This window comes from Geminicoccus harenae (assembly GCF_019800005.1).
GTDB lineage: Bacteria > Pseudomonadota > Alphaproteobacteria > Geminicoccales > Geminicoccaceae > Geminicoccus > Geminicoccus harenae.
In genome coordinates, this window is record NZ_JABGCL010000003.1 from 1 (window position 1) to 115,055 (window position 115,055).

The following is a 115,055-nucleotide window of genomic DNA, read 5'->3' on the forward strand; positions in this document are numbered from 1 at the left end:
CAGGGCGAACGCGACGGGCCGGCCACGATCATCGGCCAGGCAATGAACCTTCGACGTGCGGCCGCCGCGCGAACGACCGATCGCCTGGCACCATTCGCCCCCTTGCCGCCAGAAGCGGAGCGATGGGCTTTGACGTAGGTGCTGTCGAGTGCGAGCTCGGCCGGGATCGTTCCCGTGCTGGCCATGCGCTGGAACAGGCGCTGCCACAGGCCACGCCGTGACCATCGGTTGTAGCGGTTGTAGATGGTCGTGGCGGGGCCGTAGTCTGGCGGCACATCCCGCCAACGGCAGCCAGTCTTGAGCACGTGCAGGATCCCGCTGATCACCCGCCGGTCGTCGACCCTGGGCCGTCCCGGCCGGCCATGGGGCAGATGCGGCTCGATCCGCGCCCAGGCCGCGTCCGACAGCCAGTACAGATGTGCCATCCGCCATACCCTCCTCAGCCTGCGTCCCTGATCAGCCGACTAAAAGCCATGAAGCTGCAGAAGGTTGTTTGAGTTCCCTACCTAGGCACTGCCCGACCGCCGGGCACAGGCCCGGCGGCCGTTTCCCCACGCGGCTACGGCTCGCTCTTCGGCGTGCAGAAATAGATGTGGCGCTTGCCGCCCTTCAGCGTCTGGTCGGCGCGGATCCGGTAGTGCTCGGCGAGGCAGGCCTCGAACTGGTCCTGCTGGTAGTCGCCGTACTGGTCGTCCTTGTTGGCGAGCAGGGTCTGCACCATCTCGTCCGACCGGCTGACGAACTCGATCACCAGCGACGTGCCGAGCCCGGCCAGCCAGCCGATGAAGTCGCGCATCGGGATGTTGGCGCTGATCACGATATGGTGGATCAGCGCCAGGCAGAGCGTCAGCTCCGGGCGGCCGCGCTCGGGCAGGGAGCGCCGCTCCAGGCCGCGCCAGCCCTGGGCGGGCGAGGGGTCGGACAGGTTGACGACCAGCGGCAGGATCTTCTGCCGGTCCGGCCGGTTCTGCTGCGCCTGGTAGAGATGCTCGATCGCCATCCAGTCGCCGTCCATGGACACGACATGGTCGGCCTGCTCGGCGATCAGCCGCGAGAAGGTGCCGGTATTGCAGCCGAGATCCCAGGCCATCCGCCAGCGCCGATGCCGTGATGCCTCGCGCACGAAGGCGCATTTCGCCTCGAACTCGGCTTGGTCGTAGCTGTGGGTGCGATCATAGTCGGCCCAGACCGTCTTCGACCCGCCGGGCTGGAGGCCGGCCACGATCTTGCGCAGGCCCTCGACATTGCGGACGATCAGCTGCTTGTCGAACCCGGCCTTGGCGATCGAGCTCCGCACGTTCTGCGGCTTACCGGCATAGCGGCGCTGCAAACTGTCCTGGGCCAGCACATGGAGCAGCACGCCCGGCCGGATCAGGTCGCGCGCCGAGAGCAGCGGTCGCAGGCTGCCCGCCGGGATGCCGTCGATCTGGCCGCGCAGCCAGGGCCGGTAGTCCACGCCCTTATAGGCCTGCAGGAACAGGGGATAGAGGAACAGCTCGCAGAACTGCCGGTAGCCGACCCAGGGCTCGCCCTTGCCCAGCACCTCGAAGGAGGGGATGTCGATGAAGACCGGCTGGGCACCGCGCCACTGGATGTTGTAGGCGGAAGAATCCTTGAGGATCAGCCCGGCCCCGAGGGCAGCCTGCATGAGATCCAGATGCAGCAGCGCTGCATCCTTCAGCATGCCGAACGTCCACTCATAGGGGTAGGAGATGAACGGCACCTTCTCGTGGCGCAGCACCGCCGCCCACTCACCGAACGCGCGGGCCTCGTCGTCGGGCAGGCGCTCGGTGCACACGATCGAGCCCCGTGCAGTGAACTCCCCGAAGAACGGTGCTGCGGCCAGCCGCTCCCAGTTCGCCAGCGCCTTGGCGCTGATGCCGCGCAGGATCTCGCCGTCGCGGTAGAACACGGCACCGTTGCGGTCGCGGAACGAGCCGGGCTCGGCGGTGGCCGCACGGGCAGCGGCCGGACCGGGAACGCGCTCCCGGTCCGGTGCCGGAGCGAGCTCGCTCAAGGCCTCACTTGCGGGTGGCTGCATCGATCTGCACGTCCTGGTGGGCGTTGCTGGTCGACGCGGCCTCCTCCTCGCGGCGGATGCCGAGCATGATCAGGAGCCGGTGCCAGTAGAGCTTGCCGGCGAGCAACAGGCCGGCGACGCCGCCCAGCAGCACCTGCAGGATGATGCTGCCCGTGCCCGGATCGAGATAGGCGAATGCCGTGCGGGTCGACATGCCGACGATCAGGCCGGCTATCACCAGCCGGAAGGCATACGCGCCGATGCTGTGCATGTCGTTTCTCTCCCGCCGCTGGTCGCGGAGCGTCCCCGGCTATGTTGGTGGCGTTTCCCTCGGACAGGAGGCTGGCTGTCGCCGCCCGATCCGTTAATTGTCATGAAGTTGTCACGGGGCCGCACCGACAACAAGGGGAAAGCCGAATTGGCCTGGTCGCCTTGTGGTTTTTTCAGCGGCCCGCGCGTCGTTGGGGGGAGAAGCCATGCAGGACAGGCCGGCCAATCAGGCCAGGAGCGCGCGCAACCGGGACGGGTGGCCGCTCCACCCGTTCCTTCTCGCTTTGGCCTCCGTGCTGGGCCTCTACGCCCTGAACGTGAAGGAAGCCGCGCTCGTCGAGATCCTGCCGGCGCTGGGCATGGCACTCGGCTTCGCGATCCTGGTGGTCCTGGTGCTGGGCCTGCTGTTCCGGAGCTTCGGCGCCCGTACCGCCATCCTTTCCAGCATCGTCCTGATCGGCTGCCTGTTCACCATCCGCCTGGCCTTCTGGGTGAACCAGGTGACGGGCGGGATTCCCATGGTCCCGTTCATGGCGGGCTTCGTCCTGATCCTGGCGGTGGCGTTCGTGGCGGTGGCGCGGGCCCGTCGTGACCTCCGGCTGCCCCACAGCATCCTCAACGGCATCGCCCTGGTTCTGGTGGTGACGCCGATCTGGCAGGCGGCCTCGTACAAGTGGGAACACGGACGGCCCGGCCTGAAGGCTCCGGCGCCCGAGGAGGTGGCGGTGCCGGCCGCCGTCCAGCCGGACATCTATTATCTGGTGTTCGACCGCTACGCTTCGGCCGCGGTGATGGAGCGCTATTTCGGGCTCGACGATACGCCGCTGGAGGCCTTTCTCGAGGAGCACGGCTTCTACGTGGCCCGCGGCAGCCACGCGAACTACCTCAAGACCGGCCATTCCCTCGCCTCGACCTTCCAGATGGACTATCTGGACTTCCTGGCAGACGAGGAGGGGCAGCGCTCGAGCGACTGGCAGCCGATCGTCGGCATGCTGCGCGACCACCGGGTCGCCCGCTTCCTGAAATCGGCCGGCTATCGCTATGCCCAGATCGGTGCCTGGTGGGGCCCCACCCAGGCGAACGACTATGCCGAGTTCAACCCGCGCTTCGGCTTTGGCGAGTTCACTGCGATGTATCTCCGCGACCGGGTGGTCAACCCGGTGATGCGCCTAGTCGCCCCGGACAGTCTCTACACGCGCACCATGCAATGGGATGCCGGGCAGTGCCAGCGGGTGCCCTGGCAGATCGAGCAGATCAAGCAGGCGGCAGACGGGACAGCGCCGACCTTCGTGTTCGGCCATGTCCTGCTGCCGCACGAGCCGTTCGTCTTCGATGCGGACGGGAACTGCCTTTCGCGGGAGCAGTCTGATGCGCGCGGCCGGGTGCAGGGCTATGTCGAGCAGGTGCGCTATGCCGGCAAGGTGATCCGGGACCTGGTGACGGCCCTGCAGCAGCGCGAGGGGCCGCCGCCGATCATCATCATCCAGGCCGACGAGGGGCCGTTCCCGGAGACGGATGTCGGCCATATCCGCAGCTGGCGCGAGGCCACTCATGACGAGCTTCAGATCAAGATGGGAATCTTGAACGCCTATTATTTCCCCGATGGGGACTATGATCTGCTTTACCCAACCATCACGCCGGTCAATTCCTTCCGGATGCTGTTCAACAAATATTTCGGCAGCGACCTGGAGCGGCTTCCCGATCGAATCTATGCCTTTCCTGATATTTTCAGGCTTTATGATTTCTTCGACGTGACGGATGTCGTGCGGCAGTTCCACGACTAGATCATGATGGATGAGGCAGCGGCCGCGAGCGATCCTGGCCGCCAGCGCATGGAGGCCAGGATGCCCGACGACCCAGCCGATCTCGCGACGAGATCCTGCACGCCGTGCAAGGGCGGGGAGCCGCCGCTCGGCCCGGAGGAGGCGGAAGCCTATCGAGCCGAAACGCCGGAATGGTCGCTGCGCGACGAGGCCCGCCGCATCGAGCGCTCGTTCCGGTTCAAGAACTTCCAACAGGCCTTCGCCTTCGTCGAGCACGTGGCGCAGATCGCCGAGGCGGAAGGCCATCATCCCGACATCAGCTTCGGCTGGGGCTACGCGCTGGTCGCGCTGCAGACCAAGAAGATCAAGGGCCTGCACGCCAACGACTTCGTGATGGCGGCGAAGATCGACCGGATCGCGGCGGCCGGGCCGAACATGGCGGCATGACCCGGCTGATCCAGGCCAGGCTGGTCAACGGCCCGTTCGACGATCCCGGCCTGTTCCTGGACTTCCGCTTCGGCCGGCGCGCCATGCTGTTCGACCTGGGCGATCTCGGCGCGCTGTCGGCCCGCTCACTCCTGCGGGTGAGCCACGCCTTCGTCAGCCACCGCCATCTCGACCATTTCACCGGCTTCGACCGGCTGCTCCGGCTCTGCCTCTACCGGCCGACCACGATCCGGCTGGTGGGCCCGCCCGGGATGACCCGCGGCGTGGCCGCCAAGCTCGACGCCTATCTGTGGAATCTCCTGGACGAGGCATCGGTCGCGTTCGAACTGCAGGTCGCGGAGTTCGCCGACGGCCGGCTGGGCCCTTGGACCGGCTTTGCGGCGCGCGCCGGCTTTCGGCCGGAGCCCGCCGGCGAGGCCTCCCTGCCGCCCGGCCTCGTGCTGGCCGAGGGTGACCTCGCCATCTCGGCCGTCACCCTCGACCATGGCACGCCCTGCCTGGCGTTCGCCTTGCAGGAGAGCATGGGCGTGAAGGTGATCCCGGCCGCACTGGCCGCCCTGGGCCTGGAGGTCGGCCCGTGGCTAGGCCATGCCAAGAGCGCGGTGCGCGCCGGTGCGCCGGACGACCAGCCGGTCGAGGCGGGGCCCGGCCGGGTGCTGCCGCTGGGTCTGTTGAAGGAGCGGGCCCTGCTGGCGGCACCCGGCCAGCGCCTGGCCTATGTGACCGACGCCGCGTTCCATCCGGCCAATGCCGAGCGGATCGTGGCTTTGGCGGCCAATGCCGATCACCTGTTCATCGAGGCGGCCTTCCTGGAGGCGGACCGGGAACTGGCCAGCACCCGCCACCACCTGACCGCACACCAGGCCGGTGAACTGGCCAGCCGGGCCGGCGTGCGGCGGCTGACCGTGTTCCACCACTCGGCACGTTACCTGGAGCGACCCGACGCCCTGCGCCGCGAGGCGGAGGACGCCTTCGGGGCCGGCGGCGCCGGACGGCAGCCTGGCTGAGGCCAAAGGCCCAGGCCGGCCGGTGGCCCTGCCGGCTGGACCCGGCAGTGGCCTGCCACGGCCACGCTGCTGCCGCTCAGTCACGTCCGCCCTTACCGCCCTTGCCACCACCAGAGCCACCCTTGCCGCCGCCCTTGCTGTCAGATCCGCCCTTGCCTGAGCCGCCTTTGCCGCCTGAGCCACCCTTGCCGCCACCGGAGTCGCTGCCCTTGCCGGACGACGCGCTGCCGTCCTTGCCGCTTCCGGAACTGCTGCCCTTGCCGCCCGCAGAATCTCCGCCCTTGCCGGAACTGCCGCCCCGGCTGCTGTCGCCATCGTGCCGGCCGCCATGGTCGTCGCCGGTGCCGCCATGGGAGCTGTGACGGCCATGGTCATGGCCGGGCCCGTCATCGGTGCCTCGTCCACGCCGGCTGTCACCGGGGCCGTCATCGGTGCCCCGCCCGCGATGTGTATCGCCCGGCCCATCGTCCGTGCCCCGTCCGCGACGCGCATCACCCGGAGCGTCATCGGTGCCGCGACCGCGCCGGTCGTCGCCCGGCGGATCGTCGGCCCCGCGCCGGCCGTCATCCAGTTGCGCCTGCTGCCTCGGCAACAGGCCGTCATCGCCGCTGTTGGCGGCGAGGCCGGTGCCGGCGAACAGGGTGATGATGGCGGTCGAGCACAAGATCGCCTGCAAGGTCTTCATCGAAATCTCCTGCCGGCATCAGCCTGGGACGCCGGCAACGATCATGGTGACCTCTGATGAAGGAATGGTTTCGCTACCGCTTATTATTCTCGAAGATCGCCGCAGATGTTCTTGCGGCGCCCTGGGGTGGCCCGACTGGTCTTCGCCGCTTGGCCCCAGCATATCCTCCGGAACAGGGCTGCCGGCGTCGTGAAGTTCAAGCCACCGCGGACCGTGCATCGGCGTCGCCGCTGCCCGGTCCGAGTGAGATTATTACAGAACATACATATTCGTACAACGTTTTCGTGCGGGTCGGCTCATAGCAGGATAGGCTCGATGCCCCGCCGCCGCTGTCTGCCGACCCGCTCCGCCAGTCGTCAGGCGACGAGGAAGTCGCGGGCGGTGAGCTCCAGCGGGCTCTGCATCAGGTTCTGCACCAGGATCTGGTTGCGGCCACTCGGGTCGAGCAGCACCGACACCGCGCTGGAGCCGTTGTCGATCAGAGTCAGGTCGGAAAAGCTGGCAAAGCCATAGTCACGGATGTCGATCAGGTCCTTGCCCGTCTCGAAGTCGAGGATCAGGTCCTGGCCGCTACCCTGGTGGAACATGAAGATGTCGCGGCCGGTAGTGACCTTGCCGTCGATCTGGGCGAAGTCGCCCCAGAGCGCGTCGTTGCCGCTGCCGCCGATCAGCACGTCGTCGCCGCCGCGCACATCCACGGCCTTGGCGCCGATGCCGGCCGAGAACGCATCGCCGAACAGGCTGTCCTGGCCAGCCCCGCCTTCCAGCTTGTCGTTCTGGCCCCAGGCCCGCCCGGACATCTCGTAGGCGTCGCCGAACAGGCTGTCCCAGCCATCCCCGCCGTTCAGCTTGTCGCGGCCGCCCCGGGACTCGCCGGCCATCGAGTAGCTGTCGCCGAACAGCCGGTCGTCGCCCTGGCCGCCGAACAGCTGGTCGGCGGAGCCCCAGGCCCGGTCCCACATCTCGTAGGCATCGCCGAACAGATTGTCCCGGCCGAGGTCGCCGAACAGGTTGTCGTTGGCACCCTGAGCCTGGTGGTACATCTCGAAGGCGTCGCCGAACAGGTTGTCGTGGCCCCAGCCACCGAACAACTGGTCGCCGCCGCCCTTCGACTTGCCGATCATGCTGAAGGAGTCGCCGAACAGGTTGTCGTCGCCGCGGAACCCTTGCAGGCGATCCGCGCCGCCGACGCCGTTGCTGGTGATCACCCAGGCGTCGCCCAGCACGTTGTCCTGCGCCGAGCCGCCGATGACGATGTCGTGGCCCGCCTCGCGGTTGAGGTAGCCGCCCACCTCCCACACGCCGTCCGGATTGCCGGTCGAGAAGGCGTCGCCGAAGATGTAGTTGTCCTCGTTGTCCGCGACGATGAAGTTGTCCGGCCACGGATCGTTGCCGACGCCGCCGATGATGACCGCCATGAGAGCATCCTCCAGCTTTGGTTCGAATATTGTCGGGACCTGGTGATCAGGCGGAAAATGACGCTGCCTGATCCCGGGTCAGTTATCGCTTGTCAAATCTGCTGCATCGTCCGTGCCGGGTCCGGAGGCAGGCGGGCACCACCAGCGGAACTGGCCGCCATTGCCATGCCCATCGCCCAGCCGCCCGTTGCCGGCACCATTGCCGACATTGCCGTTGCCGTTGCAGTTCCCGATGTTGCCGTTGCCGTTGCCGTTGCCGTGCCCGTCGCTGGGGCCCGGTGCGGGCTCGGCGGCGACCTGGCGGCCGCCGAACCCATCCGGCGAGAGCGGCATCACCATCATCAGGACCGCCGCCAGCAGTTTCAACTTGGCCACCGGCCGCTCACCTGCGCCCGTTATGGGTGCCGTTGAAGTTGCCGATATTGCCGTTGCCGTTGCGCGACCCGCCATTATGGGTGCCGTTGAAATTGCCTATATTGCCGTTGCCGTTGTGGTGGCCGGAATTGAAGCTTCCGTTGCCGATGCCGATGTTGCCGTTGCCGTTGTTCTTGCCGGTATTGCCAACACCGTTCTTGTTGCCGATGTTGCCGTTGCCGCCGTTCTTGTTGCCGATGTTGCCGTTGCCGGTATTGCCGTTGCCGACATTGTTCTTGCCGGTGTTGTTGCGACCGACATTGCCGTTGCTGAACATCCCGCCGGCAAAGGACGAGAAACCGCTGTCTCTGCCGGTCCGATTGGCAGCGTCCGCAAAGCCGGCCGCACCGAGCAGCGTGAAGGCGACGGCTGCGCAGAGCATGATCTTCATGATGGTACTCCCTGGTCTGGTGCAGACGCCGCGTCCTGGCCGACCGACAGCCGGGCCGGGACGCGGCCAGCTTGATCAGCGGCTGCTGCGGCCGTTCCGGTTGCCGTTCAGGCTGCCGTTGCGGTTGCCCTTGTTCTCATTGCCGTTGTAGCCGCCGTTGCTGCTACCCCAGTTCATGTTGCCGTTGCCGACGCCGTTGGACTTGCCGTAGTTGGCGTTGCCGTTGGTGGTGCCGTTCTTGTTGCCGGCGTTCTTGTTGCCGTTCAGGCTGCCGTTGAAGCTGCCCTTGTTCTGGTTGCCGTTCACCGAGCCGTTGCTCGAGCCGTAGTTCTTGTTTCCGTTGAAATTGCCGTTGCCGTAGCCACGGTTGCTGTTGCCGTTGTCGTTGCCGTTGGCCGAGCCCTTGTTGGCATTGCCGTTATAGCTGCCGTTCATCGAGCCCTTGTTGCCATTGCCGTTGTCGTTGCCGTTGCCCCAGCCACGATTGCCATTGCCGTTGTAGCTGCCGTTATAACTGCCGATATTGCCGTTCCCGTTGCCATTGCCGTTGCCATTGCTGGCAGCCAGGGCGGCAGCGCTCATCAGGCCGACGATGGCGGCAGTGCAGAACAGGACCTTCAAGCTCTTCATTGTCATTCTCCGGAAAGTATGACCGGTATTCAACTATGTACTCGGTTATACCGGCCAGTCACTGAACTTCATAGAAAGAATATCATACCCTTTGTGGTTTATTGGTGTGGTGATTGTTCTCCTTTGGATGGTCTTAAGGATGTGCTTCAGTAATTCCTCTCTGTTCTTGAGAAGAATCCCGAAGATCGGTAGTCATGCCTCAGTCCAGGAGCGGCCCGGCCAAGCGCAGGTGCGCAGCCGCTCGGTCCTGCCGCGATGGCGGCAAGTCCAGACAAGCATGATGAAGGGGACCGGCAACGCGCAGCCGCTCGTCGTCAGGATGATTTCCTGGCGCAGGAAGGACTGCGGTGCTCAGGATTCAGGGGGGCGAGGCAGCCCTCGCCGGCACCGGTGCAGGCACCGGCTCGAACTGGATCATGGTGTCTTTGGTCCGCAGTTCTTGTGTATTACTGCGGTTAGTTATTTACTGGTTATTAATCTTGCGCCAGCCATCAGAGGGCCGGCGCTACATTACTAGGGTACGACAATCGGCCGGTTGCCGCCGGCGCCCGGGAACCGGCCCCGGATCAGGCCGGTCCTGCCCGGCGGCGAGCCAGGGTAGCCTCGTTGTCCACCACGAGGGTGCGCTCCTCGAGCGAGCCGGTGAACACCACGCCGTAGAGCCGCTCCGCGCGCTCGATCGTCTCGAACCCGTCCAGCACGTCCTTCAGCACCTTGGCGGGTGCCCGCTCGAACGGGTCGCCGTAGCCGCCGCCCGAGGTGTGGTGCCCGCGCACCCGCTCGCCCTTGCGCAGCCGGTCCACCACGATGTTGGGCAGCTCGGTCTCGGTGCCGTCGGCGGCGATCTTGAAGTGCTGCGCCCGGACCCCGTCCCCGCCGCCGCGGACCCCCTTGGGCGGGTAGTGTGTGCCGTCGCAGGGCCAGAGCACGTCCATCGGGTGCTCCTTGGGCCCATACTCGAACTCCAGCGCCGGGGCGCCGCGCTGCCGGCCGGCGCCACCGGTGCCGGTCTTCAGGCGCAGGTAGCGCACCTCGATCGGGTGCTTCAGCTCGTCGATCTCGACCGAATCCCGGTACATCAAACCCGCGATCACCGGGATGCCGTAGGTGGGCCAGCCATCCGCCTCAGGCGCTCCCGGCCCGCCGGAGCTGCCCAGATGGAGCTGGTTGATGTAGCGGCTGTCGCCATGGCGATGGTCCAGGCCGGACACCACCGCCATGCCTGCACCCAGCCCGATCCCGCCCTCGGCTAGGCCATAGCCGTCGCCGATCTGCGCCATGGCCGACTGGGTGAGGTTGACCAGCCGGTCGGCGATGTTGGTGGTCGCGACCGAGCAGCTATGCGGGAATTTCGGCCGGCCGCACACCGCACCGTCACGCAAGTGCACCCTGATCCGGCGGAACGAGCCCGAGTTGCGCGGAATGGTGGGGTCGATCGAGTTGAACACCCCGGCGATGCTGGCTGCGGTGGCGCAGGCCTCGCTCTCGTTGAAGCCGCAGTCGACATTGTCGACATTGTCCTGGAGGTCCAGCTCGATCGTCGCCTCGTCCGGGTCGATCGAGACCTGCACCTTGAGCGGGATGCCGTCCGGCAGGAGCTCGCCGAACGGGTCATGGGCACCGCTGGCGGCAAGGGTCGCCTTCGGCAGCTTGCGGATCGCCTGGGCCATGCGCTGCTCGGAATAGTCCAGCCAGTCGCGGATGAAGGTCTTGACCTGCGCCTTGCCGTACTTGGTGCATAGTTCCTTCAGCCGCCGCTCGGCGACGCGCGCCGCACCGATTCCGGCCAGGAAGTCGCCATACCACTGGTCCGGCACCCGGATGCGCGCCCGGCACATCCGCACCACGTCCTCGACCATCTGGTGATCGCGCTGGATGCGCACCGAGGGGAAGATCAGGGCACCCTCGGCATACTGGTCCTTGGCCCCGGCCATGTAGGTGGTGGGCAGGGAGTTGCCGGTGTCCGCCTGGTGCGCTTTGGCGACCGTGGTGAACAGATGCTCGCCCTCGAAGAACACCGGCACCATGAAGGTGTGGTCGGCGGCATGGGTATTGCCGGTATAGGGGTCGTTGTGGAGGTAGCAGTCGCCCTCCTTCAGGTCGTCCCCGTGGGCCTTCCGCATGGCGGCGGCCTGCATGTGGCTGCCGAAGATGTGGATCGGCAGGCCTTCCGCCGAGGCCAGGAGCTGGTCGTCGGCAGTGCAGATCGAGCAGGAGAAGTCACGCGCACTGTTGATCACCGCCGAGCGCGCGGCGCGCAGCAGGGTGTTGGTCATCTCGCGCACGATGCCGTCGATCCGGTTGGCGATGATCGCGGTCATGTAGGGGTCGAAGCGGGTCTGGTCGGTCATGGCCCGGCTCCTGTCAGGCGACGTGGAGAAGATAGTTGCCGGCCCCGCTGACCACGGCCGCCATGCCGGGATAGACGACCAGCGTCGTGGTCGGCTCCTCGATGATCGCCGGGCCCTCGATGCGCAGGCCGGGCTCCAGATGCTCGGCGCGGTAGATGCCGGTCACGACCGGGGTGCTGCCGCCGAAATAGCAGTTGCGCCGCTCCCGTGCCGGCGGTGCCGCAACCTCTATCGTCCCGGGTGCGGTCAGCGGCTGCGTGCCCAGATGCACCACCAGCCGCATCCGCCAGTTCACCACCTCGACCGGGCTGGACGGGTCGCACACCGCGAACACCCGCTCGTGGACCTGGTGGAAGCTCTCGACCAGGGCGGCGACATCCTCGGGCCCGTCGAAGCGGTGCCTGGCCAGCGGCGTGTCCAGCTCCCAGACCTGGGACAGGTAGCGCGCCTCGGCGATGCACTCGATCCGGCAGCCCGCGCCGCCATCCTTCAGCCCGGCGCGGAACGCCTCCAGCCGGGCGGTGAGGTCGGCCAGCATGGCGTTGACGCCCTCGGTGTCGAAGGCCGTGGAGAGGGTCACCAGGCTCGCCGCCTCCTCGGCCACGATGTCGGCATGCTGCATGCCTGCCGCCGACAGGGCCGAGGCCACCTTGGGCAGCACGACCCGCTGGCAGCCCAGCTCCTGGGCGATCTTCATGATGTTGAGGCCGGCGGCCCCGCCACCGGCGACGATGGTGCTCTCGCGCGGGCTCACCCCTTCGTTGATGGTGATGTCGCCCACCGCCCGCATCATCAGGTCGCTGGCGAGGCTGACGATCCGGTACGCCGCTTCCTCGACCGACAGGCCGATCCGCTCGGCCACGGCCGCGACCGCAAGGCGGGCCGCATCCACGTCCAGCCGCATCCGCCCACCCAGGAAATTGTGCGGGTCGAAATACCCCAGCACGGTGGCGGCGTCCGACACGGTGGGCTCCGTGCCGCCACGCCCGTAGCAGGCCGGGCCCGGCACCGAGCCCGCCGATTGCGGCCCCACCCGCATCAGCCCGCCATCGTCGATCCAGGCGATCGAGCCGCCGCCCGCGCCGATCGAGCGCATGTCGACGGCGGCAATGCCGAGCAGGTCCCCGGTATAGGCCGGCCCCAGCCAGGTATCGCGGCTGAAGGTGAGGCGGCCGTCGCGCACCAGGCCCACGTCGAACGTGGTGCCGCCCGTGTCGCAGATGATGACGTTGTCGCCTAAGTTCTCCAGCCGGGAGAACACGATGCCGGCGAGCGGCGCCATGGCGGGGCCGGAACCCACCGTGTAGATCGGCTTCTCGGTGATGGCGTCGATATGGCCGCAGCCGCCGGCGGTCGTGCTGATCAGGATCTCGCCCCGGTAGCCGGCGGCGCGCAGGTCGCGCTCCAGCCCCTTCAGATGCGCCTGCATGAGCGGCTTGAGCGAGGCGTCGATCGCGGTCGCCGAGGCGCGCCGGTATTCGCGCACCACCGGGATCAGCTGGTGCGACAGGGTGACGGGCACGCCCGGCATGATCTCGGCGATCAGCTCGCTCAAGCGCCGCTCATGCGCCGGGTTGGCGATCGACCAGAGCAGGCAGACCGCGATCGCCTCGAAGCCCAGCGCCCTGATCTTCTCCAGCACCACCCGGGCCTGGGCCTCGTCGAGCGGGATCGAGACCGTGCCCTCCGAGCTCATCCGCTCGCGGATCTCGAACGTATGGCTGCGCGGGATGTAGGGTTCGGGGAAGTCCTTGGAGAAGTCGTGCGGGTTGAACTTGCCGCCTTCCTTGAGCAGCAGGACGTCCGGGAAGCCTTCGGTGGCGAGAAAGGCGGTTTTGGCGACCCTTTTCGTGACGATCGCGTTGGTGGCGCGGGTCGTGCCGTAGATCAGCAGCCCCGTCTCGGCGAACAGCCGGTCCAGCCCGATGCCCAGTTGCTCGGCGGCGTTGCCGATCGCCTCATTCATGCCATCGAAGATGCGCTCATGGGTGGTGAGCGCCTTGCCGATGGTCATGCCGCCATCGGCATCGGCCACGACCACGTCGGTGAAGGTGCCGCCGGTATCGACAGAGATGCGGTACGCCATGATCACCTTGCTGCTGGGCTCTGCGAGAGATGGAGCAGCGTCCGGTGCCGCCCTGGCTAATCGGTATCATGGCGCCGGCCAGTGATGCCAATGACCGGTCCGCCATGATAGTTTAGGCATTTCCTGCCGATAATGCCTGTCGGCTAGGCAAGCGCGGCCTTGATCTTGTCGATCTCGGCCTTGCGTTCGGCACGCGCCTCCAGCGCCTCTTCCATCTCCACCGGCACGAACTTGACCGGCTTGTGCGGCTGGAGCTGGGCGATCAGGTCCATGTCGGCCGAGATCACCGTGCCGAGCATGAAATAGCCGCCGCCCGACACTGCGTCGCGATGCAGCACGATCGGCTCGGTGCCGCCCGGCACCTGGATCGAGCCGTAGGGATAGCAGGCATCGACAATGTTGGAGGGATCGGAGCCCGCTCCGAACGGCGGCTCGCGTGGCACGAACTCCAAGGGATTGCCGCCCTTGAACCGGTAGCCGATCCGGTCCGCCTCGGGCGCCACCTTCCAGGTATCGGCGAAGAAGCCGCCCTGCGCCGCTTCGGTGATCCGGTGCCAGTAGAGGCCGGGCAGCATCCGCAGCACCGCCGGATCCTCCAGCCCGTTGCGGCGCAAGGAGACGTGCAGGCTGCGGCCGGCCGGCACCTGGCGCTGAGGTGCGCCCACCGGCAGGACATCGCCGGCCGCCAGCTTGCGCCCTTGGAAGCCGCCGAGTGCGCCCAGCGCATAGGTGGAGCGGCTGCCCAGCACCACCGGCACGTCGATCCCGCCGGCGATCGCCAGATAGGCGCGCGCCCCCTTGCGCAGATAGTCGAAGCTCAGCGTCTGGCCGGCCTTGACCGTGAACGTCGTCCAGGTCGGCTGCGGCGCGCCATCCACCTTGGGCGGCAGCTCCGCCCCGGTGACCGCCACCAGTGCATCGTCCCGGAACACCAGTTCCGGCCCCATGAACACGAGCTCCAGGCCAGCCGCACCCGCGTCGTTGCCGACCAGCAGGTTGGCCGCGATCAACGCTTCCTGGTCCATGGCGCCGGAAAGCGGAATGCCCAGATGGTAGTAGCCCGGCCGGCCCAGGTCCTGGACGGTGGTGGCAAGGCCCGGCTTCTTGACCTCAAACGCCATGGAGCAGGTCCTCCAGCTTGCCGGTATAAGCGCCAGGATCGGTCTTGAACTCGTCGAGCGCGAAGCGGACGTCGCGCATGGTCGGATAGAACTTGTGCGCCTCGACATCGGCGATCGCCGCATCGTACGCATCACGGTCGATCGATCGGTACTTCACGATGTCGCCCGGGCGGAACAGCACCATGAAGTCCCGCAGGTAGGGCGTTTCCTGCTTGGGGTCGTAGATCGGCATCGGCGTGATGCCGAACATCTGGTAGCCGCCGGCCCCGCGCACCGAGTAGATCGCGCCGAAGCAGCCGCCATGGCCGACCGTCAGCTTCGGCGTGTCGGTGCGCGGCCGCAGGTACTTGGGCGATTCGATCTGCCTGGCCCGCTCGACCATCTGGTAGAGGAACGGCAAGCCTGCGACGAAGCCCACCATCGAGACGAACCAGGGTGCGCCCGAATGGGCCCGAACCAGCTCCTCGTTCGAGGCGTAGCCGTTGATCCGTGCGGTATAGGCGAGGTCGGTCGAATTCGGGTCCTGGTGACGCTCGCGGAAGCGCATCAGCGTCTCGTGGGTCCAGGGGTCCTCGTAGAAGACCGGCACCTCGATGATCCGCGTGTCGATCACCGCTTCCGAATGGGCCGCCTGGTCCTCCAGCTTCTTCAGCTCGGCCAGCATGTCGGCCGGCTTGATCACGTCCGGGTCGAACTTGACCTGGAAGGACGCATTCGCCGGGCAGACCTCGGCCACACCCTTGATCTGGCTTTCCCGCACCGCCTTGGTGATCGAGAGCGACTTGAAGAAGGCGTCCAGCGACATTTCTTCGTCGACTTCGACGAAGATGTGCTCGTCGCCGCCATAGGAATAGCGGGTCGCCATGCGTTAGTCCCCCTTGGCCCCGATGCCGAGCGTGCCGGCCCGTTCCTCCAGCCAGCGCTCCAGAAAATTCGTGTCGAACCGGCCGGCCCGCACTTCCGGGTCCGCGGCCAGCGCCTGGTGCAGGGCACGCGTGGTCGGCACGCCCTCCACCGCCAGCCCGTCCAGGGCATCCGTCAGCCGCGCCAGCGCCTCCGTGCGATCGGCGCCGTGTACGATCAGCTTGCCCAGCAGCGAATCGTAGAAGGGCGGCACCAGGTAGCCCTCGAACAGATGGCTGTCGAAGCGCAGCCCCGGGCCTTCCGGCACGCGCAAGGCGCTGATCGTGCCCGGCCCCGGCATGAAGTTGCGCGTGGGATCCTCGGCATTGATCCGGCACTCGATGGCATGGCCGGACAGGCGCACCTGGTCCTGCGTGACCGGCAGCGGCTTGCCCTGGGCGATCTCGATCATCGCCGCCACCAGATCCAGCCCGGTCACCATCTCGCTGACCGGATGCTCGACCTGGATACGGGTGTTCATCTCGATGAAATAGAAGGCGCGCCGGTTCTCGTCGTAGAGATATTCGAGCGTGCCCGCCCCCCGGTAGCCGACATGCCTCGCCAGCCGCACCGCGGACGCGCACAGCTCCTCGCGGGTGGCCTCGTCCAGGGAAGGCGAGGGGGCCTCCTCCCAGACCTTCTGCCGCCGCCGCTGCAAGGAGCATTCCCGCTCATAGGCGTGGATCGCGTCCTGGCCATCCCCCAGGATCTGCACCTCGACATGCCGCGCCCGGTCGATGAAGGCTTCCAGATAGACGCCGCCATCGCCGAACGCCGCCTTGGCCTCGCCCTGGGCGGTCGAGAGCTGCTGGACCAGTTCCGCGTCGCTGCGCACGATCCGGATGCCGCGCCCGCCACCGCCGGCCGAGGCCTTGATCAGGAGCGGATAGCCGACCGCCGCCGCGGCCGCCTTGGCGGCCTCCAGCCCCTCGATCCGGCCCTCGCTGCCCGGCACCACCGGCACGCCCGCGGCGGCAGCCGCCTCGCGCGCCTTCACCTTGTCGCCCATGGTGGCGATGGTCTCGGGCCGCGGGCCCACGAACACCATGCCCGCCGCCTCGACCGCTTCGGCGAACGCGGCATTCTCGGCCAGGAAACCGTAGCCCGGATGGACGGCACCGGCCCCGCTGGCCTTGGCCGCCTCGATGATGTTGGGGATCGAAAGATAGGACTTGGCCGCCTGCGCCGGGCCGATCTCGACCGCCTGGTCGGCCAGGCGCACCGGCAGCGAATCGGCATCCGCTTTGCTGTGCGCCTGGATCACCTTCAGGCCCAGGCTCTTGGCGGCGCGATTGATGCGAAGGGCGATCTCGCCGCGATTGGCGATCAGGATGGAATCGAAGCTCATCGCCCTAGCCGTCGAGCTCGACGAGCGGCTGGCCCGGCATCACCGCATCCTCGTCGTCGACCAGGAACGCGGTGACCGTGCCGGCCTCTTCGGCGACGACCTGGTTGAAGCTCTTCATCACCTCGACGATGCCCACCACGTCGCCCACCGCGACCGTGTCGCCCACTTCCTTGAACGGCGGCTGGTCCGGGGCGGGCTTGCGGTAGAACGTGCCGGGCAGCGGCGAGACGATCTGCTTGGACGCCATGTCTGGTCTTCTTCTTTGCTCGGGAGTTCGGGGGCGTGGGCGGTCAGGAAGCGGCCAGCACCTCGGGCAGCGGGACCACCTTGATCCCCGCCCGGTCGAGTGCCGCCCGGATCGCCCGGATCACGTCGTAGGAACCAGGCGTATCGGAATGGAAGCAGATCGATTCGAACGGGAGCTCGATGGTCTCGCCGTCCACCGTCTCGACCGTGCCTTCCTGGCAGGCCTTCACCACGCGCGCCGCCAGCGCTTCGGGGTCCGGCCGCTGCGCCGAGCGCACGAACACGATCCGCCCGGAGCGGTCATAGGCGCGGTCGGCATAGAACTCGCGCACATAGGGCTGCCCCTTTTCCTGCGCGATCTTGCAGGTCACCGCCGCATGCATGCCATAGGCCGGCAGGTCCGGGGCCAGCTCGCGCAGCATGTCGATGAAGGCGTGCGACAGCGCCTCGTCCACCGCGGAATCGACCGCGAGCCCGCCATGCAGCTTCACGTGCTGGATCGGCACCTTGTACCGCCGGGCGAACGCCTCGACCGCCCCCATCTGGTAGACGATGTCGTTCACCAGCTCGGAAGGCGGCGCCTTGATCGTCCGCCGCCCGAAGCCCTGCAGGTCGCCATAGCCCGGGTGCGAGCCCAGCCCCACGCCATGCTGCTTCGCGAGCTGCACCGAGCGGTCGATATGGTTGGGGTCGCCGGCATGGAAGCCGGCCGCGACATTGGCGCTGGTGATGAGCGGGTAGAGCAGCGCGTCGTCGGTCTCGCCGAGCCGCCACTGGCCAAAGGCCTCGCCCATGTCGCAATTGATGTCGATCTTGCTGCGATAGGTCATGGCGCCCTCCCATGCACGGCCCGTGCCGGACAGGCCGGCGCTCCCGAAAACGACCCTCACCGCGCCACCCTGACGGGCATGGCCGCCTCCGGCGGCGCGGGGATTGCCGAAGCTGTGGTCACGATGCGCACCGTTCGGGCACGGTCAAGATGCTTGCGGCGCCGAGGGGCCCGCGGCACTGGCGGCCGGCACCCGGATCGGGCAGGTTCCCCCCGCGACCTCGCCCGCGCCGGAGCCACCGCCTTGACCCCGATTCCGCTGTTCCCCGACCGGGAATTCGCCGCGTTCCTGTTCGACATGGACGGCACCGTGCTCAGCTCGATCGCCGCGGCCGAGCGCGTCTGGGGCCGCTGGGCGCGCCGGCACGGGCTGGACGTCGAGGCGTTCCTGCCGACCATGCACGGCAAGCGCGCCGTGGACACGATCCGGCGCCTGAATCTGCCGGGTGTCGACGTCGAAGCCGAAGCGGACTGGATCACCCGGGCCGAGATCGAGGATGTGGGCGACGTCCATGCGATCGAGGGTGCCGCCGCCTTCCTCCAGGCCCTGCCGCCCGGGCGCTGGACGATCGTCACCTCCTCGCCCTTGCCGCTCGCAAGGCGCCGGCTGGAAGCCGCCGGCCTCACCGCTCCCCAGCGCATGGTCACCGCCCAGGACATCACCCGCGGCAAGCCGGCCCCCGACGGGTTCCTCCTGGCGGCAGAGCGGCTGGGCGTCCCGCCCCAGGAATGCCTGGTGTTCGAGGACGCGCCGGCCGGCATCGAAGCGGCCGAGGCAGCCGGTGCCGCCGTGGTCGTGGTGACCGCCACCCACACAAACCCGGCCGAGACGCGCCACCCGACGGTGCGGGGCTACCAGGGGCTGAGCACGAAGGTGACGCCGGCGAACAGGCTGCAGCTCTTGTCGGCTGGCTAGGCGCTGCGGCCGGACTGGATCATGGCTCGTCCAGCCCGTGATCACGGCGGCTGACTCGGGCGCCGTCTGCCGCTAACTCCGTTCATGGCACGAAGGTTGCCGGGATACCGGCCAGCGCCACGAGGGGGGATCTCCGAAGAATGACCACGGGCCAGAGCCTGCGCATCGCCGTCGACATCGGCGGTACGTTCACCGACATCTGCATCCTGGACGAGAAGACCCGCGAGCTGCGGGTGGTGAAGACGCCGTCCACGCCCGATCCGATCGACGGCGTGCTCAAGGGGGTGAAGGACGCCGGTGTCGACCTCGCCGATGTCGCCCTGTTCTCCCATGGCACCACGGTGGCCACCAACGCGCTGATCACGCGCCGGCTGCCGCCCTCCGCCATGGTCTGCACCGCGGGCTTCCGCGACGTGCTCGAGATCCGGCGCGCCAACAAGGAAGACTTGTGGGACGCCTACAAGGACGTCGCCCCGCCCTATATCCGCCGCCGCGACCGGTTGACCGTGCCGGAGCGGATCGACGCGGACGGCAACGTGGTGACGCCGCTGGACGAGGCTGCGGTGCGCGAGGTCGCCCGGGTGCTGCGCGCCCGCAAGGTCCAGGCGGTGGCGGTCTGCTTCATCAACGCCTTCGTCAACCCGACACACGAGCAGCGTGCCCGGCAGATCCTGGAAGAGGAACTGCCCGGTGTGGCGGTCTCGACCTCGTCCGACGTGCTGCCCGAGATCTTCGAGCACGAGCGCTTCTCGACCACCGTGGTCAACGCGATCCTGCGCCCGGTCGTCGGCAACTATGTCGGTCGCCTGAGCGACCGGCTGAAGGAAGACGGGCTGAAGAGCGACCTGCTCCTGCTCCATTCCGGCGGCGGCGTGATGACCGCGGCCACTGCCAAGGACTATGCCGGGCGCCTTGCCGGCTCCGGCATCGCCGCGGGTGCGATCGCCAGCCGGCACATCGCCATGCTGTGCGGCTACCGCAACTCGATCGGCGTCGACATGGGCGGTACGAGCGCCGACGTGTCGCTGGTGTGGGACGGGGTCAGCCGGGTCACCAAGGACTGGCACATCCAGTTCGGCTACCCGATCCGCTTCCCGTCGATCGAGGTGCTGACCATCGGTGCCGGCGGCGGCTCGCTCGCCTGGATCGATGCCGCGGGTGCTTTGCATAACGGCCCACAGTCGGCCGGCGCCAATCCCGGGCCCTGCTGCTACGGCAACGGCAACACCGTGCCGACCAACACCGATGCCAGCGTGACGCTGGGCCGGCTCGGCACCGAGCTCGCCGGCGGCGAGATCCATCTGGACAAGCAACTCGCCGTCACCGCGGTTGAGACCGGCGTGGCGCAGCCGCTCAAGCTCTCCACCAACGAGGCTGCCAAGGCGATCCTGAGCGTCGCCAACGCCAACATGGCCGACGCGGTGCGCCTGATCTCGATCAGCCGCGGCTACGACCCGCGCGACTTCGCACTCGTGGCATTCGGCGGTGCCGGCGCACTCCACGGCGTGGCGCTGGCCAAGGAGCTCTCCATCCCGACCGTGATCGTGCCGCCGAACCCGGGCGTCACCTCGGCACTGGGCTGCCTGCTCGTCGACATCCGCCATGACCTGGCCCAGAGCTACCTGGTCCCGGCCGCCAAGGCCGATACCGCCGACATCGAGGCGCGCTTCGCCGCCCTGGAGGCGGAAGCGCGCGACCTCCTGGCCCGCGACGGCGTGCCGGAGGACGGCATGACGCTCACCCGCTCGATCGACATGATGTACCAGGGCCAGTGGCGCTCGCTGAGCGTGCCGGTGCCGTCGCCGATCGGCGCCATCGAGGATGCGGTCAAGGCGTTCCACGGCCTGCACGAGCGCGAGTATAATTTCCGCCGCGACGAGGCGCCGGTCGGGCTGTACCGCCTGAACCTGGTGGCGGTCGGCACCACGCCCAAGGCCGATCTCGCCGAGCATGCGCCGGGCGGCGGCCTGCCCGAGCCGCGCTCGCGCCGCCCGGTCGACTTCGACGAGACCGATGCCCCGGTCGACACGCCGGTCTACTGGCGTCCCGACCTGCCGGCCGGCCTCGACGTCCCGGGCCCGGCGATCATCGACCAGCTCGATTCCACCACGGTCGTCCCGCCCGGTGTCACCGCCCATGTCGACAAGTGGCTGAACCTCATCCTGAAGATCCAGGAGGCCTGATCATGAGCGAGTTCGGCTCCCTTCATCCCGTCACCTTCGAGGTGCTGAAGAACGCCTTCATCACCACCGTCGACCAGATGGGCGAGCAGGTCCTGCGCACCTGCTACTCGTTCGTGATCTTCAACCGCGACTTCTCCAGCGCGCTGAACGACGCCAACGGCGATTCGATCGCCCAGGGCAATTTCGACATCGCGGTCCATGTCGGCACGCTGCACTATACGGCGAAGGACGCGATCCGGGTCTTCAAGGACGAGATGAAGCCCGGCGACGTCTACATGGTGAACGACCCTTATGCGGGCGGGACCCATTTTTCCGACGTGCGCGTGATCCGGCCGATCTTCGTCGGCGACGAGGTGATCGCCTATGCCCAGTCGAACGGCCACTGGTCGGACGTGGGCGGCAGCGTGCCCGGCTCCTTCGACGTGTCCGCCCGCGACATGTTCCGGGAGGGCCTGCGCATCACGCCGGTGCGCATCTATGACGGCGGCCGGTTCTGCCACGACGTCGCCAACATGATCGCCGCCAACACCCGCGACCCGGCCTCCGTGATCGGCGACATGCACGCCCAGGCGGAAGCGACCCGCGTGGCCGAGCGCGAGATTCTGCGGCTGGTCGACAAGTACGGCAAGGACACCGTCCTCGAAGGCTTCCGGGAGGTGCAGAACTACGTGGAGCGCGCGACGCGCCAGCGCATCGCGGCCCTGCCGGACGGCTCCTGGGAAACGGTCGACTATATCGACCGTGATCCCGCCGGCGGCGAGGGCATGATCCCGATCAAGGTGAAGCTCACCATCAAGGGCGACGAGGTCATCTACGACTTCACCGGCTCGCATCCCTGCATCGGCACGCTCTACAACTCGGCCTTCGGTTCGACCTTCTCGGCCGTGGTCGCGGGCATGAAGACCTTCTTCCCCGACCTGCCGCTGAACTCGGGCTTCTATCGCCCCATCAAGGTGATCGCCCCCGAGGATACCATCGTGAACGCCAAGTGGCCGGTCGCGGTCACGGGCTTCTTGATGCCGTTCGAGAAGATCATGAACTCGATCTACGAGATCTGGTCCAAGATCATGCCCGAGCGCGCCATCGCCTGCGCCTTCAACCTGGAATATCTGCTGACCGGTGGGCGCGACCGGCGCCATGACGCCAAGAACATCTTCATGTTCTATGACTGGCTGCCGGGCGGCTGGGGCGGGCGCAACGGCAAGGACGGCTCCAACGTCACCACGGCCTGCTTCGGCACCGGCCTCATGGCCCAGCCCGTCGAGGGCCAGGAGCGCACCAGCCCGATCCTGTGCCACGAGATGGAGATGCTCACCGATTCCGCCGGCCCCGGCATGTGGCGGGGCGGCGTCGGCCTGCGCAAGACCAGCACGATCGGCGAGGCCGACAACGTGGTGATCTCCTATATCTGCGACCGCGAGCGCGCGATCGTCTGGGGGATCAATGGCGGCCTGCCCGGTTACCCGCACGGCCTGGCCCTGCACCGCGGCGGGAAGGACAATCCCGAGGAATGGCTCGGCACGATCTTCTCCGACGTGCCGATCAAGAAGGGCGACCTGTTCACCCGGCCGACCTCGGGCGGCGGCGGCTTCGGCGACCCGCTGCTGCGCGACCCCGCACTGGTCGTGGAGGACGTGGCCGACGACTATGTCTCGATCGAGCGCGCCGCCAAGGACTATGGCGTCGTGATCCGCACGGTGGACCAGGACCGCGCCGAATACGAGGTCGACCTGCCCGCCACCGAGAAGCTGCGCGCCGAGATCCGGGCCCAGCGCAAGGGCTGGCTGGAGGAGCCCGCCGAGGCGGTGGCCGAGCGCTACCGCAAGGGCGAGATCGACCAGCTCGACCTGATCCGCCGCTACGGCGTGATCCTGGACTGGGCCACCGGGGAACTGATGGTGAACTCCACCAACGAGTTCCGCGAGATGTTCAAGAAGCGCTCCGCCGCGCACTGGGCGAGCTGACCGGTTGCCTTCGGGGGACGGTGGCAGCACCGTCCCCTTCGTCGTTTCCTTTCGGCGCATCCGAGAAGGGGATCACCGCCATGCCGTTCCGTGGCCTGTCCGCGTTTCCGATCACGCCCATGGACCAGCATGGCCGGGTGCGCACCGACGAGCTGGCGGTCCTCCTGCGCCGGCTCGCCGAGGCCGGCGTCGATTCGGTGGGGCTGCTCGGCAGCACCGGCTCCTACATGTACCTCAGCCGCAGCGAGCGGCTGCGCGCAGTCGAGGCCGCGGCCGAGGCCTTGAGTGGCCGCACGCCGCTCATCGTGAGCATCGGCGCGCTGCGCACTGACGAGGCCGAAGCGCTGGCCCGTGACGCCGAGACAGCCGGCGCCAATGGCCTGCTCCTGGCCCCGGTCTCCTACATCCCGCTCACCGAGGAAGAGGTCTTCCAGCACTTCTCGGCGGTGGCCGGGGCGACCGGGCTGCCCCTGTGCATCTACAACAACCCTGCCACCACCCATTTCAGCTTCGACAACGCGCTGCTGCAGCGCCTGTCCGGCATTCCCAACATCCGTGCGGTGAAGAACCCCGCACCGTCCGCCGCCGAGGCACCGGAGCGGCATCGGGCACTGCAGTCGCTGGTCCCGGCCGAGTTCGCGATCGGCTACAGCGGCGACTGGCTGGCCGCGGATGCCGTGCTGGCCGGCGGGGTCGCCTGGTACAGCGTGATCGGCGGCCTGCTCCCGGAACCCACGCTGAAGCTGATGCGCGCCGCCGAGGCCGGCGATGCCGCCGAAGTCGCGCACCTCAACGGACGTTTCGCGCCGCTCTGGACCCTGTTCCGCGAACTCAGCAGCTACCGCGTCGTCCACGCCATCGCCAATGAGCTGGGCCTGACCCGCGCCGACCCGCCGCGCCCGATCCTGCCGCTGGGTACCGCGGACCGGCAGCGCGTCATGGCGGCGGTCGCTGCGATCCAGGCATAGCCTGCCCCGTCATGGCCGGTCCTCGGCCTGCTGAAGTCTGCGAGGCTGCGTTCCTATACCGGTGAGAAACGATAGGCATCACCATCCCGTGCGACGCTGCCGATGCCGGGAAAGTCGAGATGCGCGCCTGCGACGAACACACCTGGCCACGCCGCTCGGTCGAGGATCTGCGCACGGGTCGAACGGGCCTGCACCTGATCCCGATCCAGTTCCCAGGTAAGCTCCGGCCTCGCGAACTGGATGGAGGGCACATGCACGATGTCGCCCCCGATCAGCAACTGTTCCCCGCCGCTCGGCACTGCGAACATCGTGTGCCCCGCCGAGTGGCCATGGGCGGCAACGGCGACGATGTGGTCGCTCACGGCAAAGCTGTTCCCCATAGGTTACGCAGCGCTGCCGGAACCTTGCCAGCCGCTCGCTCCGATCGAACAGCGCGACTTCCTCCTGCGGGACGAACAGCTGCTCCAGGTTGGGAAAGGCGTCCGAGCCGTCCGGCGCGACGAGCCCGTTCACGTGATCGATATGGGTGTGCGTGCAGGCCACGGCAGCGATGTCCTCCCGGGCAATCCCAGCTTCCGCAAGCGCACGAAGCAGCAGGCCCATGGACGGGTCCCACGCGTTGCCAGCACCTGTGTCGATCAGGATGTGCCGGCCCTGCTCGATGACCAGGAAGGCGTTGACCGACAGCCGCAGCTTCCCCTCCATGAGCCTTACCTGTTCGGGCAGTTGCGCGCCGAACGGCCGGTCGCCCTCCTGGCGCAGCCGGCTGGGTGGCATGTCCACATGGCCGTCGCGAAGGGCCAGAACGGCCAGCTCGCCGAACTCGTAGCGGGCGAAGTCGGTGCCCGACCGGATCATCTTCAAGGGACTGTTCTCCACGCGGGCGGGACACTCCGGGCGGACGCCGCGCGAGCCCGCATGTCGCGCGGCGTCCCTGGATGACAGCTTGGTTCAGATGCCCTGGCCGCCGGACACCTCGATCCGCTGGGCGTTGATCCAGCGATTGTCCGCGGACAGCAGGCTCGCGATCATCCGGCCGATATCGTCCGGCAGGCCGACGCGGCCGAGTGCGGTCATGTCGGCGAAGACCTTGTTGATCTCCGGGTTGTCCCGGACCGCGCCGCCGCCGAAGTCGGTCTCGATGGCGCCCGGCGCCACCGAGTTGACCGCGATCCCGCGGCTGCCCAGTTCCTTGGCCAGGTAGCGGGTCAGCACCTCGACGGCCCCCTTGACCGCCGAATAGACGGCAAAGCCGGGATAGGACACCCGGGTCAGGCCGGAGGACAGGTTCACGATGCGCCCGCCGTCCACGATCAGCGGCAACAGCGTCTGGGTGAGGAAGTAGACGCCCTTGAAGTGGACATCGACCAGCCGGTCGAACTGCGCCTCGGTCGTCTCGCCGATCGGCGTGAAGTCGCCATGGCCGGCATTGTTCACGAGATGATCGAAGGTGTCGCGCTGCCATGTCTCGCGCAGGGCGATCCGCAGGCGCTCGGCAAACGGAGCGAAGGCGGCGACGTCGCCGGTGTCGAGCTGCAAGGCAACCGCCCGGCGCCCCATCGCCTGGATCTCGGCGACCGCGGTCTGCGCATCCTCCCGCCGGCTCTGGTAGGTGAGGATGACGTCGCCGCCGTGGCGGGCGATGCTGAGCGCGGTGTTGCGGCCGAGGCCGCGGCTGGCACCGGTAACGAGGGTGATCTTGGTCATCATCCGACTCCTGTGGGGGTGACTGCCCGGATATCGCGCCAGGAGGCCGGCCGTGGTTGCCAGGAACCCGACGTTCTTTGCCTGATCCTCCGAAGTGAGTTCACGGAGCAATCCGTTCTGGAGTAGGAACAGGCATGGACGACTCCCTGCTCAAAGCCGTTCGTCGCTACACCGAGGCCTGTGCCGACCCGGCCGGCATCGCTCGGACTCCCATCCCCAGCCTGACGACCATTCGGGCGACCGCGCCCAGCGGGCTGCAATATGACATCTCCCGGCCGCTCGTCTGTCTCGTGCTGCAGGGGACCAAGCAGGTCACGATGGGGAGTCAGGCCTTCACGTTCACCGCCGGCGACTCGCTGCTGATCACGGCGGACGTGCCGACCGTCAGCCAGATCATGCGTGCAAACGTCGTGGCGCCCTATCTTTCGCTCGTCCTGGACCTCGATCTGGCGCTGATCGCCGAGCTGGTGGAGGCCATGAAGCTGGTGCCGGCCGAGGACGGTGGGCCGGTGCGGGTCGAACCCACCGATGCCGAGGTCGCGGACGCGGCGCTGCGGCTGATGCGCCTGCTCGAGCGCCCGGCATCGGTGCCGGTGCTGCAGGCCCAGCTCCTGCGCGAGATGCACTACTGGCTGCTGGCTGGCCGGCACGGGCCGGCGATCCGGCGCCTCGGCTGGCCGGGCGGCCATGCGCAGCGGGTGGCGCGCGCGGTGGCGGTGCTCCGGGCCGAGTTCACGCAGCCCTTGCCGGTCGAGCGCTTGGCGGCGGTCGCCGGGATGAGCCCGTCCTCGTTCCACCAGCACTTCCGCGCCGTCACCTCGCTCTCGCCCCTGCAGTTCCAGAAGCAGCTGCGCCTGATCGAGGCGCGGCGGCTGATGCTGTCGGAAGGCAGGGCCGTGAGCAGTGCGGCGTTCGCGGTCGGCTACGAGAGCGTGTCGCAGTTCACCCGGGAGTACCGCCGGATGTTCGGCCTGCCGCCGGTCCGGGAAACGTCCATGGCGCGGCGGAGCGAGGCAGCGGCGGCATGAGCCGGCCGGATCATGCGCCGGTCAGACCTCCACCCCGTAATCCGCCAGCTCCGGCAGCATCGCCTCGACCACGAAGTCCACGAAGGCTTCGGGCGCATCCAGGTAGAACTCGCGTGTCGAATAGCTGCCGACCTCCGCCGTGACCCCGCGCTCGCGCAGCCATGCCGCCAGCTTCTCCAGCTCGGCCCGCGGCGTGTCGCTCAGGAACGAGACCTGCGACAGGCGCTTGTCGGCATCGCGTCCTGTCTCGGGGCTGTGGTTGAGCTGCAGGTCGACATTGGTGCCGGGCTGGCGCATCCACACCGACCGCTCGGTCCGGCGCAGCTCGACGAAGCCCAGCTCCGCCTGGAACATCGAGACCACCGTGTCGAAGTGCTCCGGCGCCACGCGCTGGGCCATGTGATTGAACTTCATCCGTCTGTCCTCAGCTTCGGGCCGTGGCCTCGGTCGTGGTAAGTGGAGGGGCCATGGCCCTGCGGCTGGAGCCCAGGCCCGGCAGCCTGAGCTCGCGCGAGCCGGTCAGCCCCTTGGGTCGGAAGATCAGGATCAGCGCCATGCCGATGCCGAGTGCTATCTCCTGCGAGCCCTCGGGCAGGGCCAGGACCGATTCGCCCACCGCCACGCCGGACTCCAGGAAGCGGAAGAACTCGACGAACACGGTGACCGCGAACACGCCGACAATGGCGCCGGTGACGCTGCCCATCCCGCCGATGATGAGCATGGCGAGCGTGATGAAGGTGAGCTGCAGGTAGAACATGTCCACCGTCGCCACGCCCAGGAACTGCACGAAGAGCGCACCGCCGATGCCGACGATGAAGGCGGAAAGGACGAAGGCGGCCAGCCGCACCCGCACGATGCTGACACCCGAGGCACGGGCCGCGACCGGATCGTCCCGGGTCGCGCGCAGCATCAGGCCGAAGCGCGAGCCCTTGAACCAGAAGGCCAGCACGATGGCGCCCAGCGCGAAGGCGAGCCCGGTCCAGGGGCCGACCACGGTCGGAATGCCGATGATCGAGCTGACGCCTGCGGTCACCGAATCCCAGTTGGAATAGACATTGTTGACGATCGCCAGGAAGGCGAAGGTCGCGATCGACGCGGCGATGCCGGACAGGCGCAGGATCACGGCACCGAACACCAGCGCCACGGCCGCCGCCAGCACGGCACCGCCGGCCACCGCCACCCAGAACGGGTACTGCGCCTGCTGCAGGAAGACCGGCAGGCCGGTCAGCATGAGCTGCTTCCACATCGGGTTGCAGGTGGCCCAGGCGGCGGCATAGGCGGCGATGCACATGAAGCCGATATGGCCGAACGACACCACGCCGGAATTGCCGATGAACACCGACAGCCCGACCACCACGATCAGGCGGACCAGGGCTTCGGTGACCGTCAGCGCCATCTCGTCGTTGCCGAGCAGCGCCACCAGCGCCGTGATCGCGGTGACGCCCAGGAGGAGGGCGAGCACCGGCAGGGCCGCGCGCAGGAAGCGGCGTTGGGCGGTGTCGGTCATACGCGCTCCACGAGGGCTTTGGTGGGAACCAGGCCGGCCGGCCGGAACAGTAGCATCAGGATGACGATGCCGAACACGAAGCTGTCGCGGAACGGCCGGAGATCGTCCGGCAGGTAGGCCTGGAGGAACACGGAAGCGAAGGCCACGGCAAAGCCGCCGGTCGCCGCCCCGATCAGGCTGCCCATGCCGCCCACCACGGTGGCGATGAAGGCGAACAGCATGAGCGGCACGCCCATGGTCTGGCTGAGCGTGCCGGTCTGCGACAGGAGCAGGAGCGAGGCCACCGCCGCCAGCACGCCGGAGATCGCGAACGCCAGGCCGATCACGAGATTGCCGCGCACGCCGAGATAGCGGGCCATGCGGAAGTCCTCGGCGGCAGCCCGCATCTGGATGCCCAGGGCCGTCCGCTTGAGCAGCAGCGTCAGCCCGCCCATCAGGACGAGCGTGGCCAGGATGGTGACGATCTGCAAGAGCGGGATGCGCAGGCCGCTCACCGCGATCTGGTAGTTCAGGTTCGACCAGAGATCGACGCTCTTGGGCCGCGAGCCGTAGAACATCAGGATCACGTTCTGGATCACGAAGCTGACCGCGAACGACGCGATCATGAGCGTGGCGGGGTCGGCGCGGCGGATGTGGCGGAACACCAGGAGGTCGGAGAGCAGGGCTGCCGCCACCACGATCACCGCCACCGCGATGATCACCATGAACCAGGGCCAGCCGCCGATGAACAGGGTGGCGACCGCCTCGGTGGAGGGGATGATCAGCGCATAGGCACCAAGCGTGATCAGGTCGCCATAGGCGAAGTTGATCAGCCGCAGGATGCCGAACAGGAGGCCAATACCCAGTGCGGCCAGCGCATAGAGGCTGCCCAGCGACAAGGCGTCGATGAAGGTCTGCGCGAAGTTGATCATGCCGCGGCCTCGCTCGTGGCAGGGGTGTGGTGCTCGTCGAAGCCGAAATAGGCGCGGGTGATGGCCTCGCCGTCCTGCAGGTCGGCGGTGTTGCCGTGCAGGAGGATGCGGCCGTTGCGCAGCACGTAGATCCGCTCGCTGAACTTCAGCATCCGGTCGGAGCTCTGCTCGTTGACCAGCAGGGTCAGGCCGCGCTCGGCGCGCAGCGCCAGCAGCGTCGAATAGACCGTGTCGACGATCTTGGGTGCAAGGCCCAGGGACGGCTCGTCGACCATGACCAGGCGCGGCCTGGTCATCAGTGCGCGGGCGATCACCAGCATCTGCTGCTCGCCCCCGGACAGCCGGCCGGCCGGCTGGCGCCAGCGCTCCTTCAGTCGCGGGAAGTAGCCCAGCAACTGCTCGGCGTCGCGTTGCGCATGGCGCTGGTCGCTCATGGCATAGGTGCCGATGAACAAATTCTCCTCGACAGTCAGCGTACCGAACACGTGGCGGCCTTCCGGCACCAGCGAGATGCCGAGCCGTGCGATGTTCTCCGCACGCATCCCCACCAGATCCTTGCCGTCGAAGCGGATGCGCCCGCGCTTAGGCGGCACGCCGCCGGCGATCGCCGCCAGCAGGGTCGACTTGCCGGCACCGTTGGGGCCGACCACGCAGACCGCCTCGCGCTCCTTCACCGAGATGGCGACCCCGGCCAGTGCGGTGGTGCCGCCATAGCTGACCGCCAGATCCTCGACCTCCAGCATCAGTGATGGCCCTCCGCCATTTCGAGCTGCTTCTCGCCCTCGCCGCCCAGATAGGCGGCCAGCACCTTCTTGTTGCGCTGGATCTCGGCCGGCGTGCCCTCGGCGATGGACCGGCCGCTGTCCAGGACATGGATGAAGTCGCAGGTGCCCATGACCATGCGCATGTTGTGCTCGATGAGCAGGACCCCGCAGGTGAAGGTCTTGGGGATGTCCAGGACGATCTGCGAAAGCTCGTCGCATTCGGCATCCGCCATGCCCGCCGCGGGCTCGTCGAGCAGGAGGAAGGCCGGGCCCAGGAACAGGGCACGGGCGATGCCGACCCGGCGCTCGTCGGTATAGGGCAGGGTGCCCGCCACGATGTCGGCCTTGTCGGCCATGCCCAGCCAGGCCAGCAGCTCCATGGCGAGGTGGTGGGCCTGGCGCCGGCCCAGCCCCATGCCGGTGCCGGTCACCTCGACATTCTCGACGACGGTGAGGTCCTTGAACAGCCGCCCGGCCTGGAAGGTCCGCGCCACGCCCTGGTGCCGGAACCGCTCGGCACTCCAGCCGGCCGTGTCCTGGCCGCCTAAAAGGATGCTGCCCTCGGTGGGACGCTGGAAGCCGGTCAGGCAGTTGACCAGCGTGGTCTTGCCGGCCCCGTTCGGCCCGATCAGGCCTAGGATCTTCTCCCGCTCCAGGCAGAGCGTCACGTCACCGATCGCGGTGAGCCCGCCGAAGCGGACGGAAACACCCTGCGCCGCGAGGCTGGCCGCCTGCGACTGCTCGACCCCGGTGGCGGTCATGGTCGGTCTTCTGGTCATTTCGACGCCACCTCGCATCGCGTGTGATCACAAAACGAAGCTCCCTGTTGGGCACATACTGGGAGCGGAGCTGGAATTTTGTCCACGCGGATGCAGCAAGAACCGTGCAAGTCCTCGGCAGGCTGCGCCTGGGCCGTTGCCAGCCGGCTTGGTACGTGGCTTGCTCGTACCCCTGGCGAATGCCCGCCTGCCGCGCAGGCCGGCCGCACAGCACCTACAGGGGGACGTAAACGAATGGTCGCATCGAGATTGCTGGGGGGGCTGGCGCTTGGCGCAGCACTGACGATGGGCGCCCTGCCGTCCATGGCCGCCGACGAGATCGTGCTCGGCTTCGCGGTCGCCGATTCCGGCGCCATGAACGCCTATGACAGCGATTCGAAGAAGATGGCGCTGCTCTGGATGGAGGAGCAGAACGCCAAGGGCGGCGTGCTCGGCAGGCAGCTCAAGGAGGTGTCGGCCGATACCAAGTCCGACCGGGTCGAGGGTGCGAAGGCCGGCCAGCGCGTCCTGCGCGAGGGTGCCGTGGTGGTCTTCGCCACCTGCGACTACGACTATGGCGCGCCGGCCGCCCTGCAGGCGCAGCAGGCCGGCGTCATCTCCGTGTTCCTGTGCGCGGGCGATCCCAAGGCGGGGGTGATGGGGGTAGGTCCCCTGTCGTTCACCTCGTCGAATGCCGCCCAGGTCGAGGGTGCCACGCTCGCCGAGTGGGGCATGGAGAAGAAGGGCTACAAGACCGCCTATGTCCTGCTCGACGAGACGCTCGAGTACAACAAGTCGGCCTGCGCGGGCTTCGACTGGCGGTTCCCGAATGTCGGCGGCGAGATCGTCGGCCGCGACGTGTTCAAGGGCAGCGATGCCTCCATCGCCTCGCAGATCACCCGCTTCCGCTCCGTGGCAGCCGAGAAGCCGGTCGACGTGCTGGTGCTCTGCTCCTCCATGCCGGGTGCCCCCGGTGCGCTCCGGCAGATCCGGGCGGCCGGCATCGACATCCCGGTGTTCGGCTCGCAGTCGATGGACGGGCTGTACTGGCAGGACGCCGTGCCCGGCCTGAAGGACTTCTATGTCCCGATCCAGGCCTCGGCCTATGGCGATGATCCCCGCCCCGAGGTGAACGAGCTGGCCGAGCGCTTCGAGAAGCGCTGGGGTGCCCGTCCCGCCACCCAGTATGCCTTCCCGATCTGGGCCTTCATGGAACTGTGGGCCAAGGCGGTCGAGAAGGCCGGCACCACCGACGCGCAGCCGGTGGTCGACGTGATGAACAGCTTCAAGGACGAGCCGACCCTGCTCGGCCCCAGGACCTTCACGCCGATGCTGCACATCCAGGACCGGCCGCTGGAGCTGATCGCCGAGGTCGGCGGCGGCCAGGGCAAGGTGATCGACCAGTGGCGGATCGCCGAGCCGGTGCCGCAGGAGGTGCTCTACCGGCTGAAGACCGACTGATCCCGCCCCTTCGGTAAGGGGGACACCCCCGCGGATGCCGGCCGCGGGGCGTCGTCCTGGTTCAGGGGGAGGGCATGAGCCGTGCTACGGCCTGGACGAGGCAATCGTTCATCGCCGGCTTCTCGACCAGCACGTGGCCGCGGCAGCTCAGCAGTTCGGGCAGTCTCTGCCCGCTATAGAACAGGAACGGGATCTGCCGTTTCATCAGGAGATGTGCGACGGGCTCGGTGGTTTCCGTGCCCAGGCGAAAGTCGAGCACCGCGACATCGATGTGGTCGCGCTGGGCGCTCGCCAGGGCTTCGGGCAAGGTGAACCACGGCCCGACCACCTGGGCCCCGACACTCTGGAAGGTCGCCTCGAGATCGAAGGCGATCAGGACCTCATCGTCCGCGATGAAGACCCTGGCTCCTTCCAGCCATGTGCTCCGGCCAGTCGTCCTCATCGCGCGGCTCGGCCTCCGGAATTTCCAACTCGATCGTGCACGTCACACCGTCCGGCAGGAACTCATGGCGCACCTTGGCGCCGGGGATCCCCTTCTGGATCAGCACGCTGCCAAAGCCGCTCCGCTCCTGACGATGCACCGGGGGTCCGTCGCTCTCCTGCCAAGTAACCATCAAGTGCCGGCGATTGTTCCCTGTCAACCGCCAGGAAAGTGCCACCCGCCCATGATCGTCGGACAGGGCGCCGTGCTTTTCGGCATTGGTGGCCAGCTCGTGCAGGACCAGGCCGAACGGTGTCGCCAGGTCGGCCGGCAAGGTGACCGGTTCCCCCGTGATGGTGAGCCTCGCCGAGTTGCCGTCGACATAGGCCTGAAGCTGACCCTCGACCAGCGCCGCGAGGCTGGCCCCCTGCCAGTGTGATTCGACCAGCAGCTTGTGCGCGGCGGCCAGGGCGGCGATCCGCCCTTCGAACAGCTCGGCGAACTCCTTGGGGTCTTGGGACGTCCGCAGGGTCTGGCGCGCCATCGACTGCACGACGGTCAGCGTGTTCTTGACCCGGTGGGTGAGCTCGTCCAGCAGCAGGCTCTGCCGCTCGGTGATGTCGCGGGTGCTTTCCAGGACCAGCTGGCGCCCCTCGAGCGGGACCAGCTCGATCTGGCTTTCCACGGTAAGCACCTGCCCGCTCTTGGTGGTATGCAGGATCTCGCCGCTCCAAGCACCCCTGGTCAGCAATGACTGGCGCAGTTCCTCGAACGATCCCCCGGGTACCTTGATCTGGAGCAGATGATCCACCTGCCGGCCGATCGCCTCGGCCCGACTGTAGCCGTAGAGTTCCTCGCTGCCGCGGTTCCATTGCAGGATGCCCTCGTCGAGCTCCCACACGAAGATCGGCGAGCGGGACAGGTTGACCAACCGGCTCTCCTGGCGCAGCCGCTCCTCGCTCTGCCGGAGGGCTTCGTCGGCCCGGCGGCGCTCGGTGATGTCGACGAAGGTGACGACGATCCCGTCGATCTTGTCGTCGATGGTGCGGTATGGCCGCATCCGCACGAGATACCAGCCGCCGGCCCGGCTCTGCACCTCTTCCCCGATCGGCGTCAGGTCCTTGAGCACCAGGCGCGCCTGGTCGGCGAGCCCGTCATAGTCGAGCTGGTGCGTGAAGTCGGTGATCGGCCGGCCTTCGTCGTTCAAGGTGATGTTGAACAGCTCGGTCAGCCGCGGCGTGAAGCGCTTGATGCGCAGGGAGGTGTCGAGGAACAGCGTGCTGACATCGGTCGCGGCCATCAGGTTCTGCAGGTCGCTGTGCGCCCGCGACACGCTTTCCAGCTTGATCTTCAGCTCGTTGTTGACCGTCTGCAGCTCCTCGTTGATCGACTGGAGCTCTTCCTTGCTGGTTTCCAGCTCCTCCGACGTGGAGCGGAACTCCTCGTTGATCGACTGCAGCTCCTCGTTGGCGGCCCGCAGTTCCTCGTTGGCCGCCTCGGATTCTTCCCGGGTCGCACGCAGCCGGTTCTGCGCCGCCTGCAGTTCCTCTCGGAGCTGCCGGATCACCTCGTCGCTGGCACCTCCATCGGTCCGCCCGACATCCGCCAGACGCGTGGCTTCATCCACCGCCTCGCCTTCGATGAACATCACGATGGTATGGTCGATGCCCTCGGCGTCCCGGACCACCGGCTTGACGTGGAGATACACCCGATGGGCCGCGCCGTTGAACCTGACGGGGATCGGCGAGGTGAGGGTGGTTTCACCCTGTTCGAAGGCACGATGGAGGGCCGAGCGCAGGTCGAAGCGCAGCTCATGGCGAACCAGGTCGACCGCGTCGACGCTCAGTGGCCCTCCGGCCGGCTGCAGGTAACGCCCGGCATTGTCCGAGAGATGAATGACGCGGTGCGCCTCGTCGACCAGCATGCTGGGCGGTGCGATCCGCTCGAGCATCTTCCGATGCAGCGCGGTGTCGCTGGTGCTGCCGCCCCCGCCATGTGCCCGGGGCGGCACCGGGGCACGATCATGGGACTGTTGGCCCGTACGCAGGAGGATGGGCAGTGCGGGCCGCTTGACCTCGGGCGCTGCCGCCGACCGGTAGATCCGTGCATCCCGATCGACCGGGTGGAACAGCCCCACCGGTTGGTCCGCGCTCTCCGAGGAGCCGAGGAACAGATAGCCTCCGGGGTTCAGGGCATAGTGGAAGGTGTTGCAGACGAGCTGCTGCAGGTCGCGGTCCAGGTAGATGAGCAGGTTGCGGCACGAGATCAGATCCAGCCGCGAGAAGGGCGGGTCCTTCAACATGCTGTGCGTTGCGAACAGGATGGTGTCGCGCAGTTCCCGGCGAACCCGGTAGTGGTCGCCCTCCTTGAGAAAGAAGCGCCGCAGCCGCTCCTCGCCCAGATCGGCCTCGATCGCATCGGGAAAGCGACCTTCGCGGGCGATCGCCAGGGCACCGGCATCCAGGTCGGAGCCGAACACCTGGATCTCGGGCCGCAGCTCGCGCCGGCTGGCTTCCTCGAGCAGCAGCATGCCGATCGTGTAGGCCTCCTCCCCGGTGGCACAGCCCGGAACCCAGACCCGGATGAAGGAGCCCACCTCCTTGTTGTCGAACAGGCGCGGGATCACATGCTCCGCGAGCGACTTGAACGCCTTCGGATCGCGGAAGAACGTCGTCACCGAGATCAGGAAATCCGAGAACAGCGCCTGGGCTTCCTCCGCATTCTCACAAAGAAATTTGTAATACTCCCGGAGCGAATTCTTTCTGGCGACTTGCACGCGCCGGGCGATGCGTCGCGTGACGGTGGCGCGCTTGTACTGCGAGAAGTCGTGGCCGGTCCGGACCCGGACATGAGCCAGGATCCGCTGGAGGCTGTCCTCATCTCCTTCGGGTATGCCGTCGGCCGAGACCTGCTTGCGCTTGTTCAGGATCTCGACCAGTTGCCCGGCGAGTTCCCGGATCGGCAGCACGAAGTCCACGACCTGGGCCGCAATCGCGCTGCGCGGCATGGACGAGTATTCGGCTTCATTCGGGTCCTGCACCATGACGATGCCGCCGGCTTCCTTGACCGCCTTGACCCCGATGGCGCCATCGCCACCGGCACCGGTCAGGATGACGGCGAAACCATCGCTGTGCTGTTCGGCCAGCGAACGAAAGAACATGTCGATCGGCGCCCGCTGCCCCCGCGGTTCGTCGAACGGCAGGGCAGAGACCATGTGATCGGCGATCCGCAGCCGCCGGTTCGGGGCGATCACATAGATCTTGTTGGGCTCCAGACGGGTGGTGTCCGCGACCTGTTCCACGCCCATGCTGGTACGGGCCGCCAGGATGCTGGCCAACTGGCTGCGGGCATCCGGATCCAGATGGACGATGACGACGAAGGCTGCGCCGCTATTGTCGGGCAGTGCTTCGAACAGCAGTTGCAAAGCTCTGACGCCACCTGCGGATGCGCCGATGCCGACGATCGGTGGGTCGACCTGGTGTTGCATCAAGGCTCTCTCCGCGCTTCATGCAGGCCAACACCGGCGCCAGGTCTGCTCGCCGGTGGTTCTATTGTGGTAGGGTTATGGGCGAAAGCGATCATGCCGGCGTACCATCTCGGAGATCGCTCCTTCATGGTTGCCGTATCGTATCCATGCCGGTGCTGATCGCCTGTCGAAGCGTTTCCGCGTAGTGCCGGTACTCCGTGGCGCGGGCATCATAAACATTGGCCAGCGTATCCCGCCCCTGGGCGCGGGCATCGTCGGCCATGCGCTCCACGATCCCCAGTCGTTCCTCCATGACCCGCATGGCCACGGCCAGGGCCTCGTGAACCTCGTCCTCCTGAGCGACGAGCAGGTTCTCGGCGGTGAACCCATGCCCGATCTGACAGCGAAAGCGCAGCGGGCCATCGCCTTTCATGTGGGACAGGACGCCGTGACAATGGGGGCAACTGAGCGTCGAGGGATCGGCTATCTCGTTCAGCCTGCCCGGGCTCACGCGGCTGCCCAGCGCGATCTTGACCTCCAGCTCCAGGTCCAGCCCGGTCGGCTTGCTCGGGCCTGCTGGCAGCCTGGCCAGCTCCCCCAGCAGGAACCCGATCTGGTCCGACCGCGCGACATGGTCGACGGCGACGGCCGCCATGGCCGCGGTCGGCATGGCGGCGACCTCCGCATCCAGGGGATGCTGCACCACCGTGACCCCACCCGTCTCGCTGATCGCGTGAAGGCCGGAAGCACCGTCATTCATCATCCCGCTCAGCACCACGCCGATCGCGCGGGGTCCGAAGGACAGGGCCGCCGAGCGGAACAGGGGATCGATCGCCGGGCGGCTCATGTTCTCGCGCGGCCCACGGCCCAGCCGGATGGTGTGGTCCACGACGAGCAGGTGGCGATCGGACGGGGCCAGGTAGATGTAGCCCTGCTCCAGCGGCTGGCCATCCACCGGGCTGTTCACCCGCAAGGACACGCCCTGGCTCAGCAGCTCCGACCGATGGTCGGCGGCATCCTTGGGCCGGTGCGTGCAGACCATGACCGATGCGGGAAGATCGGCGGGAAGATCACGGAGGACTCGCTGCAGAACCGGAAAGCTGCCTGCGGACCCACCGATGACGATCAGGTCATGGTTGGGCATTCCCGGCGACCTCCTGCTTCAGCACGTCCATGCCGCAACAACGGACCGTTGCAGAGGGCGTTCCCGGGCATCTTCCGCCAGCCGGGAGAGGCGGCGGCGCTTGCCGCCGACCGCCCGCCGGGCCGCCAACGGAATTCGCGGAACGAACCCGACGACCTTCCCGGCCGGCGGGCTCGCCCGGCCTCGGGCTACTCAGTGAAGCCGTAGGCGCTGCGCGCCTGCTCCTTGCTGATGTAGCCCTCGGCCACGTCCTCCCGGATCAGCTCGGGATCGCGCTGCTTCGGGTCGCCATAGCCGCCGCCGCCCGCGGTGATCAGCAGGATGCGGTCGCCCGGCTCGAACACCACATTGGCGTACTTGCTGCTCGACACCTTGTTGTTGGTCTCGCGCACCGTGGTCCAGCGATCGGTCCCGGCCTTCATGATCTTGGTGCCGCCGGCAGCTCCCCGCTCGCCGCCGAACAGCGGGAAGGGTCCCGTCTCGTGGCGGTCGGAGCACTGCGAGCCGGTGATCGGCACCGTGGTCACATAGAGCGTGCGCCTGTAGCCCAGGCCGCCGCGCCACTGCCCGGCCCCGCCGGAATCCTGGACCAGCTCGCAGTTCTCGACGCGCAGCGGGAAGCGGGTCTCGAACACCTCGGTCGGGTTGAAGCGGCAGTTGCCGTTGATGGCGTTGACGGTGTTGTTGCCGTCATGACCCTTCCGGCCACCCCAGCCCCCCGACATGATGTCGTAGCAGGCGAAGTATTCGTCATGGTCGGGATGGTCGCCGCCGAACACGAAGTTCGTGCTGGTCCCCGATTCCGAGGCCATGGCGCGGTCCGGCGTGCAGCCAGCCATGGCGCCGATCACGATGTCGGCCAGGCGCGGGTGGGTCTCGGTGTTGCCGGCGACCAGCGGGCCCGGATAGTCGACATTGGTGACGTGACCCGGCGGGGAGAGCACCCGGATCGGGCGGAAGCAGCCCGAGTTCTTCGGAATCGAGGCATCGGTGACGTGCAGGATGCCGTTATAGGTGGCGCCCGTGGTCACGCCGAGCGTGGCGTTGATGGGGCCCCTGGCCTGCTTGGAGCTGCGCCCGAAATCGGCCACGATCTCGTCGCCGTGCAGGTGCAGGTCGACCGCGATCGTGTACTGCGTGTTGGTGATGCCGTCGTTCTCGATCACGTCCTCGAAGGAATAGACGCCGTCCGCGAACGCGGCGATCTCCGCCCGCATCCGCCGCTCGGCATAGTCCATCAGGTCTTCGCAGGTCTGCTTGAAGACGTCCTTGCCGTACTTGCGGACGATCTGGGTGATCCGGTCGACGCCCAGGTCCACCGCACCGATCATGGCGCGCAGGTCGCCATAGCTCTGCCGCGGCGTGCGGGTGTTGGCGAGGATCAGCTTCCAGACTTCCTCGACGTCCTTGCCGGCCTTCATGATCTTCACCGGCGGCACGCGCATGCCCTCGTGGAAGATCTCGGTGGCCTCGCCGCAGAACGCACCCGGCACCATGCCGCCGATCTCGGCGATATGGCCGATGCAGACCGCGAAGCCCAAGAGCTCGCCGTCCACGAAGAACGGCTTGAAGAAGGTGTGCTCGGGGCAGTGCAGGCCGCCGCGATACGGGTCGTTGTGCAGCAGGATGTCACCCTCCGACAGCGTGTCGAACGGGATCTCCTGGGCGCAGGTCTTGATGAGCAGCGGCATGCCGCCGATCATGGTCGGGCAGAACTCGGCGCAGGCGATCATGTCGCCCTTGGCGTCGGCGAGCGCGCAGGTGAAGTCGAGGCCCTCGTTGAAGATCGTCGAGTACGACGTCTTCATGAGCAGGATGCCCATCTCCCGGCAGATCGACACCATGGTCGAATCCATGATGTTCATGGTGACCATGTCGAGCGGGGCCAGCCGCTCATGCTTGGAGGGATAGGCGGCCTCGAAGGGCAGCTTGGGCTGGACGATCGGCATGACCGGATCGTCCTCGCCGTTTGCCCGCCGCTCGGTCCACTCGACGCACCATGGCGAGCAGAACAGGCCCTTGGGCCCGGGCCCGGTGCGCACCCCCTCGCCATAGACGAGCAGGCCGCAGCAGGCGCACTTGTTGTACTTCTCGACGTAGAAGCCGTTTTCGGACATGCGCATTGGAAGTGTCCTTCTCAGCCCTGGATCGTGTCGATGAGGAGATGGCCGTAATCGTCGACCGTGAGGCGCTGGCCAGGGCAGACCACCGTGACCGAGGCGGCCTCCTCGACGATCACCGGCCCCTCCAGCACATGGCCCGCCAGGAGCCGGTCGCGGTCATGGACATCGACCTCGAAGCGGCCTTGGGCATAGCCGACGCTGCGCCGGCCCACCGGCTCCGGCGCGCCCGTGGCCTTCTCCAGCTTGGGGATCTCGGGCACCGCCGAATCGGAGATCGCGGTCACCGCGAAATTGACGATCTCGATGATGTCGCCCCTGGTGTTGAAGCCGAAGCGCGCCTTGTGCGCCGCGTGGAAGGCTTCCCAGAGCTGCTCGATGTCGGCCTCGGGCGAGAGCGTGCTCTCGTCGACGGTCAGCTCCAGCTCGTAGTTCTGGCCGAGATAGCGCATCTCGAGCGCACGGATGAGCTTGATCTCGTCCGTGAAGCCCTGGTCGGTGAGCTGGGCCTTCGCCTCGTCCACCAGGGACTGCATGATCGCCGCCGCCCTGGCCTTGTCGAACCGGTTGCTGGTGAGCTGGGCCGTGCGCTGGCGGTCCACGCGGGCCTGGGTCAGGATGAAGCCATAGGCCGAGAACTGGCCCGGATGGTTCGGCACGATCCCCTTGGGGATGCCCATCTCGACCATCAGCTCACCGACATGCAGCGGACCGGCGCCGCCGAAGGTGGAGAGCGTGAAGTCGCGCGGGTCGAGGCCGCCCTCGATCAGCACGGAGCGCAGCGCGCCCACCATGTTGTTGTTGGCGATGCGCACGATCGCCAGCGCCGTCTCGTCGACGTCCTGGCCCAGCGCCTCGGCGACGCTCGCCACCGCCTTGCGCGCCCGCTCGACGTCCAGCCGCATCCGGCCGCCCAGGAAATTGTCCGGGTCGATCCGGCCGAGCAGCACGTTGGCGTCGGTGACGGTCGGCAGCTCGCCCTTGCCGTAGCAGGCCGGGCCCGGGTTCGCGCCGGCCGACTGCGGGCCCACCCGCAGCATGCCGCCCTTGTCGATCCAGGCGATCGAGCCGCCGCCCGCACCGATGGTGCGGATGTCGATGATCGGGATCTGGATCGGCACGCCCCATTCGATCTCGAACGCGGTCGTGAACCGCTCCTGGCCGTCCAGGATCACCGAGACGTCGGTGGAGGTGCCGCCCATGTCGAGCGTGACCAAGTGATCGATGCCGGTGAGCTTCGCCATGTGCCGGCTGGCGATCACGCCGCCGGTCGGGCCCGAGACCACCAGGTTCACCGGTGCCTCGGCCGCGGCGTCCAGGGTCATCTCGCCGCCATTGGACTTGATGACCACGGTCGGCGCCTGGAAGCCCGCCTCGTCCAGCCGCTTGCGCATCGAGCCCATCTGCCGGCTGACCACCGGCTTGAGATAGGCGTCAGCCAGCACGGTGGAGGCGCGCTCGTATTCCTTCCACTTGGGCAGAACCTCGTAGGAGATCGAGATCGGCAGGTCGGGCAGGACCTCGGTCAGGATCTCCTTGATGCGCAGCTCATGCGCCGGGTTCAGGTAGGAGAACAGGGTGCAGACCGCGACCGCCTGGATCTCGGGCATGGCCTTGAGCTGCTCGCCCAGCGCCCTGACCTCGGCCTCGTCCAGGGCCTTGAGCACATTGCCATAGGCGTCGATTCGCTCGTCCAGCTCGAAGCAGTGGCGGCGCTTGGCGAGCGGGTTCGGCTTCACCCAGCTCGCATCATAGTGATACTTGCGGTTGCCGCGCTGGACGAAGATGACGTCCTTGAAGCCCTTGGTCGTCACATAGGCGACCGTGGCACCCTTGCGCTCCAGGATCGCATTGGTCGCGACCGTGGTACCCAGCCGGATATGCTCGACCGCGGCGGCATCGCTGCTCTTGTAGCGGCCGAGACCGCCGATGATGCCGACCACCGGGTCGGTCGGCGTGGACAGTTCCTTCCAGACCTCGACCTTCTTGTTGACGCGGTCGTAGGCGACGAAGTCGGTGAACGTGCCACCGACATCGATTCCGAGAGCGTGGCTCATCTCAGGATTACTTTCTTGATGCAGCTCAGATGGTCGGCGCGTCGTAATCGACCGGCGTGGCGTGCCAGCCCTGTCGGCGCTTCTCCCAGAAGGTCTCCCGCAGCTTCGCGGAGATCGGACCAGGGCGGTCGTTGCCCAGGATGCGCGAGCCCAGCCGGCTCACCGGCATCACGCCGCCCGCCGTGGTCGAGAGCAGGATCTCGTCGGCCTCTTCCAGCTCGGCGCGCGGGATCGGCCGGGTCTCGAACGGGATGCCCAGCTCCTCGCACAATTCCTTCACGGACAGGCGGGTGATGCCTTCCAGCGCCCCGCGCGGCGGGCTGACCACGGTGCCGTTGATGATGGCGAACGCGTTGTAGCCGGGTCCCTCGGTGAGATTGCCGTCCTGGTCGAGCAGCAGGGCCGTCTCGAAGCCGGCGTCATGCGCCTCGAACAGGCCTCGGGTCAGGTCGCCCCAGTGGAAGTTCTTGACGGTGGGGTCGACCGATTCCGGCGGGATGCGCGGCGTCTTGGCGATCATCGCGTGGACGCCGCGGGCCTGCTGCTCCTCGGAGAACAGCCAGACCCAGGGGATCGCGAAGCAGACGAGATAGGCGCGGCCATAGGCCGGGTGATAGGGCAGATGCGGCGCCGGCTTGCCGCGCACGCAGTCCATCGCGACATAGGCCTCGCGCAGGCCGGTGCGGCGGACCAGGTCGGTCAGGATGCGCTTGATGTCCTCGTCGCTCTCCTCCGGCTTCATCCGGAGCTTGTCCATCGAGCGGCGGAAGCGCTTGATGTGGTCGTCCAGGCGGAAGAAGGCGCCGAAATAGACACCGACCACGTCATAGGTGACGTCGGAGCGCCGGTAGCCCCAGTCGGTGATGGGGATCCTGGCCGCCTTGATCGGCATCACCTGGCCGTCGACATAGGCGGCACCTGCCGACCAGTCGGTTTCCGTCGGCGTCTCGCTCATCTTGCTGAAGCTCCCTGTTGCGCTCGTTCAGTTGGCAAGGCCGGCCCGCAGCCTGGCCGTCGCTGCCTCGTCCACCGTGAGCGTGATGCCGTCTTCGACCAGCACCACGCCGTATACGTCACTCGCCCGCTCGCGCGAAACCCAGCCTTCCAGCACATCGTGCAGGACACGGGCCGGATCGCGGTGCAGCGGTGAGCCGTAGCCGCCACCGCCCGAGGAGTGCGACACCACGTACTCGCCGGGCGCCAGCTTCACGCCATGGCAGGCCGGCAGCCCCGTGAGCGTGCCGTCCAGCTCGCGCTTGAAGGCCCGGGACAAGGCACCGGGCCCGCCGCCCTGGGCACCCTCGGCCGGGTTGACGGTGCCATCCGCGGTGTAGAGCACTTCCATCGTGCAGCCCTCGATCGGGCCGAACTCGGCATAGACCGATGGCGCGCCGCGGAAGGTGCCAGCCCCTTCGGTATCGGCCATGAGCGAGCGCCGGCGCACGAACAGCGGGTGGTGCAGCTCGTCGACCTCGATGCTGTCCTGCCGGCACAGCCCGGCATTGCCGACATGGATGATCGACAGGAAGCCGTCGGTGACGGGAGTACCCGCCCCGCCAGTCGCGCCGAGGAAGATCTGGTTGACGAACGGTGCATCGCCGTGGCGCGGGTCCTTGCCGGAGATCACGCCCATGGCCGGCGGCATGATCGGCCCGGTATCCGCCATGCCGAAGCCGGGAGCGATCTCGGCGATCGCGCGCTGCACCGGGTTGGAGACCCGGTCGGCGAGGTTGGTGGTCGCGACCGAGCATGAATGCGGGTGGCGCGGGATGCCCACCACGCAGTTCTCCCGGAGCAGCACGTCGACGCGGCGGAAGCTGCCGGCATTGGCCGGGACGCTGTGGTCCAGGATGCCGTTATAGATCCCGACCATGGCGGCGGTGCGGGCACAGCCTTCCGACAGGTTCAGGCCGCAGGGCTGGCAGTCGATATTGTCGGTGAGGTCGACGGTGATCTTGGCGTTCTCCGCATCGATCGTCATGTCGACCTTGACCGGGATGCCGTCCGGCACGCCGGGGAAGGGGTCGTGCGCCGAATGGACCGTCACCTTGCCGGACGGCAGGCGGCGGATCGCCTCGACCATCTTCGCTTCGGAATAGTCGAACCAGCCGGTGGCGTACTGCTCCAGCGTCTCCCAGCCGACCTCCTGGCCCAGTTGCAGAAGCTCGCGCTCGCCGATCCGCACCGCACCCAGCGTCGCCAGATAGTCGCCCCACCATTGCTCCGGCACGCGGATGCGCGCCCGGCACATGCGGATCAGGTCCTGATTGTCCTGGTAGCCGGACTGGATCTTGGCCGCCGAGAAGATCAGCGCACCTTCCTCGTACACGTCCCGGGCATGGCCCATATAGGTGGTGGGCCGGGAGTTGCCGCAGTCCGCCTGGTGCGCCTTGGCCAGCACGAAGAAGCGCAGCGTGCCGCCCTCGTCCACCACCGGCACGATCAGGCAATGGTCGGCGGCGTGGGAATCGCCCTCATACGGGCTGTTGTGGAGGAAGCAGTCGCCGGCCTGCAGCTCCGGGTGATACTTCTTCACGGTCCGGCACATGATGTCCGGCCCGATCAGCGTGTGGATCGGCAGGCTCTCGGCACTCGCCAGCAGCTCGCAATCGGCGGTGAGCACCACGCAGGAGAAATCGTGCGCGGTGTTGAGCACGCCGGAACGCGCGGTGCGGAACAGCGTGTTCTGCATCTTGCGGGCGATGCTCTCCATGCGGTTGGAGATGATCGCCATCCGCACGCCCTCGCGCGCCCAGCCGGCCCGCTGGTCGACGTTGGTCACGGCCATCGGCCTTCCTCCCTCCGTCTCACTGGGTCTGACGCAGCGACGCGCGCAAGCTGCGCGTGGCCGCCTGGTCGACCGCGAGCGTGCCGTCGACCAGGCTGCCGGTGGTGACCAGGCCATAGACGGACCGCGCCCGCTCCGCGCTGATCCAGCCTTCCATCAGGTCGTGAAGGACCCGTGCCGGATCGCGCTCCAGCGGTGAGCCATAGCCGCCACCGCCGGCCGAGTAGGACACCACCAGCTCGCCGGGCTTGAGCGTGACGCCATAGCAGGGCGGCAGCTTCGTCAGGCTGCCGTCCAGCTCGCGCTTCATCGCCCGCACCGGCCCGCCCTTGCCGCCGCCCCGGGTGCCCTCGGCGACGTTGATCGTGCCGTCCGCGGTGTAGAGCACCTGCATGGTGCAGCCATCGATCGGCCCGAGCTCGGTATAGGCCGAGGGGGCACCCCGGAACGTGCCGGCCCCCTCCGTGTCCGGGACGAGATAGCGCGCCTTGATGAAGATCGGGTGGTGCAGCTCGTCCACCTCGATGCAGTCGATCCGGCACATGCCGGCATTGCCCGCATGGATGATCGACAGGAAACCGTCCGTGACCGCCGTGCCGGCGCCACCGGTGACGCCGATATGGACCTGGTTCACGAACGGCTCGTCATGGTTGCGCGGGTCTTTCCCTGAGATCACGCCCATGCCCGGCGCCATGATCGGCCCGGTCTCCGCCATGCCGTGGCCTGCCGAGATCTCGGCGATGGCGCGCTGCACCGGGTTGGACACGCGGTCGGCGAGGTTGGTGGTGGCGACCGAGCAGGAGAACGGATGGCGCGGGATGCCCACGCAGCAATTCTCGCGCACCAGTACCTCGATCCGCCGGAAACTGCCGGCATTGGCCGGCACGCCATGGTCGATGATGCCGTTATAGATCCCGACCATGGCGGCGCTGACCGAGGTGCCCTCGGTCAGGTTCAGGCCGCAGGGCTGGCAGTCCGGGTTGTCGCGCAGGTCGACCGTGATCTTCCCGGCCAGGGCATCGACCGTCACGTCGACCTTGACCGGGATACCGTCCGGCACGCCGGGGAAGGGGTCGTGCGCGGCATGGATCACCCGGCGCCCGCTCTTCAGCCGGCCGATCGCGTCGACCATCTTCTTCTCGGAATAGTCGAACCATGCCTCGGCATAGTCCTCGAGCACGTCCCAGCCGACCTCGCGGCCCAGCGCCAACAGCTCGCGCTCGCCGATCCGCACCGAGCCCAGCGAGGCCAGATAGTCGCCCCACCACTGCTCGGGCACGCGGATGCGCGCCTTGCACATCCGGATGATGTCGTCGTTGTTCTGGTAGTCCGACTGGATCTTGGTCGCCGAGAAGATCAGCGCACCTTCCTGGTACACGTCGACCACGTCGCCCAGATAGGTGGACGGCCGCGAGTTGCCGCAATCGGCCTGGTGCGCCTTGGCCAGCACGAAGAAGCGCAGGATGCCCTCGTCGTCGACCACCGGCACGATCAGGCAATGGTCGGCGGCGTGCGAGTTGCCCTCATACGGGCTGTTGTGCAGGAAGCAGTCGCCGCGCTTGAGTACCGGATGGTGCTTCTTGACCGCCTGGCACATCAGGTCCGGGCCGATCAGCGTGTGGATCGGCAGGCTTTCGGCTGCCGCCAGGAAGCGGCAGTCCGCGGTCAGGATCACGCAGGAAAAGTCGTGCGCGGTATTGAGGATGCCCGAGCGCGCGGTGCGGAACAGGGTGTTCTGCATCTTGCGCGCGATGCTCTCCATGCGGCTGGAGAGGATCGCGGTGCGCACGCCGTCGCGGGCCTTCTGGGCAGCGGAAGCAGTCATGGTCGTCCTCCCGCTCAGAACGTGACCCGCAGGCCGCCACCTTCGGTGCGTACCGCGGTCGTGTCCGGATCGACCACCACGGTGGTGAACGAGGATTCGATGACCGCCGGCCCCGTCACCGGCTCGTCCGCCGCCATCGCCTCGAACCGCACCACCGGCGCATCCACCCAGCCGGTGGCGGCGAAATAGATCTGGCGCCTGGCCATCATCGGCCCACTGCCTTCAGGGGTGGGCAGGCGGCCGCTGCCGCCCTCGCGCAACCGGCAGCGCACCTTGGCCCGCCAGGTGACGAACTCGACCTCCGAGTTGGGATCGGAGATCTCGAAGATGTCCTTGTGCGTGGCATGGAAGGCCTGCTTCAGCGCATCCAGCTCCGCTTGGCCCTCGATCCGGCCCCTGCCCAGCGGCACCTCGATCTCCCAGATCTGGTGCGGGTAGCGCGCTTCCACCGAGAACTCGGTGACGACCTCCAATGCACCCTCGCCGGGCCCGGCGGCAAAGGCCTGGCAGCGGCTCTCCAGCTTCGCCAGCACCTCGTTCACGCTGTCGAACTGGAAGCGGTCGCTCACCGTGAACAGCATCTGCGCATAGTCGGACGACAGTTCCGACATCAGGGCGCCGGCGGCGCTGAGCACCGCACCTGCCTCCGGGATGAGCACGCCGGCGCAGCCCAGGCGCTTGCCCACCGCCACCGCGTTCAGGCCGGCGGCACCGCCGCCGCCGATCAGGATCGCCGTGGACGGGTCGATGCCCTGGTTGACGGTGATCTCGTCGATGGCCCCCACCATCTTCTCGGTGGCAAGCGCCAGGACGGCGGCCGCCGTCTCCTCGACCGAGAGGCCGAGCCGGTCGGCAACCTTCTCCTTGAGCGCCGCCACCGCCGCATCGCGGTCCAGCGCCATCGTCCCGCCCAGGAAGAAGTCCGGGTCGATATAGCCCAGGATGATCGAGCAGTCGGTCACGGTCGGCTCGGTGCCGCCCTTGCCGTAGGCCACCGGGCCGGGCGTGGAGCCCGCACTCTTGGGACCCACCTGGAGCAGTCCGCCGGAATCGACCCAGGCGATCGAGCCGCCGCCCGCCCCGATGCTCTTCACGTCCACCGACGGGAAGCCGGTCATGTGGCCGCGGAAGCGCTGGCCGAGCCAGGTCTCCCGGGTCCACGGGATCCGCCCGTCGCGCACCAGGCTCACGTCGTAGCTGGTGCCGCCGGTATCGGCCACGATCGCCACGGCGTTGCCGAAATCGCGCTCGGCGTAATAGCGCCCGGCCACCGGCGCCATGGCCGGGCCGGAATTGATCGAGTGGATGGGGGCGCGGGCCACCGCCTCGGCGTCCATGATGCCGCCGCCGGACGTGACCATCAGGGTGCGCCCGGCAAAGCCCGCCTCGCGCAGCCGGTTGGTAAGCCCGTTCAGGTACTTGAACATGAGCGGCTTGAGCGAGGCGTCGATCACGGTCGCCGAGGCGCGGCGATATTCGCGCAGGGTCGGGTTCAGGACGTGGGAGAGGGTCACCGAGACGTTCGGCAGGTGCTCGGCCAGCAACTCGCCGATCCGGCGCTCGTGCTGGGCGTTCATCACCGACCAGAGCAGGCAGACGCCAACCGCCTCGACCTGCTGCTCCTTCAGCTGCTCGATGATCCCGAGCACGGCCGCCTCGTCCAGCGCCTGGACGACCTTGCCCGCGGCATTGATGCGCTCCGGCACCTCGAAGGTCAGTCGCCGCGGCACATAGGGCTCCGGGTAGGGGACGGTGAAGTTGAACGGCTCGATCCGGCCGCCTTCCCGGATCACCAGCACGTCGCGGTGGCCCTCGGTGGTGAGGAACGCGGTCTTGGCGGTGTTGCCGGTCAGGATCGCGTTGATCGCGCGGGTAGTGCCGTGGATGAACATCTGGCCGCGGGCCAGGAAGTCCTTGCGGTCCAAGCCGTAATGCGCGGCAGCGAGCGCCAGCGCATCGAGCACGCCGCGCACCGGATCGTCAGGGGTGGTGGACGCCTTGAACAGCCGGATCTCGTCACCGTCCTCGACGACCAGATCGGTGAAAGTACCGCCCGTATCGCAAGCCAAGCGCATCCTTGCTTTCCCCTCCCGACCTTTTCGGAAAAACTAGCCACCGTGTGATCACAGTTGCAAGTGCCGCTGTGATCACGATGCAAGCGCTGTGCCAGAGGCGGGACGGGATCGGCTGGCATGGCCCATGCTCGAAGGTCCGATCGGGCATGGGTTCGACAGAGGGGGAACGTGATGGTCGCGAAGGTCGTGCTGGGGGAGTCGCAGGCCGGGCAGGCGCTGGGGCGAGGCGTGGATCTCGCCGCCGATCTGGTGGCGACCACGCTGGGCCCGGCCGGGCGCGCGGTGCTGATCGAGCGGCCGTTCGCCACACCCACCCTGCTGCGCGACGGCTATGCGGTGCTGCAGCAGCTGGAGCGGGCCGACCCGGCCGAAGAGATGGGCCTCCGAGCGATGCGGGAACTCGCCTGGCGCACGCTCGACCAGGTGGGTGACGGCACCAGCAGTGCGGTGGTCCTGGCCCGGGCCCTGCTCCGTGAGGGCCGGCGGGCGGTCCGGGCCGGCTTTGCCGCAGCCGAGCTGCAGGATGCGTTCGATCGCCAGGCCGGCCGCGTGATCGCGTCCCTGGAATCGCGTGCGATCGCCGATCCCGACCAGGCGCAGCTCGAGCAGGTCGCGGCCCAGGCGGCCGGCGGCGACCTGTCCCTCGCGCGCAGGGTGGTCGAGGCGCATCTGGCGGCCGGTGCGGATGGGGTCGTCCAGGTGGAGGAGGGGCGTGGCAGCCGGGACGAGCTCGACGTGGCGCCTGGCCTGCATTTCGACCAAGGCTGGATCTCCGCCCATTTCGTCGAGGACCAGGAGACGCAGAGCGTCGAGATCGCGAACCCGCTGATCATCTTCCACCTGGGTGCCTTGACCGAGCTCGGGCCGATCCTGCCGGTGCTGGAAATGATCGCCAAGGCCGACCGCGGGCTGATGCTGATCGCCGACAGTGTGGGCGGCAATGCGCTCAGCACGCTGGTGGTCAACCGGCAGCGCGCGGGCTTCAAGGTCGCAGCAGTCAAGGCGCCCGGGACCGGCGTCTGGCGCCAGCTCATGCTGGAGGACCTGGCGATCGCCACCGGAGGTATGGTGATCGGCGAGCAGATGGGCACTCGGCTGGAGAAGCTGCGGCCGCACATGGCCGGCCAGGCCGAACGGATCCGGATCACCCGCATCGGCACCACGATCACCGGCGGCAAGGGCGATCCGGCGATGGTCCGGATCCGCGCCAAGGAGATCCGCCAGGCCATCGCCCGGGAACGGCACCTGGCCTTCGACCGCGAGCAGCATCAGCGGCGCCTCGCCAGGCTGGAGGCCGGCATCGCCACACTGCGGATCGGCGGGGTCACCGAGAGCGAGATGGCGGTGCGCCAGCGCCAGGCCAAGGCCGCCTCGGCCGCCGTGCAGGCCGCCCGGTCGGGCGGCGTCCTCCTGGGCGGCAGCGCGGCCTATCTGCGGGCCGGTCTGCATTGCCAGGAGGTCCGCGCCGGCGACCCGCTGGAGCGGATGGCGGCACGGATCTTCGCCACGGCCCTGGCAGCGCCGCTTGGCCAGATCGCCGGCAATGCCGGCGTGGACGGGCGGGCGGTGGCCTGGCAGCTCGCCGAACCGGGTGCGGCCGGCCAGTGCTATGATGTCGGCGCCTGCGGCCTGCGGCCGGAATCCGTGCTGGTGGACGCCCTGCCGGTGGCGCGCGCAGTGGTGCGGAACGCTTCCTCCACCGCGGCCCGCCTCCTGGGCATGGCAGTTGCGATTACCTCGCGCGCCGCATGACGCCGATGAAATAGGCGATTGCCTGAGATGTGATCACAGCATAGCTTTTCCCGAAAGGGAGGCGCGGGCGACTGCCCCGCACGAAAGATCAGGCAAGAATGCTCTGGCACAGCGGTTGCATGCTGTGATCACGGAGTATGGAGGAACGCTCTCGGGCGTCCGGGTCTCTGCTGAAAGGTGCCTCATGCCGAATGGCCACTCAGCCCTTGCAACCCCGACCATGGAGCGGGCACCGGCTGCGGGCGCCTTGCCGGCTGGGCAGGACCCGGTCAGGCAGGGCAGCGTCCAGCCGATGCTGGAGGTCATCGACGCGGTGCACGCCTATGGCGACGTGGTGGCGCTGGACAATGTCACGGTCACCGCGGCACCGGGCGAGTTCCTGACCATCCTGGGCGAGAGCGGCTCGGGCAAGACCACGCTGCTCCGCCTGATCTCCGGCCTGGAGAAGCCCTACAAGATTGGTGCCCTGCGCCTGAACGGGGTGGATGTCAGCGAGGTGCCGGCGTTCTCGCGCAACTGCACCACGGTGTTCCAGAACTACGCCTTGTTCCCGCACATGACGGTGGGCGCCAATGTCGAGTATGGCCTGCGGGTGCGCGGCGTGCCGCCGGCCGAGCGCCGCCAGCGGGCGCAGGACGCGCTGAAGCTGGTGCGGCTGGCCGACAAGTACGACCGGCGCATCCACCAGCTTTCCGGCGGCGAGCGCCAGCGCGTGGCGCTGGCGCGGGCCCTGGTGCCCCGGCCGGCGATCCTCCTGCTCGACGAGCCCTTGGGCGCGCTGGACGAGAAGCTGCGGGTCGACATGCAGGTCGAGCTCATGGAGATCCACAAGTCGCTCGGCATGACCTTCGTCTACATCACCCACAGCCAGGAAGAAGCGCTGACGATGAGCGATCGCATCATCCTCATGCGCAAGGGCAGGATCGCGCAGGCCGGCACGCCGCACGAGATCTTCGACCGCCCGGTCAGCCGGTTCGTCGCCGGCTTCATGGGGGTGGAGAACCTGATGGAGGCGACGCTGACCGGCCTGGACGGCGACGATGCGCTGGTCGAGGTCGACGGGCAGCGGATGGTCGGCACCTGGTCGGGCCGCACCAGGCCTGCGGTGGGCGACAAGGTCGTGGTCGGCATGCGTGCCGAGCGCCTGCACATCGCCGACCGGCCGCCGCAGGACCCGGGCTTGAACGTGCTGCCCGGGCGCCTCGACAGCGCGATCTACAAGGGCAAGTACCTGGACCGGACCGTGCTCACCGAGGTGGGGCCGATCAAGGTGCGCTTGTGGGATTCCTCCTCGTCCACCGCGGAGCAGGGCTTCGTCTGGTGGAAGAAGGCGGATTGCATGGTGATGAGCGCCTGATGGGCACGGGTCACCCTGCCGGATAACCGAGCCCTCCACCGATCGAGCAGGGCCTTCAGCAACCAGAGAAGGAAACGCCGATGACGCAAGGGAAGTTCGATCCGCGCCTGTCACGCCGCAACTTCGTGGAGAGCGCGCTCTCCCTTTCCGCGCTGACCGCGGCGGCCGCCACCCTCCCGGCAGCGCTCCCCGGCATGAGCCAGCAGGCCTGGGCCGCCGGCGCCCCGGTCAAGGGCTACGGCGTCACGACCGCCCAGCTCAAGGACTGGTCGATCATGACCAAGTCCAACAGCGTCACCATGGACTACACGCCGACCAATGCCGACATCGGCGTGTTCATGCGCGACGTGATGTCGAACGATCTGGGCGACACCCACGACTTCTTCATCTTCGACGGCGGCACCGAGGACGTACTGGGCCCCGAAGGCTATTACGCCCCGATCGTCGAGGACCATCCCGAGCTGACCTTGTGGGCGCGCACGCCCGACACCTGGAAGCGCTCCGACCTGATCCGGGCCGACGATACCCAGTGGGGCGTGCCGGTGATCGGCAATGGCGACGCGTTCGGCTACTTCCCCGAAGTGATCGGCGCCAACCCGAACGGCCAGGACGAGATCCCCTGGACGACCTTCTTCGAGGGGGAGCAGGTCAAGGGCCGGGTGGCGATCGACCGCTCCTGGCTGCAGTCGATGAGCGAGACCGCCAACTTCCTCAAGCATCATGGCCGGGCGGAGATCGAAGACCCGGCCGACCTCACCCAGGAGGAGGCCCGCGCAGTCGCCGACTATCTGGTCGAGCGCAAGCAGGCCGGTCATTTCCGCACGATCTTCACCGCGTTCGAGGAGCAGGTCCAGTTGCTCTCCAACAAGGAGATCGACATGATCAACTGTTGGGAGCCGGCGACCCGCGACGCGAACCTGGCACTGGGTCCTGGCACGGTGATCTACGCCTTCACCGTCGAGGGTTACTACAAGTGGGGCCACGGCGCCTACGTGGCGACCGCGGCCATGGACCGGGACAATGTCGACAACATCTACAAGGTCCTGAACTATTTCCTGGGCGGCGAGTACCGCGCGTATCAGGCCAAGGAGCGCGGCTATGCCGGGCCGAACATGGACCTGGGCGTGGAGTATGCCACCGAGCATGGCTGGCCGCAGGAGGACATCGACCTCCTGAAATACACGGGCGAGAAGGTCGAGAGGAAGTTCGAGAAGCCGTTCTGGGGCAAGACCACGCCGTCCAATGCGGACGTCATGGAAGAAGAGTGGCAGCGTTTCCTCAACGCCTGAACCGGGCGCCGGCCCGGCTGCACCGGGCCGGCCAGCCTGTCTCTGACATCACGGGAGCATGACGGATGGCGGCAGCCGCGATCCCGACGAGACGAGCCTGGAGCCGACGGATGCTGGACCGGCTGACGCCCTCGGGCGTCGCCGTGCCGGCCTTCCTGATCACCTGGTCGCTGGTGGTCATCCTGCCGCTGCTGGTCATCGTCCTGTTCAGCTTCCTGCAGGTGAAGTCCTACCGGGTCGTGTACGTGCCGACCCTGGGCACCTGGGAATCGGTGATCGATTCGGGTCGCTGGATCGTGGCGGTGCGCACCCTGCGCATCGCGATCACCATGACATTGATCGAGCTGCTCCTGGCCTTCCCGTTCGCGCTCTGGCTGGCCAAGGGCTGCAAGTCCAAGCCGGCCAAGGCCATCATCATCACGCTCCTGACCATCCCGTTCTTCCTGGACACCTCCTCCCGGATCATCGTCTGGCGCTCGATCCTGGGCACCAACGGCATCGTCAACACCGTGCTGACCTCGCTCGGCATCGTGGACGAGCCGATCAGCTGGCTGCTCTATTCGGAGTTCGCCGTCCATTTCGGCATGCTCGGGTCCTACTTCCCGACCATGGTGTTCCCGATCTTCATGATCATGTCGCTGATCGACGACGACTACCTCCAGGCGAGCAGTGATCTCGGCGCCAGTCCGGGCCAGACCCTGCTCTACGTGATCCTGCCCATGTCCCTGCCGGGCGTCGTGGCCGGCGTGGTGTTCACCCTGGTGCCGCTGATGGCGGCGTTCGTCGAGCCGCAGATGCTGGGGGGCGGCTTCGTCAACCTGCTCGGCAACTCGGTGAACTCGGCACTCCAGGAGCTGAAATACCCGACCGCCGCAGCCCTCTCGACCATCGTGGTGGCGCTGCTCGGCGTCTGCCTGGCGGCGCTGATCCTGATCACCCGAAAGCGCTTCGACATGTCCACCATGTTCCAGGCGATCCGCCGATGATCGGAACGTCCGACCTGCCTACCCTGGCGCTGATCGACGAGCGCCAGCTGGCCGGGAGCAGCCGGTTCTGGCGCAGCGTCAGCCGCTGGAAGGGCTGGCCCACTGCCGCCAAGTGGCTGGGCTTCTTCGCCATCGCGATGATCTACGTGCCACTGGTCTGGCTGGCGATCATGTCGATCGCGCAAAGCCCCCTCTCGGGCATCCCCTACCCGCTCACCACGGCCAATTACGCGGCACTGGCGGCCGATTCACGCTGGATCCCGCCCTTGCAGGTCAGCTTGGTGATGAGCACGCTGGTCGCGATCGTCTGCATGGTGATCGCCACCATGGTCGGCCGCTCGATCACTCGGATGCGCCGGCCGGGCGGCGTGTTGCTCCTGACGCTCCTGCCCCTGTTCGTGCCGGGCCTGACCATGGGGGCGGCCCTGTTCATCTTCCTGCGCACCATGCTCGGGTTGAAGATGGGCTACTGGTCGATCTTCCTGGCGCAATTGGTCTGGGCGCTGCCGTTCGCGCTGCTGCTGGTCCTGGTGATCGCCAGCCGGTTCGACCTGCGCCTGCTGGAAGCGGCCGAGGACCTGGGGGCCACGCCCTGGCGGCGCTTCTGGGACATCGAGATGCCGATCCTGCGCCCGGGCGTGTTCGGCGCGGGCGTGTTCGGCTTCCTCCTGTCGTTCAACGAGCTGCTGCGCTCCTTGTTCCTGCGCGGTGTCGAGACGACCATGCCGATCTACAACTGGGCGATGGCCGCCTCACAGCAGTCCCAGGTGCCGATCATCTTCTCGTTGGCCACCATCATCCTGGTGGTTACCCTGCCGGTCATGGGCGTGTTCTTCTGGTTCCTGTTCGTCAAGCTCGACCGCAGCTGACGGCGGCTGCGGCGGCGCTGGTTGACGCCCGGCACCCGGAAGGGGCACAACTGTGATCACAGCGCGATGTGGCGGCGCCAGCGCGCTATCCCCTAGGAAGTGGAAGAACCGATGCTGGATGCGCTGGACGAACGCGCCAACTACAGCCTGGAAGACATGGATCGGAACAGCCTGTTCCATCCGCTGACCTCCATCGCCACCCACATGGACAAGGGCCCGGCGATCATGGACGGGGCCAAGGGCGCCCGCCTCCGTGATCACAGCGGCAACGAGCTGGTCGACTGCTCCGGCGGCCTGTGGTGCGTGAATGTCGGCTATGGCCGGCCCGAGATCGCCGAAGCCGCCAAGCAGGCCGTCCTCGACCTCAACTACTGGCACCTGTTCGGCTCGGCCTCCAACGAGGCGACCATCCGCCTGGCCGACAAGGTCCTGAACCTGTTCCACGAGCAGGCCAACGCCCGGCATCTCAAGCGGGTGTTCTTCGGCACCTCCGGCTCGGACGCGAACGACACCAACTACAAGCTGGTCCGCTACTACGCGAACCTGCGCGGCACGCCCGAAAAGCGCAAGATCATCTCCCGGCAGGGCGCCTATCATGGCCTGACCGCCGCGGCCGCCACGCTCACCGGCATCCCCTCCTACCACAAGGCCTGGAGCCTGCCGGACACCGGCGTCATCCATACGAGCTGCCCGCACTACTTCCGCTTCGCCGAGCAGGGCGAGAGCGAAGAGGCGTTCTGTGACCGGATGATCGCCGAGATCGCGGCGATCATCGAGCGGGAGGGACCTGAGACGATCGGCGCCTTCATCGCCGAGCCGATCATGGGCACGGGCGGCGTGCTGATGCCGCCGAAGGGCTATTTCGCCAAGCTCCAGCCGCTCCTGGACAAGCACGACATCCTGCTGATCGCGGACGAGGTGATCACCGGGTTCGGCCGCCTCGGCCAGTGGTTCGGCACCGGGTTCTACGGGCTCAAGCCCGACATCGTGACCCTCGCCAAGGGCATCACCAGCGCCTACTTCCCGGTTTCCGCCTCGGTGGTCTCCGAGCGGATCTGGAACGTGCTGGAGCAGGCTTCGCCGGAATACGGGCCGGTGATGCACGGCTTCACCTATTCCGGCCATCCGGTCGGCGCCGCGGTGGGCCTGGCCAACATCGCGATCCTCGAGAACGAGAACATGGTGGGCAATGCCGCTACCGTGGGCGCCTATCTGCTGGACGGGCTGAAGTCCCGGCTGGCCGAGCACCCCTATGTGGGCGAGGTGCGCGGTGCCGGCCTGATGATCGGCGTGGAGTTCACCGCCGACCGTGCCAAGCGGACCCCGTTCCATGCCGGCAGCAACGTCCATCGCCTGGTGGCAAGCAAGGCGGTGGAGCACGGGCTGATGGTCCGGGCGCTGCCGTTCATCGAGGTCGTGTCCTTCTCGCCGCCGCTCTGCATCACCAAGGCCGAGTGCGACCTGGCAATCGACCGCTTCGCCGCCGCGGTCGACGAGCTGACGCCCAAGATGACGGAACTGGCCAAGGCGTCCTGACGAGGCGTCGCAGCGGCCGTGGCGGCAAACCGCCACGGCCGCGTTTCATGAGCGTCCCGCCCGGCCCAAGCTCGTTGCGAGCCCTGCCGGGCGACGCGATGCTTCCATCCGGCATGGCTGAGCCTGGCTGGACGACGGCATGCACGAGGTCTCGAAGACGTTCATGACTGCCCTTCTGCAGCCTGCCGGGCAGCCGCCCGCTGTCGTCGAGCAGGCCGATGCCGCGCCCGCGGACGAGAGCACGCTCGGGCAGCAGGTCTATCTCGACCTGGAAATGCGCATCATTTCGGGCCAGCTCCTGCCCGGCGACAAGGTGAGCCTGCGCAAGCTGGCGACCACGTTCCAGACCAGCATGCAGCCGGTGCGCGAGGCGGTCGGCCGGCTGGTGGCCGCCTCGGCCCTGGAAGTGACGCAATCGCGCTCCATCCGGGTGCCGCTGATCGAGCGGCCGATCATCGACGAGATCTGGTCCACGCGGCTGCTGCTCGAGGGCGAGGCGGCCGCAAGGTTCGCGGCCCGCAACGTGCCCGAGGAGGCGCGCGCCCTGTTCGCCAAGACCAGGGCCATGCGCTCCTCGCGGTTCGGCATCGACTTCCATCCGACCGTGCTCGGCCTGATGGAGTGGAACCGGCGGCTCCTGGAGGGTTCGGCCGCACCCATCCTGATCGACATCGTCCACCGCCTGCACCTGCGCTATGCGCCGTTCCTGGCGCTAGCCATGAGCGTGGACCAGCCGCACGACCCGGAGTTCCTCCAGTTCACCCTGCACATGCAGGACGAACTGGGCTTGGCGATCGAGACCGGCGACGTCGCGGCCGCCCGGCATCTGCGCTGCGCCGACATGCGCTCCTTCCAGCGCTACCTCTACCGCCGCATGGGCTGGTAGGCTCCTGCCCGCAGCCTGGTGCAGGAGCGGGCAGGGGAGCGCGCGATGCAGGTCTTCGACGCCGGACAGGTGCACCGGCTGCTCGACTATCCATCGCTGGTGGCGGCCCTGCGCCGGGCGCACGGGGGCGGGATGCCCGATACCCACCGCACGGTCATGGCCGAGCCCGGTGGCGGGCCGGATCGGTTCGTTGCCCTGTCCGCCTGGGCAGCCGGCGAGATGATCGCGGTGAAGCTGGTCGGCGTGTTCCCGGGCAACCTTGCCTTGCCCGTGCCGGAGCCCTCGGTGCAGGGGCTGGTGGCATTGTTCGACGGCCGGACCGGTGCTCCGCTGCTGGTCGCCGACGGCGCGGCGATGACCTTCCGCAAGACGGCGGCGGATTCGGCCCTCGGTGTCGACTGCCTGGCCCGCGCCGATGCCGAGACCCTGCTGATCGTCGGTGCCGGCGGGCTCGCTCCCCATGTGGCACAGGCGCATACCAGCGTGCGGCCGTCGCTGCGCCGGGTCCTGATCTGGAACCGCACGGCCGAGCGGGCCCGCGCCGTGGCGGACGGGCTCGACCTCGGCGCCGTCCGGGTGGAGGCGACCGCCGAGCTGGAGCTGGCGACCGCCCGGGCCGACATCATCGCCACCGTGACCATGTCGACCACGCCGCTGGTGCGGGGCGACCTGCTGCGCCCTGGCACCCATGTCGACTTGATCGGCGCCTACCTGCCCGAGATGCGCGAATCGGACGACGCGGTGATCCGGCGCGGCCGGCTGTTCGTCGACACCTTCGCCGAGTGCGACCGCTGCGGCGATCTGGGCCAGCCGATCGCACAGGGCCTGATCACCCTCGATTCGATCGAGGCCGACCTGTTCCAGCTCTGCCAGGGTGCGCATCCGGGCCGCACCTCGCCGGACGACATCACGGTCTACAAGAACTCGGGCGGCGCCCATCTCGACCTGTTCACCGCCCGCCACCTGATCGACCAGGCAGGCCGCGCCGAAGTTCGGGGTTGACGGGCAGGGGTGCCGGCAGCATCGCCGGACCTGGCTCTGCGCGGCCGGCTCCGCGGGCTATATCGGATCACCGTGGCGGCATCCCGCGCGCCTGAGGAACCATGCTTCGAGAATTCTTCGCCTATTACCGTCCGCACCGGCGGCTGTTCATGCTCGACTTCGGCTGCGCGGTGCTGTCCGGCCTCCTGGAATTGGCCTTCCCGATCGCGGTGAAGCTCTATGTCGACGTGCTGCTGCCCGGCCAGCAATGGCTGCCGATCCTCCTGGCCGCCGCCGGCCTCCTGCTGGTCTACCTGCTCAACACCGGGCTGATGGCGGTGGTGAACTACTGGGGCCACGTGCTCGGGATCAACATCGAGACCGAGATGCGCAGGCGGGCCTTCGACCATCTGCAGAAGCTGTCGTTCCGCTTCTACGACAACCAGAAGACCGGGCACCTGGTGGCGCGCGTGACCAAGGACCTGGAGGAGATCGGCGAGGTCGCCCATCACGGGCCCGAAGACCTGTTCATCGCGATCATGACCTTCATCGGCGCCTTCCTGCTGATGGTCTGGGTCCATCCGCCCCTGGCGCTGCTGACCGCCCTGATCATCCCGCTCGCCGTGTTCGTGACCGCCCATTACGGCGGGCGGATGACCCGCAACTGGCGCGCACAGTTCGGCCGGGTCGGTGCCTTCAACGCCCGGATCGAGGAGAATATCGGCGGCATGCGGGTGGTCCAAGCGTTTGCCAACGAGGAGCACGAGCGCCGGCTGTTCGCGAAGGACAACGCGCTCTACCGCCTGACCAAGCTCGAGGCCTACAGGATCATGTCGGCCAGCATGACCATCAACTATCTGGGCATGCGCCTGGTGCAACTCGTGGTGATGCTGGCGGGGACCTATTTCGTGGTGACCGGCGGGCTGTCGGTCGGCGGCTTCGTCGGCTTCCTGCTGCTGATCGGCGTGTTCTACCGCCCGCTCGACAAGATCACCGCGGTGATCGAGACCTATCCCAAGGGGATCGCGGGCTTTCGCCGCTACTCGGAGCTGCTGGCCACGGAGCCGGACATCGCCGACCGGCCGGACGCCGTGCCGACGCCGCCGCTGGCCGGCGAGATCCGCTTCGAGCACGTTACCTTCGGCTACGGGCAGGAGCGGCCGGTGCTCCGCGACATTTCGCTCGCGATCGGGGCCGGGGAGACCGTCGCGTTCGTGGGGCCGTCGGGTGCCGGCAAGACCACGCTCTGCTCGCTGGTGCCGCGCTTCTACGACGTGGATGCCGGGCGGATCACGATCGACGGCTTCGACATTCGCGACCTGACCCTGGAATCGCTGCGCCGGCAGATCGGCATCGTGCAGCAGGACGTGTTCCTGTTCGCCGGCACCATCCGCGAGAACATCGCCTATGGTCGGCTGGACGCGAGCGAGGCGGAGATCCTGGTTGCCGTGCGCCGGGCACGGCTGGAAGGGCTGATTGCCGCACTGCCGGACGGGCTGGACACGGTGGTGGGCGAGCGCGGCGTGAAGCTGTCCGGCGGGCAGAAGCAGCGCCTGGCGATCGCCCGGATCTTCCTGAAGGACCCGCCGATCCTGATCCTGGACGAGGCGACCTCGGCGCTCGACACCGCGACCGAGCAGGCAATCCAGCGCTCCCTGCACGAATTGTCGCTGGGGCGGACCACGCTCGTGATCGCGCACCGCCTGTCCACCATCCGCAACGCCGACCGGATCGTGGTGATGACCGAGAACGGCATCGCGGAACAGGGGCGGCATGCCGAGCTGGTGGGGGCTGGCGGGATCTATCAGCAGCTCCACGAAGCCCAGCATGCGGTCGAGATCGGCCGGCTGCCGCCGGACGGATTGACCGCCTGACCCCTCTGCCCGGAACAAAAGCGTCCCGTTACTGTTGATCCGTGTGGAAACCGCAGGGCAGGCCGTTCGCTTCACGGTGGCGACCGGTCATCATGGCGCCACCGATGGATCGGACCGAACAGCGACGGGACACTATCGTGTCAGCAGCAGACGATCTTCTTCTCGATGCCCCGGTCACGTCGTCCGCGCAGGCGACAGGCTCGCCGCGGATCTATTATGTCCACCCGCTGGTGGCCGGGCCGCTCGAGCGCTGGAACGAGCTGCTCGATCACGCGGCGGAGCTGGGCTTCGACACGGTGCTGACCGCACCGCCCTTCCTGCCCGGGCACGGCCAGAGCGTGTTCCTGCCCAAGGACATGGACCAGCTCCATCCGGCCCTGGGCGGCGGAAATGCGGACGAGGCGCTGGCGAGGCTCGTCGACGAGGCGCGCCAGCGCGGCCTGCGGCTGATGGTCGATATGGTCGTGGACCGGGTGGCGCGCGACAGCCGGTTCGCCATCGATTCCGGCTTGGCCAATGCCGGGGTCGACGTGCTCGACCCGCGCCGTGACCCGGCGGAGCGCGAAGGCCTGCTCCTGTTCTTCAACGACGATCCGCAGCAGCATCCCTTTCTCGGCATGCTGGCCGAGCGGCTGGGTCGCCTCGTCCAGGCAGGCATTGCCGGCTTTCGCTGCCTCCATTGGGACCGGGTGCCCGAGGCGGGCCTGCGCTTGCTGGTCGAGGCCGGCCGCGCTGCCGGGCAGGACACGCGTTTTCTCGCCTGGACGCCCGGGACCACGTTTGGCGCACGCCGCGTGCTGAAGCCCGTCGGCTTCGACGGTGCCTTCTCGTCCTTGTGCTGGTGGAACCTGCGCGACAGCTGGCTGGTGGACGAGCACGAGCTGCACCGGGCGATCGGCGACGACATCGGCTTCCCCGAAGCCCCGTTCGACAAGCGGGTGACCCACGAGGTGGAGCCCGACCTCGTGCTGCAGCGCCGCGCCGTGCGGGCCCTGCGGCTGGCCGCCGCCTTGGGCGACGGGCTGCTGGTGCCGATGGGCTTCGAGTTCGGCAGCCGGGTGCGGCTGGATCCGGCGGGCGGTGACGGGCGGGGCCTTGCCGGCCTGCGCGAGCAGGGCAATCTGGACCTGGTGGCGGAAGTGCGGGCGGCCAACCGGCTGGCAGCCGAGGCCGGGGCGGCGCTGCGCGGCCACCCGCTGCTCTTGACCCGCGACGACACCGCACCGTTCACCGCGATCCTGCGCACCGATGCCGCCGATGCCCGCCGCGCCGGGCGGGCCTGGCTGGTGCTGGCCAATGCCGATCTGGCCCGGACGACGCCCGCGGATGCCGACATCATCGCCACCGATGCCGGGGCCAGGTTCTTCCCATTCCGGGCGGACGAGGCGGGGCTGGAGCTGTCGCCCGGCGAGAGCATCCTGCTGGAGCCGGGCGAGGCGCGGGTCCTGACCGGCCGGGCCAGCGACATGATCCGCGGCGTCGTGAGCGTGCCGGACGTGGAGGCCGCGGTCGCATCGCCGCGCCTGATCATCGAGAAGGTCACGCCGGCGGTGGACGACGGCGCCTTCCCGGTCAAGCGCATCGTCGGGCGGGCCGTGGAGGTGGAGGCCGACATCTTCGGCGACGGCCACGACGTGCTCCAGGCCGCGCTCCTGTGGCGGCCGCTCGACCAGGCGGAATGGCAGGAAGTACGCATGAAGCTGGTCGTGAACGACCGGTGGACGGCCAGCTTCCCGCTGGAGCGGGTCGGCCGCTACGAGTTCGCGGTGGAAGCGTGGCGCGATCCGTTCGCCATCTTCCGCTACGAGCTGGAAAAGAAGCACGCCGCCGGGCTGGACGTGACCCTGGAGCTGGAGGAAGGCCGGCTCCTGGTGGAGGCGGCGCTGGACGGGGCGGAAGGCGAGGTCGCGGGGCAGGTCCGGGCGCTGGCCGAGCGGCTGGTGCGCGCGGACTATGACAGCCGCCTGGCCATCCTGATGGGCGCCGAGGCGGCGGACGTGATGACCCGGGCCGACCGCCGGCAGTTCCGGCTGCGCTCGCGCAGCTATGCCGTGGATTCCGAGCGTACCGGCGCGGAGTTCGCGAGCTGGTACGAACTGTTCCCGCGCTCGCAGAGCGGCGATCCCAACCGCCACGGCACGTTCGACGACGTGATCCGCCGCCTGCCCTGGATCCGGGATCTGGGCTTCGATGTGCTCTACATGCCGCCGATCCACCCGATCGGCCGCACCCATCGCAAGGGCAAGAACAACAGCCTGACGGCCGGGCCGGACGATCCGGGCAGCCCGTACGCGATCGGTGCGGAAGAGGGCGGCCACGACGCGATCCATCCGGAACTCGGCACGTTCGAGGACTTCCGTCGGCTGGTCGCGGCCGCGGCCGAGCATGGCATGGAGGTGGCGCTCGACATCGCGATCCAGGCCTCGCCCGACCATCCCTGGCTGAAGCACCATCCGGACTGGTTCGACTGGCGGCCGGACGGATCGATCAAGTACGCGGAGAACCCGCCCAAGAAGTACGAGGACATCGTCAACGTCGACTTCTACGCCAAGGGTGCCACGCCGTCGCTCTGGGTGGAACTACGCGACATGATCCTGCTCTGGGTGGAGCAGGGGGTGAAGCTGTTCCGGATCGACAACCCGCACACCAAGCCGTTCCCGTTCTGGGAATGGCTGATCGCGGACGTACGTCGCGACCATCCGGACGTGGTGTTCCTGGCAGAGGCCTTCACCCGGCCCAAGGTGATGTATCGCCTGGCCAAGATCGGCTACTCGCAATCCTACACCTACTTCACCTGGCGCAACACCAAGTGGGAGCTCACCGAATACCTGACCGAGCTCACCCAGACGGCACCCAAGGACTTCTTCCGGCCGCATTTCTTCGTGAACACGCCGGACATCAACCCGGACTTCCTCCAGGACGCGCCGCGCTCGGCCTATCTGATCCGGGCGGCACTGGCGACCACGCTGTCCGGGCTTTGGGGCATGTATAACGGCTTCGAGCTGTGCGAGGGCCGGCCGGATGCCAAGAAGAAGGAATACGCGGATAGCGAGAAGTACGAGATCCGCGCCTGGGACTGGGACCGGCCGGGCAACATCATCGCCGAGATCCGCCAGCTCAACCGGATCCGCCGGACCAATCCCGCCCTGCACAGCCATCTGGGCGTCAGCTTCCTCCAGGCCTGGAACGACCAGGTCCTGTTCTACGAGAAGGCCACGCCCGGCCGGGAGAACGTCCTGCTGATCGCGGTCGGGCTGGACCCGCACCACGCCCAGGAGGCCGATGTCGAGCTGCCGCTATGGAAGTTCGGGCTGCCCGACCACGGCACGCTGGAGGTGGAGGACCTGATGCGCGGAGGGACATTCACCTGGACCGGCAAGCACCAGCGGGTCCGCTGCGACCCGGGCGAACTGCCCTTCTCGATCTGGCGCGTGGCGGCAAGGGGCTGAAGAACGATGCTTGAGAAGAACGAAACGTCCATCCTGGAGCAGGAAGCCGCGCCGGTCTCCGAGGCGACCTCGGACATTGCGGCCGGCATGCGCGGCGACCCGCTGTGGTACAAGGACGCGATCATCTACCAGCTCCACGTGAAGTCGTTCTTCGATTCCAACAATGACGGGATCGGCGACTTCGCGGGGCTGCTGCAGAAGCTGGACTATATCGCCTCGCTGGGTGTCAACACGATCTGGCTCCTGCCGTTCTACCCGTCGCCCAGGCGCGACGACGGCTACGACATCGCCGACTATCGCGACGTCAGCCCCGACTACGGCACGCTCGACGAGTTCAAGACCTTCGTGAGGGAGGCCCATGCCCGCGGCCTGCGGGTGATCACCGAGCTGGTGATCAACCACACCTCCGACGAGCACCCCTGGTTCCAGCGCGCCCGCCGCGCCCCGCCGGGCTCGCCCGAGCGCGACTTCTACGTGTGGTCGGACTCCGACCAGAAATATCCCGAGACCCGGATCATCTTCATCGACACCGAGAAGTCGAACTGGACCTGGGACCCGGTGGCCGGCGCCTATTTCTGGCACCGCTTCTATTCGCACCAGCCGGACCTGAACTTCGACAACCCGCAGGTGCTCGAAGAGGTCCTGAGCGTGATGCGCTACTGGCTGGACATGGGGATCGACGGGCTGCGCCTGGACGCGATCCCCTACCTGGTCGAGCGGGAAGGGACCAACAACGAGAACCTGCCCGAGACCCATGTGGTCCTGAAGAAGATCCGCGCTGCGCTGGACAAGGAATATCCCGACCGGATGCTGCTGGCCGAGGCCAACCAGTGGCCAGAGGACACCCAGCAATATTTCGGCGACGGCGACGAATGCCACATGGCATTCCACTTCCCGCTGATGCCCAGGATGTACATGGCGATCGCCAAGGAGGACCGCTTCCCGATCACCGACATCCTACGCCAGACCCCGGAGATCCCGAGCAACTGCCAGTGGGCGATCTTCCTGCGCAACCATGACGAGCTGACGCTCGAGATGGTGACCGACGAGGAGCGGGATTATCTCTGGAACACCTATGCCGCCGACAAGCGTGCGCGCATCAATCTCGGCATCCGCCGAAGGCTGGCCCCGCTCATGCAGCGCGACCGCCGGCGCATCGAGCTGATGAACGCTCTGCTCCTGTCGATGCCGGGCACGCCGGTCGTCTATTACGGCGACGAGATCGGCATGGGCGACAACATCTATCTCGGCGACCGGGACGGGGTGCGCACGCCGATGCAGTGGTCGCCCGACCGCAACGGCGGCTTCTCCCGCGCCGACCCCGCCGGGCTGGTCCTGCCGCCCATCATGGACCCGCTCTATGGCTATGAGACGGTGAACGTCGAGGCGCAGAGCCGCGACCAGCATTCCCTGCTGAACTGGATGCGCCGCGCCCTCACCCTGCGCCGCAGCCACCCCTCCATGGGCCGCGGCAGCTTCCGGCTGCTCTACCCGGCCAACCGCAAGGTCCTGGCCTATCTGCGCGAGCTGGACGGCGACACCATCCTATGCGTTGCCAACCTGTCGCGCGCACCCCAGGCGGTGGAACTCGACCTGTCGGCGTTCGCCGGCTACGTCCCGCTCGAGCTGACCGGCCCCACCGCCTTCCCGCCGATCGGCCAGCTCACCTATCTGCTGACCCTGCCGCCCTATGGCTTCTTCGGCTTCCAGCTCATGCCGGAGGCGGACAGCCCGAAATGGCGGATGACCCCGCCCGAGCAGTTGCCCGAGTTCGAGACGATCGTGCTCCGCCACTCGCTGGGCGAGATCATGGAGCCGCGCACCGCCGGCGCCATCGCGAAGGACATCCTGCCGACCTATCTGCCGCTGCGCCGCTGGTTCGCCGCCAAGAACGAGCGGCTGACCGCCGCCCGGGTCGCCTGGTCGGTCGCCATGCCGTTCGCCGAGGACGTGGTGCTGGGCGAGATCGAGGCGACGCTCGGGGACCGTGCGGAGCGCTACTTCCTGCCGCTCGGCGTCGCCTGGGACGGCGGGGCGACGAACCCGCTGCCGCAGCAACTGGCACTCGCAAGGGTGCGCCGCGGCCGGCGGGTGGGCTTCCTCACCGACGGCTTCGCGATCGACCGCTGGGCGCACGGGCTCCTGCGCGCCCTGTGCGACGGCACCCAGATCAGTACGCCCGAGGGCCGCATCGACTTCGTGGGTGCACCCGGCCTCGACTGCAGCGAGCTCGGCGAGGACGCGCCGATCCGCTGGCTGTCCGCCGAGCAGTCCAACAGCTCGCTGATCATCGGCGACTTCGCCATGATCAAGCTGGTGCGCCGCATCCACGCGGGCATCCATCCCGAGGCCGAGATGACCCGTCATCTCACGGCCGCCGGTTATGCCAACTCCTCGCCGCTGCTGGGCGAGGTGCTGCGGGTGGGCGAGGACGGCACGCCGCACACGCTGGCGATCATCCAGGGCGCCATCCGCAACCAGGGCGATGCCTGGAACTGGCTGCTGGACAACCTGAAGCGCACGATCGACGAGCATGCCCTGATGGCGGCGGACGGGCATGGCGACGACGAGGAGGCGTTCACCACGCTGGACAATTTCGTGGGCATCGTCGGCCGGCGCCTGGGCGAGCTCCATGCGGTGCTGGCCCGGCCCAGCGACGACCCGTCCTTCGCCCCGATGCCGGCCGACGCTGCGGCACTGGACGAATGGCGCTCGCGTGCCTCGGCCCAGCTCGCCACCGCGTTCACGATCCTGGAGCGCGCGCGTGCCGATCTGGAGCCCGAGCTGGTGACACTCGCCGACCGGCTGCTCACCATGCGCGAGCCGTTGCTGGCGGCGGTCGACCGCCTGGCCGAGGCGGGCAAGGGCACGCTGATGACCCGCATCCATGGCGACTTCCACCTGGGCCAGGTCCTGGTGGCGCATGGCGATGCGTACATCATCGACTTCGAGGGCGAGCCCGCCCGGGAGCTGGCGGAGCGTCGCGCCATCACCAGCCCGCTGCGTGACGTGGCCGGCCTGCTCCGCTCGCTCGACTATGCGGCGGTGTCGGCGGCGCCGCCGGAAGAGGAGGCGGCCACGCCGCAGATGCAGGAAGCGCGGCACCGGCTGGTCGACCAGTTCCGCCATGGCGCCGAGCAGGCCTTCCTCGCCGGCTATGTCGAGGCGATCGACGCGGCACCCCAGCTCGGCTTCTCGCCCGAGCGGCGCGACCCGCTGCTCGACCTGTTCCTCCTGGAAAAGGCAGCCTACGAAGTGCAGTACGAAGCGGCCAACCGGCCGAGATGGCTGGGCATCCCGTTACGCGGGCTGGCCACCATCGCCGACCGCCTCACCGCCAGCGGCACCGGCGAGGTGGCATGATGGCGGCGCAGGAATCCCTTCTGGCCGGCATCGATCCGGCCGAGGTGCAGTCGCTGGTGGATGGCCGACACGGCGACCCATTCGCGATCCTTGGGCCGCATGCGCATGGCGAGGGCGGCATCGTGCGCGCCTTCCTGCCGGGCGCTTCCGCAGTCGAGCTCCTGTCGCGGGAGACCGGCGAGCGGCTGGCCTTCCTGGAGTCGGTCCACCCGGCGGGCCTGTTCGCCGGCCATGTCGAGCGGTTTGCCGCCTATCGCTTCCGGATCCACTGGCCGGAAGCGATCCAGGAGACCGAGGACCCCTACAGCTTCGGCCTGCTGCTGGGCGAGCTCGACCTGCACCTGATCGCCCAGGGCACCCATTACCGGCTGAGCCACGTGCTGGGTGCCACGGCCATGACCTGCCACGGCGTGCCGGGCGTGCGCTTCGCCGTCTGGGCGCCGAATGCCACGCGCGTCTCGGTGGTGGGCGACTTCAATGCCTGGGACGGGCGGCGCCATCCGATGCGCCGGCGCCAGGAGGCCGGGGTCTGGGAGCTGTTCATCCCGCGGCTGGGGCCGGGCGACCGCTACAAGTACGAGCTGCTGGGCCCATCGGGCCAACCCCTGCCGCAAAAGGCCGACCCGGTGGCGCGTGCCGCCGAGGCGGCACCCGGCACGGCCTCGATCGTGGCCCGCAGCGAGCCGTTCCGCTGGACGGACGAGGGCTGGCTGGCGCAGCGGGCGGAACGGCAGGGCGGCAGCGCACCGATCTCGATCTACGAGATCCATGCCGGCTCCTGGATGCGCGATACCGAGGATGGCAACCGCAGCCTGGACTGGTCGGAGCTGTCCGAGCGGCTGATCCCCTACGTGGCCGAGATGGGCTTCACCCATATCGAGCTGCTGCCGATCATGGAGCACCCGTTCGGTGGCTCCTGGGGCTACCAGCCGCTGGGCCTGTTCGCGCCCACCGGCCGCTACGGTACGCCGGAGGACTTCGCCAGCTTCGTCGACCGCTGCCACGCGGCGAATATCGGGGTGATCCTGGACTGGGTGCCGGCGCACTTCCCGACCGACGTGTTCGGCCTGGCCCAGTTCGACGGCACCGCACTCTACGAGCACCAGGATCCGCGCGAAGGGTTCCACCAGGACTGGAACACGCTGATCTACAATCTCGGTCGCAACGAGGTGAAGGGCTTCCTGATCGCCAGTGCCCTGGACTGGCTGGAGCGCTTCCATGTCGACGCGCTGCGCGTCGATGCGGTCGCCTCCATGCTGTACCGCGACTACAGCCGCAAGGCCGGGGAGTGGATCCCGAACCGCTATGGCGGCCGGGAGAACCTGGAGGCGGTCGAGTTCTTCAAGCACCTGAACAGCATCGTGCCGCAGCGCTGCCCGGGTGTGGTGACGCTGGCCGAGGAATCGACCGCCTGGCCGGGCGTGACCAAGCCCGTCGAGGAAGGCGGGCTGGGCTTCACCTACAAATGGAACATGGGCTGGATGCACGACACGCTCCACTACATGGAGCAGGATCCGGTCTACCGCAGCTACAACCACGGCGCGTTCACCTTCGGCATGGTCTATGCCTATACCGAGCGCTTCGTGCTGCCGCTGTCCCATGACGAGGTGGTGCACGGCAAGGGCTCGCTCCTGCGCAAGATGCCGGGCGACGAGTGGCAGCGCTTCGCCAACCTGCGTGCCTATCTGGGCTATATGTGGGCCCATCCCGGCAAGAAGCTCCTGTTCATGGGCTGCGAGATCGCCCAGGTCACCGAGTGGAATCACGACGCACAGGTGAGCTGGGAGCTGCTGGACGATCCGCGCCATGCCGGGATGCAGCGCCTGGTGCGCGACCTGAACCGGATCTACCAGGACGAGCCTGCCCTGCACGCGACCGACTTCGATCCCAACGCGTTCGCCTGGGCGGTGGTCGAGGACGCCGCCAACTCGGTGTTCGCCATGCTGCGCACCGCTCCGGACGGCAGCTCGGTCATCCTCGCAGTCAGCAACATGACGCCGGTGCCCCGCTACGGCTACCGGATCGGCGTGCCGAAGGCCGGGACGTGGCAGGAGATCCTGAACACCGACGCGCTGGGCTATGGCGGCAGCAATGTCGGCAATGGCGACAGCGTGGCCACCGAGGAGGTGCCGGCGCACGGCAAGGACGTTTCCGTCCAGCTCGTGCTGCCGCCGCTCGCGACCGTCCTGTTCCGGCTGGGCTGACCGCGCCGTCAGCCCAGCAGCCGCTCCAGGAGTGCCGCCGCTTCCTCGATGTCGGCGCGCAGGGCCGCCCGCGCGGCCCTGCCGTCCCGGCGGGCCAGCGCGTCGCGCATCGCCTGATGCTGCCGGTTCGCGGTCCGCCAGTTGCCGGAGCCGCGCAGCAGGCTGAGATAGGGGCCGATCTGCAGCCACAGGCTCTCGATCAGCGCCAGCAGCGATTCGGAGCCGGCGGCCTCGTAGACGGCGAAGTGGAAGCTGCGGTTGAGCGGCAGGAAATCGCGATGATCCGCCGTGCCGGCGGCCGTCGACATGCGCTGGATCAGCCCGTCGAGCCGGCCGAGCGTCGTGGCATCGACATTCGCCGCCGCCCATTCCGCCGCGATGCCCTCGACCTCCACACGGACCCGGCAAAGGTCGGTGAGCCTTGCGACCGTGAGCGGCGGGATGCCAACCGAGCGGCCGGTCACCACGGTCAGCGCCTTGGCGGCGCTCAGCCGGTGCAGCGCCTCGCGAACCGGCATGGCGCTGACCCCGAACGCCTCGGCGATGCCGCCGATGGTCATGGTCCGGCCAGGCTCCAGCTCGCCGTCCAGGATCATCTGGACCAGCTGCCGATAAACCCGCTCCTGCATGCTGTCCCGGCCGACCGGGCGCGCGGGCAGCCGGCCTGCCTCTACGAGCGTCATCATTCCTCCCCGGTTCATTGGGCGCCGCAGCGCGGGATGGGTCGCGAGCGCGGTTGCCGTATCCCGTGATCTATGATCAAAGATCAGCCAACGGACAATACCGGTGGGTGGATATGCCCGCCCGGAGGGGGAGGCGGAAGGAATGAGGAATCTGCGCAAGCTGTTCGCGTCGCTGCTGGCGGCCGGATGCGTGGTCGGTGCCGGCGGGATGGCCGGCGACGCGGCCGCAGCCGAGAAGCACAAGATCTTCCTGTCGATGAGCTATATCGGCAATGACTGGCAGGCCGAGGCCGCCAACATGATCAAGGCGATGGCCGCCCATCCGTCCATGCGCGACAAGGTCGACCTGCAGGTCCAGGTGGCCGGGCCCAACGCCCAGCGCCAGATCCAGCAGATCAACTCGATGGTGCAGGCGGGCGCCGACGCGATCGTCGTCTACCCGATCTCGCCCACCGCGCTGAACCAGGTGGTCCGGGCCGCCTGCGGCCGCGGCGTCACCATCATCGCCTATGACGCCGAGATCACCGAGCCCTGCGCCCACAACGTCACGATCGACCAGGAAGAGGCCGGGCGTAAGACCGCCGAGTGGCTGGCCAAGGAACTCGGCGGGAAGGGCAAGATCGTCGCGATCACCGGCGTGCCCGGCACCTCGGTCGACACGCTGCGCACCGAGGCCGCCAAGAAGGTGTTCGCCGAGCACCCGGAGATCGAGATCGTCGCCGAGGCGCCCGGCATGTGGAGCCAGGCCAACGCGCGCACCGAGCTGTCCAAGATCCTCGCGACCCACAAATGGGCCGACATCGACGGGCTGTGGATGCAGGTCGGCTGCTTCACCGCGAACGCGATGCAGATCGAGGCGGGCATCAAGCCGGAGGATCTCCTGCCCTGCGCCGGCGAGGGCGCGAACGGCGGCCGCATCCAGGCCCTGCCGGTCGGCACCGAGGTCGAGGGTGCCAACGGCGCCTACGCGCCCATGGGCGCCCGGCGCATCTCCTATGCCTCGCCGCCCTATTCCGGTGCCCTGGCGCTCAAGCTCGCGGTGCAGAAGCTGGAAGGCCAGGAGATCCCCAAGCTCACCACCCTGCCGCTCCCGCTCTACACCAGCGAGGAGATGAAGCTCTGCGAGGAGGGCACCTGGAAGGAGATGTCCGAGGGCTGCAACGTGTTCAAGCCGTCGATCATCACCAATCCCGGCTGGTTCGCCTCGATCTACTCGCCCGACACGCCCGAGGTCGGCCTGCAGGCGGCCCTGGTGGGCCAGCCCGAAGAGTAAACCCGCTTATCGATGGTTCGAGGGGCGAGCCGCATGGTCCGCCCCTGCCGCCGTCTCGTCCTCTCGCCCTCTTCCTTCACCAGGCTCGGAACTCGGCATGGCTGTCGCTGCTGACGCCCTCAAGGTCGTGAACGCCACCAAGGCTTATGGCGCCACCGTGGCGCTGGCCGGCATGTCGTTCACGGTGGCCGCGGGCGAGGTCCATGCCCTCCTGGGCGAGAACGGGGCCGGCAAGTCGACCACGGTGAAGATGCTCTCGGGCTTCATCCAGCCGGACGAGGGCGGCCTGGAACTGTTCGGTCAGCCCGTGCGCCTGGCGCGGCCGCAGGATGCCCAGCGCCTGGGCGTGCAGACCGCCTACCAGGAAATGACCCTGGTCCGCGACCTGACCGTCACCGACAACATGCTGATGCCCAACGCGCCGACCGGCTTCTTGGGCCAGCTCCGCCGGCGCGAGGGCGAGCGGCTGGTGGCGGCACACCTGGACTCCCTGGGCCTTTCCGACATCGACCCGCACGCCGAGATCCGCGAGCTGGAGCTACCGGTCCGGCAGAAGATCGAGATCGCCCGCGCAGTGTTCCGCAAGCCGCGCATCCTGCTGCTGGACGAGCCCACCTCCAGCCTGTCCGGCCGGGACATCGACTGGCTGGGCGAGCTGATCCGCACGGTGACCAGCGACGGCGTGACCGTGGTGTTCATCTCCCACCGGATGCCGGAGGTGCGGCTCTTCTGCGACCGGCTGACCGTGCTGCGCAACGGCAAGGAGGTCGGCACCGCACCGGTGGACCAGGTGAGCGACGACGAGGTCGTGCGCATGATCATCGGCCGCTCCCTGGCCGCGACCTTCCCGCCCCGGCCGAAGCCCCGCCCGCGCCCGGCGACACCGCCGGTCCTGGAGGCGCGCCGGGCCGCCACGGCCGGACGGCTGGAGGATGGCAGCTTCTCGCTCTGGCCGGGCGAGATCCTGGGGATCGCCGCCCTGCAGGGCATGGGCCAGCAGCAACTGTTCCTCGCCTGCTTCGGCATGGCGCCGCTCACCGGCGGCCAGATCCTGGTGGACGGGCGCGAGGTGACCCTGGCCTCACCCAAGGACGCGATCGCCGCCAATATCGGCATCAGCCTGGTGCCGGAGGACCGCAAGACCGAAGGGCTGTTCCTGAAGCTGGACGGCCGGCGCAACGTGTCCTTGCCGGTGATCGACCGCTTCACCCGCCACGGCCTGATCGACGAGGCCGCCGAGACCGAGGCGGTCGCCAAGGTGTTCCGGCAGGTAGAGGTGGCGCAGCGCGCGCTCTACACGCCGGCCGGCGCCTTTTCCGGCGGGAACCAGCAGAAGATCGCGATCGGCAAGTGGCTGCTCGCCGGCAGCCGCACGCTCCTGATGTTCGACCCGACCCGCGGCGTCGACATCGGCACCAAGCACCAGCTCTACCTGATGATGCGCGCGTTCGCCGATGCCGGGGGGGCAGTGCTGTTCCATTCCACCGAGCTCGCCGAGATCGTGAACCTGTGTGACCGGGTGCAGGTCATGTATGGCGGCCGGACGGTCGCCGAGCTTTCCGGCGAAGCGATCGAGGAGGAAGCCATCATGCGCTACGCCCTGGGCGAGCAGCGTCAGCCCGGGATGGCGGCATGAGCACGACCCTGACGGTAGGCGAGCGCGCACCCAACCGCCGGCGGGTCGGCCTCGGCCGCACGCTCGCGCGCAGCCGCGGCCTCCTGGTGGCGTTCCTGGTGTTCGTCGCCCTGTTCCTGGTGGTCGACTGGATCTCGCCCGGACCGTTCAGCTATTTCGAGCTGAGCTTCATGTCGTCCGGCGGCGCCACCCTGGCGCTGGCCGCGATGGGCCAGACCTTCGTGATCCTGAGCGGCGGCTTTGATCTCTCCGCCGGTGCGGTGATCTCGCTGGTCAACGTGGTGCTCGCCACCTCCATGGGCGAGAGTGCGGGCTCGCAGCTCGCCATGGGCGTGGTGGCGCTGCTGATCGGCGGCGCGGTGGGCGCCTTCAACGGCTTCTTCGTGGCCTTCGTCCGCCTCCAGCCGATCGTGGTCACCCTGTCGTCCATGTTCATCGTCCAGGGCATCACGCTCCTGATCATGGACAAGCCGGGCGGGATGGTCGCACCCGAGTTCTCCATGGCGCTTACCGGCGACGTGATCACCGACCTCCTGCCGGCCCCGATCGTGGTCCTGCTGGTTGCCCTGCTGGTCTGGTTCCTGGTGCGCAACTCGCGCTTCGGCACCGGCATCTACGCGGTCGGCAGCGACGAGGAGGCGGCGCGCGCCGCGGGTATCGCCACCCGGATGGTGAAGTTCTGGACCTACACCCTGGCAGGCCTGTTCTACGGGGCCGCTGGCGCCTTCATCTCGGCGCAGACCGGCTCGGCCGACCCGCTGATCGGCCGGCCGATGCTGCTCCAGGTGTTCACCGCCGTGGTGCTGGGCGGCACCATGCTGGGGGGCGGGCGCGGCGGTGCGGTAGGCTCCCTGATCGGCGCCTACATCCTGATGATCGTCGTCAACATCCTGCTCGTGCTGAACGTCTCGGCCTATTACAGCTCGGTGGTCGAGGGCGCGATCCTGATCCTGGCGGTGCTGGCCGGCTCGTTCCACCGCAACTCCCCGGTGGCCGGCTATCTGCGCCTCATGGTCAGCAATCTGCGGGCGCGCCGTGCCGGAACGCTCGCCAGCAACCATCCGGGCCAGCGCTTCTCGCCGACGCTGTCGGTCCCGGCCGCCAAGGCCGGCGAGACGGAGCGGGCCTCCTGGCTGGAACGGCACCGCGCGACCCTGCGCTACCTGGTCCCGGCCTATGTGGGCTTCGCGATCGTGCTGGTCGCGACCCACCTGATCTACGGCAACACGCTCACCAACCCCGCCTATTTCAACTCGCTGCTGGTGCTCTCCTCCTTCCTGGCGATCCTGGCGCTCGGCCAGGGCACGGCGATCCTGACGGGCGGGCTGGACCTGTCCCTGCCGTGGCTGATCGGCCTGATCGGCATCGTCACCGCCGACCTGATCAGCGGCTCGGACTCGGCAGCGCTCTGGGTGATCCCGTTCGGCCTGCTGCTAGGCACGGCACTGGGTATCGCCAACGGCGCCGGCATCGTGTTCCTGGGCCTGCCGCCGATCGTGATGACCATCGCGATGAACGGCATCCTCCAAGGCGCCGCCCTGGTCTACAGCGACGGCACGCCCGCGGGCTTCGCCTCGCCCACCCAGCGCTGGCTGATGACCGGCAGCTTCCTTGGCGTCACCCCGGTGATCTGGCTCCTCCTGCTGTTCGTGGCAGCCGCCCTCCTGCTGCTCGGCCGCACGCCGTTCGGCCGGCGCGTCTATGCGGTGGGCAACAGCCCGCTGGTGGCCCGCCTGTCCGGCGTGGGCGTCGGCGGCACGCTGATCGGCACCTATGCCCTGTCCGGCTTCTGCGCGGCCTTGGTCGGCATCCTCCTGTCCGGCTTCTCCGGCCAGGCCAGCCTCGGCATGGGCGACGAGTACCTGCTGCCCTCGATCGCGGCGGTGGTGGTGGGCGGCACGCTGATCACCGGCGGGCGCGGCCATTACCTGGGCATGCTGGGCGGCGTGCTGCTGCTCACGGCCCTCGCCACCCTCCTGGCGGGCACCACCCTGCCGAGTGCGGTGCGCGACATCATCCTGGGCGTCGTGGTGCTGGCCGCCGTGCTGGCCCTGCGCGACCGCAATCCCTGACAACGGAGCTCATGGCCATGGCGGAACTTCTGGCAACGGGGCAGCGGGTCCTGGTCACCGCCGGCGCTGCCGGGATCGGCCGGGCGATCGTCGACGAGCTGGTCGCCGCCGGGGCCCGGGTGCTGGCCAGCGATGTCGACGCGGCGGCTTTGGCTGCCCTGAAGCAGGCGCAGCCGGACGTCCTGACCTTCCAGGCCGACGTCGCCGACGAGGCGGCGGTCGACCGGCTGTTCGAGGAGGTGCAGGCCCAGCTGGGCGGCCTGGACGTGCTGGTGAACAATGCCGGGATCGCTGGGCCCACCGGGGCGATCGAGGAATTGTCGCTGGCCGACTGGCGCCGCTGCATCGATGTCGACCTGACCGGCCAGTTCCTGTGCGCTAGGCGCGCCGTGCCCATGCTCAAGTCCGCCGGCGGCGGGGTCATGATCAACATGAGCTCGGCCGCCGGCCGGTTCGGCTATGCCTTCCGCACCCCCTATGCCGCCGCCAAGTGGGGCGTGATCGGCCTGACCCAGAGCCTCGCCAAGGAGCTGGGGCCGGCCAACATCACGGTGAACGCCATCCTGCCCGGCATCGTGGCCGGGCCGCGCATGACCGGGGTGATCGATGCCCGCGCCAAGCAGGTGGGCGTGCCGTATGAGGAGATGGAGGCGACCTATCTCGCCCGCGTCTCACTCCGGCGCATGGTGAGCCCGAACGACGTGGCCGCCATGGCCCTGTTCCTGATCTCGCCCTTGGGCCGCAACATCTCCGGCCAGTCCCTGGGCGTGGACGGCAATGTCGAGAGCCTCTGAACGAACGGGAAGCCTGCTGCCATGCTGCGCATCGAACTCCTGACCGACACGCGCGACGAGCTGGGCGAGGGCCCGCTCTGGGATGTCCAGGAGCAGCGCCTCTACTGGATCGACAGCCACGGCAAGGCCGTTCACCGCGCCGACGCACGCGGCCAGGACCGGCGGAGCTGGCAGGTGCCCGAGCATATCGGCTCGATGTGCCTGCGCGAGGGCGGCGGTGCCGTGGTCTCCCTGCGCAACGGCTTCCATTTCCTCGACCTGGCCTCCGGCGAGGTCCAGCCCATCGCCGATCCCGAGGCCGGCATCCGCCGCACTCGCATGAACGACGGCAAGGTCGACCGCCAGGGCCGCTTCGTCGCCGGCGGCATGGACTATGAGGAGCGCGAGCCGCTGGCCGGCCTCTACCGCCTCGATCCCGACCTGAAGGTGACGAAGCTGGAAAGCGACATCATCGTCAGCAACGGCCCGTGCTGGAGCCCGGACGGCAGCATCTTCTACTTCGCCGACAGCTGGACCCGGAAGATCTGGGCCTATGCCTACGACACTGCCACCGGCGACCTGCTCAGCCGGCGGATCTTCGCTGACTTCGAGGGCCATCTACGCGGCTACCCCGACGGCGCCACCGTGGACGAGGAAGGCTATGTCTGGAGTGCCGAGGTCTATGGCGGCCGCCTAGTCCGCTTCGCCCCGGACGGCACGATCGACCGGCTGGTCGGCATGCCGGTGGACAGCATCACCAGCGTGATGTTCGGCGGTGCCGACCTCGACATCCTCTACGTGACCTCCATGGCCCGCCCGTTCGGGGGCAGGCGCCGCCAGGAGCGCGAGGCGGGCGGCCTGTTCGCCGTCCACGGCCTGGGCGTGCGCGGCCTGCCGGAGCCGCGCTTCAAGGGGTGACGACGCCGGCTCCTGGCTCCCCCTCATGTCATCCCCCGGCTTGATCGGGGGATCCACAGGCGGGGAGTGGCCCATCTCGGCCGGCAGGGCCTGAAGCCTGCTGGCCAAGCTGGCGCCGATGCCGACGACCGGCCGTTGATCCCCCGGTCACGCCGGGGGATGACAGAAAAGAACAGCCGCGGGCCGAGCCCGGCCATGGCAGAAGGAGAACAAGCAATGCGCATCGAGGTCCTGGTCGACGTCAAGACCACGCTCGGCGAAGGCCCCTTGTGGGACGTGGACGAGCAGCGCCTCTACTGGATCGACAGCTTCGACGGCCGGGTGTTCCGCTGCACCGAGGACGGCCGCGAGGTGCGTGCCTGGGACGTGCCGCAGAAGATCGGCTCGATGGCCCTGCGCAAGAACGGTGGCGCCATCGTCTCGCTGCAGCGCGGCTGGCACAGCCTCGACTTCCAGTCCGGCGAGGTCGAGCTGATCCACGACCCGGAGCCGGGCAAGCCGAACAACCGGATCAATGACGGCAAGGTCGACCGCCAGGGCCGCTTCGTCGCGGGCTCCATGGACACGATGGAGGAAGGCCCGAACGGCGCCCTCTACCGCCTGGACCCGGACCTGTCGGTGACCAAGCTGGAAGACGGCATCATCGTCAGCAACGGCCCGTGCTGGAGCCCGGACGGCAAGACCTTCTACTTCACCGACACCTGGTCCGGCGAGATCTCCGCCTACGACTACGACACCGCCACCGGCGCCATCGCCAACAAGCGCACGTTTGCCAGGATGCAGTGGGAAGGCGGCGCCTTCGACGGTGCCACGGTGGATGCCGAGGGCTGCGTCTGGAGTGCCATCGTCTATGCCGGCAAGCTCGCCCGCTATGCGCCGGACGGCACGCTCGACCGGGTGATCGACATGCCGGTCAAGAAGGTCACCAGCGCCATGTTCGGCGGCCCGAACCTCGACATCCTCTACGTCACCTCGATGGCCAAGCCGCCTTTGCCGCGCTTCCCGGACGACCCGACCCCGCGCGGCTCCCTGTTCGCGATCCACGACCTGGGCGTGCGCGGCGTACCCGAGGCCCGCTTCGCGGGCTGAGGGGGAGGGCTGGCTTCGTCGCCATCCCTTCCTCCAGGAACTGCATGGTCGCTGGGGTCGACGGGCCATGGGCGTTGCCCTGGCCGGTCGACCTGCCAGGGCAACGATCGAGGCCTGGCAGGCGCCACTGCACCACGTCCGGGTCACGCGCCGGCCGTTCGGTTCAGCCGATCATCTTGCAGCGGTGCACCCGTCATGGGCCCGCCGGATCTCGATGAAGAGGCCGACATGGTCGCTCAGGGGCCGCCCGTCGGGATCATGCCCAGGCAGTGCACGTACCCGCACGGCCCGCAGATCCGCCGTGTGCCAGAGGTGATCGACCGACGGCTGGCCGAGCTTTGGAATGGTGCCCTCCGTCGCCAGCCGCAGGAACGGCGGGATGGCATCCATCAGGGCATGGAACACGCACAGGGGTGCCTGCTTGCGTGGGATGAACTGGTTGACGTCGCCCAGCACGATAGTGCGTCCGGCATAGTCATGGCGTGCGAGGATGCCGGAGAGGCCATCGAGATAGGCGAGATGATCCTCCCACGGACGCCGGTCCTTCCGTCCGGTGGCGACATGCGCCGCGGACCAGGGCACGCACACCCCGATCAAGCGTAGCGAGCCGAGCGGCGTCTCCGTCGTGCCCGCGACGAAGCGGCCAGGAGGAAGCCGCTCGTCGCCCAGATCGTCGCTGCCGGTCCATGGCTGCCTGTTCCAGAGCAGCACCTTCCGCCGCCCCTCCTTCAGCGGATAGCCGTAGTCGGCCCTAGCATGGATCAGATGCCCGTCGGGCAGGAAGTCCGAGTGCGCCTCGGTCAGGCAGACGATGTCGGGATGGTGCTGCTCGATGATGTCCGCGATCACCCGCCCCGCCGGCGACGGGCGGCGCCGCCAAGCGATGTTCCAGAGCACGATCCTGACAGAAGGCGCGCCACGTCCCTGTTCCTGCATGGTGCTGCCAGCCGGCTGCCTCCTGGGTGATGCACAGGACCTAATTGCAGTTCGTCGGGCTCAGCAATCCCACGAGCTTTCTGTACGTATCGGGCGATGCCCTTTCGCACCCGGGCTGAGCTTCGCGAACGTGCCAGTCTCGGCATGCTGTGATTCAGGCAAGTTCATCCTGCCTCGGTCTGTGGACGCTCGCGATCGGCTTCTGGGCGTGGAAGGAGTGCCCGATATCGGAGAAGAAGCGCCTCTTTCCGGCGAGGTCGTCGATAGGCCCTGACGAGCGGGTTGCCGATCGTCCGTGCGGCGGCGGAACTCGGGCTGTACGAGACGCAGTCGCGGCGGCGGTGGTTCGCGGAGCCGCGAAAGTCCCGATTGAAGCCGGAAATGCAGCGCACTGAGCTGGGGAGCGACATCCCGACAAGAGGGCCATGCCATCTCCGGAGCCGCCTCCCGATGTGGCTCGAATTCACCGCCGAGGACCGTCAGGCCTCGCCGCTTCGGGCGATGTGCCGGGTGTTCCTGCACCGTCACTACCCGTCCACCGCCAAGCCCGTCAGCGACTGGCCAACCTGCTGCCCAGGCGGCCGACAGCCATGCCGCCCCGGAACGAACCGACCTCAGAAAGGCAAGGACGGCTCCGGCCCATCCTCCCGCAGCCCGTCTTCCCGCTGGCCGGTCGCCACGACCTGCAAGGCCGTGTCGGGCAGGGGCCGCTGCAGGGCGAGCGCGTCCTCGGTGGTACCTTCCAGCCAGGTGTCGCACTCTTCCTGGGTGGTCAGCAGCACCGGCATGGCCTTCGCATGGATCGGCCGCACCACGTCGTTGGCCGGGCAGGTGAGGAAGGCGAACAGCCGGTGCTCACCCTCGGCCGGCTCCGCCTTGGTGCCGCGCGTCCCGGACCAGGGGCGCCACAGCCCCGCGAACGCGAACAGCGGCCGGGACGGGTCGAGCGCGAACCAGTGCGGCACCTTGGGCTGGCTGTCGGTGTACTCGCAGAACGAGCTGGCCGGCACCAGGCAGCGCCAGCCGGGCTTCAGCCAGCCGCGCCAGTAGGGGCTGGCGAGGTTGCGGATGTTGGTCACCGGCCGCCCGCCCAGGTTCGGCGGCGGCGGGAAACCCCAGCGCATCATGGCGAGCTCGCGCGTCCCGTCCTGGGCCCGGTGCACCACCGGGGCCAGCCGGTCCGGGAAGATCGCCGGCAGGAGGGGCAGGTTGCCGGTCGTGTCCCGCATCGCCCGGGTGAACGCCCGGATCGCGTCCTGACCCTTGGTGAGCGAGTAGAGATTGCACATGGGCCGCCACTCTCCCGATCCGCCGCCACGCCGCCAGCCCTGGCACCATCCGGCCCGCTGCTCAACCCCGTGTATCCCGCCCTGACCCCATGCCCTCGCCGGCCATGCCGTCACTCCCTGGGGCCGACCACGGCTTTCCGGTTCGTGCCTCCACGGCCAGGCGCTGCTGTGGTTCGAGCATCCGCGGTTATGCCCGGGGGGACACAGGATGCGAAGGCCAGCCACATCATTGGCATCCTTGTCGACCGATCCCATTGCGCCGCCAGCCGACCAGGTGGCCGAGATCGCCAGGCTCCGTCGTGAGCTCGATCGGACGCGGATGGAGCGCTGTGTCCTAAAGAAAGCCATCGGCATCTTCTTTGGAGATGCAGAAAGGGAGCTCGCCTTCATCGAGCGGCATGGCTGCACTTGGTCGGTGCGCCGCAGGTGCCGCGTGCTCGAAGTATCCAAGAGCGGCTATCACGGGTGGTGGTCGCGTCCCGAAAGCGCCCGGTCGGCCACGAACCATCAACTCTGGAGGATATACGCCGGATCTATGTGGTCATCATGGGCGGTAGGGTGCACCTCGCGTGCGCGCGGCCCTACGGGCCGGAGGTTGCTCGGCCAGTCGTGGCCGCGTGGAACGTCTGATGCGGCGCCATGGCATCCGGGCGCTCGCGGGGTGCCGATTCCGGCCGTGAACGACCGAACAGCCGTCACGACCTGACGGTTGCGTCCAACCTCCTGAAGCAGGCGTTCTCGGCGTCGGCGCCAACAGGATCTAGCTCACCGACATCACGTACCTGCCGATTGGAAGGATGGCTCTACCTGGCTGCCGTGCTCTATCTTGCTACCCGTAAGGTGGCAGGCCCGTCGCGGCCTACTGGCCGCGGTTCCTGCGGACATGGATCAGCGGTCTTGCCGACCGCTGATGGTCCATGCGCGATCACATGCGCACCGAGCTGACAGCGGCCACCCTCATGACGGCCGACCAGTGGCAGAGGCCAACCACCGGTCTCGTCTGCTATTCGGATCGTGGCAGCCAGTATGCTGCTAAGGCTTACCGCAAGCAGCTCGCCGGCATGAAAGCCAAGCCGTTCATGAGCTGAACCGGCTGTTGCTATGACAACGCGCCGCCTCCCAGGCCTCCTAGCCTGGTCTTCCTCGGAGAACGGATGGATCGGCGGCAGCCGATCCATGGAGAGCTTCTTCCACACCCTGAAGGTGGAACTCGTCCATCAACGACGATGGGCGACCCGGGAAGAGGCCCGACGCGACCTGTTGGCCTGCATAAGGCTACTACCACCGGCAGCGCAGCCACTCGGCCCTCGGCTACATCCCGCCCGAACAGGCCGAACGGAAAGGGAGCTGCCTCCAGGTCCGCGAAACCGGGGAGGATCAATGGTCCGACAGGCGGTACCACTGTTGAAGTAGCAGCGCCTTCGGCTGGACCAGCAGCGGGCAGGCAGGGTGTCCGACCAACGCTTCGTACATCGGCTGCAACGGCGCCTCGATCCGCACCCAGTCCGCCTGGGTCCAGATCCGCTCCAGCCGCCGGTTGCTGCCAAAGGCTGCCGGCAGCACAGCTTCCACCGGCTCACCGCCTCACGCACCATCGGCGCCTCCTTCACCTCGCAACTGGCAGCGAGTCACGGCAGCACCATGGAGCCAGAAGTTTCGCGGCAGTCTCCAGGGCTCCGCACTGCGGCCGAGTAGCGGTCACAGGCATCGATGCGCGTGACCTGGATCTCGACCGCGTACCCGTCGGTCTCCTCTGGAGGAAAAGCCAGCTCCGCTTGCCTGCCTGCCTTGTCGACATCGGGATACCAGCCGCATGGCGCCGGGTCTGCCCCATCACCATAGCCGCCGGCGCGGCACGAGACAGCGGAGCGCGCGGCGGTCATCGCTCGCCTCCAGCCTCTGCGCCATGTCCTTCATGGCCGATCTATCCCGCTTCGCCGGCAACCCTGCCGCGCCCCTGTTTGCCCGAAGCACGACCGCCCCGCGGACCATTTCCCGGCCGCATACCCGTCCGGCGCTCCTGCATGGACCAGCCGTAGCGGGGGTCGTCCCGGATCAGCTCGAGCTGGCTGCGGATCCGGTTGCGCTCCAGCCAGCCGATCTCGGCCTCGAGCTCGGCCTGGGTCATCATGCCCCGGGGCTTGCCGAACAGCCGCTTCAGCACGGCGTTGTAGGCATGGTAGTCGCAGGGCTGGCCCGGCAGGCTGGTTTCCGCATCCTCGATCACCTGGGCAGCCACCAGCTGGCCCAGCTGGCGACGCAGCCGCTGCTCGGCCTGGGTCGGCGTCTCGGGGAGGCGGTCGTCCGCCGGGATCGTGTGGCCGGGCAGCGGTCCGGACGCACCGCGCGGCAGCACGGTCTCGAAGCGCAGCTCGGTCGCCTCGGACCAGAGCGGCCGCAGGACCGAGCCGTGACGCATCACGTCGTCCTGCTCGCCCAGCGGTAGTTCCGCCTGGTCGCCCGAGCGGCGGGCCCGGGCGCGGCCGGACTGCTCCATCTCGATGGCGCGGCGGAACATCCGGAACAAAGGATCGTCGGGGTGATAGATCAGCGCCCGCTGCTCCTCATAGCTGCCGCCATGCGGATCGAAGCGGGTGGCGCGGGCCGCCATCTGCTCCAGCCAGGGCACCGAGCGGATCTGGGTCAGGCAGGCGACATGGCTGACCTCGGGCGCGTCCATGCCCTCATAGGCCATGCCGACCGTGACCAGCACGGACGGGTCCGGCCGCAGCCGGAAGCGCGCGATGCGCTCGACCGCATCCCGTTCCTCCGAGATGGCCAGGGCCACGCCGGCTTCTGCCCCCTTCGAGTTCAGCCAGCCGCGCAGGATCTCGGTGTAGCGCCGGGCGGTCGCCTGGTCCGGTGCCACCACCAGCAGCTTGCCCAAGCCGGGCGCCGCCTGGCCCGGTCCTAGGCCCAGCGCGACGCGGCGCCGGGCGCGATGCTCGCGGCAGTCGTCGAACGCGCGGCGCAGGACTGCCTCGGCGTAGCCGGTGCGCAGCGCGGTGAACAGCATCGGGCGCAGCTTGTCGCTGGCCTGGGAGAACGACTCGACGCAGGAGAGCTCGCCGTTCAGCAGCCATTCGGCCCGGCCGTCCAAAGCGCCGAACCGGATCGGGATGATCGCCCGCTCGGCCAGGGCCGCACGTCGGTCATAGCCCACCACCGCCCAGCCCGGTATGCCCAGCTCGAGCCGGCGCTGGCCCGGTGTGAGGCGGTCCCGGCGATAATCGAGCCACAGGATCGGCCGCCGGTCGGAGCGCTCCAGCGTCCCGGACATCAGCAGGCGCAGCCCGGCATTCTCCAGCAGCGGGAGCAGGGCCTGCGACCAGGCCGTGTCCTCGGCTGCCTCGGCCGCTGCATCCAGGTCGCTCAGCCCCGGCAGATGGTGCAGCTCGTCGACGCAGAGCAGGTAGCGATGCCGCCGGAACTCGGCCAGGTGCAAGGCGGGCGCGGCCGCGATCGACTGGTAGGTGGTGACGTAGCCGGCCAGCCCGCGGCAGGGGTCGGGCGCATTGTCGGCAGCCCGGACCGAATGTTCGTGGCCGAGCAGGGCCCGCCAGGCCCGGTCGACGAACGCCTCCTCGGCCTGGCGGCGCAGTGTGTCCCGCGGCACGACCCAGCAGATCCGCTCGACGATCGGCCGGGCCTGCCCCGGCGGCACTGCCCCCAGCAGCCGTGCCGCCGCGATTACCGGCAGCGCCGACTTGCCACCACCCGGCGTGACCGCCGCCAGGATGTCGGTGCAAGCCAGCTCGCCCATCGCGATGCCGCGGCAAAGCCGCTCGATCTCCTCCTGATGGCGGCGCAGGCGCAAGCGTGCTGCCCGTCAGCACGAGCCGATGGGGCGGGGCGGCACAGGCGCAGAGCAACGGCTCAGGACAATGCTCCTTGGATGCCGGCATCCTGACCATACCGCAGCAGCCTGCGGTGGACGGACCATCGAGCACATCTCCATGAGTGCTCCAACATATGGTATCACATGATGATCTAGCTTCTATATATTGATTCACTCCTACGTCAATGACCATATGCCTATCCTGCCACTGGCTGGAGCCGGCCCAACGATCAGCACGCGCGAGGACAGGATCAGGTGATGGATTGGGATCGGCCTGATGTTGTGACGGGCCAAGGTCCTCAGGCCGGAGGGCCTGAAGGCGGGATGGCACGAGCCGGGATAGCGGCTGGGTTCACGGGCGGCCGGAGCCCGGCAGGCGAACCACCGGCCCCGGGCGCGGCAGGGACGGAGCGAAGCTGCCGGCCAGGTAGTCGATGCCGGCCTGGGCGGCCTGACGGCAGTCGGCGGCGGAACGGAGGCCGGTCAGGAAGCTGCGCAGGCCGTGGCGGCGGGCGAGGGTGGCGAGGTCGTGCGCATGGTGCAGATCGTCCGTCGCCATGCCGACGATGCTGGCCCCGATCAGGTGCTCGACCCGCGGCTCGGCCAGGTCGACCAGGATGCCCAGGCAGAATGGCCGCAGATAGGCCATCAGCTCGCGCACACGCGACTGGACGATGTCGGGCGGCAGGTTCCTGACCTCGAACAGGAGCCGGCGGGCGGAGCTGCGCGGGAGGCGCCGGCATGCCCGGCAGAACGGGTCGCGCAGCCGGATCGAGGCCAGCGTCTCGTACCGTACCGGCACGATCAGCCAGGCCTTGCGGCCGCGGCGGCGGTGGCGGGCAGGGCGGCTGCGGCCATCTCGACCGACCAGAGATCCGGATCATCGCCCGGCAGGTGCGTCCCGGCATCAGGGGCAGCCGGCTCCAGGCGGTAGGCGGCCACCAGCCCCCGGGCCGGCGCCAGCACGGGCTGCCAGGCCACGGCCGGTGCCGCAGGTGCCGCGGTGGCTGCCGCTGGTGCTCGGCGGTCCGGCAGCGCCTGGTCGGCCCGCGCCAGCGCTTCGGCCACCCGCGCCTGCAGCCCCTGCGGATCGACGACCCCGTCCAGCAGGTGGTGGAGATCGGCCGGAACCGAGCGGACCCGGACGCCGGCACCGCCGGGGTTGATGCCGCGCAGGCGCCCGGTGATGGCGCCGGCCAGCAACTGGGCGCGGCGCCGGGCGTCCTCGTGGGGCAGGCCGCTGCAGAGCAGGTGGATGCGGCCCCCATCGGCCAGCAGGTACAGGTCCTGGTCGCCCAGCGCCCGTTCCAGTGCGGCCGCCACGAACTGCAGCGCCTTGTCGCGCAGGGCCGGCCAGCGCCGGCCGAACCGGAGCCGGACCTGCTCCAGGTCCAGCACCTGCACGCAACCCGAATCCGGATGGCCGCCCGCCCGCTGCTGGAGTGCGCGTAGTTCCTCCAGCCGCTGCCGGAACAGCTCGGGCCGGCCCGGGTCCAGCCGGTGCCGGCCGCCTGGACCGTGATGGACCGGGCCCGGTGCATCCCCGTCCGCTACGGGAAACGTGGCGGCAATTGCCGCCGGGTCCGCCGCTCCCGTCACCATCGCCGACCCTTCCTCGGATCGCATCGCACTACCCTTCTCCCGGCACACATCGGGGCTGCCGTCCGCCCCCGGCACCGATGGAACCGTTCCGCCCGCTGGCACCTGCGGCCGGTTCACTCTGGCAGATTCAGGTTGAACAAAGGTAAACGCCTTGGCGGCACCGCCCACCCGCCGGGCGCGGGGCCGCATCCAGCCTCCGGAGAGCCGCAGCCTTGTTCTCGCCCATCCTCATCCTGCCCCAGGTGGTGGCGATCGCCGATCGCGCCGGTGCCGCCATCCTGCGCCACTACGAGCAGGGCACGGCCGCCACCGCCAAGGCCGACGGCTCGCCGGTGACCGCGGCCGACCAGGAGGCCGAAGCCCTGATCGTGGCAGCACTCCGGGAGCTCACCCCTTCGATCCCGGTGGTCGCCGAGGAGGCGGTGGCCGCCGGCGACATCCCGGAGGTCGGCAATGGCAGCTTCTGGCTGGTCGACCCCCTGGATGGGACGCGCGAGTTCATCGCCCGCAACGGCGAGTTCACGGTCAACATCGCCCTGATCGAGGCGAAGCGGCCGATCCTGGGCGTGGTGCTGGCACCGGCGATCCGCACCGCCTGGTGGGGGGCGCTGGGCCACGGCGCCACGCTGCGCGATCCGGAGGGCACGCGCACGATCCAGGCGCGGCCGGTGCCGGCGGCACCGGTGGCGGTCGCCAGCCGCTCGCACCGCGACGCCCGCACCGATGCCTGGCTCGCCGAGCAGAACGTGGCGGACATCGTCTCGGCCGGCAGCTCGCTCAAGTTCTGCCGGGTGGCCGAGGCCCAGGCCGACCTCTACCCGCGCTTCGGCCGGACCATGGAATGGGACACCGCGGCCGGCCAGGCGGTGCTGGATGCGGCCGGCGGCCGGGTGCTGCGCCTGGACGGCAGCCCGCTGGCCTATGGCAAGCCCGGCTTCGAGAATCCCGAGTTCATCGCCAGGGGTGCCTGAGCGGCCGCATGCTGCACCATCTCCTCCATCTGCTGCCGGCCGAGGCGGCACACCGCGTGGCGATCCGTGCGACCGCCCTGCTGCCCGCCGGCCGGCCGGTGCCGGAGCCGCTCCTGCGCACCCGGCTGGCCGGGCTGGACCTGCCGGTGCCGGTCGGGCTGGCTGCCGGGTTCGACAAGAGTGCGGAGGCGTTCGACTCGTTCGGGCGCATGGGGTTCGGCTTCGTCGAGATCGGCTCGGTGACGCCCAGGCCGCAGGCGGGCAACCCGCGGCCGCGCCTGTTCCGGCTGCCCGAGGATCGGGCGGTGATCAACCGGATGGGCTTCAACAATGACGGGCTGGAGGCCGTGGCGCGGCGGCTGGCGCGGCGCTCGCCCAAGGGGCCGGTGCTCGGCGCCAATATCGGTGCCAACAAGGACACGGCCGACCCGGTGGTCGACTACCGGCTGGGCGTGCGCCGGCTGCACGACCTGGTCGACTATCTGGTCCTGAACGTCAGCTCGCCGAACACGCCGGGCCTGCGCCTCCTGCAAAAGCAGGAGGCGCTCACCCGCCTGGTGGCCGAGGTGCGCGCGACGCGCGACCAGGTGGCCTCGGGCGGGCGGGTCCGGCCCTTCTTCGTTAAGGTGGCCCCCGATCTCACCGACACCGACGAAGCGGCGATCGCCGAAGTGCTACTGGCCGAGGGGGCCGACGGCCTGATCGTGAGCAACACCACGCTGGCGCGGCCGGAAAGCCTGCGCTCGGCCAGGCGCGGCGAGGCCGGCGGCCTGTCCGGCGAGCCGCTGTTCCAGCCTTCCACCGAGCTGCTCCGGCGCTTCCGCGAGCGCCTGCCGGCCCTGCCGATCATCGCGGTGGGCGGGATCGATTCGGTGGAGCGCGCCTGGGCGAAGTTCCGGGCCGGGGCCGACGCGATCCAACTCTATAGCGGCATGGTCTATGAAGGCCCGACGCTCGCCCGGCGCATCCGCCAGGGCCTGCGCCGGCGGCTGGAAGCGGAGGGGCTGGCCCATCTGGGCGAGCTCGGCGGCCGGCCCGGTCAGGCCGACCCATCGTCCGACCTGCCGTCCGAACCATTGACGCGGGGGCCAGCGAGGGCGCATCCAGGCGGGCGCTTGCCTGAACATTTCCCGGAGCCCTGAGCTTGGCCAGGAAGTTGCGCCGCGCCACGGCGATGCTGCACCGTCCGCGTCTGCGCAGCGAGTTCGGTGAAACCTCCGAAGCGCTGTTCCTCACCGCGAGCTTCTCCTATGCCAGCGGCGAGGAGGCCGAACCCGGGTTCGGCGAGCCTACGGGGCGCTACTGCTACACCCGGGTCGGCAACCCGACCGTGCACGCGCTGGAGGAGCGCTGGGCACAGCTCCAGGGCAGCGAGGCCGCGATCGCGACCGCGAGCGGCATGGCGGCGGTGCATGCCACCCTCTTCGCCATGCTCAAGGCCGGCGACCGGCTGGTCGCCTCGCGGCCGCTGTTCGGCTCCTGCATGTGGCTGTGCACCGATCTCCTGCCCCGGTTCGGGGTCGAGGTGGAGTTCGTCGATGCCGCCAATCCCGCCGGCTTCGCGGCGGCACTCGGCCGCCCGGCCGCCCTGGTCCTGATCGAGACCCCGGCCAACCCGACCCTGGACCTGGTCGACATCCAGGCCGTGGCCGACCTCGCCCATGCAGCGGGTGCCCGCCTCGTGGTCGACGACGCGCTGGCCTCGCCGATCTGCCAGGATTCCCTCCGGCACGGCGCCGACCTGGTCGTCACCTCGGCGACCAAGCACACGGACGGCCAGGGCCGGGTGCTGGGCGGCCTGATCGCCTGCGACCGGCAGACCCGGGACGAGGTCCTGCACCCGTTCATCAAGCATACCGGGCCGAACCTGTCGCCGTTCAGCGCCTGGGTGCTGCTGAAGAGCCTGGAAACGCTGGAGCTGCGGGTGCTGCGCATGGCGCAGAGTGCCCTGCGGATCGCCAGCTTCCTCCAGGATCGTGGCAACTGCGCGGTGCGCTATCCCGGCCTGCCGGACGATCCGTATCAGGCCCTGGCCAGCCGGCAGATGCACAATGGCGGCACGCTGCTCACCCTGCGCACCGGCGGGGGCAAGCAGGGCGCGTTCGACTTCCTGCGCCGGCTGGAGGTGATCGAGATCACCAACAATCTGGGCGACAGCCGGACGATCGCCACCCATCCGGCCACCACCACCCATGGCCGCCTGCCCCAGGCGGAGCGCGTCGCGATCGGGATCCACGACGACCTGATCCGGCTCTCGGTCGGCCTGGAGGATCCCGACGACCTGATCGAGGATCTGGACCGGGCGCTCGGCTGAGCTGCAACTCGGACGCAGCAGGGATCACGACGGCGCTCGCGGCCGTGCGATAGCGCGCGACCAATTCGTGACGTACAGCCGGAATGGATGTCCTTGTATTACAGGAAACGCCATGGTAACGATAAAGAGTAAATCTTTCATGCAGGAGACAGTCTGAAGTTCGATTAGTCTGCTTGTCAGGGATTTATTAAATACAAAATGCCAGAGTTGGTTGATCTGGTAAGAATATCTCAGGGGACAACGGCATGTACCGTGGAAGATTGTTTGGTGCGACCGGCATGATCGATGGTCATTCATCGGAAATCGATCATGTCGTGCCTGGGAAGCCGCAAGTAGCCTAGCAGGCTGGTGGCAACGTCCGCGCGGCACGACCTCCTCCTATCCGAATCCTGGTCGGCAGTGGTGCGCCGCTTCGCGCCGAAGCGGTGACGCTGGCTTTGTGCCGGCGCCGACCCCGTGGGGAAAACCGCATCTCGTGGCAGATGCGGGGAGGTTGCGCACGTCCTGTTCAAGGGCTCCGGTGCCGCGTTGGGCGCAACCAATGTATTCATCTGGAAACGGTACATCGGCTATCGCCGATCCTATAATCGTGTCTAAAGCATCCAAAGTAACATCTAAAAATCGATACAATTTTTGCTTGTATGTGCTGAAGATAATGTTAGAGAGGGGCATGTGCCGGTGGCGCTGGAATTAGCCAGACATTGCCACTCGGGACAAGGGAGCGTGACAATGGGTTATCTGAAGATTTTCCTGTGCTCGGCCGCCGTTCTCGGCCTGGTGTCCGCCACTGCCCTCGCTGCCTCCAACGGCAACGGTAACGGCAACGGCAATGGCAATGTCGGCAGCTATAACGGCAGCTATAACGGCAATGACAACAAGGGCTCCTATAACGGGAGCTACAACGGCAACGGCAATTACGGGTCGCACAACGGCAACGACAACGGCAACCAGAACCGTGGCAGCGACAACGGCAACGAGAACGGCAATGCCAACAAGGGCTACGGCAACGGCAACACCAACGGCAATGCGAACAAGGGCTACGGCAACGGCAACGTGAACGGCAACGAGAACCGGGGCAGCTACAACGGCAACGAGAACGGCAACAGCAACTACGGCAGCCAGAACGGTAACTACAACGGTAACCGCAACGGCCGCATGGGCCGCTGACGCTGAGTTCGGGGACAGGTCCGATCCGGCCTGTCCCATTGGCCTGTGACCTACAGCCTGACCCCGTATCCGGGTGCTGCCCGGGGCGGGGCAGGCCGAGGCGATCAGGCCTTGCAGCCGACTGATCGCTCGCGCGTTCCCGTCTGGCGGCGGGAGCGCGCCCTTTCCTGCTTCGGGGCCCTGTTTGGAGGAGTGACCTTCCGTGCCAGCCATGCCCTGGATCGCTGCCGGGCTGCTCTCCCTGGCCGGCGCCTTGCCGGCCGCCACCGTGCCCGCTGCCGCCACCGTGCCCGCGGATGCGTCGGCCGCCCAGCCCGGCCGCTCGTACCCCTCCTTCGCTGGCGGGATGTTCGGCAACGGCGACGTCGACATCATGAACGGCGGCGACGGCAATATCGGCAGCGACAACGGCAACCGTAACGCCGGCAGGCACAACGGCAATAGTAATATCGGCAACGGTAACGGCAACGACAACGACAACGGCGGCCATTACAACGGCAACGGCAATATCGGCAGCCGCAACGGCAACGGCAACGGCGGCAGCTTCAACGGCAACCGCAATCTCGGTCAGCACAACGGCAACAATAACGGCCGGCGCTGAGATGCGCCGCTCGTGGCCGCAGGAAGGGAGCATGCGATGAAGGCCCTGCTCGTCTCGACCGTCCTGGCCGCCGCCGGTCAACTGCCCGGGGCGGGCGGCGCAGGCCAGGCAGCCGAGCCCTGGGTCCGGCCCGCTGCCGCCGAGCAGCCCTACCTGACCGACTATCTGCGCCGCTGGTTCGGGGCAGAGGCGGGACGGGGAGACAGGTTGGACCGGGCGGGCGGCCGTCTCGACCAGGACGGTGCCGATCCGGCATGGTCCGGGCACTGGACTGGCCAGGGCAACAACAACGGCAACGGCAACTGGGGTGACGGCAACGGCAACGGCAACCTCGGCAACGGCCAGGGCAACGGTCAGTTCGGCAGCAACCGGGGCAACAACAGCCCCGGCCGAGGCGGGACCGGCAGTGGCAACGGCAACGGGAATGGCAACGGCAATGCCGGTAGCGGCAACGGCAATGGCAACGGGAATGGCCGATGAACTGCGCGGCCACGGGGCAGGCCGGCGCCACCATCAGGCTCCTGGTGCCGTGATGAGCGGGTCGTTGCGCGCTCACCGCCAGCGCCTGATCGAGGCGGGCCTGCGCCGACTCGAGGTCCATGCCCGGCCGGCCGACGCACAGCTCATTCGCCATCTCGCCCGCAGCCTCGCCCGCGACGACCGGGAGGGTGCCCGGCTGCGCAAGGCGCTGGAGGCGCTGGTTCCCGACAGGAAGGGGCCGAGCTTCAAGGAGTGGCAGGCATCGGCGGATGATTCCGACGAGGAATAGCCGCCGGCCGAAGGCCGCCACCCCCTCGGCCCTCTTGCGTCCTGGCCCGGAGTGAGGCTTCACCCGCAGGAGCACGATCAGGGCCAAGGGGGAACCGATGTCCAAGCTGTTCGATCTGAGTGGAAGGGTGGCGCTGGTTACGGGCGCCTCGCGCGGCCTGGGCTTTGCCATGGCCGAGGGCCTGGCCGAGCACGGCGCCACCGTGGTGCTGAACGGGCGCGACGCCGCCAGCCTGGAGGAGCGGGCGGCGGCACTGCGGGCGCAGGGCCTCTCGGCCGAGGCGGCGGCGTTCGACGTCTCGGACGGGCCGGCCGCGGCCGCCGAGGTGGCGCGCCTGGCCGACCGGCACGGGCGCCTCGACATCCTGGTCAACAATGCCGGGATCCAGCATCGCCGGCCGCTGGTGGAATGGGCCGACGAGGATTTCGAGCGGGTGCTGGCGGTCAACCTGACCGCCTGCTTCCGGATGGCGCGCGAGGCTGCCCGGGTGATGCTCCGCCAGGGCAGCGGCAGCATCGTCAACACCGGCTCGGTCGTCCCGGTCCTCGCACGCCCGACCATCCATGGCTATGTCGCCGCCAAGGCCGGCCTGCACGGGCTGACGCGCTCGCTCGCCGCCGAGCTCGCGGGCAAGGGGGTGCGGGTCAACGCGATCGGGCCCGGCTACTTCGCCACCGAGATGAACCGGGCGCTGCTCGACGACGAGGCCTTCACCGGCTGGGTCAAGAGCCGCGCCCCGGTCGGCCGCTGGGCCGACCCGGCCGAGCTGAAGGGGGCCGTCGTGTTCCTGGCCTCCGATGCGGCCAGCTATGTGCACGGCCATCTGCTGATGGTGGACGGCGGGATCTCGACCAGCCTCTGACGCGGACTGCCCGCCCCGTGTGCGGATCGGCAGGGCGGCCACCAGGACTCTGCCATCCGTGCACGCTCCGGCCCTGGCTTTGCCGGCGGCCGCACGATGCCTCAAGGTGCAGGCCCTGATGAAGGCCAGGAGGCTGGAGCGCGTCCACGCCAGGATGCAGGAATGTCTCGAGCGTCGCGTGCCCCGAGGCGAGCGCCAGGCTCCTGATCGTCTGGTCCATCCTCTGACCGGAGCCGGATGATCCGCACCTGGAAGCGGAGCGGTTCAGAAAAACCAGGACAGGGCGAGGGGCCGGACGTTCAGGCCATGGCGGACCGTACGGGATGAACCGGCGGCCCGCTGCCAGCACGCGTTCCCCTGCTGCGGAACCACGCGCTACGCCCCCCCTTGGGCCGCCCAGCTCCGATCCTCCCGCGCTGCTACGGCAAGCCATGCCTGCCAGCGACGATCCGCCCCGGGGCCGCCTGATCGGCAGCCCGCCAGCCGGCAGCATGGCTGCCGGACCGGCAAGGGGCCGGATCAGAGCGACTGCAGCAGCCGGTCGGCGCCGGAGACCTCCATGACGCCGGGGCTCTCCTCGACGTTCAGGACCTTCACCACGCCGTCCTCCAGCAGCATGGAGTAGCGCAGCGAGCGGACGCCCAGGCCGGCGCCCGAGGCATCCAGCTCCATGCCGATCGCCTTGGTGAACGCGCCGTTGCCGTCCGCCAGCATCAGCACCCGGCCCTGCACGTCGTTGACCCTGGCCCACTCGTCCAGGACGAAGGCGTCGTTCACCGCCACGCAGGCGATGACTTCCACGCCCTTCGCCTTCAGCGCCTCGCCATGCTCGAGAAAGCTCGGCAGATGCCGGTTGTGGCAGGTCGGGGTGAACGCGCCCGGGACGGCGAACAGCACCGCCTTCTTCCCGCCGAACACCTGGCTGGTCGACACGTCCTCCAGGCCCTCGGCCGTGCGGATCTTGAACTTGGCCTCGGGCAGCCGATCGCCCACACGGATCGCCATGTCTCGTCCATCCTGTCGCGACGCCCCGGCGCGCCGCCGGGCGGATTGCTCATGTTCGATGCCGGGCCGCCTCGGCCCGTGGACGAGAGATGGAGCACCGGGCCCGCCCACGCAACCGGCGGCACGGCCCGGGACGGCCGGCGCCATCCCCCGTCCGGGCCGACGCGGATGAACCAACTGTCATGGGGCCATCTTGGCGTGCCGGGGCGGCGCGCCTATGTCCATGGCATGGCTGCCCCAGATCAAACCCCTCCGCATTTCACCGGCATGATGCTGATCGCCATGCCGGGCATGGCCGACACGCGCTTCGCGAAGTCGGTGGTCTATGTCTGCTCGCACTCGCCCGAGGGTGCCATGGGCATCGTGGTCAACCAGGCGATCGACCAGCTCCGCCTGCCGGCCGTGCTCCAGCAACTCGGCATCGACGGTGGCGCGCAGCCGGACGACCAGCCGGTCCATGTCGGCGGGCCGGTCGAGACCAATCGCGGCTTCGTGCTCCACTCGGCCGAGTACCGGCTGGATTCGACGCTGGTGATCGACGAATCGTTCGCGCTGACCGCGACCGTCGAGATCCTGCGGGCGATCGCCGAGGGTAAGGGCCCCAAGCGCCTGGTGCTGGCGCTGGGCTATGCCGGCTGGGCACCGGGCCAGCTCGATGCCGAGATCATGGACAATGGCTGGCTGCTGGTGCCGGGCGACGCGGACATCGTGTTCGACCCCAACGACGAGGCCAAGTGGGACCGGGCGATGGCCAAGCTGAAGGTCGACCCGCTGCTCCTGTCCGGGGCCGCCGGGCACGCCTGACGTTCACGGCCGGAGCCAGGGCAGGGGGCCGGGAGCCAGGGGCGACGCCGCAGCGTGCCCCCGGATCCGTCAACGCTCGCGCAGGGCTTCGGAGCGGGCGCGCAGGATGGGCTTGAGCAGATAGTCCATCACCGTCTTCTTGCCGGTCAGGATGTCGACCTGCGCGGTCATGCCCGGGATGATCTCCAGCGGGCGCTCGTCCGTGCCGAGATGGGCCTTGTCGGTCCGCACCCGCACCCGGAAGAAGGTCTCGCCGCGCTGGTTGGCCAGGGCATCCGCGCTGATGTCCTCGACCCGCCCGTGCATCCCGCCATAGATCGAGTAGTCGTAGGCGGTGATCTTCACCGTCGCGGGCAGGCCCGGGCGCAGGAAGGCGATGTCGGACGGGCGGACCATCGCCTCGACCAGCAGCGTGTCCTCGATCGGCACGATCTCCATGATCTCGCCGCCGGGCGGCAGGACGCCGCCCACCGTGTTGATCTTGATCTGCTTGACCACGCCCCGCACCGGCGAGCGCACCTCCGTGCGCCGCACCTGGTCGGCCCCGGCCGAGACCACTTCCTGGATGCTCTGCAGCTCGGTGCGCTTGAGGGTCAGCTCGCGTAAGGATTCGGAGCGGTACTCGCTGCGCACCGCCTCGATCCGGTGGTACGCCTCCTTCAGGGCACTTTCCGCCCGCGGCTTCTGCAGCTGGGCCTGCTCCAGCGACGCCTCCAGCTCGACCACCTGCCGGCGCAGCCGCAGCGCGTCCATCTTGGAGAAGATGCCGCGCGCCGCGAGCGGGGCGGCCATCTCCTGCTCCTGCCGCGCGAGCGCCAGGGAGTCCGCCAGGCTCTCCTCCTTGTTGGCCAGCTCGCGCAGCTCGTTCTGCCGCTGCTCGACCTGCTGGTTCAGGACCGAGATCTGGTCGTCGAGCTGCTGCCGGCGCGCCTGGAACAGGCTCAGCTCGTTCTGAGCGAGCAGCGGCGCCTGCTCCAGCACCTCCGCCGGGAACTGGATCTCGCGGTCGTCGATCTGGGCCTGCAGCCGCTCCACCGAGGCAAGCAGGCCGTAATAGCGGATCACGTTCTCGCGATAGTCACTGGCAGCGCGGACGTTGTCGATCCGGGCGACCACCTGGTCCTTCTCGACCATGTCGCCTTCCCGAACCAGGGTCGCGGCCAGGATGCCACCCTCCAGGTTCTGGATGATCTGGACCTGGCGGGACGGGATCACCCGGCCTTCACCGCGGGTGACCTCGTCCAGCGTCGCCCATTGGGCCCACCAGATGAACACGGCCACGAAGGCCACCACGCACCACAGGATCAGGTGGCTGAACAGCCGGGGCTTCCAGCGCGAGGCACCATGGGCACCCGGGATGAACGCCTGCTCGGGCTTGCCTCCCAGCACCCAGTCGCCGACGCTGGCCGGTGCGCCCTGGCTTGCCGGACGGTTCGCCATCACCGCTCTCCCCGGATCTGGCCGGATGCCAGCGCCTTCAACACTTTCTCCTTCGGCCCGTCCGCCGCGACCCGGCCGTTGTCGATCACCAGGATCCGGTCGGCCAGCGTCAGCATCGACTGGCGGTGGGTGACCAGCACTACGGTACGACCCGGCACCTCGCGGGCCAGGCGCGCCTTGAGCCGGTTCTCGGCACCAGTGTCCATGGCGCTGGTCGGCTCGTCCAGGATCAGGATCGGCGGGTCGAGCAGCAGGGCCCGCGCCACCGCCACCGCCTGGCGCTGGCCGCCCGACAGCGCCTCGCCGCGCTCGCCGACATGGAGGTCGTAGCCCATCGGATGGCGGGTGGCGAACTCCTCCACGCCCGAGATCCGTGCTGCGCGCAGCACCGCCTGGTCGTCGACGAAGGCCGCCCCCAGCGTGATATTGTCGCGCAGCGAGCCCTGGAACAGGTAGACGTCCTGCGGCACGCAGCCGATCGAGCGGCGCAGGTCGGCCGGGTCGAGCTGGCGCACGTCGGTGCCGTCCACCAGCACGGCACCCTCCTGCGGCTCGTAGAGCCCCAGCACCAGCTTCTCGATGGTGGTCTTGCCCGAGCCGATCCGGCCGATCAGCGCCACCCGCTCGCCCGCCGTGATCTTGAACGAGACGTTGCGCAGCGCCGGCAGCTTCTGGTTCGGGTAGGTGAAGGTGACGTTCTTGAACTCGATGTCGCCGCGCAGATGCGGGCGGTGGACGAAGCGGGCCCCGTCCGGCCGCTCGGTCGGCAGCGCCATGATGTTGTTGAGCGTTTCCAGCGAGGTCTTGGACTGGTGGAACCGGGTGAGCAGGGCCGCCACCTGGCCCAGCGGCGCCATCGCCCGGCTGCCGATGATCGTGCAGGCGATCAGCGCACCCACGGTGAGCTCGCCCTCGGCGATCTTGTAGACCCCCATCACCACCATGCCGACATAGACCAGGTTGGCCGAGGTCGAGGCGAAGTTCACGGTGAGCGACGACAGGAAGCGCGCCTTGTTGGCGGTCTTGGCGGTGGCCGCGACCAGCCGCTCCCAGGAGCGCTGCATCCGGCCCTCGGCCGCCACGCTCTTGATGGTTTCCAGACCGTTGATCGCCTCGACCAGGAGGCCGTGCTTCATCGCGGTCTCGCGGAAGGTCTCCTTCACGATCCGGTCGAGCGGCAACTGGATCAGCAGGCCCACGCCCAAGACGATCGGCACGGCCAGGCCCGGAATGATCGCCAGGTCGCCGCCGATCAGGAACACGATCGCCAGGAACAGGATGATGAAGGGCAGGTCGACCAGGGCGGTGACGGTGGCCGAGGTGAAGAAGTCGCGCAGCGTCTCGAACTCGCGCAGGTTGCTGGCGAACGCACCCGCCGAGGCCGGGCGGCCGGCCAGGCGGATGCCCAGCACCTGCTCGAAGATCCGGCTGGCCATGATCACGTCCGAGGCGCGCCCGGCCGTGTCCACGAAATAGCCGCGGGCGGTCTTCAGGACGAAGTCGAACGCGAAGATGATCAGGGCACCCGCGGCCAGGACCCAGAGGGTTTCCAGCGCGTTGTTCGGGACGACCCGGTCATACACGTTCATCACGAACAGCGGCGACACGAGCGAGAAGACGTTGATCAGGAAGGCCGCGATCACGACCTCGATATAGACCGGCCACTGCTTGAACAGGGTCGACCAGAACCAGTGATTGCCGAAGCGGGGCGCTGACTGGCGCTTGTCGCGCTCGTTCAGCTCGAGCTCGGGCCGGGCGAAGAAGGCATGGCCGGTATAGATGCGCTCCAGCTCGGCCAGCTCGACCTCGCGCACGCCAAGCCCGGTCTCGGGCACGATCACCCGCGCCTTGTCGCCGTCGCGCGAGATCAGCACACAACTGCGCCGGTCACGCAGCAGGAGCACGCAGGGCAGGGCCAGCTCGTCGATGTCGCGCAGGCCGCGGCGCACCATCCGCGCATCCAGCCCGGCCCGCTCGGCCGCGCGCGGGAACAGAGCAGGGGTCAGCCGCTCGTCCTCGAGCGGCAGCCCCGCGCGCAGGGAGTCGGCCGAGGACGGCCGGTCCAGCAGGTGGGTGAGGGCCACCAGGCTCGCCAGGAGCGGGTCGTCGATCTGCGAGGTGGCGGCACGGATCCGCCACTGCGGCGCCTGCTGGCGCTGCGCGCCCGCCTCCGCCTGCGGCGGGACCGGATCGGCCACCGCACTCGGATCCGCGGTGGGATCACCGACCGCGCGCCCGGGATCATCGTCCGGCCGGACTTCCGTCATCGTATTTCCTCAGGCCCTCAAAGCGACGGAGCGGCTGCCGCCATGCGGCACGCCTTCCGGCTGTGATCGAATAAGCACAAGCTCATGCGGCGGCGTTCTAGCACCAACAGGTTAGCTTTCCCTTCCCATTCTCGCTTCCTAAACACAACTCGTCCCGGCGTTGCCGACATGCACCATCTCCGGCCGCTTGGGGAAGCGGTGTCCCGTGCCTGTTATTGACCCGCGGCCCATGCACGTCGACGTTGACGCGTGTTTGGAGTGACGTCTATCGACAGTTGAAAGTAGCTGTCCGTTTTTCTCGGGTAGCCAGAGACAGCGCGGAAGGATCGGATGCCAGGAAATGGTGGACACCGCCCGATGCGGACCCCGATGCGGGTGTTGGCTGGTCTGCTGACCACCAGCGCGCTCGTGCTGGCGGCGAGCTCGGCCCAGGCGACCACGATCGCCGACACGGTCCGGGCCACCGTGGCCACCAATCCCGAGATCGGCGTGGTCCGCAACGACCGCCTGGCGGTGGACCAGGAGCTCCAGCAGGCGCGGGCACTGGGCCTGCCGACGCTCGACCTCCGGATCGCCGGCGGCCCGGAATACACCAACTCGATCGGCACCCGCGCGCGCAACGACAGCAACGGGCGCTTTCGCACCGACACCTCGCTGACCCTCACCCAGCGGGTCTTCGACGGCGGTGCCACCCGCAGCGAGATCGACCGGCAGCTCGCCCGGGTGGACAGTGCGGCCAACCGGGTGCGCGAGGCGGCCGAGTTCATCGCACTGGACGGCATCCAGGCCCATCTGGACTATCTGCGCAATCTCGACCTGATCGCACTGGCCGACGCCAACGTCGCCGCCCACCGGCGAATCCTGGGCGAGGTCCGCGATCTGGAGGCTGGCGGCACCACCGGGATCGCCGATGTCCGGCAGGCCGAGGCCCGCCTCGCGGCGGCGGTCGACAGCCTGGAGCAGATCCGGGGCGACTTCGCCAATGCCGGCTCGACCTATCTGCAGGTGGTGGGCATGGCGCCCCTGGACCTCCAGCTGGAGGAGCCGCCAACCGCGGCCCTGCCCGGCGGGATCGAGGCGGCGGCGCTGCGCGCGTCCTCGTCCAGCCCCACCGTGCAGATCGCGGCTTCGGATGTCGACGTCGCCACGGCCGAGGTGCGCGCCGCGCGGGCGGGCTACTACCCACGCTTGAACGTGGAGGCGGGCGCTTCTACCGCCAATGACGTGAACGGCGTGGATGGCAGCGATGTCAGCGCCGAGGTCCTCCTGGTGATGCGCTACAACCTGTTCCGCGGCGGCGCCGATGTCGCGCAGGAGCGCGAGGCCTTCCATCGCCTGAACGAGGCGCGCTCCTCGCTGGCCCGGGTCCGGCGCCAGGCCGAGGAGGATGCGCGCAGCGCCTTCATCGCGCTGGACACCGCCACCGCCCGGATCGAGACGCTGCGCCTGCAGGTCGAAGCCAACCGCCGCACCCGCGACGCCTATGCCGACCAGTTCATCGTCGGCCAGCGCACCCTGCTCGACCTGCTGGACGCCGAGAACGAACTGTTCGTCTCGCGCGTCAACCTCACCACCGCCGAGTACCAGCAGCGCTTCGCCGTGTACCGGACGATCACGATCACCGGCGCGCTCCTGGACACGCTGGGCGTCGAGCGGCCGCGCGAGGAGATCAACATCGAGCGGACGCCCGAGCGGCTGCACACGCCGGAGCGGATCGAGCGGAAATCCCTGCAGCTCGAGAGCCTGAGCGCGGAGCCCCGCCCGCTGCGCGGCAGGTCGGCAGGCGAGCCGGCGGCCCTGCCGGGCAATCCGGGGCTCTCCGATCCGGTCGGGACCGAGCCGGCCGCCGCGGACACGAGCCAGGCCGCACCCATCGAGGTGGCCCCGGAAGCCGGTCCGGACGGTCCCCTCCCGGAGGACACGGCGGGGCTGGCCGGGATCGAGCCCACCGCCGGCCCGGCACCGGCGCCGTCGCAGGGCGGGGCCTCCTACGAATCGTTCGGCAGCTTCTGGAACGCGATCACCGGCGACTGAGGCGGCGTGCCGGCTGCGGCCGACGGCCTCGATCGGTGGCGGCCGGGTTCACTGGACCGCCATGGTGATCGGCGATAAGCCCGGGTGATCCTGTCCGGCCTGGCCGGCACCTGCCAAGGGGGCGGCAGGCCATGTCGGATCGGCAGGACCGCAGCTAGGGGTTCCTCATGAAGATCAGGCCGGTGGCCGTGGTGGTGCTGGACGGGTTCGGCCAGCGCGCCGATCCGAGCGACAATGCCGCGGCACTGGCGGCCACCCCGGTGATCGACCGGATCCGCGCGCAATGGCCGGTGACCACGCTGCGCGCCGACGGCGCGGCCGTGGGTCTGCCGGACGGCCAGTTCGGCAACTCGGAGGTGGGGCACACCAATCTGGGTGCCGGCCGGGTCGTGATGCAGGACCTGCCCAAGATCAGCCAGGCCGCGCGAGACGGCAGCCTCGCCGGCAACGAGCGGCTGCTGGACGCGGCACGAGCGGTCAAGGCGAAGGGCGGCCGGTTCCATCTGCTGGGCCTGGTGTCGCCGGGCGGCGTCCATTCTCATCAGGACCATGCGGTGGCGCTGGCCAGGGCCCTGGCAGCCCAGGGTCTGGAGGTGCTGGTCCATGTCCTCACCGACGGCCGGGATACGCCGCCGCGCTCCGCTGCGGAGTTCGTCGCAAGGTTCGAGCAGGACCTGGGGAATGCGGCCCGGCTCGCCACGCTCGGCGGACGCTATTTCGTGATGGACCGCGACCATCGCTGGGAGCGGGTCGAGAAGGGCTGGCAGGCGATCGTGGCCGGCCAGGGGTCGCGGGCGGCTTCGGCCGGCGAGGCGATCGCCGCTGCCTATGCCGCGGACAAGACCGACGAGTTCATCGAGCCCGTGATACTGGGCGATTACCGGGGCATGCAGGACGGCGACGGACTGCTCTGCTTCAACTTCCGCTCCGACCGGGTGCGCCAGATCATGGGCGCCTTCGTCGACCCCGGCTTCGAGGGTTTTGCGCGCGGGCAGGTGCCCGAGCTGGCGGCAGCAGTGGGCATGACCAGCTACTCCACCACGCTGGACGAGCGGCTCGCCACTCTGTTCCCGCCGGAGCCGCTGAAGGAGCTGATGGGCGAGGTCGTGGCGGGGGCGGGGCTCACCCAGCTGCGCGCCGCGGAAACCGAGAAATACCCGCACGTGACCTTCTTCTTCGATGGCGGCGAGGAGAAGGACCTGCCCGGCTGCCAGAAGATCCTGGAGCCGTCGCCCAAGGTCGCGACCTACGACCTCCAGCCGGAGATGTCGGCGCCGGGCCTGACCGACCGGGTCGTCCAGGCGATCGCCGACACCAGGCCCGACTTCATCCTGCTCAACTTCGCCAATCCCGACATGGTAGGCCACAGCGGCGTGCTGCCGGCGGCGATCCGGGCGGTGGAGACGGTGGATGCCTGCCTCGGCCGGGTGATCGCGGCGGTCGAGCGCCTGGGTGGCGCCCTGCTGGTCACGGCCGACCACGGCAATTGCGAGGTGATGCGCGATCCCGAGACCGGCAACCCGCACACCGCCCATACCACCAACCCGGTGCCGATCGTGCTGGTCGGGGCACCACCCGGGGTCGGGCTGCGTGCCGGCGGGGTGCTGGCCGACGTGGCGCCGACCGCGCTGGCGCTGCTGGGGGTCGAGCAGCCCGGCGCCATGACCGGCCGCTCGCTCCTCACCTCAGTGCCGGCGGATCGCTGAACGGATGCGTCGCCCGGTCACCCTGGCCCTGCTGGCGACGCTCGCGATCCTGGCGGCGCCGGCCGCTGTCGCCGGCCCGGTGCCCCGGCCGGACCGGAATGCTGCGGCCGCGGACCTGGTTGAGCGCGCCCAGCGGATCCGCCGCCTCCATCTGGCGACGCTGGGGCTGGAGGCGGCGCTGGGCGGTGCGCAGAACCGGATCGATCAGGTCGCGGCGGACCGGGTGCAGGCCGAGATCCGGCTGGAAGAGGCGAGCGACCGGGTGCGCGCGCTGCGCCGCGTGTACAGCGGTGCCGCCGCGCGAACGGTCGCGGCCCTGCGGCTGGCGGGAGGCGGCGGGTCCACGGCCGGGCTGAGCTACCGCCGGGCGGCCCTGCGGGCCGGCAGCATCGGCTGGCAACGCTCGGAACAGGCGCTGCGGGAAGCCGACCAGGCCCTGGCGCAACTCGGCCAGGCCCGCGCGGAAGGCGAGGCGGCGGTGGCGGCGCTGGACGGGCTGATGGCGCAGCTCGGCCAGGAGCGGGGCCGGATCGAGGACGTGCCGCTGGCCGTGCTGGCGATGGCGTTGCGCCAGCCCGACCCGGTAGCCCCCCTCCCGACTGCCTTGCCCGCCGACGCACCGTTCGGGCCGGCACCTCCCCAGGCGCCCGCGGACGGGGCAGCGGCCCTGGCCCTGGCCGACCTGCCGCCTGGCCGTGCCGGAAGCCTGCCCTGGCCGTTGCCCAGGCGCGACGAGCCGGCCTGGGACGGCATCCCGGCCGGCCTGCCGGTGCTGCCGCCGCTGGCGGGCGGTGCTGCCAAGCGCGGCATCCTGCTCGACCCGCCGGCTTCCGGCACCGTGCTGGCGCCGGAAGCCGGCAAGATCGTGTTCGCCGGGGCATTTCGCTCCTACGGGCAAATCTTGATCATCGACCATGGCAATGGCTACCATACGTTGATGGCCGGATTCGCACGTCTCGGCGTGGCCGCCGGAGCGGAGGTTCTGGCCGGTGAACGGATCGGCACGGTGGGCGTTGGGCCCGACGTGCCGGGACGCCTATATGTCGAACTGCGGCGCAAGGGTGTGCCGGTGGATCCGATGCCGTGGCTTGCGGCTCGGGAAGACAAGGTCCGGGGTTGATGACGGCGAGAATTATACGCTCTGGGCTACTGATCGGCGGTTCCGTCGCGTTCGGCGTGCTGGTCGGTCAAGTGGCACCGCTGTCCGCGCAGTCCGGCGGCGAGGTCTATCGGCAGCTCAAGCTGTTCGCCGACGTCTTCGAGCGGGTCCGCGCGGACTATGTCGAGGACGTGCCGGACCAGAAGCTGATCGAGAACGCCATCAACGGCATGCTCACCAGCCTCGACCCGCACTCGGGCTACCTGGACACCGACCGCTACCGGGACATGCAGGTGCAGACCCGTGGCGAGTTCGGCGGGCTCGGCATCGAGGTCACCATGGAGAACGGCCTGATCAAGGTCGTCTCGCCGATCGACGACACGCCTGCCGCCAAGGCCGGCGTGCGCTCCGGCGACCTCATCACCCACATCGACGACGAGGCGGTGACCGGCCTCGCTCTGTCCGAGGCGGTCGACAAGATGCGCGGGCCGGTCGACACCCCGATCCGCCTGCGCCTGATGCGCGAGGGCTCGGAGGAGCCGTTCGATCTGACTCTCAACCGCGCGATCATCAAGATCTCGCCGGTGCGCGCCCATGCCGAGGGCAATGTCGGCTATGTCCGCCTGACCACGTTCAGCGAGCAGACCGCGTCGGGCATGCGCGACGCGATCGACAAGATGCGCGCCGAGATGGGCGGCAAGATGCAGGGCCTGGTGCTCGACCTGCGCAACAACCCAGGCGGGCTGCTCGACCAGGCCGTGGCCGTGTCCGACGCCTTCCTCGACCAGGGCGAGATCGTCTCGACCCGCGGGCGGGAGAACGAGAACATCCAGCGCTTCAACGCGCGCAAGGGCGACGTCCTGGCCGGCGTGCCGATGGTGGTGCTGGTGAACGGCGGCTCGGCCTCGGCCTCCGAGATCGTGGCCGGCGCGCTCCAGGACCATCGCCGCGCGATCGTCATGGGCACCCAGACCTTCGGCAAGGGCTCCGTGCAGACGATCATGCCGATCCCGGGCCACGGCGCCATCCGGCTGACCACCGCGCGCTACTACACGCCGGCCGGCACCTCGATCCAGGCCAAGGGCATCACCCCCGACATCGAGGTGCATGCCGCGAACATCGAGGAAACCGACGACTCGTTCGGGCGGCGCGAGGCCGACCTGCGCGGCCGGCTGCGCAACGACCAGGAGGAGGAGGTGCCGGGCGTGGCGCCGACGCTGCCCCCGGAAGCCTCGGCGATCCCGGAGGACGGCGCCGAGGACTACCAGCTCTCGCGCGCCCTGGACCTGCTGCGCGGCATCGCCCTCTACAGCGCCCGCGACCCGGTCGACTGAACCGGCCGCACTTCAAATAGTCGATAGAATTAGTTGATTTTGCCGCCGCGGATGGTCAGCTATCTGGCTGATCGTCCCTGGCCGCCGTTTCGGCCCGGGCATGACATCGAACGGGCTGAAAGAACATGCAGGAAGCGAACGTCATGGCCGGCCGGCGGCCGTCCTGGACGCGACGCGGTGGCCTGGCGGCGTGCCTGGCCGTGGCCGGGCTGCTGCTGGCGCCATGGATGGGTGCATCCGCGCTGGCGCAGGAGGAGCCGATCAAGGTCGGCATCATGTCCGGCGAGGACGAGGAGGTCTGGCAGGCCGTGGTCGCCGAGGCGGCCAAGCAGGGCTTTACCGTCGAGCCCGTGGTGTTCTCCGACTACACCCAGCCCAACGAGGCGCTGGCGCGCGGCGACATCGACGCCAACGCCTTCCAGCACCAGCCCTATCTGGATGCCCAGATCGAATCGCAGGGCTACGAGATCACCCCGGTGGGCTTCACCGCCGTCTGGCCGATGGGCCTTTATTCCCGCAAGTACGCAAGCGTCGCCGAGTTGCCCGAGGGTGCCACGATCGGCGTGCCGAACGACCCGTCCAACGAGGGCAGGGCGCTGCTCGTCCTCCAGAACGAGGGGCTGATCAAGCTCGACCCGGACGCCGGGATCCTCGCCACGGTGACCGACATCGTCGAGAACCCCAAGGACCTCCGGATCAACGAGCTGGATGCCGGCGTGGTCGGCCGGGCGATCGACGACCTGGACGCCGCAGTGGTGAACACGGACTGGGCGCTCAAGGCCGGCCTCGACCCGGACCAGGAGCGGATCGCCCAGGAGCCGATCGAGAACAACCCGTACCGCAACTTCATCGCGGTCCGCACCGAGGACAAGGACGCGCCCTGGGTGGCGCCGCTGGTGGCCGCCTACCAGAACGAGGCGGTCCGCGCGGTGTTCGACCGCGTCTATCGCGGCACCGGCACCGCGGCCTACTGACCGGCCGAGCCGGCTCTATCTCCTGAACTGGAACGGCCTGGGCCGCCGGCCCGGGCCGTCCTGCCGTTGAATCGCACCGCGCCCGGCGGTGCCACTGTCCCAGAGGATGCCCCGTGGCCGCCATGGTCCTGGAACGCCCACCGCAGGTCCGTCCCGCCGCCCCGTCATCGCCACCGATGCCGGAGCCGATCGTGCGCGTGGTCGACGCCCAGCGCCATTTCGGCGCTACCGCCGCGCTGAACGGGGTATCGCTGTCCGTCGACCGCGGCGAGGTGCTGGGCGTCATCGGCCGCAGCGGTGCCGGCAAGTCCACCCTGATCCGCTGCCTGAACGGGCTGGAACGGCTGGATTCCGGCCGCGTCGAGATCGAGGGCCGGGACATCACCGGGCTCCATGAGCGCCAGCTCCAGCCGGTGCGCCGGCGCATCGGCATGATCTTCCAGCACTTCAACCTGCTGGCAGCCAAGACCGTCGCGGCCAATGTCGCCCTGCCGCTCAAGATCGCGGGCGTCCCGGCAGCCCGGCGCCAGGCGCGGGTGCGAGAGCTCCTGGAACTGGTGGGCTTGGCGAACCGGGCCGATGCCTATCCAGCACAGCTCTCGGGCGGGCAGAAGCAGCGGGTCGGCATCGCCCGGGCCCTGGCGGCCGAGCCGGTCCTGCTCTTGTGCGACGAGGCGACCTCGGCGCTCGACCCCGAGACCACCGGTTCGATCCTCACCCTGCTCAAGGACATCAACCGCGAGCTCGGCCTCACCATCGTGCTGATCACCCACGAGATGGAGGTGATCCGCAAGGTGGCCGACCGGGTCGTGGTGCTGGACCAGGGCCGGATCGTCGAGGAAGGGCCGGTCTGGCAGGTCTTCGCCAGCCCGAGCTCGCCCACGACGCAGAGCCTGCTCCAGTCCCTGCGCCCGAAGCTGCCAAGCGGGATCGCTGACAGGCTCCACCCGGTGCAGGGCGAGAGCGCCATCCTCCAGGTCGATCTGGCCGGCCCGGCCGCGCGCAGCCCGCTGATCGGCCAGCTCTCGGCAATGCTCCAGGCGCCCGTCCGCCTGGTCCATGGTGGTATCGACCATGTCCAGGGCGAGCCGGTCGGCACCCTGTTCCTGGGCGTGCCGAACCGGGGCGATGCGCCAGCGCGCGCCGTCCGCTTTCTCGAGGAACAGGGTGCCCGGGTCGAGAGGCTGGGATATGTCGACGATGATGCTTGATCTTCTGCTCCGCTCGACCTGGGAAACGATCCTGATGACCGGCCTGTCCGGCCTGATCTCCCTGGTCGTGGGCCTGCCGATCGGCCTGCTCCTGGTGGTCACCGAGCGCGGCGGCATCGCCCAGAACCTCTGGGTCAACCGCCTGCTGGCCGCGGTCGTCAACGGCTTCCGCTCCGTGCCCTTCATCATCCTGCTGGTGGCGTTGATCCCCGTCACCCGCTTCATCGTCGGCACCTCGATCGGCACCTGGGCCGCCATCGTGCCGCTCTCGATCGCGGCCATCCCCTATTATGCCCGGATCGCCGAGGTGTCGCTGCGCGAGGTCGACCGTGGCCTGGTCGAGGCGGTGCGCGCCATGGGCGGCAATCGCTGGACCATCGTGCGCGAGGTGCTGGTGCCCGAGGCCCTGCCGGGCCTGGCGGCCGGCTTCACCGTCACCCTCATCACCCTGGTCGGTGCGTCGGCCATGGCGGGTGCGATCGGCGCGGGCGGCCTGGGCGACCTCGCGATCCGCTACGGCTACCAGCGCTTCGAGACCGAGATCATGGTGGCGGTGGTGGCGGTCCTGATCGTGCTGGTCTGCGGCCTGCAATGGCTGGGGGACCGGCTCGTGGCGCGGCTCGACCACCGCTGATCTGTCTGCGCCGGCCCAGGCCCGCTATGCTGCCGGCAGGCGAGCTCGACGGGGGGCATTTCACGATGGCGGGACGTCCGCAACCACGCCGGCTGGTGACCCAGCGGCTGATCCTCCGGCCGTGGCAGGAAGCGGACCGGGCGCCGTTCCGGGCGCTGAACGGCGATCCGGAAGTGATGGAGCATTTCCCGCGGCCGCTCAGCCCCGAGCGCAGCGACGCGATCATGGACGCCTGGCAGGCGCATGTCGCCGAGCATGGCTGGGGCTTCTGGGCGGTCGAGCGGACCCTGGACGGCGCCTTCATCGGTGCGGTCGGCATCGCGACCGCCACCTTCCCCACCCATTTCACGCCCACGGTCGAGATCGGCTGGCGCCTGCTCAAGCCCTACTGGCGCAAGGGCTACACGCTGGAGGCGGCAAGAGAGTCCCTGCGCTTCGGCTTCGAGGAACTGCGGCTGCCGGAGATCGTCGCCTTCACCCTGCCGGCCAACCTGCCCTCGCGCGGGGTGATGGAGCGCCTGGGCATGCGCCGTGATCCGGCCGACGATTTCGAGCATCCCTCGGTCGAGGCCGGCCATCCGATGCGGCACCACGTGCTCTACCGGCTGAGCCGGGAAGCCTGGCAGCGCGGAACCGGTGCCGGCGGCTGAGTTTACCTAGGGCGCTCGTGGAAAAGCTGCCCGGGCAGGGCCATTTCCCGGAGCAGGCGGACCGAAGCGCAACCAGCCGCCACTACCATAGGGGAGGCCTCGTCGATGCAGGATCTGACCGCGGAAGGCCGCCTTGTGGTCGAGGAGGTGGCGGCGCGGCATGGCCTGTCCGCCGAGGCCGTGGCCGTCCTCCTCCGGGCGCTGGCCCAAGGTGGGGGCACGATGGCGCAGTTCAGCCACCCGGAGCTGGGCGGCATGGGCCAGTGGTCGCCGGGCGGCATGGTCATGATCGGCGACATGTTCAACCACGGCCTGAAGCAGCGGGTCGATGCCGCCTGCAACGACTTGGCCGGGCGGCTGCGTAGCCAGACGCTGCTGGCCCCCCGCGCATCGGCCACCCAGACCCAGGCGCAGGCTGGCGGCGACCGGCAGGTGCAGGCCGGCTACGCCCATGGCGGCTCCGGCGCCAGCATCGCGTTCGGCGGCGGCGGTGCCGGCCATGGCTGGCCGGCCGAGCTCGGCACGCCCTCGGCGACCGGCGCGCAGAACAATATCCGCTATGCCTGCTTCCCGGAGAGCCGCCGCCTGGCCCTGGACATCGGCGGCCGGATCACCGTCTACGACACGGGCGACCACCGGATCACCGGCTTTGGCCAGCAACAGGGCGGCGACGCCTCCCTGACCTTCACCAGCCAGCACGGGCTGGTCCGGATCTCCGACCTGCCGATCGTCGCGCCCATCCATGTGGAGATCACGCCGGCACCCGCCGGCCCCGCCCACGCGGCCGGCTTCCAGCCGACCCCTTCTGCCAGGGCATCGGCCAAGGCCGGCAGTGCCGACCAGGACCAGGTCCTCGCCACGATCGAGCGCCTGGCCGGATTGAAGGAGAAGGGCATCCTCAGCGAGGAGGAGTTCCAGGCCAAGAAGGCCGAGCTCCTTTCCCGGCTCTGATTCTCCTGGGGCCTGCGGGCTTTCCCTTGGGCTTGCTCCAGGCCTGTTGCCATGGGCTAGGAAGCCCGGAGCCCCTCAAGCCCCACGCCAAGAACAACTTGCGCAGGAACGTCGATCCAGACCGAGGCCTCGGCCGGTGGCGATTTCCTCAACCAATTCCCGACCAGCTCATATCCGAGCGTGTAGCCCAGCCATCGGGGCCGCTTCCCGCTCGCTCCAAAGAACCAGGCCGCATGATCATAGTTCGTTGACGAGAGTTCCGCCTCGTCCGGCAGATTCTTGCGCAGCGTCTCGACGTCCACTGCACATTCCCATGGCTCCGGGGAGTTCCCGAACAGCTCCCTGACGAACCGACCGGCCAACCCCTCGCTGACCAGAGCTTCACCTAGGGTGCGGCCGTATCCTGGGCCGGCAATACGGACGCAGTGATGCACCTCGTGCGCCACCTGACGGGCAAGAGTGCCGTCGGTGAGGCAGCGAGAGAGGTTCGGATTCTCCGGATCGATGGACAAGGAGAAAAGCGACTTCCGGTGGGCGAAGCCGACCATGCCGATTTCAGGGATAACTCTGCCCGGTTGTGGTTGTACCAGGATGTCGAGACGTGGCGGCGGGATTATCCTTGATACGGTGTCCCGCGCCGTCTCGACGCCGGAAATGATCAGGTCCTTCCAGCTCTGCAGGTTGCCCTCAGCCTCCAGCCAGTGAAGTTCCCACTCTTGCATGGCCCACCGACAGACATCTTGGAGTTGCTCCGTCACCAGGATGGGCAGGTGACGGTCCGAGTGCAACGGGCTGGCTGGGCTCGCGGTGCTGGCGCTCCTCGTCACAGGGTATGGTCGATCACTTCTTTTTCGTGCGGCCGACTGGCAGCCCGATGGTCATGCTGCTCGCAGCCAGTTCTCTACCCGCAGGCCCGGCACGCGCGAGAACTCGCCGACCTTGTCCGTCACCAGCGGCAGGTCGAGTGCCAGTGCGTGCGCGGCGATCAGCAGGTCGTTGTGGCCAATCGGGCGTCCACGGGCCTCGAGGCTCGTGCGGATGGCCCCGTAGGCGGAGTCGGCAGGCAGCCGGAGTGGCAGCACCGTGATCCTCCTGAGCAGGCCATCGACGAGGGCGTTCAGGCGAGGTGATCCGCGCTTGGCACTGCCGTAGCGACGCTCGGCCGCGACGATGATGCTCACGGCGACGCTGTTCTCTCCCTCGGCGGCGATGCGTCTGGTCACCTCGCCGGCAGGATGGCGGATCAGGTCGGATGCGATGTTCGTGTCCAGCATGAACCGGATGGTCAGAACACGTCCTCCGGCTCGACCGGCGGGTCATCGATCTCCGGGAACTGCTCCTCCCAGGGCTCGATCGTGGCCAGCCAATCCAGAAGGCCGACATGTTCGGCTGGCTCGATGACCAGCCGATCGCCCTCGCGGCGCATGATGGCCTCGTTCCCCGGCAGCTCGAACTCCACCGGAATGCGGACGGCCTGGTTGCGGCCGTTGCGGAAGAGCCGGACACGTCTTCCTGGCAGTTCGCCCGCGAACGTCATGTCGCCTCCAGCATATGCCATCAGGCCGATGTATGCGTGGTTCGCCGTGCCGATGCAACGAGGCGGCTGCCCGCGACTTGCTCCTGGCCGCAGGATCGGGGTTCCTATCGAGTTGAGGGAAGCTCCGTCCGGCTACTTCACGAACAGCCGGCGCTCGAAGCTGCAGAAGGTCTCCACGCCGGTCTCGGTGATCCGGATCGGCTCGGAGATCGCGATGCCCCAGTCGTCCAGCCAGATGCCGGGCATGAAGTGGATGGTCATGTTCGGCTGGAGGATCGTGTCGTCGGTGGCGCGCAGCGAGATGGTGCGCTCGCCCCAGTCCGGCGGGTAGTTCAGCCCGATCGAGTAGCCGCAGCGGGAATCCTTCACCAGGCCATGGCGGGCGATGGTGCGGGTCCAGGCGGCATGGACCTCGCGGGAGCCGGCACCCGGCCTCGCCACCTCGAGCGCCGCCTCGATGCCCTCGACCACCACCTTGGCGGCATCCGCCATCTTCTGCGGCGGCTGGCCCAGATAGACGGTGCGGGTCAGCGGCACGTGGTAGCGGTGGCGTACGCCGGCCACCTCGATCGTGGTGCCGGTCTGCGCCTGGAACGGCGCATCCGACCAGGTGAGGTGCGGGCAGGACGTGCCGATCCCGGTCGGCATCAGGGGCACGATCGCCGGATAGTCGCCGCCATACTCGTCCAGGCCGCGCGTGCCGGCCGCCTGGATCTCGGCGGCCACGTCGCACTGGCGCACACCCACCGCCATCTTCTCGATCGCGGTCGCCATGATCTTCTCGGTGATCCGCGCCGCCTCCTGCATCAGCCGGATCTCGGCCTCGGACTTGGTGGCGCGCACCCAGTTCACCAGGCAGTCGGCATCGACGATCTCGGCGTCGGGCAGCTCCCGGACGAGCACCGCCTGGGACCTGGCGGTGAAGTAGTAGCTGTCCCCCTCCACCCCGACCCGGCCTCGGGCGAGGCCACGGTCGCGCAGGTTGCGCGCCAGTTCCTGCATGGGGTGGCTGGTGGTCGACTGCACGAACTCGTCGGCATAGTAGAGGATGTTCTCGCCCGGCAGGATCGTGGTGATCCGCGCCCCGTTGGCGTCCTGGCCGCGGCCGAACCACAAGGGATGCTCCAGGTCCTGCAGGACGATCACCGCCTGGTGGACGTAGAACGACCAGCCATTATAGCCGGTGAGATAGTTCATGTTGGCCGGATCGCTGCAGATCAGCGCATCCAGGCCGGCCTCTTCCATCCTCTTCTTGGTCCTGGCTACGCGGTCCGCGAACTCCGCTTCGCTGAACGGGGTATTGTTCTTGCCGAATTCCATGGTTCGCCCTAGCGGATCGTCACGTCGGTGGGGGTTTGGGTGAGCACTTGTGCACCCTGGTCGCCCAGGAGCACGGTGTTGGAGATGAAATAGTCGCCCTGGCCGGTGCCCATCAGCCAGGACAGGACGTGGAAGCTCATGCCGGTCCGGATCATCAGATCACTGTCCGGGCGCAGGCCCCAGACCTGGTTACCGCCGGTCCAGCTGGGCGGCACGCCGATCCCGACCAGGTAGCCGCAATGGTGGCGCCGGTAGTGGGCGAGCCCGGCCCGGTCCACCACGCCCTGCCAGGCGGCATAGACGTCGCGGGCGAGGATGCCGTCCTTCAGGCTGGCCACCACCGCGGCGAACGCGTCCTGGGCAACCGACGCCATGGCGTGCGCCTCTGGCGGCGCGTGGCCGACATGGATCAGCCGCCCGAGCGGCGCATGGTAGCGCGCGACGCAGCCGGACAGCTCCAGGAACAGAGCATCGCCGACCTCGAGGCGGGCCCGGCTCCATGTGGTATGCTCCTCGCCCAGCCGGCTGGTGGCACGGATGAACGGCCCGAAGCCCGGGTAGGTGCCGCGTTCGGCCATGGTGGCAAGGCAGGCCGCGGCGATCTCGGCTTCGCTGGCGCCGCTCCGGGTCGCCTGGATCGCCGCCATGGCCGCGGCATCGCTGACGGCGGCGGCCTGGCGCAGGCAGGCCTGCTCGGCCGGGCTCTTGACCATCCGGATCGCGTCCACGACGCCGCTGGCATCCACCCAGGCTTCTGCGGCGCACGCCGCCTGGAGTGCCAGGCCCAGCGCCATCGGCAGGCCGCTGCTCCGGGGCTCGAACCCCACCCGGCGCAGCCGCCTGCCCGCCAGCTCCCGGCAGGCGGCATCGGCGACCGTCTCGTGGTCGGGATGGCCGGCGAAGCGGGCATGGCGGACCTGGGCCGCCACCGTGACCCGCTCCATCGCCCGGGTGATCAGCACCAGCTCGCCATTCATCGGCAGGACCAGGAGGTGCGGCGCGAAATAGCCCCAGTGGTCGAGCCCGGTCAGGTAGCAGATGTTTTCCGGTGCGGAGACGAGGAGCAGGTCCAGCTCCTGCCGGGCCATGGCCGAGCGGACCTTGGTCACCCGTGCCGCGTACTCCCCCGCAGAAAAGGGCAGGTCCGCCGGCGGGGCAGCGTCGTCCTTGGCGGAATGGCTCGACCAGTGCTGCACGGCAATCATCCCGGCCCGACGCACGTATACATGCTCGGCTCAGTCTGCGCCGGGCAATCGGTGCTCATCAAGATGGATTCGTGACTTCTCCCTACAGATGTACACAACTCTTGAAACCCATGGTGCGATGGGGCAGGCTTTGACGATATTGGAGTTCGCCATCCACCGAACCTGCACGCGGGCATCCGGCCGGCGTGCAGGTTCATCGGCGTGCGACGCCCATCGACCTGCAACGGAAGGACGATCCATGCTCGCGTCTATGCTTTCCCGCCGCGCCCTCGCCAGCCTCCTGGCCGCCGCCGCCCTGGTCTCGGCCGGCGCCGCCCATGCCCAGTCGACGCTCGAGGCCGCCAGGGAGGCCGGCTTCATCCGGGTGGGCTTCGCCAACGAGGCGCCGTTCGGCTTCGCCACCCCGGATGGCAAGCTCACCGGCGAATCGCCGGAGGTCGTGCGCGCGGTCATGAAGAAGCTGGGCGTGGCCGAGATCGACGGCGTGCTCACCGAGTTCGGCTCGCTGATCCCGGGCCTGCAGGCCGGGCGGTTCGACATCGTGGCGGCCGGCATGTTCGTGAACCCGGCCCGCTGCGGCCAGGTCCTGTTCTCCGAGCCCACCTACGGCATCGGCCAGGCCCTGCTGGTCCAGGAAGGCAACCCCAAGGGGATCAACGATTATTCCAGCATCGCCGACAACTCCGACCTGAAGCTCGCGGTGATGGCCGGTGCCGTCGAGGCCGGCTACGCCGCCGATGCCGGAATCGGCCAGTCCCAGCTGGTACTCCTGCCCGACCAGTCCAGCCTGGTCGCCGCGGTCAAGGCCGGCCGCGCCGATGCGGCGGCACTCACCGCTTTGTCGATTGGGGAGATGGCCGCCAAGAACGAGGGTGTGGAGTCGACCAAGCCGTTCGGCGAGGTGGCCGGCAAGTCCGTCACCGGCCATGGCGCGGTGGCGTTCCGCAAGGACGACACCGAGCTGCAGCAGGCCTTCAACGCTGAATTGAAGAACTTCCTGGGCTCGGAGGAGCATCTGGCCCTGGTCGAGCCGTTCGGCTTCGGCAAGGACTTCCTGCCGACCATGACCACCGCCGAACTCTGCGCCGAGGAGTGATCTTGCGGTCGTCCGATCTCCCCCTTCCACCCCGCGAGGGCCGGACATGGTGATGCGCAAGCTCGTGGTGGTGGCGGTCGTGAGCTTCTCGGCCGGCCTGGCCGTGGCGTCCTTCGCGGGGTTCCGGGAGTTCATCCCGGGCCTCCTCGAAGGAGCCCTGGTGACGATCCAGATCACCCTGGCAGGGGCGGTGGTCGCGGTGATCTGCGCCACGGTGGCGGGTCTCGCCAAGATGTACGCACCCTGGCCGCTGCGCTGGCTGGCGGTCGTCTATATCGAGCTGTTCCGCGGGACTTCCGCCCTGGTCCAGCTGTTCTGGCTGTTCTTCGTGCTGCCGCTGTTCGGCGTCACCCTGGCGCCGATGACCGTGGCGATCGCAGCGCTCGGCCTGAACATCGGCGCCTATGGCGCGGAGGTGGTGCGCGGTGCCGTGGCCGCCGTGCCGCGGGGCCAGTGGGAAGCCACCACGGCGCTGAACATGAGCCGGACCCAGGCGCTGCGCCGGATCATCCTGCCCCAGGCCTTCGTCGCGATGATCCCGCCCTGGGGCAATCTCTTCATCGAGCTCTTGAAGTCGACCGCACTGGTCTCGCTGATCACCATCTCGGACCTGGCCTTCCGCGCCCAGCAGATGAACCAGACCACGTTCCGCACGCTGGAAATCTTCACCATCGTGCTGGTGATCTACCTGGCCATCGCCTCGATCATCACCGTCGGCATGAGGGCGCTGGAGCAGAAGGCGGTCGGCGCCATGGTCCGCGGCCGCGGCCACTAGGGGAGGGCCAAGAACCATGCTCTGGGACTGGAGCTATGCCTTCGAGATCCTGCCGATCCTGGCGCAGGCCTCGCTGGTGACCATCCAGGCGACCCTTTTGGGCTTCGTGCTGGCCCTGGTCCTGGGCCTCGTCTTCGCGCTCCTGCGGATGGCGAAGTCCCCCTGGATCGCGTTGCCGGTCGCCACCTTGGTCGAATTCATCCGCTCCACGCCGCTCCTGATCCAGATCTTCTTCCTCTACTTCGTCTTCCCCGAGTTCGGCGTGTCGCTCGACGCGTTCACCGCCGGTGTCATCGCGCTCGGCCTGCATTACGGCACCTACTGTGCCGAGGTGTACCGGGCCGGGCTGGACAACGTGCCGCGCGGCCAGTGGGAGGCATCCACGGCGCTGAATCTCAGCCCCTTCCACACCTTCCGTGACATCATCATCCCGCAGGCGATCCCGCCGGTGGTGCCGGCGCTCGGCAATTATTTCGTGGCCCTGTTCAAGGAAACGCCGCTGCTTTCGGCGATCGCGGTGCTGGAGCTGATGCAGCAGGCCAAGATCCTGGGCTCGACCACCTTCCGCTATATCGAGCCGATCACGCTGGTCGGCCTGTTCTTCCTCCTGTTCAGCCTCGTGGCCTCTGCCCTGATCCGCATGGTGGAGCGCCGCCTCAACCGCATCGGAGCACGCTGATGACCGTCCAGCCGATGGTGAAGTTCGACGGTGTGACCAAGCGCTACGGCGCGCTCACCGTGCTGGACAGCCTGGACCTGGAGATCATGCCCGGCGAGAAGGTCGCGGTCATCGGCCCGTCGGGCTCCGGCAAGACCACCGTGCTGCGCATGCTGATGACGCTGGAAAAGATCAATGACGGGGTGATCTGGGTCGACGGCGAGCCGCTCACCCACATGCACAAGGACGGACGGCTGGTGCTGGCCGACGCCGCCCATCTGCGCCGGATGCGCGGCAAGATCGGCATGGTCTTCCAGCACTTCAACCTGTTCCCGCACATGAGCGCGCTCAAGAACTGCATGGAAGCACCGGTCACCGTGCTCAAGCTCTCCAAGGAGGAGGCGCGGGCGCGCGCCGTCGAGCTGCTGGAGATGGTGGGGCTGGCCGACAAGCTCGACCATTACCCTGCCCAGCTCTCCGGCGGTCAGCAGCAGCGGGTCGCGATCGCGCGTGCGCTTGCCATGCGGCCCAAGGTCATGCTGTTCGATGAAGTGACCTCGGCACTCGACCCGGAGCTGGTCGGCGAGGTCCTGAACGTCATCCGGCGCTTGGGCTCGGAACTCGATCTCACCATGCTGATGGTCACCCACCAGATGGGCTTCGCCCGCGAGTTCGCCGACCGGGTCTGCTTCTTCTATGGCGGCAAGATCGCCGAGCAGGGCCCGCCCGAGCAGATCTTCGGCCAGGCCCAGAACGAGCGGACCCGGCAGTTCCTGAGCGCCTGCCTGGAAGCGATATGACCCCCTCTGCGACCGGGGCCGATCCTCCCGCCACGGCCCGCGAGCGCTCGGACCGGATCTACGGCATCCTGCGCGACCGGATCTGCATGCTGGCCTATCCGCCGGGGATGCGCCTGTCGGAGGAGGAGCTGGCGGAGGAGTTCAACGTCAGCCGCACCCCGGTCCGCCGGGTCCTGACCCGGCTGGAGAACGAGGGCCTGGTCAGCATCGTTCATGGCGTCGGC

Annotated in this window: 96 protein-coding genes and 3 pseudogenes (1 of these 99 running past the window's edge); 51 read left to right on the forward strand and 48 right to left on the reverse strand. The window is 68.5% G+C overall.

Annotation, left to right across the window (positions count from 1 at the left end; genetic code table 11):
- The 3 genes and pseudogenes from HLA95_RS02740 to HLA95_RS02750 all read right to left on the reverse strand — a co-directional run.
- Positions 1-425 (reverse strand): annotated as a pseudogene (locus HLA95_RS02740) (IS5 family transposase); the annotation flags it as partial.
- 134 nt (positions 426-559) lie between these two features.
- Positions 560-2,017 (reverse strand): class I SAM-dependent methyltransferase, encoded by a 1,458-nt coding sequence (locus tag HLA95_RS02745; protein WP_191060952.1) that lies wholly within the window; start codon positions 2,015-2,017, stop codon positions 560-562.
- Between the two features lie 4 nt (positions 2,018-2,021).
- Positions 2,022-2,291 (reverse strand): hypothetical protein, encoded by a 270-nt coding sequence (locus HLA95_RS02750; RefSeq protein ID WP_191060953.1) that lies wholly within the window; start codon positions 2,289-2,291, stop codon positions 2,022-2,024.
- Positions 2,292-2,496: 205 nt separating this feature from the next.
- Here HLA95_RS02750 and HLA95_RS02755 point away from each other — a divergent pair, with 205 nt between their 5' ends.
- Genes HLA95_RS02755 through HLA95_RS02765 form a run of 3 tightly spaced genes read left to right on the forward strand, consistent with a single transcriptional unit; the run spans position 2,497 to position 5,507 of the window.
- Complete coding sequence (locus HLA95_RS02755; RefSeq protein ID WP_191060951.1) at positions 2,497-4,074, forward strand: sulfatase-like hydrolase/transferase; 1,578 nt, start codon at positions 2,497-2,499, stop codon at positions 4,072-4,074.
- A gap of 60 nt (positions 4,075-4,134) precedes the next feature.
- Positions 4,135-4,500 carry a 4a-hydroxytetrahydrobiopterin dehydratase gene (locus HLA95_RS02760; RefSeq protein ID WP_191060950.1) on the forward strand — a complete coding sequence of 122 codons (366 nt, stop codon included), beginning with the start codon at positions 4,135-4,137 and terminating at the stop codon, positions 4,498-4,500.
- Positions 4,497-5,507 carry a ribonuclease Z gene (locus HLA95_RS02765; RefSeq protein ID WP_222182330.1) on the forward strand — a complete coding sequence of 337 codons (1,011 nt, stop codon included), beginning with the start codon at positions 4,497-4,499 and terminating at the stop codon, positions 5,505-5,507. Before HLA95_RS02760 ends, HLA95_RS02765 begins: the two co-directional genes overlap by 4 nt.
- A 76-nt stretch (positions 5,508-5,583) precedes the next feature.
- On the opposite strand, the gene HLA95_RS02770 is transcribed toward HLA95_RS02765, so the two are convergent.
- The 12 genes from HLA95_RS02770 to HLA95_RS02825 form a co-directional block, all read right to left on the reverse strand.
- The gene (locus HLA95_RS02770; protein WP_222182332.1) at positions 5,584-6,192 is read right to left on the reverse strand and encodes a hypothetical protein; all 609 of its coding nucleotides are present in this window, start codon (positions 6,190-6,192) and stop codon (positions 5,584-5,586) included.
- A 356-nt stretch (positions 6,193-6,548) separates the two neighbouring features.
- Positions 6,549-7,610, reverse strand: coding sequence for a calcium-binding protein (locus HLA95_RS02775; protein WP_191058935.1), 1,062 nt, complete (start codon positions 7,608-7,610; stop codon positions 6,549-6,551).
- A gap of 78 nt (positions 7,611-7,688) precedes the next feature.
- Positions 7,689-7,985: a hypothetical protein gene (locus tag HLA95_RS02780; protein ID WP_191058934.1), complete on the reverse strand. Its 297-nt coding sequence runs from the start codon at positions 7,983-7,985 to the stop codon at positions 7,689-7,691.
- A gap of 7 nt (positions 7,986-7,992) precedes the next feature.
- The gene (locus tag HLA95_RS02785) at positions 7,993-8,415 is read right to left on the reverse strand and encodes a hypothetical protein (protein WP_191058933.1); all 423 of its coding nucleotides are present in this window, start codon (positions 8,413-8,415) and stop codon (positions 7,993-7,995) included.
- Positions 8,416-8,490: 75 nt separating this feature from the next.
- A complete protein-coding gene (locus HLA95_RS02790; RefSeq protein ID WP_191058932.1) occupies positions 8,491-9,045 on the reverse strand; it encodes a hypothetical protein in 555 nt (184 codons plus the stop codon).
- 566 nt (positions 9,046-9,611) lie between these two features.
- Positions 9,612-11,396 carry a hydantoinase B/oxoprolinase family protein gene (locus HLA95_RS02795; protein ID WP_191058931.1) on the reverse strand — a complete coding sequence of 595 codons (1,785 nt, stop codon included), beginning with the start codon at positions 11,394-11,396 and terminating at the stop codon, positions 9,612-9,614.
- Between the two features lie 13 nt (positions 11,397-11,409).
- Positions 11,410-13,482, reverse strand: coding sequence for a hydantoinase/oxoprolinase family protein (locus HLA95_RS02800; protein WP_191058930.1), 2,073 nt, complete (start codon positions 13,480-13,482; stop codon positions 11,410-11,412).
- 143 nt (positions 13,483-13,625) lie between these two features.
- Positions 13,626-14,603: a 5-oxoprolinase subunit C family protein gene (locus HLA95_RS02805; protein ID WP_191058929.1), complete on the reverse strand. Its 978-nt coding sequence runs from the start codon at positions 14,601-14,603 to the stop codon at positions 13,626-13,628.
- A complete protein-coding gene (locus tag HLA95_RS02810; protein ID WP_191058928.1) occupies positions 14,593-15,468 on the reverse strand; it encodes a 5-oxoprolinase subunit B family protein in 876 nt (291 codons plus the stop codon). Before HLA95_RS02810 ends, HLA95_RS02805 begins: the two co-directional genes overlap by 11 nt.
- Before the next feature lie 3 nt (positions 15,469-15,471).
- Positions 15,472-16,854 carry an acetyl-CoA carboxylase biotin carboxylase subunit gene (locus HLA95_RS02815; protein ID WP_222182334.1) on the reverse strand — a complete coding sequence of 461 codons (1,383 nt, stop codon included), beginning with the start codon at positions 16,852-16,854 and terminating at the stop codon, positions 15,472-15,474.
- A gap of 4 nt (positions 16,855-16,858) precedes the next feature.
- A complete protein-coding gene (locus HLA95_RS02820; protein WP_191059119.1) occupies positions 16,859-17,101 on the reverse strand; it encodes an acetyl-CoA carboxylase in 243 nt (80 codons plus the stop codon).
- A 43-nt stretch (positions 17,102-17,144) separates the two neighbouring features.
- A complete protein-coding gene (locus HLA95_RS02825; protein WP_191059118.1) occupies positions 17,145-17,930 on the reverse strand; it encodes a 5-oxoprolinase subunit PxpA in 786 nt (261 codons plus the stop codon).
- A gap of 243 nt (positions 17,931-18,173) precedes the next feature.
- On the opposite strand from HLA95_RS02825, the gene HLA95_RS02830 reads away from it, so the two are divergent.
- The 4 genes from HLA95_RS02830 to HLA95_RS02845 all read left to right on the forward strand — a co-directional run bounded on the left by HLA95_RS02830 (position 18,174) and on the right by HLA95_RS02845 (position 23,960).
- A complete protein-coding gene (locus HLA95_RS02830; RefSeq protein WP_222182336.1) occupies positions 18,174-18,845 on the forward strand; it encodes an HAD-IA family hydrolase in 672 nt (223 codons plus the stop codon).
- 140 nt (positions 18,846-18,985) lie between these two features.
- On the forward strand, positions 18,986-21,028 hold the full coding sequence (locus tag HLA95_RS02835) for a hydantoinase/oxoprolinase family protein (RefSeq protein WP_191059116.1): 2,043 nt from the start codon (positions 18,986-18,988) through the stop codon (positions 21,026-21,028).
- Between the two features lie 2 nt (positions 21,029-21,030).
- A complete protein-coding gene (locus HLA95_RS02840) occupies positions 21,031-22,992 on the forward strand; it encodes a hydantoinase B/oxoprolinase family protein (RefSeq protein ID WP_191059115.1) in 1,962 nt (653 codons plus the stop codon).
- Positions 22,993-23,072: 80 nt separating this feature from the next.
- Positions 23,073-23,960 carry a dihydrodipicolinate synthase family protein gene (locus HLA95_RS02845; protein WP_191059114.1) on the forward strand — a complete coding sequence of 296 codons (888 nt, stop codon included), beginning with the start codon at positions 23,073-23,075 and terminating at the stop codon, positions 23,958-23,960.
- A gap of 53 nt (positions 23,961-24,013) precedes the next feature.
- On the opposite strand, the gene HLA95_RS27985 is transcribed toward HLA95_RS02845, so the two are convergent.
- The 3 genes and pseudogenes from HLA95_RS27985 to HLA95_RS02855 all read right to left on the reverse strand — a co-directional run bounded on the left by HLA95_RS27985 (position 24,014) and on the right by HLA95_RS02855 (position 25,667).
- Positions 24,014-24,322, reverse strand: coding sequence for an MBL fold metallo-hydrolase (locus HLA95_RS27985; RefSeq protein WP_223861464.1), 309 nt, complete (start codon positions 24,320-24,322; stop codon positions 24,014-24,016).
- Between the two features lie 199 nt (positions 24,323-24,521).
- Positions 24,522-24,818 (reverse strand): annotated as a pseudogene (locus tag HLA95_RS29035) (MBL fold metallo-hydrolase); the annotation flags it as partial.
- 93 nt (positions 24,819-24,911) lie between these two features.
- A complete protein-coding gene (locus tag HLA95_RS02855; RefSeq protein ID WP_191059113.1) occupies positions 24,912-25,667 on the reverse strand; it encodes an SDR family NAD(P)-dependent oxidoreductase in 756 nt (251 codons plus the stop codon).
- A 134-nt stretch (positions 25,668-25,801) separates the two neighbouring features.
- On the opposite strand from HLA95_RS02855, the gene HLA95_RS02860 reads away from it, so the two are divergent.
- A complete protein-coding gene (locus HLA95_RS02860) occupies positions 25,802-26,695 on the forward strand; it encodes an AraC family transcriptional regulator (RefSeq protein WP_222182340.1) in 894 nt (297 codons plus the stop codon).
- Positions 26,696-26,716: 21 nt separating this feature from the next.
- Here HLA95_RS02860 and HLA95_RS02865 read toward each other — a convergent pair whose 3' ends face one another.
- Genes HLA95_RS02865 through HLA95_RS02885 form a run of 5 tightly spaced genes read right to left on the reverse strand, consistent with a single transcriptional unit; the run spans position 26,717 to position 30,656 of the window.
- Entirely contained in the window at positions 26,717-27,109 is a 393-nt protein-coding gene (locus tag HLA95_RS02865; protein WP_191058308.1) for a VOC family protein, read from the reverse strand.
- 10 nt (positions 27,110-27,119) lie between these two features.
- Positions 27,120-28,202, reverse strand: a complete 1,083-nt coding sequence (locus HLA95_RS02870; protein WP_191058309.1) for a branched-chain amino acid ABC transporter permease — start codon at positions 28,200-28,202, stop codon at positions 27,120-27,122.
- Entirely contained in the window at positions 28,199-29,113 is a 915-nt protein-coding gene (locus HLA95_RS02875) for a branched-chain amino acid ABC transporter permease (RefSeq protein ID WP_191058310.1), read from the reverse strand. The genes HLA95_RS02870 and HLA95_RS02875 overlap by 4 nt, the downstream gene beginning before the upstream one ends.
- Positions 29,110-29,856 carry an ABC transporter ATP-binding protein gene (locus HLA95_RS02880; RefSeq protein WP_191058311.1) on the reverse strand — a complete coding sequence of 249 codons (747 nt, stop codon included), beginning with the start codon at positions 29,854-29,856 and terminating at the stop codon, positions 29,110-29,112. The genes HLA95_RS02875 and HLA95_RS02880 overlap by 4 nt, the downstream gene beginning before the upstream one ends.
- The gene (locus tag HLA95_RS02885; protein ID WP_223861394.1) at positions 29,856-30,656 is read right to left on the reverse strand and encodes an ABC transporter ATP-binding protein; all 801 of its coding nucleotides are present in this window, start codon (positions 30,654-30,656) and stop codon (positions 29,856-29,858) included. The genes HLA95_RS02880 and HLA95_RS02885 overlap by 1 nt, the downstream gene beginning before the upstream one ends.
- 234 nt (positions 30,657-30,890) lie before the next feature.
- On the opposite strand from HLA95_RS02885, the gene HLA95_RS02890 reads away from it, so the two are divergent.
- Positions 30,891-32,096, forward strand: coding sequence for an ABC transporter substrate-binding protein (locus tag HLA95_RS02890; protein WP_191058312.1), 1,206 nt, complete (start codon positions 30,891-30,893; stop codon positions 32,094-32,096).
- A 61-nt stretch (positions 32,097-32,157) separates the two neighbouring features.
- Here the strand turns inward: HLA95_RS02890 and HLA95_RS02895 are convergent, their stop codons facing one another.
- From HLA95_RS02895 to HLA95_RS02935, 9 genes are all read right to left on the reverse strand, one after another.
- Complete coding sequence (locus HLA95_RS02895) at positions 32,158-32,538, reverse strand: response regulator (RefSeq protein WP_191058313.1); 381 nt, start codon at positions 32,536-32,538, stop codon at positions 32,158-32,160.
- A complete protein-coding gene (locus tag HLA95_RS02900; RefSeq protein WP_191058314.1) occupies positions 32,477-36,004 on the reverse strand; it encodes a chemotaxis protein CheB in 3,528 nt (1,175 codons plus the stop codon). The genes HLA95_RS02895 and HLA95_RS02900 overlap by 62 nt, the downstream gene beginning before the upstream one ends.
- 124 nt (positions 36,005-36,128) lie before the next feature.
- Complete coding sequence (locus tag HLA95_RS02905) at positions 36,129-37,127, reverse strand: chemotaxis protein CheB (protein WP_191058315.1); 999 nt, start codon at positions 37,125-37,127, stop codon at positions 36,129-36,131.
- Between the two features lie 188 nt (positions 37,128-37,315).
- On the reverse strand, positions 37,316-39,250 hold the full coding sequence (locus HLA95_RS02910; protein WP_191058316.1) for a hydantoinase B/oxoprolinase family protein: 1,935 nt from the start codon (positions 39,248-39,250) through the stop codon (positions 37,316-37,318).
- A 14-nt stretch (positions 39,251-39,264) separates the two neighbouring features.
- Positions 39,265-41,304, reverse strand: coding sequence for a hydantoinase/oxoprolinase family protein (locus tag HLA95_RS02915; protein WP_222182342.1), 2,040 nt, complete (start codon positions 41,302-41,304; stop codon positions 39,265-39,267).
- 25 nt (positions 41,305-41,329) lie between these two features.
- A complete protein-coding gene (locus tag HLA95_RS02920) occupies positions 41,330-42,259 on the reverse strand; it encodes an aminotransferase class IV (RefSeq protein ID WP_191059222.1) in 930 nt (309 codons plus the stop codon).
- A gap of 27 nt (positions 42,260-42,286) precedes the next feature.
- Positions 42,287-44,092 carry a hydantoinase B/oxoprolinase family protein gene (locus HLA95_RS02925; RefSeq protein WP_191059223.1) on the reverse strand — a complete coding sequence of 602 codons (1,806 nt, stop codon included), beginning with the start codon at positions 44,090-44,092 and terminating at the stop codon, positions 42,287-42,289.
- Positions 44,093-44,111: 19 nt separating this feature from the next.
- Complete coding sequence (locus tag HLA95_RS02930) at positions 44,112-45,917, reverse strand: hydantoinase B/oxoprolinase family protein (protein ID WP_191059224.1); 1,806 nt, start codon at positions 45,915-45,917, stop codon at positions 44,112-44,114.
- 14 nt (positions 45,918-45,931) lie between these two features.
- Positions 45,932-47,992, reverse strand: a complete 2,061-nt coding sequence (locus tag HLA95_RS02935; protein WP_191059225.1) for a hydantoinase/oxoprolinase family protein — start codon at positions 47,990-47,992, stop codon at positions 45,932-45,934.
- Between the two features lie 171 nt (positions 47,993-48,163).
- On the opposite strand from HLA95_RS02935, the gene groEL reads away from it, so the two are divergent.
- From groEL to glgB, 12 genes are all read left to right on the forward strand, one after another.
- A complete protein-coding gene (groEL, locus tag HLA95_RS02940; RefSeq protein ID WP_255591443.1) occupies positions 48,164-49,744 on the forward strand; it encodes a chaperonin GroEL in 1,581 nt (526 codons plus the stop codon).
- 220 nt (positions 49,745-49,964) lie between these two features.
- Entirely contained in the window at positions 49,965-51,101 is a 1,137-nt protein-coding gene (locus HLA95_RS02945) for an ABC transporter ATP-binding protein (RefSeq protein WP_222182346.1), read from the forward strand.
- 80 nt (positions 51,102-51,181) lie between these two features.
- On the forward strand, positions 51,182-52,390 hold the full coding sequence (locus HLA95_RS02950; protein WP_191060607.1) for a type 2 periplasmic-binding domain-containing protein: 1,209 nt from the start codon (positions 51,182-51,184) through the stop codon (positions 52,388-52,390).
- 65 nt (positions 52,391-52,455) lie between these two features.
- Positions 52,456-53,376 (forward strand): ABC transporter permease, encoded by a 921-nt coding sequence (locus HLA95_RS02955; protein ID WP_222182348.1) that lies wholly within the window; start codon positions 52,456-52,458, stop codon positions 53,374-53,376.
- Complete coding sequence (locus tag HLA95_RS02960) at positions 53,373-54,245, forward strand: ABC transporter permease (protein ID WP_191060605.1); 873 nt, start codon at positions 53,373-53,375, stop codon at positions 54,243-54,245. Before HLA95_RS02955 ends, HLA95_RS02960 begins: the two co-directional genes overlap by 4 nt.
- A 111-nt stretch (positions 54,246-54,356) precedes the next feature.
- Positions 54,357-55,781, forward strand: a complete 1,425-nt coding sequence (locus HLA95_RS02965; RefSeq protein WP_222182350.1) for an aminotransferase — start codon at positions 54,357-54,359, stop codon at positions 55,779-55,781.
- A gap of 163 nt (positions 55,782-55,944) precedes the next feature.
- Positions 55,945-56,667, forward strand: a complete 723-nt coding sequence (locus HLA95_RS02970) for a GntR family transcriptional regulator (RefSeq protein WP_191062268.1) — start codon at positions 55,945-55,947, stop codon at positions 56,665-56,667.
- A gap of 45 nt (positions 56,668-56,712) precedes the next feature.
- Complete coding sequence (locus HLA95_RS02975; RefSeq protein WP_222182352.1) at positions 56,713-57,669, forward strand: ornithine cyclodeaminase family protein; 957 nt, start codon at positions 56,713-56,715, stop codon at positions 57,667-57,669.
- Positions 57,670-57,770: 101 nt separating this feature from the next.
- The gene (locus HLA95_RS02980; RefSeq protein WP_191061437.1) at positions 57,771-59,522 is read left to right on the forward strand and encodes an ABC transporter ATP-binding protein; all 1,752 of its coding nucleotides are present in this window, start codon (positions 57,771-57,773) and stop codon (positions 59,520-59,522) included.
- Positions 59,523-59,752: 230 nt separating this feature from the next.
- Positions 59,753-62,971 carry a maltotransferase domain-containing protein gene (locus HLA95_RS02985; protein WP_322100097.1) on the forward strand — a complete coding sequence of 1,073 codons (3,219 nt, stop codon included), beginning with the start codon at positions 59,753-59,755 and terminating at the stop codon, positions 62,969-62,971.
- A gap of 87 nt (positions 62,972-63,058) precedes the next feature.
- Positions 63,059-66,334, forward strand: coding sequence for a maltose alpha-D-glucosyltransferase (gene treS / locus HLA95_RS02990; RefSeq protein WP_191060339.1), 3,276 nt, complete (start codon positions 63,059-63,061; stop codon positions 66,332-66,334).
- Positions 66,331-68,538 carry a 1,4-alpha-glucan branching protein GlgB gene (glgB, locus tag HLA95_RS02995; RefSeq protein ID WP_322100091.1) on the forward strand — a complete coding sequence of 736 codons (2,208 nt, stop codon included), beginning with the start codon at positions 66,331-66,333 and terminating at the stop codon, positions 68,536-68,538. Before treS ends, glgB begins: the two co-directional genes overlap by 4 nt.
- Positions 68,539-68,546: 8 nt before the next feature.
- Here glgB and HLA95_RS03000 read toward each other — a convergent pair whose 3' ends face one another.
- Positions 68,547-69,221 carry a GntR family transcriptional regulator gene (locus tag HLA95_RS03000; protein ID WP_222182356.1) on the reverse strand — a complete coding sequence of 225 codons (675 nt, stop codon included), beginning with the start codon at positions 69,219-69,221 and terminating at the stop codon, positions 68,547-68,549.
- Between the two features lie 208 nt (positions 69,222-69,429).
- Between HLA95_RS03000 and HLA95_RS03005 the strand changes: the two genes are divergently transcribed.
- The 6 genes from HLA95_RS03005 to HLA95_RS03030 all read left to right on the forward strand — a co-directional run bounded on the left by HLA95_RS03005 (position 69,430) and on the right by HLA95_RS03030 (position 76,982).
- Positions 69,430-70,494, forward strand: coding sequence for a sugar ABC transporter substrate-binding protein (locus HLA95_RS03005; RefSeq protein WP_322100098.1), 1,065 nt, complete (start codon positions 69,430-69,432; stop codon positions 70,492-70,494).
- Between the two features lie 97 nt (positions 70,495-70,591).
- The gene (locus HLA95_RS03010; protein WP_222182358.1) at positions 70,592-72,130 is read left to right on the forward strand and encodes a sugar ABC transporter ATP-binding protein; all 1,539 of its coding nucleotides are present in this window, start codon (positions 70,592-70,594) and stop codon (positions 72,128-72,130) included.
- Positions 72,127-74,202, forward strand: coding sequence for an ABC transporter permease (locus HLA95_RS03015; protein ID WP_191058874.1), 2,076 nt, complete (start codon positions 72,127-72,129; stop codon positions 74,200-74,202). The genes HLA95_RS03010 and HLA95_RS03015 overlap by 4 nt, the downstream gene beginning before the upstream one ends.
- Before the next feature lie 11 nt (positions 74,203-74,213).
- Positions 74,214-74,996, forward strand: a complete 783-nt coding sequence (locus HLA95_RS03020) for an SDR family oxidoreductase (RefSeq protein WP_191058875.1) — start codon at positions 74,214-74,216, stop codon at positions 74,994-74,996.
- 24 nt (positions 74,997-75,020) lie between these two features.
- Positions 75,021-75,893 (forward strand): SMP-30/gluconolactonase/LRE family protein, encoded by an 873-nt coding sequence (locus HLA95_RS03025; protein ID WP_191058881.1) that lies wholly within the window; start codon positions 75,021-75,023, stop codon positions 75,891-75,893.
- A 216-nt stretch (positions 75,894-76,109) separates the two neighbouring features.
- On the forward strand, positions 76,110-76,982 hold the full coding sequence (locus tag HLA95_RS03030; protein ID WP_191058876.1) for an SMP-30/gluconolactonase/LRE family protein: 873 nt from the start codon (positions 76,110-76,112) through the stop codon (positions 76,980-76,982).
- A 171-nt stretch (positions 76,983-77,153) separates the two neighbouring features.
- Here HLA95_RS03030 and HLA95_RS03035 read toward each other — a convergent pair whose 3' ends face one another.
- Positions 77,154-77,879 carry an endonuclease/exonuclease/phosphatase family protein gene (locus tag HLA95_RS03035; RefSeq protein WP_191058877.1) on the reverse strand — a complete coding sequence of 242 codons (726 nt, stop codon included), beginning with the start codon at positions 77,877-77,879 and terminating at the stop codon, positions 77,154-77,156.
- Between the two features lie 653 nt (positions 77,880-78,532).
- A complete protein-coding gene (locus tag HLA95_RS03040) occupies positions 78,533-79,207 on the reverse strand; it encodes an SOS response-associated peptidase (RefSeq protein WP_191058878.1) in 675 nt (224 codons plus the stop codon).
- Between the two features lie 214 nt (positions 79,208-79,421).
- Here HLA95_RS03040 and HLA95_RS03045 point away from each other — a divergent pair.
- A pseudogene (locus HLA95_RS03045) lies at positions 79,422-80,546 on the forward strand (IS3 family transposase); the annotation flags it as partial.
- Positions 80,547-80,584: 38 nt separating this feature from the next.
- Here HLA95_RS03045 and HLA95_RS03050 read toward each other — a convergent pair.
- The 5 genes from HLA95_RS03050 to HLA95_RS03070 all read right to left on the reverse strand — a co-directional run bounded on the left by HLA95_RS03050 (position 80,585) and on the right by HLA95_RS03070 (position 84,671).
- Complete coding sequence (locus HLA95_RS03050) at positions 80,585-80,779, reverse strand: transposase (protein ID WP_191058879.1); 195 nt, start codon at positions 80,777-80,779, stop codon at positions 80,585-80,587.
- 56 nt (positions 80,780-80,835) lie between these two features.
- Positions 80,836-81,090 carry a hypothetical protein gene (locus tag HLA95_RS03055; protein ID WP_191058880.1) on the reverse strand — a complete coding sequence of 85 codons (255 nt, stop codon included), beginning with the start codon at positions 81,088-81,090 and terminating at the stop codon, positions 80,836-80,838.
- 41 nt (positions 81,091-81,131) lie between these two features.
- Positions 81,132-83,024 carry a DEAD/DEAH box helicase gene (locus HLA95_RS03060; RefSeq protein WP_222182362.1) on the reverse strand — a complete coding sequence of 631 codons (1,893 nt, stop codon included), beginning with the start codon at positions 83,022-83,024 and terminating at the stop codon, positions 81,132-81,134.
- 373 nt (positions 83,025-83,397) lie between these two features.
- The gene (locus HLA95_RS03065; RefSeq protein ID WP_191062124.1) at positions 83,398-83,847 is read right to left on the reverse strand and encodes a hypothetical protein; all 450 of its coding nucleotides are present in this window, start codon (positions 83,845-83,847) and stop codon (positions 83,398-83,400) included.
- Positions 83,848-83,849: 2 nt separating this feature from the next.
- Positions 83,850-84,671 (reverse strand): hypothetical protein, encoded by an 822-nt coding sequence (locus HLA95_RS03070; protein ID WP_222182365.1) that lies wholly within the window; start codon positions 84,669-84,671, stop codon positions 83,850-83,852.
- Positions 84,672-84,859: 188 nt separating this feature from the next.
- Between HLA95_RS03070 and cysQ the strand changes: the two genes are divergently transcribed.
- The 8 genes from cysQ to HLA95_RS03110 all read left to right on the forward strand — a co-directional run bounded on the left by cysQ (position 84,860) and on the right by HLA95_RS03110 (position 91,331).
- Positions 84,860-85,618: a 3'(2'),5'-bisphosphate nucleotidase CysQ gene (gene cysQ, locus HLA95_RS03075; RefSeq protein WP_222182367.1), complete on the forward strand. Its 759-nt coding sequence runs from the start codon at positions 84,860-84,862 to the stop codon at positions 85,616-85,618.
- 8 nt (positions 85,619-85,626) lie between these two features.
- The gene (locus tag HLA95_RS03080; RefSeq protein WP_222182369.1) at positions 85,627-86,760 is read left to right on the forward strand and encodes a quinone-dependent dihydroorotate dehydrogenase; all 1,134 of its coding nucleotides are present in this window, start codon (positions 85,627-85,629) and stop codon (positions 86,758-86,760) included.
- Positions 86,761-86,792: 32 nt separating this feature from the next.
- On the forward strand, positions 86,793-87,932 hold the full coding sequence (locus HLA95_RS03085; protein ID WP_191061498.1) for a trans-sulfuration enzyme family protein: 1,140 nt from the start codon (positions 86,793-86,795) through the stop codon (positions 87,930-87,932).
- A 729-nt stretch (positions 87,933-88,661) separates the two neighbouring features.
- Positions 88,662-89,099, forward strand: a complete 438-nt coding sequence (locus HLA95_RS03090) for a hypothetical protein (RefSeq protein WP_191061497.1) — start codon at positions 88,662-88,664, stop codon at positions 89,097-89,099.
- Positions 89,100-89,301: 202 nt separating this feature from the next.
- Positions 89,302-89,700 carry a hypothetical protein gene (locus HLA95_RS03095; RefSeq protein ID WP_222182371.1) on the forward strand — a complete coding sequence of 133 codons (399 nt, stop codon included), beginning with the start codon at positions 89,302-89,304 and terminating at the stop codon, positions 89,698-89,700.
- Positions 89,701-89,736: 36 nt separating this feature from the next.
- Positions 89,737-90,180: a hypothetical protein gene (locus tag HLA95_RS03100; protein WP_191062500.1), complete on the forward strand. Its 444-nt coding sequence runs from the start codon at positions 89,737-89,739 to the stop codon at positions 90,178-90,180.
- Complete coding sequence (locus HLA95_RS03105) at positions 90,170-90,469, forward strand: hypothetical protein (RefSeq protein WP_191062499.1); 300 nt, start codon at positions 90,170-90,172, stop codon at positions 90,467-90,469. Before HLA95_RS03100 ends, HLA95_RS03105 begins: the two co-directional genes overlap by 11 nt.
- 97 nt (positions 90,470-90,566) lie before the next feature.
- Positions 90,567-91,331 (forward strand): SDR family oxidoreductase, encoded by a 765-nt coding sequence (locus tag HLA95_RS03110; RefSeq protein ID WP_159715931.1) that lies wholly within the window; start codon positions 90,567-90,569, stop codon positions 91,329-91,331.
- A 519-nt stretch (positions 91,332-91,850) separates the two neighbouring features.
- On the opposite strand, the gene HLA95_RS03115 is transcribed toward HLA95_RS03110, so the two are convergent.
- On the reverse strand, positions 91,851-92,336 hold the full coding sequence (locus tag HLA95_RS03115; protein WP_159715930.1) for a peroxiredoxin: 486 nt from the start codon (positions 92,334-92,336) through the stop codon (positions 91,851-91,853).
- 228 nt (positions 92,337-92,564) lie between these two features.
- Here HLA95_RS03115 and HLA95_RS03120 point away from each other — a divergent pair, with 228 nt between their 5' ends.
- Positions 92,565-93,140, forward strand: coding sequence for a YqgE/AlgH family protein (locus HLA95_RS03120; RefSeq protein ID WP_191060529.1), 576 nt, complete (start codon positions 92,565-92,567; stop codon positions 93,138-93,140).
- 69 nt (positions 93,141-93,209) lie between these two features.
- On the opposite strand, the gene HLA95_RS03125 is transcribed toward HLA95_RS03120, so the two are convergent.
- Both HLA95_RS03125 and HLA95_RS03130 read right to left on the reverse strand, forming a co-directional pair.
- On the reverse strand, positions 93,210-94,580 hold the full coding sequence (locus HLA95_RS03125; RefSeq protein WP_191060527.1) for an HlyD family type I secretion periplasmic adaptor subunit: 1,371 nt from the start codon (positions 94,578-94,580) through the stop codon (positions 93,210-93,212).
- Entirely contained in the window at positions 94,580-96,847 is a 2,268-nt protein-coding gene (locus tag HLA95_RS03130; protein WP_222182373.1) for a type I secretion system permease/ATPase, read from the reverse strand. The genes HLA95_RS03125 and HLA95_RS03130 overlap by 1 nt, the downstream gene beginning before the upstream one ends.
- Positions 96,848-97,204: 357 nt before the next feature.
- On the opposite strand from HLA95_RS03130, the gene HLA95_RS03135 reads away from it, so the two are divergent.
- The 9 genes from HLA95_RS03135 to HLA95_RS03175 all read left to right on the forward strand — a co-directional run bounded on the left by HLA95_RS03135 (position 97,205) and on the right by HLA95_RS03175 (position 107,440).
- Positions 97,205-98,881, forward strand: a complete 1,677-nt coding sequence (locus HLA95_RS03135; RefSeq protein ID WP_222182376.1) for a TolC family outer membrane protein — start codon at positions 97,205-97,207, stop codon at positions 98,879-98,881.
- 167 nt (positions 98,882-99,048) lie between these two features.
- Positions 99,049-100,587, forward strand: coding sequence for a 2,3-bisphosphoglycerate-independent phosphoglycerate mutase (gpmI, locus tag HLA95_RS03140; RefSeq protein WP_222182378.1), 1,539 nt, complete (start codon positions 99,049-99,051; stop codon positions 100,585-100,587).
- A gap of 4 nt (positions 100,588-100,591) precedes the next feature.
- A complete protein-coding gene (locus HLA95_RS03145) occupies positions 100,592-101,707 on the forward strand; it encodes a murein hydrolase activator EnvC family protein (protein ID WP_222182380.1) in 1,116 nt (371 codons plus the stop codon).
- Positions 101,707-103,020, forward strand: coding sequence for a S41 family peptidase (locus tag HLA95_RS03150; protein WP_191060544.1), 1,314 nt, complete (start codon positions 101,707-101,709; stop codon positions 103,018-103,020). Before HLA95_RS03145 ends, HLA95_RS03150 begins: the two co-directional genes overlap by 1 nt.
- A gap of 125 nt (positions 103,021-103,145) precedes the next feature.
- On the forward strand, positions 103,146-103,994 hold the full coding sequence (locus HLA95_RS03155; protein ID WP_255591394.1) for a MetQ/NlpA family ABC transporter substrate-binding protein: 849 nt from the start codon (positions 103,146-103,148) through the stop codon (positions 103,992-103,994).
- Positions 103,995-104,116: 122 nt separating this feature from the next.
- A complete protein-coding gene (locus HLA95_RS03160) occupies positions 104,117-105,205 on the forward strand; it encodes a methionine ABC transporter ATP-binding protein (RefSeq protein ID WP_191060548.1) in 1,089 nt (362 codons plus the stop codon).
- A complete protein-coding gene (locus tag HLA95_RS03165) occupies positions 105,186-105,839 on the forward strand; it encodes a methionine ABC transporter permease (RefSeq protein ID WP_191060546.1) in 654 nt (217 codons plus the stop codon). The genes HLA95_RS03160 and HLA95_RS03165 overlap by 20 nt, the downstream gene beginning before the upstream one ends.
- A 65-nt stretch (positions 105,840-105,904) precedes the next feature.
- The gene (locus HLA95_RS03170) at positions 105,905-106,489 is read left to right on the forward strand and encodes a GNAT family N-acetyltransferase (protein WP_191060547.1); all 585 of its coding nucleotides are present in this window, start codon (positions 105,905-105,907) and stop codon (positions 106,487-106,489) included.
- Between the two features lie 105 nt (positions 106,490-106,594).
- On the forward strand, positions 106,595-107,440 hold the full coding sequence (locus HLA95_RS03175) for an SHOCT domain-containing protein (protein WP_222182382.1): 846 nt from the start codon (positions 106,595-106,597) through the stop codon (positions 107,438-107,440).
- A gap of 56 nt (positions 107,441-107,496) precedes the next feature.
- Here the strand turns inward: HLA95_RS03175 and HLA95_RS03180 are convergent, their stop codons facing one another.
- From HLA95_RS03180 to HLA95_RS03200, 5 genes are all read right to left on the reverse strand, one after another.
- Positions 107,497-108,162, reverse strand: coding sequence for a DUF2268 domain-containing putative Zn-dependent protease (locus HLA95_RS03180; protein WP_191061192.1), 666 nt, complete (start codon positions 108,160-108,162; stop codon positions 107,497-107,499).
- Between the two features lie 156 nt (positions 108,163-108,318).
- Positions 108,319-108,714, reverse strand: coding sequence for a PIN domain-containing protein (locus HLA95_RS03185; RefSeq protein WP_191061191.1), 396 nt, complete (start codon positions 108,712-108,714; stop codon positions 108,319-108,321).
- Between the two features lie 11 nt (positions 108,715-108,725).
- Positions 108,726-108,977: an antitoxin gene (locus HLA95_RS03190; RefSeq protein ID WP_191061190.1), complete on the reverse strand. Its 252-nt coding sequence runs from the start codon at positions 108,975-108,977 to the stop codon at positions 108,726-108,728.
- 132 nt (positions 108,978-109,109) lie between these two features.
- A complete protein-coding gene (locus HLA95_RS03195) occupies positions 109,110-110,297 on the reverse strand; it encodes a M24 family metallopeptidase (RefSeq protein ID WP_191061189.1) in 1,188 nt (395 codons plus the stop codon).
- An 8-nt stretch (positions 110,298-110,305) separates the two neighbouring features.
- Entirely contained in the window at positions 110,306-111,493 is a 1,188-nt protein-coding gene (locus HLA95_RS03200) for a M24 family metallopeptidase (protein WP_222182384.1), read from the reverse strand.
- 247 nt (positions 111,494-111,740) lie between these two features.
- Here HLA95_RS03200 and ehuB point away from each other — a divergent pair, with 247 nt between their 5' ends.
- The 5 genes in view from ehuB to HLA95_RS03225 are tightly spaced (at most 46 nt apart) and all read left to right on the forward strand, a layout consistent with a single transcriptional unit that may run on beyond the window.
- Entirely contained in the window at positions 111,741-112,598 is an 858-nt protein-coding gene (gene ehuB / locus HLA95_RS03205) for an ectoine/hydroxyectoine ABC transporter substrate-binding protein EhuB (RefSeq protein ID WP_191060300.1), read from the forward strand.
- 46 nt (positions 112,599-112,644) lie between these two features.
- Entirely contained in the window at positions 112,645-113,373 is a 729-nt protein-coding gene (gene ehuC, locus HLA95_RS03210; protein WP_191060299.1) for an ectoine/hydroxyectoine ABC transporter permease subunit EhuC, read from the forward strand.
- Positions 113,374-113,389: 16 nt separating this feature from the next.
- Positions 113,390-114,052: an ectoine/hydroxyectoine ABC transporter permease subunit EhuD gene (gene ehuD, locus HLA95_RS03215; protein ID WP_191060298.1), complete on the forward strand. Its 663-nt coding sequence runs from the start codon at positions 113,390-113,392 to the stop codon at positions 114,050-114,052.
- A complete protein-coding gene (gene ehuA / locus HLA95_RS03220) occupies positions 114,052-114,831 on the forward strand; it encodes an ectoine/hydroxyectoine ABC transporter ATP-binding protein EhuA (RefSeq protein WP_306422233.1) in 780 nt (259 codons plus the stop codon). Before ehuD ends, ehuA begins: the two co-directional genes overlap by 1 nt.
- A protein-coding gene (locus HLA95_RS03225; RefSeq protein WP_191060297.1) for a GntR family transcriptional regulator crosses the window boundary here: on the forward strand, positions 114,828-115,055 show its start. 468 nt of this gene lie beyond the right edge of the window; 228 of the gene's 696 nt are visible here — the first part of the coding sequence; it begins with the start codon at positions 114,828-114,830; the stop codon falls past the right edge of the window. The genes ehuA and HLA95_RS03225 overlap by 4 nt, the downstream gene beginning before the upstream one ends.

What these genes read in the sequence shown, in the direction of transcription:
- gpmI (WP_222182378.1), top strand. Translation starts at nt 99,049, where the DNA reads ATGAAGATCAGGCCGGTGGCCGTGGTGGTGCTGGACGGGTTCGGCCAG.
- HLA95_RS03170 (WP_191060547.1), top strand. Translation starts at nt 105,905, where the DNA reads ATGGCGGGACGTCCGCAACCACGCCGGCTGGTGACCCAGCGGCTGATC.
- HLA95_RS03055 (WP_191058880.1), bottom strand. Translation starts at nt 81,090, where the DNA reads ATGACCGCCGCGCGCTCCGCTGTCTCGTGCCGCGCCGGCGGCTATGGT.
- HLA95_RS02810 (WP_191058928.1), bottom strand. Translation starts at nt 15,468, where the DNA reads ATGGCGACCCGCTATTCCTATGGCGGCGACGAGCACATCTTCGTCGAA.
- HLA95_RS02755 (WP_191060951.1), top strand. Translation starts at nt 2,497, where the DNA reads ATGCAGGACAGGCCGGCCAATCAGGCCAGGAGCGCGCGCAACCGGGAC.
- HLA95_RS02775 (WP_191058935.1), bottom strand. Translation starts at nt 7,610, where the DNA reads ATGGCGGTCATCATCGGCGGCGTCGGCAACGATCCGTGGCCGGACAAC.
- HLA95_RS02760 (WP_191060950.1), top strand. Translation starts at nt 4,135, where the DNA reads ATGCCCGACGACCCAGCCGATCTCGCGACGAGATCCTGCACGCCGTGC.
- glgB (WP_322100091.1), top strand. Translation starts at nt 66,331, where the DNA reads ATGATGGCGGCGCAGGAATCCCTTCTGGCCGGCATCGATCCGGCCGAG.
- HLA95_RS03005 (WP_322100098.1), top strand. Translation starts at nt 69,430, where the DNA reads ATGGCCGGCGACGCGGCCGCAGCCGAGAAGCACAAGATCTTCCTGTCG.
- HLA95_RS02930 (WP_191059224.1), bottom strand. Translation starts at nt 45,917, where the DNA reads ATGACTGCTTCCGCTGCCCAGAAGGCCCGCGACGGCGTGCGCACCGCG.
- HLA95_RS02815 (WP_222182334.1), bottom strand. Translation starts at nt 16,854, where the DNA reads ATGAGCTTCGATTCCATCCTGATCGCCAATCGCGGCGAGATCGCCCTT.
- HLA95_RS03125 (WP_191060527.1), bottom strand. Translation starts at nt 94,580, where the DNA reads ATGGCGAACCGTCCGGCAAGCCAGGGCGCACCGGCCAGCGTCGGCGAC.
- HLA95_RS03000 (WP_222182356.1), bottom strand. Translation starts at nt 69,221, where the DNA reads ATGACGCTCGTAGAGGCAGGCCGGCTGCCCGCGCGCCCGGTCGGCCGG.
- HLA95_RS02845 (WP_191059114.1), top strand. Translation starts at nt 23,073, where the DNA reads ATGCCGTTCCGTGGCCTGTCCGCGTTTCCGATCACGCCCATGGACCAG.
- ehuD (WP_191060298.1), top strand. Translation starts at nt 113,390, where the DNA reads ATGCTCTGGGACTGGAGCTATGCCTTCGAGATCCTGCCGATCCTGGCG.
- HLA95_RS02805 (WP_191058929.1), bottom strand. Translation starts at nt 14,603, where the DNA reads ATGGCGTTTGAGGTCAAGAAGCCGGGCCTTGCCACCACCGTCCAGGAC.
- HLA95_RS02770 (WP_222182332.1), bottom strand. Translation starts at nt 6,192, where the DNA reads ATGAAGACCTTGCAGGCGATCTTGTGCTCGACCGCCATCATCACCCTG.
- HLA95_RS03165 (WP_191060546.1), top strand. Translation starts at nt 105,186, where the DNA reads ATGTCGACGATGATGCTTGATCTTCTGCTCCGCTCGACCTGGGAAACG.
- HLA95_RS02785 (WP_191058933.1), bottom strand. Translation starts at nt 8,415, where the DNA reads ATGAAGATCATGCTCTGCGCAGCCGTCGCCTTCACGCTGCTCGGTGCG.
- HLA95_RS03190 (WP_191061190.1), bottom strand. Translation starts at nt 108,977, where the DNA reads ATGACGTTCGCGGGCGAACTGCCAGGAAGACGTGTCCGGCTCTTCCGC.
- HLA95_RS03080 (WP_222182369.1), top strand. Translation starts at nt 85,627, where the DNA reads ATGCTGCACCATCTCCTCCATCTGCTGCCGGCCGAGGCGGCACACCGC.
- HLA95_RS03030 (WP_191058876.1), top strand. Translation starts at nt 76,110, where the DNA reads ATGCGCATCGAGGTCCTGGTCGACGTCAAGACCACGCTCGGCGAAGGC.
- HLA95_RS02890 (WP_191058312.1), top strand. Translation starts at nt 30,891, where the DNA reads ATGGTCGCATCGAGATTGCTGGGGGGGCTGGCGCTTGGCGCAGCACTG.
- HLA95_RS02875 (WP_191058310.1), bottom strand. Translation starts at nt 29,113, where the DNA reads ATGATCAACTTCGCGCAGACCTTCATCGACGCCTTGTCGCTGGGCAGC.
- HLA95_RS02835 (WP_191059116.1), top strand. Translation starts at nt 18,986, where the DNA reads ATGACCACGGGCCAGAGCCTGCGCATCGCCGTCGACATCGGCGGTACG.
- HLA95_RS03175 (WP_222182382.1), top strand. Translation starts at nt 106,595, where the DNA reads ATGCAGGATCTGACCGCGGAAGGCCGCCTTGTGGTCGAGGAGGTGGCG.
- HLA95_RS02920 (WP_191059222.1), bottom strand. Translation starts at nt 42,259, where the DNA reads ATGAGCGAGACGCCGACGGAAACCGACTGGTCGGCAGGTGCCGCCTAT.
- HLA95_RS02910 (WP_191058316.1), bottom strand. Translation starts at nt 39,250, where the DNA reads ATGCGCATGTCCGAAAACGGCTTCTACGTCGAGAAGTACAACAAGTGC.
- HLA95_RS02790 (WP_191058932.1), bottom strand. Translation starts at nt 9,045, where the DNA reads ATGAAGAGCTTGAAGGTCCTGTTCTGCACTGCCGCCATCGTCGGCCTG.
- HLA95_RS02980 (WP_191061437.1), top strand. Translation starts at nt 57,771, where the DNA reads ATGCTTCGAGAATTCTTCGCCTATTACCGTCCGCACCGGCGGCTGTTC.
- HLA95_RS03085 (WP_191061498.1), top strand. Translation starts at nt 86,793, where the DNA reads ATGCTGCACCGTCCGCGTCTGCGCAGCGAGTTCGGTGAAACCTCCGAA.
- HLA95_RS02945 (WP_222182346.1), top strand. Translation starts at nt 49,965, where the DNA reads ATGGAGCGGGCACCGGCTGCGGGCGCCTTGCCGGCTGGGCAGGACCCG.
- HLA95_RS02925 (WP_191059223.1), bottom strand. Translation starts at nt 44,092, where the DNA reads ATGGCCGTGACCAACGTCGACCAGCGGGCCGGCTGGGCGCGCGAGGGC.
- HLA95_RS02795 (WP_191058931.1), bottom strand. Translation starts at nt 11,396, where the DNA reads ATGACCGACCAGACCCGCTTCGACCCCTACATGACCGCGATCATCGCC.
- HLA95_RS03185 (WP_191061191.1), bottom strand. Translation starts at nt 108,714, where the DNA reads ATGCTGGACACGAACATCGCATCCGACCTGATCCGCCATCCTGCCGGC.
- HLA95_RS03100 (WP_191062500.1), top strand. Translation starts at nt 89,737, where the DNA reads ATGAAGGCCCTGCTCGTCTCGACCGTCCTGGCCGCCGCCGGTCAACTG.
- HLA95_RS02765 (WP_222182330.1), top strand. Translation starts at nt 4,497, where the DNA reads ATGACCCGGCTGATCCAGGCCAGGCTGGTCAACGGCCCGTTCGACGAT.
- HLA95_RS03010 (WP_222182358.1), top strand. Translation starts at nt 70,592, where the DNA reads ATGGCTGTCGCTGCTGACGCCCTCAAGGTCGTGAACGCCACCAAGGCT.
- ehuB (WP_191060300.1), top strand. Translation starts at nt 111,741, where the DNA reads ATGCTCGCGTCTATGCTTTCCCGCCGCGCCCTCGCCAGCCTCCTGGCC.
- HLA95_RS03130 (WP_222182373.1), bottom strand. Translation starts at nt 96,847, where the DNA reads ATGACGGAAGTCCGGCCGGACGATGATCCCGGGCGCGCGGTCGGTGAT.
- HLA95_RS02915 (WP_222182342.1), bottom strand. Translation starts at nt 41,304, where the DNA reads ATGAGCCACGCTCTCGGAATCGATGTCGGTGGCACGTTCACCGACTTC.
- ehuC (WP_191060299.1), top strand. Translation starts at nt 112,645, where the DNA reads ATGGTGATGCGCAAGCTCGTGGTGGTGGCGGTCGTGAGCTTCTCGGCC.
- HLA95_RS03155 (WP_255591394.1), top strand. Translation starts at nt 103,146, where the DNA reads ATGCAGGAAGCGAACGTCATGGCCGGCCGGCGGCCGTCCTGGACGCGA.
- HLA95_RS03105 (WP_191062499.1), top strand. Translation starts at nt 90,170, where the DNA reads ATGGCCGATGAACTGCGCGGCCACGGGGCAGGCCGGCGCCACCATCAG.
- HLA95_RS02855 (WP_191059113.1), bottom strand. Translation starts at nt 25,667, where the DNA reads ATGACCAAGATCACCCTCGTTACCGGTGCCAGCCGCGGCCTCGGCCGC.
- HLA95_RS02825 (WP_191059118.1), bottom strand. Translation starts at nt 17,930, where the DNA reads ATGACCTATCGCAGCAAGATCGACATCAATTGCGACATGGGCGAGGCC.
- HLA95_RS02750 (WP_191060953.1), bottom strand. Translation starts at nt 2,291, where the DNA reads ATGCACAGCATCGGCGCGTATGCCTTCCGGCTGGTGATAGCCGGCCTG.
- HLA95_RS03090 (WP_191061497.1), top strand. Translation starts at nt 88,662, where the DNA reads ATGGGTTATCTGAAGATTTTCCTGTGCTCGGCCGCCGTTCTCGGCCTG.
- HLA95_RS02950 (WP_191060607.1), top strand. Translation starts at nt 51,182, where the DNA reads ATGACGCAAGGGAAGTTCGATCCGCGCCTGTCACGCCGCAACTTCGTG.
- HLA95_RS02905 (WP_191058315.1), bottom strand. Translation starts at nt 37,127, where the DNA reads ATGCCCAACCATGACCTGATCGTCATCGGTGGGTCCGCAGGCAGCTTT.
- HLA95_RS03115 (WP_159715930.1), bottom strand. Translation starts at nt 92,336, where the DNA reads ATGGCGATCCGTGTGGGCGATCGGCTGCCCGAGGCCAAGTTCAAGATC.
- HLA95_RS03020 (WP_191058875.1), top strand. Translation starts at nt 74,214, where the DNA reads ATGGCCATGGCGGAACTTCTGGCAACGGGGCAGCGGGTCCTGGTCACC.
- HLA95_RS03070 (WP_222182365.1), bottom strand. Translation starts at nt 84,671, where the DNA reads ATGCGATCCGAGGAAGGGTCGGCGATGGTGACGGGAGCGGCGGACCCG.
- HLA95_RS03040 (WP_191058878.1), bottom strand. Translation starts at nt 79,207, where the DNA reads ATGTGCAATCTCTACTCGCTCACCAAGGGTCAGGACGCGATCCGGGCG.
- treS (WP_191060339.1), top strand. Translation starts at nt 63,059, where the DNA reads ATGCGCGGCGACCCGCTGTGGTACAAGGACGCGATCATCTACCAGCTC.
- HLA95_RS02965 (WP_222182350.1), top strand. Translation starts at nt 54,357, where the DNA reads ATGCTGGATGCGCTGGACGAACGCGCCAACTACAGCCTGGAAGACATG.
- HLA95_RS02800 (WP_191058930.1), bottom strand. Translation starts at nt 13,482, where the DNA reads ATGGCGTACCGCATCTCTGTCGATACCGGCGGCACCTTCACCGACGTG.
- HLA95_RS02840 (WP_191059115.1), top strand. Translation starts at nt 21,031, where the DNA reads ATGAGCGAGTTCGGCTCCCTTCATCCCGTCACCTTCGAGGTGCTGAAG.
- HLA95_RS02900 (WP_191058314.1), bottom strand. Translation starts at nt 36,004, where the DNA reads ATGCAACACCAGGTCGACCCACCGATCGTCGGCATCGGCGCATCCGCA.
- HLA95_RS02970 (WP_191062268.1), top strand. Translation starts at nt 55,945, where the DNA reads ATGACTGCCCTTCTGCAGCCTGCCGGGCAGCCGCCCGCTGTCGTCGAG.
- HLA95_RS03150 (WP_191060544.1), top strand. Translation starts at nt 101,707, where the DNA reads ATGACGGCGAGAATTATACGCTCTGGGCTACTGATCGGCGGTTCCGTC.
- HLA95_RS03145 (WP_222182380.1), top strand. Translation starts at nt 100,592, where the DNA reads ATGCGTCGCCCGGTCACCCTGGCCCTGCTGGCGACGCTCGCGATCCTG.
- HLA95_RS02935 (WP_191059225.1), bottom strand. Translation starts at nt 47,992, where the DNA reads ATGCGCTTGGCTTGCGATACGGGCGGTACTTTCACCGATCTGGTCGTC.
- ehuA (WP_306422233.1), top strand. Translation starts at nt 114,052, where the DNA reads ATGACCGTCCAGCCGATGGTGAAGTTCGACGGTGTGACCAAGCGCTAC.
- HLA95_RS03120 (WP_191060529.1), top strand. Translation starts at nt 92,565, where the DNA reads ATGGCTGCCCCAGATCAAACCCCTCCGCATTTCACCGGCATGATGCTG.
- HLA95_RS03110 (WP_159715931.1), top strand. Translation starts at nt 90,567, where the DNA reads ATGTCCAAGCTGTTCGATCTGAGTGGAAGGGTGGCGCTGGTTACGGGC.
- HLA95_RS02885 (WP_223861394.1), bottom strand. Translation starts at nt 30,656, where the DNA reads ATGACCAGAAGACCGACCATGACCGCCACCGGGGTCGAGCAGTCGCAG.
- HLA95_RS03135 (WP_222182376.1), top strand. Translation starts at nt 97,205, where the DNA reads ATGCGGACCCCGATGCGGGTGTTGGCTGGTCTGCTGACCACCAGCGCG.
- HLA95_RS02880 (WP_191058311.1), bottom strand. Translation starts at nt 29,856, where the DNA reads ATGCTGGAGGTCGAGGATCTGGCGGTCAGCTATGGCGGCACCACCGCA.
- HLA95_RS02865 (WP_191058308.1), bottom strand. Translation starts at nt 27,109, where the DNA reads ATGAAGTTCAATCACATGGCCCAGCGCGTGGCGCCGGAGCACTTCGAC.
- HLA95_RS02955 (WP_222182348.1), top strand. Translation starts at nt 52,456, where the DNA reads ATGGCGGCAGCCGCGATCCCGACGAGACGAGCCTGGAGCCGACGGATG.
- groEL (WP_255591443.1), top strand. Translation starts at nt 48,164, where the DNA reads ATGGTCGCGAAGGTCGTGCTGGGGGAGTCGCAGGCCGGGCAGGCGCTG.
- HLA95_RS02860 (WP_222182340.1), top strand. Translation starts at nt 25,802, where the DNA reads ATGGACGACTCCCTGCTCAAAGCCGTTCGTCGCTACACCGAGGCCTGT.
- HLA95_RS02975 (WP_222182352.1), top strand. Translation starts at nt 56,713, where the DNA reads ATGCAGGTCTTCGACGCCGGACAGGTGCACCGGCTGCTCGACTATCCA.
- HLA95_RS02820 (WP_191059119.1), bottom strand. Translation starts at nt 17,101, where the DNA reads ATGGCGTCCAAGCAGATCGTCTCGCCGCTGCCCGGCACGTTCTACCGC.
- HLA95_RS02870 (WP_191058309.1), bottom strand. Translation starts at nt 28,202, where the DNA reads ATGACCGACACCGCCCAACGCCGCTTCCTGCGCGCGGCCCTGCCGGTG.
- HLA95_RS03180 (WP_191061192.1), bottom strand. Translation starts at nt 108,162, where the DNA reads ATGCAAGAGTGGGAACTTCACTGGCTGGAGGCTGAGGGCAACCTGCAG.
- HLA95_RS03015 (WP_191058874.1), top strand. Translation starts at nt 72,127, where the DNA reads ATGAGCACGACCCTGACGGTAGGCGAGCGCGCACCCAACCGCCGGCGG.
- HLA95_RS02895 (WP_191058313.1), bottom strand. Translation starts at nt 32,538, where the DNA reads ATGAGGACGACTGGCCGGAGCACATGGCTGGAAGGAGCCAGGGTCTTC.
- HLA95_RS02960 (WP_191060605.1), top strand. Translation starts at nt 53,373, where the DNA reads ATGATCGGAACGTCCGACCTGCCTACCCTGGCGCTGATCGACGAGCGC.
- HLA95_RS03160 (WP_191060548.1), top strand. Translation starts at nt 104,117, where the DNA reads ATGGTCCTGGAACGCCCACCGCAGGTCCGTCCCGCCGCCCCGTCATCG.
- HLA95_RS03195 (WP_191061189.1), bottom strand. Translation starts at nt 110,297, where the DNA reads ATGGAATTCGGCAAGAACAATACCCCGTTCAGCGAAGCGGAGTTCGCG.